Genomic DNA, 96,359 nt, shown 5'->3' on the forward strand with positions numbered 1-96,359 from the left:
TTCATACAGGTCGCATAGAAGTCGCATAGAAACTCAAACATTGTGATAAAAATTAAATGCGACTTATATACGACTTTTATATAACATAATTATAAAAAGTTATGAAAGTCAATCATAACCGCTTTATACATAACAGCTATCAGTACGAAATAAAGTGCTGGATGGAATACAGCAAAAGGAACCTAAATGGATAAATGGCTTCAACAAATGTCGGTCTCAAAAAAATTGAACTTTATTATTTTAATTGCTTCAATTATTCTGAGTTTTGGTACTGTATTTTTTATGGTAGCGGCATCTACAGCAAATAATGAGTTTATTGCATTCGAAGAAAAAAGTTTTGAAGGTGTAAAAACGGTATTAGAAACAGAAAAAGAACTCAATTATTTCTCACGCGTCACTCGAGAGATTATGCTGGGGGGAGATTTAAATGAAAATCTTGCAAAACTAGATCAATCTTATAGCAAGATTGAAAAACTACTCAATACACTTGAAAAAAATTCAAATGATCAACATCAACGAAATTTATTAAAACAAGCTAAACATGATGCAATATCGTTTTTAAATTCATCCCGAAGCTTAATGAAATCAATTAAACCAAATCAAACAAATTTACATGACATGTATCTTTATTATCATCAAAACTTTTCTCCTTTAGCCAAAGCATCTCGCGACTCGATGCAAAAACTGGTAGGAGTTAAAATGGATGAATCGGAGGAAATGAAAAAGAATTTCAAAGAAGAAATTTTTACCTTTAAAATCATCGCTGTAATCGGCAGTATATTGGCATTGATGGGTATGTGGATTATAACATCATTGATTGCTGCACAGATAAAAAATGCCCTTACTAAAACACAGACTTCTCTTCTTTCATTTTTCCGATTTCTAAATCATGAAACTACACAAATAGAAATAATTGACTTTAAATCTAAAGATGAATTTGGACAAATGATAGCCCTTATGAATAAAAATATGCTTGCATTATCTCGAACCTTTACGAATGATCAACAAGCTATCAAAATGATTGAAGAGGTAACGGAACAAACAGCACTAGGTTTTGTATCCGTTCGACTTCATACCGAAACTGGAAGTTCCGAGGTAAAAAAGGCAGTGGATGCGATTAATAGAATGCTTGAATCCCTTGAAGAGGCTTTAAATACTTCATCCGCTATTTTGGCATCCTATGCACGTGCAAACTATACTGCGAATGTCGAGATCGGACGTTACAGCGGTGAAATCGGCGGTATGCTAATGGCGCTTAAAGCGTTAGGGGAAAGCAGTGGAGATTTTATGGCTTTAGTAGGCAGAAATGGAAATGCTCTGAACGGCGGTGCAGAAACGCTCTCGATGGCCAGCGAAAATCTCTCTACAGCAGCGAATCAACAAGCATCCAGCCTCGAAGAAACGGCTGCTGCAATCGAAGAGTTGACCAGTAATATCTCAGCGAACAGTCAAAAAGCCTCTGAAATGGCTACTCTCGCCCGCGAAACCGAAAATGCAGCCAATAGCGGCAAAACTCTCGCCGATAGTACGGTAGTTTCAATGAACGAGATTAGTAAAGCAACCCAAGCGATCAACGAAGCGGTCAACATTATCGAGAATATTGCATTCCAAACCAATATCCTCTCACTCAATGCAGCCGTTGAAGCGGCAACTGCCGGAGAAGCAGGAAAAGGGTTCGCCGTTGTTGCCCAAGAGGTACGTAACCTAGCCAACCGTTCAGCTGATGCCGCGTCACAAATCAAAGAACTTGCAGAACTTGCAAATTCTAAATCTCAAGACGGGTTACGTGTTAGCGAAGAGATGATGAAAGGGTTTGATGTCATTAACCAAAAGATCACACAGACTACCCAATTAGTCCAAGATGTTGCCAATGGAAGCCGTGAGCAAATGGCAGGGATCAATCAAATCAATACGGCTGTGACACAACTTGATCAAATGACTCAACAAAATGCCCAAAGTGCAAATGAAGTCAACTCCTTGTCAAGCAATATTCTGCACATGGCAAAATCGCTTCAAGACACTGCATCCAAAACCACCTATTATCCCGAAAGTGAAAATAGAATTTGCAGAGTTGATATGATGTTCGATACAACCAAACTCAAACTCGACCATGTTCTATTCAAAAATAACAATTTTGCCAAACTCAAAGAGCAGCGAGTCACCGCGTGGACAGTGACCAATGAAACGCAATGCGACTTAGGAAAATGGATACAAGTACATAGCCATGAGAACTATGCTCAAGGCAGTGCATGGAATGAGCTTCTTTCCCATCATGCACACGTTCATCAAAAAGTACAAGAGTTTGTAACGATAAAAGCATCAGGAAAAATGAGTAATGATGTTAGAAAGCGCTTGTCCTTGGAAATCGAACAAGATACTGCCAAAGTTTTTGATGCCTTGAATAAGGTTAGAGCTGAGGCTTGTCGACATGAACCGGTAAAAGAGGTGGCAAAGAAGCCCAAAAAAGTCCCTATGCAATCCCAACATACCAATAGTATTGCATCAGCGGCAAAAAAACCGACCGTTCCGACTTCAACTTCAAAACACGATGATAACGTTTGGGAAAGCTTCTAAAGATTTTTCACTTCCCAAAAACTTATTTTGCTGCTCAACCAGTTTGAGCAGCAAAAACGAATTCATACTCAAATCTATAGTGGTAGATTTAAGTATAAATTAGTGCTCATACCTATTCTTAAAAAGGGATACCTATGCGAATACTGCTTTTGGAAAATACCTACAGTCTTGCCCTCTCCATTAGTAACTTTCTGACAACACTCGGGCACGATGTCAATCACTTTGACGGTAAGGTTGATTTTTTAGATATGGTTCGTTCAGGTCCCTATGATTTATTTTTGCTTGATTTAAATGCATCGCATGAAATATCTGTTGATTGCATTAAAGGTATTGTAAAAATTTTCCCTCAATCTCCCATCATCCTTTTGAGCGGAAACCATGATTTAACCGTTATTGAAAAAGCATTGGAATTAGGGTGCAGTGACTATATACGCAGACCCTTTGAATTTAAGGAACTTGAATTAAAAATCAGGCAATTCAACACAAACATTTTTCCTATCAAAAGCTCATTAATTCACTTAAGTCAGCATTACACTTATGACACCGACTCGTCTTTATTATATTACAAAGGCGAAAAACAATCTTTTACAAAAAAAGAAAAGGCTCTTCTCGCCTTATTTATGCTCAATCGGGATAAATTCATAACTGAAGAACAAATCTCGTTAGCATTATGGAACACTCCATATGGAGATTCGACAACCGTTCGCTCCAACATTTACCGTTTACGCAAAAAACTCAAAGAAGACTTTATTCAAACCTATCGGCAAGAAGGGTATATATGGGAAAGCGGTAATCAACATGACCCTTAAATTTTATTTATTTTCAATATTTAGATTAATAAAAGAAAGGGATTAAAAATGTTTTTTAGAGCTAATAAAACAAACGAAAATCTTGAACCGCTATATTCGAAAATAGCAAGTTTAGAACAAGAACTCACTACTCTACAATCTGAAAATAAGCACCTTCATCAAGAGAATAGTCAATATAAAAAGAATGCGTTGATGTTTGATCTCATACATCATTTAACTGCCAATTTGACCAATGCATGCCAAATCGATTTATCACTTTTACAAAAAGATCTTTCTAACAATGTTAGCCATTTAGAGGAAATTGAAACGCTCAACAAAAACAATCGCAAAAATGCAATGGAAATTAACGAAGAAATCAGCGAAATCCTAGATATCCAACAGAAATTAGTCAATAATATCACTGACAATTATGGCTCTGTCGGACAACTCAATGACGGGGTAGGTGCAATCGGACAAGTGATTGATCTCATCAAAGATATTTCTGATCAAACTAATCTTCTCGCTCTTAACGCAGCTATTGAAGCTGCACGTGCAGGCGAACATGGTAGAGGTTTCGCAGTTGTCGCGGATGAAGTACGCAAACTTGCCGAACGTACCCAAAAAGCGACAGCTGAAGTCGCTATGAGTGTTCAAAGCTTAAAACAAAATGCTACTGAAATCTATGAACGATCCAGTACAATGGAGTCTATCTCATCGATTTCGAGTCATAAACTCGAAGAATTCCGTTCAACTTTGCGAAAGCTTGGAGAGCGCACAAAAGAAATTGAAAATGACTCTACTAATGTCCTATACTCTGTTTTTATGGTATTGGTAAAACTGGATCATTTACTTTTTAAAGCAAAAGGGTATAAAAGCGTCTTTACTTTAAAAGTAGAAGAAGAGTTTGTTGACCATCACCATTGTCGTTTAGGCAAATGGGCAAAGGATGGTAAAGGTGCACAAATTTTTGGCCACACTCCAAGCTTTAATAAATTGGAAGCTCCTCATAAAATGGTTCATGACAATATACTCTCAGCCGTTCAGTGTGTTACATCTGGAACATGTGGGCAAGAATCTAAAAATGTCATGACCTATTTTAGCAATGCCGAGAATGCGAGCCGTGAAGTTATAAATACTTTAGATGCTATGCTAAATGAAGAACGGCAAAAAAGAAAAGAACAATAATTTAAACATTTCCCCTCACCTCTCCATGAAAAACTACTGCCATTTCAAAACTTTGAAGTGGCAGTAGTTTAGTTAGATGATTGTTACATAAGCCCGTTTAGCATCAAATAGCGATACATCGGTTGAAGCATATATAGGTCAAACATCCACCATGCCCATCTCGGTTGAGCGGGGTCCAGCGGGAACGACGGAGCCAAACCATCATAGTTGAACTCCGCCATAATGATTTTTCCATAAGAAACTTTGAGCGGACACACAGTATAACCGTCAAATTTGAGCGGAAGTTCCTCTTTTTTCTCCATCAGGGCAATCAGATTTCCAACAACAATTGGACCTTGATGCCGTGCACTTCCCCCTGTTTTTCCAATCGGAATACCGCACACATCCCCGATTCCAAAGACGTTTTTATAACGACGGTGCTGTAACGTCTCACGATCAACTTCCAACCACCCTTTGGCTGTCCCTTTTTGCCATCCGAGCATCGAGTTGGCAACGGCATCTACCGCTGCGGTCGGAGGAGTGACATGGATAAAGTCATACGCCATCTCCACTTCCTCTTCTTTATCGATCATATCGTATTCGTTTAGATCTTTATCAAATTCCCCTTGGACTTGATATGTATGATGAAACGTCGCAATTTTTTTCTCTGCGTCGATACGAATCAGCTCATGCCCAAATTTATTGGTAATGTTTCCGTACCCTTTTTGCACTTTTTGAATGGATGCTTCGATCTCCGGAATGCTAAAAAGTTTTTCACTGGCCGTTGCAAAGATGAAATCGGCACTCAATTTATCACGTTTGAGGAAATCATCACTCAAATAAAGAATTTTTTGAGGTCCACCGCCGCATTTGAGTGGAGTGGAAGGTTGTGTGATGATAACACGAGGCTTGGATGTTTTTGCCGCTTCATGCACTGCTTTGAACCAATCTCGGGTAATCGTTGCCCCCTCAGCCGTACCGGCGGCAAGATCGCTTTGATAGACACTCGCGATTCCGTTTTTGCCGAGCATATCAGCGCTCAATCCCTCAATTTGTTCATAATGGTATTGGACACCCGTTGCTACAACAAGATAGTCATACGATACAGCTGTCCCGTTTTTTGTCGTCAACTTATTATTATCAGGATCAAATGTCTCAACTTCATCTTTGATCCAGGTAACATCTTCACCGATATACCCGGTGTTGTCGAAAATAATATCTTCAGGTTCATACTCTCCCGCTGCAACAAAGATCTGACCCGGCTGGTAAACATGTTTCTCATTGGGAGCAATAATCGTAATATCAGGATTAGCAAGAGCGCGACGAAGACGTGCAAGAACCATCAATGCACCAGAACCCCCTCCTACAATGACAATTTTACCTGTTGCGTTTGAAGCGGCCGCTTCTAATGGAGTGGGAGCAGCCGTACCTGCCAAGACTGATGCGGCTACCGGAGAAAGAGCCATCAATTTCAAGGCATCACGACGGGATAATCCTTCATGGGTATTGACTCTGGTTTTGAGTTCTTCGAGATTCATTTATCTACTCCTTTTGATATTAATGTGAGACATTATTATCTCATTATCGCCGTGAATAGATTAAACTTTCTTAAAAGTGAATTAGTTTTCAGTATTTTTTTGATTAATTTTTGACTACACTGGTTTCCCAACCATCATATGCACCACTGTGCTGTACACTCAAATCGATCAAATGCAATGTCAATGTATCGATATCATAATAGAACGGTTTATCCTGTCGATAAAAGCTGACACCCACCATTGTCGTATTTTCATTAGGCTCAATCAAATTTTTGACCTTAAACCCTTCGGACTCTATCTCTGCAATAAACGTATTTCGCTGTTCATCGGTTTCGAAATAAGATTTATGTTCAATCGCTCGTGCGATATGGAGTGAATCTCCCTGCTCTTTCAAATGATCGCATACTTTGTGATTTTGAATAATTTGCCACTCTACCGGTGTAGGAAAGAGAAGTTTATGATAAATTTCCCACTCACTATCCATTTTGGAACCAAACGTATATTCATAATCAGGGAATGCACTCATCGCTGAATTGACGGCACTCGGCCACTCAAAATCAAGTTTGAGGTAATAAATAAACGTTATCTCGTTATTGGATACGATTTTTCCGACATAATTTCCGACACGGTAACGCAAAGATTCCATTTCTATTTTGTCTTCGATAAATGAAAGCTGTGTTTCCTCTTCCTCTGAAATCAAACCCCGCTCATTCGGTGCTTTCATTTTTAGTTTAATAAATCCGACAGTAAACTTATCTTCACTCGGTAACTCTACCGAAATTCCCACATTAACCAAAACTGAGGCGATATTGCCATCAATTTGTTTCATATACAATTCCCAATATTCTTGCATCTTTTACTCCATTTCCAAGGTCATTAAATACATCTCTTCACCATCGATTACTTTGACATCCAAACTCTCACATGCAGGGCATTTGTAATAGATCTCCTCCAAAGTAGTTTGCACCCCACACTCTTTACACTCGATCACCAGCGGCTGGACATTCATCACAAAATCTGCTCCGTCACACACCGTTTTTTCTTTGAACGTATTAAATGCAATTTCAAGCAAATGGGGCTCAACACCGGACATTTTTCCGATTTTAACCACTATTTTTTTCACCGATTCGGCTTCATTTTGCACTGCGATATCTTCGCATTGCGTTAATAACGCTTGAACAATTGAATACTCATGCATAACTATCTCCTTTTAAATAACTAGGGGTTTGAATGGGACACAATTTATAAACGAAACTCTTTCGTAAACGGTTAAACTCACTCTGCGGATCATAAAAACTCGGATACATTGCTTCCAATTCGGCTTCACGATGATGCTGTAAATCTTCTGGATACGATGTACGGTTGATTTTGTGCCGTTTAGCGTCCAAAAGTTCATAATAGAGCTCTTCATCTTGATACAATGACGTACAATACTCATGCAGTTCATCGGTATATTTACTTCTCTCTTCGGACAAAACAGCATCAATCAAACCGATCTGTTTTGCATGTACGGCACTGATAGGCAAACATTCACTGACCAATGCTTGTGCCGTTTCTTCGCCCACACGGGGCGGTAACGTATAGGTCCAATATTCACTTCCGTGTAATCCTAACGTTTGATAATGAGGATTTAATACCACTCCCTCATGTGCAACAACACGATCTGATGCCAACGCCAAAAAGACTCCGCCGGCACCCGCATTGCACTTCAACGCACTTACCGTAAGAATCTCTTCACATAACAATATTGATTTGACCACCTCATTCATCGAATGGATATTCGACCAGCCGTCTTCGTCTGCTTTTTTCGAATCTTCCATGATGTTCAGATGGATTCCGTTGGAGAAAAACTCCTCTCCCCCCATCAAAACCAGCACTTTGATGTCGTTTTGTTTGAGATGATCAAACGCATATTTCAGACGAATGCACTGATGCGACGCCATAGCTCCATTGTGAAAATCAAATCCGAGATACCCCACCTCATCACGCTGAACGTAAGTAATCTCTTTAAACGTCTCCATCAACGGATCGACAAAGAGTGGCAACCGATCTTCACGAACCCCTTTAAGCCGATCTTTGAGGACATAAGTAGCCGGGAGTTTGATACTGGGCTGATGCCGTTCTTTGAGATGAGAAATCCATATCGCACCGTCTTTGGTTCCCAGACAAATTGCACCCTCACGTTTGGCTAAAATCTCTTTTATCCCTCCGCGCAATCTCCCTTCGGGATGTGCACCGTAAAGTGTACATTCCACCCCTAAAAGTGAATCCAAAACACCTGGATGGCTATCGGCGGATCGTATTTTGACGAGGATCTCTCCTGTAGTGTCATTCTCCCAATCAATCCGACGATCACTCTGCGTCATTGCCCTATGCGCTGAACCTTTGAGTGTATGCTGCTGTTGAGACATCGGTTCAAATGCGGGATTATTTACTGCTTCCAACAACGCATCAATCAGCTCTACCGCTAACGTTGTGGTTTCCTGACGATAGATCGAAGCTTTGCTTCTGCGGGGCATTGAAAATGTCCCGTGGGCATAAATATCTCCAGCATCGTATTCGCCATCTGCACGCAACAGTGTCACTCCCCATTCAGAAGATCCGTTTAACACCGCCCAATCAAGCGCATGAGCACCGCGGTCTCCCGCAATCCCTGGATGGACGATAAATGTCGGAACCGTACTCCAAATCGATTCGGGAATCTTTTTTTTCAAGAATGGTGCAATAATAATATCAGGAACAAAGTTGTTTGTCTCTTCTTGCAGCTGATCATCGGTAATCGCAAACGCCACACCTACCGTTTCGCCTCGATCTCTTAGATGACAAAATACCCTCTGTGAAAGGGAATTAAACGCACTGACCACCAATAAAATACGCAAAGGATTCTCTTTTAGCAGATACGAGGCAACAATTCACCGGTCGGTAAATCCATAAAACGTCGCGATCCCCACGGGCTGAGCAACAAAACACGTCCGTCATGCTGATGAGTGACTGAAGCGATTACATTCGCTTTGCTACCCTCTTCAAATGTCCGCAATACCTGAACCGCACGCTCGGCATCTGAGCGTTTGATTGCTAGGACAAACGTCCCCTCGTTTGCAAGATTATACGCTTCAAATCCGAGGATTTCGCAAATACCCCGAACATCATCGCTGATTGGCAAAGCATCTTCATTCACTTCAATGCATACTTTGGATTGTTTTGCCCATTCATTTAAGACTGCCGCAACTCCTCCGCGGGTCGCATCACGCATCGCTGTGATCTCAATCCCCTCTGCGAGAAGTTTTTCAACCATCGGCCATAATGATGTACAATCGCTTTGAAGGTTGCTCTCAAAGTTCATCCCTTCTCGATTGGCAAAAATCGTCGCACCGTGCTTGCCGATCTCATTGGAGACGATGATCACATCCTCTTCACTTACACTGTTTGAAGAGATACCGCTTTTTTGGACAACTCCCACACCGGTTGTATTGATAAAGATTTTATCGACGCTTCCGCGAGGGACAACTTTGGTATCACCACACACGATTAGGGCATCGTTTTTTTCCAACTCTTTTTTCATTGAACGGACGATTTTTTCCAAATCTTCAACTGGAAACCCCTCTTCGACAATCACGGCACACGTCATATAAGACGGTTTTGCACCCATCATCGCCAAATCGTTACACGTACCGCAAATGCTCAGTTTTCCGATATCTCCGCCATCAAAAAAGATAGGGCTGACGGTAAAACTATCGGTTGTAAATGCGAGCCGTCCGCCATCGATGATTGCGGCATCTTCGCTCTTTTCTAAAATCTCATTTTTAAAATGTTTATAAAATATTTTTGAGATCAGTTCGGCATTTTCTTCTCCGCCGTTACCTTGTGCCAGTACAATATTTTTTGTCATAATAGATTCCCGTATTTATAATAGGCGGCGCATGCCCCCTCGGAGCTTACCATACAGCTCCCCAGAGGAGAACTCGGTTTACACGCGGTTCCAAAAACACTGCACTCTTGCGGTTTTGCAAATCCGCGCAAAATATCCCCGCAAATACACAGCTTATGATCATCGATTTCATCGTAAGGCAAAATCAATTTATAGAGTACTTCCGCATCATAAGCGGCATACTCATCTCGAAGTTTTAATGCGCTGTTAGGGACGTTCCCCATCCCCCGCCATTTGAATAGATCCACTTTTTCAAAATATTTTTCGATCAATGCTTGTGCTTTGAGGTTACCCTCATGGGTAACGAGCCGTTTATACTGGATCTCCAGATCACTGCGCCCTTCATTGAATTGCTTGACCATCATGTAGATCGCTTCCATCACATCCACCGGCTCGAATCCGGCAACCACGACAGGGATTTTATAGTGGGTCGGAAATACTTCATAAATTTTCGATCCGCTAATAACACTCACATGGGATGGTCCAATAAACGCATCGATTCGATGATCGTAACTGTTGACATGCTCGTCTCGGCTATCTATCAGCTCTTTCATCACTTCAGGCACCGTGACATGGTTAATATGAAAAAAGATATTTTTGATATTTTGTTTGATCACGACATCAAGGAGTGCCGCTGTCATAGGTGTTGTCGTCTCAAAACCGATCGCAAAGAAAATGATCTTTTTATCCGGGTTCTCTTGAGCTACTTTGATTGCATCCATCGGAGAGTAGACATAACGGACATCCGCGCCTTTGGCACGTGCATCTTGCAAAGAGCCGTGACTCCCGGGAACTTTGATCATATCTCCTAGAGTAAGCAGTATCACATCTTCTTGCTGTGCCAGCGTATAGGCATGATCAATCCGCTCTTTTGGCATGATACATACGGGGCATCCCGGACCGTGAATAAAATTGATGTTATGAGGTAAAAGCTGTGTCAAACCGTATTTCATGATGGTGTGCGTATGACCACCGCATACTTCCATGATATTGACAGTACGATCAAGTCTTTCAGCCTCTTTGGCAATGAGTTTTTGAAAACTCTTTATCACTTCAGGATCGCGAAATCCGTCATAGAGATCTTTGAGTTCGAGAGAGCTCATGGCAATTCTCTATTCGGACAATTATCATCTTCGAGGACAAGAGCACGCCGGTCCTCTTCATCGAGCTTATCCAAAATCTCCTGATAGACTTTGAGCGATTCAAGCGCGTCTTCCTCATCGATTTTATTCATAATAAATCCGATATGAAGCAAGACGTAATCGCCCACTTTTACCGAACCTTCTTCCATCAAATCCAAACCTGCAGTACGCTGTACGCCCATCGTATCGACCATCGCGATATTGCTTTCCGTATCGATACTAACTACTTTTGAGGGAATCGACAAACACATAATTAACTTCTCATCTTTCGTTTAAATTCAATCCAATCGATCACTTTTTTGACCGATTCGTCATCATTCATATTCACTTCCAAAATATCGACACCCGGTTTGATTTTACGCGCTTCCGCTTTTTCTCGCTCGATATCGTATTTAAAATACGGCAATAGATCCGTTTTTGTGATCAAAATCAAATCAGCTGAACGGAACATCACCGGATATTTTGCAATCTTATCTTCACCCTCTGGAACCGATACGAGAACAATGTTCAAATGGGATCCGACATCATAGCTCGCCGGACAAACCAAGTTTCCGACATTCTCAATAAAACAAACATCGAGAGGAGCCAACCGCAAATCATGGAGCCCTTTGTGGACCATAAATGCGTCCAGATGACATGCGCTTCCGGTCTGAATTTGAACCGCTTCGACTCCAACCGCAATGAGGCGATCGGCATCTCGACTGGTTTCCAAATCCCCTTCGATAACCCCGTATTTGAACGGTGCGAGGGGTGCCATCTTCTCGAGCAACGTCGTTTTCCCGCTCCCCGGAGAACTCATGAGATTGATGGCCAAGACGCCATGTTCATTGAAATGTTCTCGGTTATGATACGCTTCTTGATCGTTTTTATCCAAAATCTTTTTAATCACCGCAATTGTTTTGGTGTCATTGAGCTGCGGATTGTGGTGCAACGTCTCATGCGCCGCTTGATGGGCATGAGAATGTTCACCGTGATCATGATGATGATGTCCTCCATCGTGTGCGTGCTCTCCCGCATCGTGTTCATGGTCGTGCACATGCGTATACTCCCGACCGAATTCATCGACATGAGTATGCTCGTGCTGGTGGTTGTGTCCTGTAAATGAACATCCGCAATCTTTACACATTCTATATTCCTTTTGTTAGTTTAAATTATCAATCCGGCTTTTGTCAGCAACTCTATTTCAAAGGCATTTTCACTGCTTCCGTCGTATAGAATTTTCCCCTTTTCACCCAAAATGATCACCCGCTCACCAAGACGCGGTGCAATTGCCAAATTATGCGTTGCCGTAATCGTGGTTATCGGCTGCGCCGCGATAATCTCCATAAATTTTGCCGTACTTGCAGGATCGAGAGCACTGGTCGGTTCGTCCATCAATAAGACTTTTGGTGATAACGACATAACACATGCCAAAGCCAATTTCTGCTTTTGTCCGCCGCTGAGTTTGAAAGGGACGTGGTTCAAATACGGTGTCAAGCCAAAGAGTTCGGCATAATTTCTCACCCTTGCATCAACATCATCAAATTCGAGCTGTCTCGCACCAAATGCGATTTCATCGTACACTGTCGGATTAAAGAGCATCGCATCGATATTTTGAAACACCAATCCGACATTGCGACGAAAATCTTCATTCACCTGCTTGTGTTTCAAAGCACTTTTTGTCAATGCTTTTCCCTCATACAGCATCTCACCGCTATCGGGAAATTCCAAAGCATTCATAAGCTTTAAAAGTGTGCTTTTACCGCTTCCGTTGATGCCGAGCAACACAATTTTTTCACCCGCTTTTATCGTGAGATTCAAATTCTCAAATACGATATGATCCTCTCGCTTAAGCGTAACGTTTTGGATACTAAACATGGAAACCTCTCGACTTCATCGCTTCGAAGTTTTCCTTGCTTTCTCGAATATTTTTATCCAAAAATCCGGCGATAGCAGAACCGAGGTATTCATAAATTTCGCTTCGTGTCGGTTTTTTGAGTGTACGTGATTTTAATGCGTCCGTATAATCACGATACGCTCTTTGCATAATCATAATTTTTGAAACACTCAACACAAGTAAAAAAGTCAAATCTTTCGAAAAAGAAACCGCTTCATAAATATTGACTCTCGTGATAAACAGTAATGTCAAAAAGATCATATCCAACGAACGCAGATTCACCGTCAAAAAATAGTGCCAAAACGGTTGATTCTGAAAATACAACACTACCGAATAGCTCAACGTAATGAAAAGGGAAAAGAGCGCTACGAGAACAACCGCACGGCGTAAAATCGATACAAACGATTTTCCCGAGATCAACCCCAAAATAGCCAACACAACCAAGAGGGGCTCGTAACTCTTCAGCGAAGAAACCGCGATCAATGCAACAACGTAAAAGAGAAAATAGAATTTAGCTTGCACGTTTCACCGACTTTTTGATACCTATCATTACGACGAAAACCAATCCGACACCAATGATTGCACTCACCCATGTTGATGCCAAAGCGCCCAACCCGCCGATCTCATAATCGGGTATCAAGGTTGCGATCAACGGTTTGGTTGTTGCAATCGACTCGGGAACATATCCAAGCATTGCTTTGATCTCTTCTGGGCTCCATTCTCCCCATGCCGGCCCTTGCGCCATAAGACCCAGAGGGGTTAAAACTACTACCGAGAGGATAAAAATAACCAAATATTTTCCATTGCGGCTCATAGTGCAACCTCTTTTGTACTATTCGTGTTTTTAATTTTTTCAATAAACCGGAGAACCAACATCGTCGCTATCCCCTCAGCTACCCCGAAAAAGAGGATATGAGACCCTACAATCGCCGGTATCGTAACATTCAGACCAAACGGAAAATAGATCGGATGCCCTGCCGCATCGATACCCAATAGGGGTTGCATACCCAGTACTACCGCAATGACAGCCGATGCGGCAACAATACCGCTCCATCCCGCAACAAACGAAACAACACTTTTTTTGATTCGGCCATCGAGTAATTTATGAAGATAAAATGCCACAAACGAAGCAACGAATCCCATGGCCAAAGAATTCAAGGCAAATACACTAAGTCCCCCGTCTCCGAAAACGAGTGCTTGGATAAAAAGAGTAAGCGAAATACAAAATGCACCAACCCAAGGACCAAACAAAATCGCCAAAATAGCGGCTCCGATGGCGTGTCCGCTAGTACCGCCCGGAATCGGTATATTAAACATCATAATGACAAACGAAAATGCGGTAAGCGAAGAGAGAAATGCAAACGATTCATCAGTAATCGCCTCTTTTGTTTTTTTCCAAGCAATCACCAATAACGGTATAACGGCTATTGTTGCCGGAATATACGTTACAGGAGATAAGAAACCGTCTGGTATATGCATTTCAACGCCTAATAATGAATTCCTATTCAGTTGTTTGATTATAAGATATTATGGTAAAAGGAACCTAAATTTTAAAGTTTCTTATTTATTTTCAGGACTTGCGTTTCTTTTTTGACATAATAGTTACTAATATTCGCACTACAGTTTTCGAGCGACACTCCCTGTAGGGTGCTTATACCATCCCGGATCAGAATAATCATCTTTGGGCTGATCTTTGCGCACTTTCACCAACGTAAACATACCGCCCATTTCGATAGGGCCGAAAGGCCCTTTTCCTGTCATCATTGGCAGTGTATTTTCCGGAAGTTTCATCCCCATCTCCGCCATATCCTGCATCTCTGCCATCCCATTTTTCCCCATCGGCATATACATGTAATTCGGCATCAAATCGCTGATTTTTTCGGTGAGATCGTCTTGTTTGACTCCGAGCATATTCGGAACACTGTGCCCCATCGGTCCCATCGTATGGTGTGATTTATGGCAATGAAAAGACCAATCCCCCTCATGTGTTGCAATAAATTCTATCGCTCTTACCGCTCCGACAGGGATATCAGCGGTCACTTCAGGCCAACGGGCACTTTTAGGAATCCATCCCCCATCCGTACACGTCACTTCAAACGGATGCCCGTGCATATGGATAGGATGGTTTGTCATCGTCAGATTCCCGACACGGATACGGACACGATCGCCTACACGGACATTCATGGAATCAATCCCAGGGAAAACACGACTGTTAAAACTCCACAAATTAAACTCTGTCATAGTAGATGGATTCGGCGTATAGGTTCCCGGTGCCACATCGTAGCTGGAGAGGAGAAAACAAAAATCGCGATCGACACGATGCTCTTGCGGTTTTTTCGGATGAATGATAATCATCCCCATCATCCCCATTGCCATTTGCACCATCTCATCGGCATGCGGATGATACATAAATGTCCCGCTTTGTCGAAGAGTAAATTCATAGACATAGGTTTCTCCAGGAGAAATAGCACTCTGCGTCAAACCGCCTACCCCATCCATCCCATTAGGAAGGATCAACCCGTGCCAGTGGATCGTCGTGTGTTCTGGAAGCTTGTTGGTAACGATAAGCCGTACCCGATCCCCCTCCACTGCTTCAATCGTAGGGCCAGGTGATGTGCCGTTGTATCCCCAGCAGTTCACAACCATACCGGGAGCGAATTCGCGCACTACCGGTTCAGCCACAATCCGAAACTCTTTTACCCCCTCTTTCATCTCATAAGGGAGACTCCACCCGTTTAGCGTAACAACCGGATTATAATTTTTCCCCTCTTTTGGGGTAATGATCGTAGCCGGTGACAATACCCTTTTTGGATTCTTGACCAGAGTGAGCTGCCGTTTGTTATTGTCATGTCCGCCGTGTTCATGATCGGAGGCTTTGAGATTCGGGCTCAATGCGGCTGATGCTATCAATGCCGCACCCAACCCTAAAAAATCACGTCTATCGTGTCCCATTACAGTTTTCCTCCAATCGTATATTCCAAATCAGCTTGTGCTTTTTGATAGTTACCCAATGCATCGAGTGCTTCCATTTTTGCTTCCCCTGCACGTCGTTGATCTTCAAGCAGTTCATAAATTCCATCCAACATACCATTATAAAAAAGCTGCGTCTCTTCTAAAATTTGCTGATTGGTTTTTACGATCACCTCATCGTAAGAACGGGCTATATCGTAACTGTATCGTAGCTGCGCATATCCTTCACGCACTTCGGAGCGGATATTGACAGCGGTTTCATCGAGACGATGAACGCTTTGATTGTATAGTGCTTGCGATTTACTGACCCGAGCTTGCCCAAAATCAAAAATTGGGACAGGAAGTTTTATCCCATAGCTATTCAGACGCGATTCACCGGTTACTTTTTCGCTCTCAAGCGAGAGTTCCGCTTCATCCAAAAGACGTGTATTCTCTGTGTACCCTGCCTGTTTGGCAGAATAATCGACCGATTTCATCGCACTGCGCATATCGAGCCGATCGGCTATCGCACGTTTCTCTAATCCAGATTCGCTCATTGTAGGTTCCATACGTTTCAACGGTTCTGTACTCAATGTGTAATACGTTTGTGCTCCGTACACACCAAGAAGTTTATTGAGTGCTTCCCGTGCGGCAGCATTTTCACGTTCTAGTTTGATTGATTCAATACGTGCACGTTCATAACTGTCTTGAACTTTTAACATACTTCGTTTGGAGAGATTCCCTGCTGTATATTGACGAATAGCTAATTGGAAAGAGGCCTCATTGGATTTTAGGATCGATCGGTAAAGACGTACTTTTTCTTCGGCTACACGTGCATCAATATAGCTCTTTTTTGTATCTCTCGCACTGCGGAGAACACTATCTCCAACGCTGAGAATGCTCTCCTCAAGTGCCAATCCTCCAAGCTCACGCCGTAGAGGAATCCAAAGAAGATCCAAAAAGGCAACTTCTACGCTGAGTGTCGATTTCGTCACACCGTTACTGTGTCCGATACTGTAGCCCAACAGAGGATTACGCATCAATCCCGCTTCCACCAACTCACTTTGTGCAATACCGATATTTTCATACGTTTGCTGTAACGCACGGTTATTGATCAGCATAACCCGAAGCGCATTCTCTTGCGTCAAAGGTTTTGACAAAAGCGTACGTACCGTTTCATCAAGATTTGCAGCTTCTTGGGGTGTTTTTATCCATTGAAGCTTTTTTTCGCCCTGAGCCGTTGCGAGTTGATTGAGAGAATCAAATGCTTCATTTTGCGAAATCGTTGCGCATCCTGAGAGAAGTAACAATGCCCCTAACGATGCACTGAGCGTTTTAATTACCATTTTGCCGCTCCGTGCCCCGTTACGTTTTGATCCTCTTTTTGAACGCACCCCTCATCAGCAACTTCTACCGGCTTTGGAGGAGGGGTATACACACTCTTTCCGCTCAAGGCATCCGTTGAGGCGGGACTTGAAACGCTCGCCTGGGCAGCATACCCGACAACTCCGACTACGATAAAAAGAAATATACGCTTCATTGTTTCTTCATCCGAACGATAATATTTTTACCATCCTTTTGGATAAATTCAAACTCGACTCTATCGCCAACCGAAAGCGGATGGGTCAATTCGTGATCCATCACGTCAAAAGGCATCAACATCGACGACCAGCGTAATTCAGGAATAGGATTATGGAAGATTCGGACACTCTCATGATTCTCTGCTATCGCTTTGATCGTCCCCGTAGCATGAACCGTATTTTCCGATACAACGGTGCTTTTAGGATGAACATGATTTTCTCCGCTCATCTCCATTCCCGACACCATCGGAGTCACAGCCAACAGCCCCATACACATCGTACTTAAAATTTTAGATTTCATAATAGCCCCCTACTCTTTTTGAGACAGTATAGCATTCAACACACGAATATCATTAAACGTAATAATAACAATGTTAATGAACACCTCATTGAGCTTCAAAAAAGGCTCAATCGCTATAATTTCAATCCTATACTTTCATTTATAAAGGTCTCGATTGCGTTTACTACTCTTACTGATCCTCTCCACATCCTTATTTGCTCTGGTTACCATAGCCCCCGTCGATATTGGATCGAAACCCGGTTTAAGCGGAAATATTTCCGGTTCATTGAGCTCCAAAAGCGGCAATACCGAAAAAGAAGATTATTCTTTAGGCTTGCGCATGCAGTACGACCAAGGAAGCGACTACCTGACATGGGGAACGTTTACCTACGATTACGGCAAATCAAAAGGGACGAAAAATGAAGATAAAATCTATGCTCATGTACGCTATATCCACGCAATCGATGATCGCAAAGAGTGGACAAGCGAAATTTTTCTCCAAACCGAACAAGATAAATTTAAAGCGATCAATGAGCGCTCATTAGCAGGTGCGGGGGGGCGCTGGCGTTTTCTCAATTCGGACGATTGGGGAAAAGGCTACATCGGCGCGGGGGCTCTGTTTGAAAAAATTGACTACACACACCCTCAAACCAATCCCAATGAAAACAACACCCGGCTTAATAGCTATCTTGCTTGGACACAGACATTTGCCAATGTATCGAAACTCAGTTATTTGGGCTACTTTCAACCGAAATTTAGTGACTCATCGGATTATGTCTCTTTGCAGACATTAGAGCTGATTGTCCCGATATATGGAAAGCTGAATCTCTCATTGACCGCAAAATACGGCTATGACAGTTGCCCGCCGATCAATGTTAAAAAATCGGATAGTTCTTATATAACTAGCTTGCTTTGGGCATTTTAACCGATTTTTTCCTTTTTCCTTTGCTACAATATTCGTTATGAATGATGACGCTCTTTGTATCTACTGTCAACATACCCTTTATCATCTCAGTGATGGGATGGTGAAATGCTCTGTTTGTAAAAAAAAGTACAGTCCCTCACGCATCCATCAGATTAAAAATATCATCCATATGTTTTGTTCTGATGAAAATGCACTCTCTGCGTCCAAATCGCTTGATCTGAGCTATATTACGGTAGCAAACTACTACCAAAAACTTCGGGCGCTGTGTGCAGAGTATTGTGAAGCACAGTATCAGCTCAACCGAACGTCAGACGTCCAATATGAAGAGTATCTCTACATCGAAAAATCGAAACGGCATAACAAAACAGCTATCTTCGATTCCCATAATTTTCTCACGTTTGCCTACGGTCATAAAGTTTATACGTTGCTCATGCCTTCATTGGGAATTTTCAAACAGCAGTTTTTGGCAGATAATCTCGAAGAGGTGTATTATAAAGAGTTTTCAAAATTTATGCGAACGAGCAAAATTATCAAGATATCGGAATACGACAACGTTATCGTACAGTTTTGGCATTATTTTGAACAGTTTATTACTACCTTTAAAGGTGTCAGTTCAGAACATTTCCCCTATTATCTCAAAGAGGCCGAATTCAAATTCAATACCCCTATTGAGAAGCGCTCAACGATTTTGGAAACGCTCTATTTTCGTCCTAGCGACTCGGGTATTTAAACTCTTCAATAATGTCATATAAACTTTTTTGGAATTCGTTTTGTTTAGAACTGATATTTATAGTTTTTAAGTAGTTAATAACTGTATTTATATAAGCATTAAAATGGTCGTGAAGGGTTTCACTCAACCCCATATGAAATGTAATGCTTTTAGGGATTATACCGATAACGTTGGATTCCGGCAGAGGATGTCCCATGAGTTCGATCATATCCAAACACTGCATCACCCCAACCTCATGCGCGCCCCCGCTGTTCAATCCATAGCCGCTTAGTTCATATGATGGGATGTTATAGATGCTCCCCGCATCATCGTCGAGATTGATCGTATCGAGAATGACGATCCGATCATTTTCTAAAAACAGATTGAGAAGGTTGATCCCCTCCACCCCTCCGTTGATAATCTGAATTTCAGGACTAAACGTATAATTGGCATTTAGATACGCACAGGCGTAAATTCCGATCCCGTCATCCTCTTCGAGTACATTTCCTACGCCCAAAACAACAATCGACATTAAAACCCTTTAGCGTGTTCGATACTTGGATTCGCAAATTGTTCGATAATCTCATCCAAACTCATGATCTCAGCTTTTTGCTTTGCAGCCACACCGCATTTTTCAAGCTCTTCTGCAATGATCACTATGTATCTTTCCCAATGTGAACGCAATGCAGGGGTCACGTCGACACAAACGCTTATGATATCTTCGGGAACAATGCTGATCATCGTCGTTTGCGCGCAATGTGATGCCATCGAACAGATTTGAAGCATCTCGGTAATCTCTACTTCATTCGCTGTTTTTTTGATACCTTGATTTGCTATCAATTCATCTCCGCTCATCACTTGTATGGTTCCGATCGCTAATGAATCATCCGAACTCGTATTGACAATGATAACGTGTTCATACTCTTGCAAGAGCGGCATCAGCAAAAATCCCAGCGTTCCCCCATCGACAATATCCAATGCAGGTTCATACGTAAAATTTTCTTTGAAGTATTTGCCGGCATACAATCCGATCCCCTCATCCATAAAAAATGCATTTCCTGAACCGATCAATGCTACTTTTGCGTTCATTCTTTTCCTTTTGTATTGTTTTGAGCATAATATAGTTGCCCCAGTGCAATCGAGCCGTCATTGATCGGTGTTTGCTGCTGGGCATAAAATCGTTTTTCTCCAAAACGACGATAAAGTCGTGCCATCAAAGCCCGATTTTGAAAAACCCCGCCTCCGAGGACTATCGGCAATTCAGGATAGGTGTTCGCATAATACTCAATCATCGCTTCGATGGTCGCTAAAAAGCGGCTTGCAATAACCTTTTTTTCCAATTCCAGTGCAACGATTTGTTGAATCATCGGAGAAATATCGATCTGGGAATCATGTATATGAAAAGAAAACGGTTCTATGATCGAATCATCCACAAACGACTCCATGATCATTCCCCCCTGCCCCTCGTAATCGAGCGTGTGGATAAAACCTCCCAATGAAGCGACCGCATCAAACAACCGCCCCATAGAACTGCTGCGCGGAGCATTGATACCTTTACTCCACATATGATGCAGCGTCCGTATTTCATGCGGTAAAAAAGCTTCAACGCTCGGTGATTTGAGATTCAATACCTCATCGAGACTGAATGATTCAAACAAAAGGGATAGAGCAATTCTTCGCGGTTCCTTGATCGCTTTGTCTCCACCCAAAAGAGCAAATGCTCTTACATGCCCTATCCGTTGATACCCATGAGTATCGGCGATCATCACCTCTCCGCCCCAAAGCTGTCCATCCTCCCCATACCCCGTTCCATCAAACGCAAACCCAAGAACGGATTCATCCAAAGCGTATTCTGCCATACAGGCGAGAATATGGGCATAGTGGTGTTGAATACCGTAGTGCTCTTTTTTTTGTTCCGCAGCATATTGGGTAGAGGCATATTGCGGATGGAGGTCGTGTACCAACAATGAGGGCTCAGCATCATAAAAGCGTTTAAACGTCTGAAGCGTTCTTTCAAAATAACCATCCGCTTCGATACTTCCCAAATCACCGATATGAGGGCTAAGCACCATATTCTCTTTGACCCCTAATGCTATCGCACTTTTTTGATGCGCACCGAGTGCCAAAATTGCTCTATCGTGCTCATCGTTTAAAAAAGTATGCGGTGCATACCCTCTTCCCATACGCAGCATCACGACCCGACCCTCAGCGATTTGGACCACTGCATCATCGAGTGCATTGACTATCACCCGATCGTGATCCAAAATTCCATCCACAACATGAGATAGTCGACTTACAATCTCAGAGGAACGGACCATAATCGGTTCATCACTGATATTGGCACTTGTCGCGATCAAAGGAAAATCGATTCGCTCAAACAATAACCGATGCAGTGGAGTATAAGGCAAGAATACGCCGATTCGCCCAATCGATGGAGCAATCAGCGAAGACAAATTAGTACCCCTCAGGGCATCGACGATTACGATCGGTTTGATCATCCCGGTGATGAGCTTTTTTTCTGCTTCAGAGATTTTTGCATAACGTTCGAGTTGCTCAAGTGAGTTGAACATCACGGCTAACGGCTTAGATTTACGATGTTTTCGTAATCGTAACTCGGCTACTGCTTTATCACTGGTAGCATCACACATCAGATGAAATCCACCTAATCCTTTGAGTGCAATGATTTTTCCCGATCTCAGCATATCTACGGCAAGCGAAATCGGATCACCGATGATCTCCTCTCCGCGGTTATCCAGAAAACTCAATTTTGGACCACACTCAGGACAGCTGATAGGCTCGGCATGATAACGTCTGGACAATGGATCATGATACTCCGCATTGCATTCAGGACACATTGCAAAATGCTTCATCGACGTGCGGACACGATCATAAGGGGGCGTTTGAATAATTGTATACCGGGGACCGCAATCCGTGCAGTTAATAAAAGGATAGTGATAACGGCGATTGGTCGGGTCATCCATTTCCATCTGGCATGTTAGACAAAGAGCAGTATCGAGCGGAATAGCAACACTGCTCTGCCCCAAAGCACTCTGGCGAATTTCAAAATCGTTATAATCGACGTATTCACATCTCTCGAGTGTTAAAGAATCGATACGAGAACGTTCAGGTAGATCGGTACGCAAAGCTTCTATAAACGGTTCACATTGTTCGCCATGGGCTTCTATCAGTACACCATCAGGCGTATTGCAGACATAGCCACAGATACCGTAACGTATAGCTTCTCGGTATACAAAGGGGCGGAAGCCCACCCCTTGAACAATCCCTTTGATCGTGATTTTATAGCTGATCATACAAAGTCTCTCTTCCTTATCCGAAAGAGATCGGTAGTTTTAGAGGCTTTACCTGTGAAGCGTAAAACGTTCGTTTATAGAAATACTCCACCGACAACGCAATTTTCCTTCCCGATCGGATAGCTAACATTCATCAATACCGGAGTATTTTTCAGATTTCTTTGTAAACGGCTAAAGAGAGATTGTCCGGCAAAATAAGATCCGCACAAAACAATATCCGTCGCAGTTGTCTTCCCTTTGATTTCGCTCAACAATTCACTGAAATAGTCTCCGAATGATTCGAAGATAGAATAGCTTAAATAGACTGAACCTACATCGGCAAGACGATAACTGATGATACTTGCCAAGAACGCAACATGATTAAAGCGGTTGTCTTCTACTTTCGTATCGATTTGAAGTCCACCTTTTCCGATAAACTTCAACGCTTCTTTCATCACACCCTCAAAACTCTCTTCTTCGAGTTCCAAAAGCATTGCGGTAGCTTCAAACAATGAAACATTCCCCTGTTCAATACGCAACAATGTTTCATAGATTCGCGGATGATTTTTTTCTATATTATCGATGAGACGATCCGATCCCTCTCGCAAGGTACGCATTGCTTCTATGATCCCCTCGCCGCTGAAATGTTTCGGAGGAACAACCCGAATTACTTTTTTCCCGTCATAATAAAGAAATGACGGTTCACCTTGAAAGTAAGCACCGACTACTTTTGTACCAAATTTATTATGTTCAGCAATAACGGACATAAACGATGCTTCATCGAGGCTTACCGTATGAAAATTATTCGACTCGACAGCAGGCTCTTCAGTTTCAATCTGATTGACTTTGAGAGTTGAAGCAGAACTAAAACGCTCCATCTGATCAAAGAGCACGCCCCGATCATCTTTTATCCCGACCAACCCATGGGCAATACTAAGCGTATCGGTTCCGTACGGAAGACGTGATGGAAATGAAACTCTCTCACCTGAAGCAATGAATTTGATATCTTTGTTGATAAACAAACGCATATCCGATTGATGCTGAATCTCCAAATCAAAATCCATAACAAAGTCTGCTTCTATCGGTTTTTCTAAAGCTTCATAGACAATATAATCCAGCCCTAATAGGGTAAGCTCTTTTGCAAGAAGTATCGAAAAACCTTCATCCGGATATTTTACATCCACCGATGTTCCGAACGTTTCTCGCATCGACTCATCTTTCAGAGCGACATGCAAGATTGGACGTTCAATGCTTAACAATGCATTGAATTCATCGTTTATCAATGAACAATAATCCGTTATTTTCATCGCGTTTGTGAGCATCAAAACGCTCATTGGTTTCACTTTTTCAGCACGATAAAAACAACGATATCCCATCGTCGTTTTCATCAACAAGGTTTTACCATCACGAAGCGCTTTTGCAGCAACTTCGAACATGGTTCGAAAACTTCCGGCATCATTTGCGTATCGTTCTTTATCTTTATGAAGAAGTTTTACAGGGATACCGCACGTATGGCATGAATTAAGTACCTGTTTTTCACGGCGACCAAAGCTTTTCGCTTCCTCTTCACATGTCGGACACGGTTTGACATACGAAAACGTAGTATTTTCTCTCGTATAAGGGTACTTTTCGAAGAATGCATATTGACCACCACAATGGGTACATTGCGTAAAAGGGTAATAATAACGCTTCGATGAAGGATCAAACATCTCTTTTTGACACGACGGGCATAACCCTAATGCAACAGGATATTCGACTTCAAAATCCGGAACAGACTCCGGTTCCCCATCCATCTCGTAATGTTCAGACTTACTCAAAAAACACGATGCAGGAAGGGTAGCAGCAATCTCTTCTAAACATGCTTGAAGATTTTCATCATGGCTGTCAAACGCACAAATGATTTTATTCTTTTGTTGATGGATAACGGCTTTGATACCAAAGCGGCGAACAATAGAAATCAGATAATTTTTTATAGTGGGTTGGGAAAACGGAGTCATTAACTCCAATGCGAATGCCATAATACAAATCCTTCGTCATAATCTAGACTATCTCTCATCGCTCACCCGAAGGAAATCTATGAAAAACAGCCTCTCATGGGCGAACCCATGAGAATCATAATATTAGTTTGCTGAATCGTCTTTGACGAATTTAGAACCACCGATAACAATCGCAATATCTGCTTCTTTCCAGAAAATAGTTCTCCAAACTTGGTAGTAAATATGAAATACTACCCAGCACAAGATAAACCACATTGTCATATGGTGAGCGATACGAACATCCATCAATGTCCCGCCACATACCGGAATCGTCCAATCTGTCACCAGATGAAGCATCCACGGCCACCAAGTACCGATTGAGCTCATCCCTGATTCCAATCCATGTACATACATTTGCAATCCGGTCAACAACATCCATGCAAGAAGCAAATGGAAAATCGTGAAATAAACCGTGTTAAAGCTATCAGCATGCGATGAATCAAACTCTTTTTTACGGTTTAACGTCAAAAGATTAACGACAACCGCTTTGAATTCTGCAATATTTTTTCCATTTGGAATAACTTTTTTATACGGTTTTTCAAAACGGCTGAAAAAATAAAGATACGCAATAATTACCGACGTTACATCGAATAAAATTGCAATGATAAAGTGCCCGTAACGGTTCCACGCCATTACATATTTATCGACTGCACCATCAGCAATAAAGCTCTGATAGTACGGATGTCCGATATAAAGTCCCGTTATCACCGCGCCTACCATACAAATTGCGTTCACCCAGTGGATGATACGCATTGCGGGTGTCATACGTTTGACTTGTTTGTACCCCTGTTTCATATTTAGCTCCTTAGATACTGCAAGAAGTATCTACTTTGTAAACAGCAAGCTCTTTACCTTTTGTATCGACAACGTGAACCGCACACGCGATACATGGGTCAAAACTATGAATAGTACGGATAATTTCCAACGGTTGTTCAGGGTTTGCAACTTTAGTCCCGATCAAACTTGCTTCATACGCACCAAGACGATTTTTATGATCGCGAGGAGCCGCATTCCATGTGGAAGGAACGATTGCTTGATAGTTTGCTACTTTTCCTTCTTCGATACGTACCCAGTGACCAAGTGCTCCGCGTGGAGCTTCTGCCATACCACGACCTTTTGCACTCACACTGACTTTATCAAAATCAAACTCAGTCCATGTTGATTTATCACCTGCAAGAACGTTTGCAGTCAACTCATCAATCCACTCAACCATGACATCTGCCATCAAGTTTGTTTCAATAGCACGCGCTGCTGTACGTCCAACGGTACTGAAAAGAACAGCGACTGGCAATTTACCGCGCTCCAAGAATTCCGTAACGTATTTAGTAATACGTTTGTCTTTTGCTGCAACACCGATAACCATACGTGCCAACGGCCCGACTTCAACACGGGTGTCATTGTACAACGGTGATTTAATCCAGCTGTATTTCTCTTTTGTTTTAAGGTATGCATTACCGTCTTCACGGCGATCAAGCCCTGTATATTCAGGAATCGTTTGACCTTCATACGGATGAAGAGGTTTGTCACCTTTGTACCATGAGTGAGTAACGTCTTCTGCGATTTTCTCTTGATCCAACGGAACAACTTTAGAGATATCTCCGCCAAGGACAACCCCGCTTGGGAAAAGAAGCGCTGATTTATAGAATCCGGTATCATCAAGACGGAAATCACCGTAACTCATGAAGTTAAGCAATCCGCCGCCAGTTCCACCGACACCTTTGCCACCCATCAATTCAGTGAATGTCGCTTTTGAATCGGTTGCTTCACCGGCATACATTGTTCCAGCCATGTAAACGTCCGGAAGATACGCTTCTTTAACAAATTTGCGGCCTGCAAGCAAGAGAGATTTGAACAATGCCAAACGGGCAGGATTTTGGATGTCTTGAACACACGTTACACCACCAACAACGATTGATTGTGGATGTGGGTTTTTACCACCGAAAATTGCTTGCATTTTTGCCATATCACGTTGAATATCCAACGCTTGCAAATAGTGTGCAACACCGATAAGGTTTTGTTCCGGTGTCAATTTGTAATGCGGGTTACCCCAGTATCCGTTTCCGAAAATACCAAGACGACCTTGTTTAACGAATTTCGCTACGCGATCTTGAATCGCTTTAAATTCGCTTTCACCGTCAATATACGGGTTTTCTCCAGCAACACTTGCCCATTTGCGCGCTTCTGCCGCTGTTTTAGCCGGATCTGCAGAAAGTGCTGAAACAACATCAACGAAATCAAGTGCATGCAAGTGATAAAAGTGAACCACGTGGTCATGCATGTACAACGCACCTTGGATAAGGTTACGAACGATACGTGCATTTTTTGGAATCGTGATATCAAATGCATCTTCAACCGCTTCGATTGAACGTTGATAGTGAGTACCGGTACATACACCACAAATACGCATTGCTAACAATCCGCAGTCACGTGGATCACGCCCTTGTAAAATGGTTTCAATCCCACGGAACATCGTCGAAGCACTGTATGCGTCTACAATCGTATTGTTCTCATCAATAACCGCTTCAATACGTAAATGCCCTTCAATACGGGTAATTGGGTCAACTACAATGTGTTTACTCATGGCTCTCTCCTGAATTTTCTCGTTTACCTGCTACTGTGCTGGCTGCTGCATGAATGGCGATACCGATGCCGGCTGCTGTCAACATACCCAAACCGAATTCATCAACAGTTTTTTCAACTCCGCCTGTCGGCGCTTTGATTTTCGCATCAGCCATTGGGCGCTCATATGCATATTTATCCCAGAAATCTGGTTCTGAACAACCGATACAACCACGACCGACTCCGATTGGCCAGTTCACTGCTTCGTTATAACGAACGATTGAACAGTTATTGAATGTCATAGGACCTTTACATCCCATTTTGTAGAGACAGAAGTTATTTTGTGCTCCTACATCTCCCCACTCTTCTACGTACTCACCTGCATCGAAGTGTGCACGACGCTCACAGTTATCATGGATACGATAACCGAACGCGAATTTAGGGCGAAGAAGTGAATCAAGCTCAGGAACTTGACCTGTCAATACGTAATGCAAGATTACACCAACCATATTTGCCGGGTTAGCCGGACATGCTGGGATATTGATAAGTGGTTTGTTTTTAATAACATCCATTACACCGACCGCACCGGTTGGGTTCGGAGCTGCAGCTGGGATACCACCGAACGTAGCACATGCTCCAACAGCAACAACAGCAGCAGCATTTTCTGCACAGCGTACGAGATGGTCATGGAAAGTTTCACCTTTCGCACCGATTGTTCCGTATTGTCCGTCCATACCCATTGGGATAGAACCTTCAACGAAAAGAAGATATTTGCCTTTGAAGTGCTCCATAGCTTCATCAAGTTGTTTTTCTGCTTGATGTCCTGATGCCGCTTGAAGTGTCTCATGGTATTCAAGAGAGATAATGTCAAGAACGATTTCATCGATTTTTGGTCCATCAGCACGTAGAAGCGCTTCAGAGTTACCGGCACAATCTTGAAGTTCTAGCCAAACAACTGGAGCACGATTCATCATCACCGCAGCGTCCGCAACTAGCGGTGTAAACATAGGAGGTAACATCAACATTGCTGTTGTAGCACTCGCCCATTTCATAAACTCACGTCGATCAATTCCGTTCTCTTCTAAAAGATCGGTAAAGTCTAGCTTGTTAGCTGGCGTAAGAGAACGCATCTCATTTAAACGCGCCTCACATTTTTCGAAAAGCTCTTGATAGTATGTGTCGCCCTTGTTCGTTTCGACACGAGAACTCTTCGAAGTGAACAGTTTTTTAACCGTTTCAATTCTATCGGACATAATCCCCTCCTCAATTATTTAATGAACAATCATTCAGTATTCTACGACTGGATAACTTAAACGAATATTTAAAAGATAAAATTTATTTAAAAAGATTGAATACTTATTCAGTTTTGGAACAAAAATGTTTGCTTTTGTAAAGAATTGTGCAATAAAAAAATATTATTTTTCTTTTTTTCGATTAAAAAAAGTTAGTTTTAAAAAAGTTATTTTGTAACACATTAAAATAATTAGTAATTTTAATGTGTCGTACACACCGAGCAAACATCGAAAGTTCGAAATATCAAAGAGGCTTTTTCTATGGACTCTGCACCTATCATTGCTTTTTGAGCCACCCCTAGATTTGAGTATTGTCCGTTCCCCAAGTTCCATTGTGTGGGTGTGATCATCGAATAGGTTACTATTTTACCCTTTTCGACTTTTGCAGTATGAATCAGTGAGCCACGAGGGGCTTCAACAATTCCGATCCCTGTACCGCTGATATTCTCAATAGACAGAGGAGCTACAAATGAAGGTTCCGAAAGATCCAAAGTATTCAGAAGATTGCGTATTTTTCGGACACAATATACAATCTCATCCATACGTGCATTTAATCGGATCAGAGAACTGTCTCCGTGTTTTCGATACAAAGTTGTCATTCCCGAACGTTGTGTGAGAATAGCTCGCGCCAATGGTCCTGTTTCGTAAAATAAATTATTATACAGGGCATTTTTCGCGTATGTTTTTCCACCTTTTTCAAATGTGTTTGAGCTGTCTTCGCTAATGAAAAAAAGATCGGCAATCGACATTTCATTCTCACTCATCGCTAAACGTTCATCTCCCAGCATCAAAAAACGTTGATGGCTTTTTCCCGTCTCTAGCAGATTGAATCGTTCGAAATATCGTAACAGTTTTCCGAAATCACCCGATAGCTGTAATGATGTATCGTCGTGAAAAGTAGATTCAAAGTTCTCAAATGAGCACCCCAATATCTCATCCGTAACAAATTTTTCCACATCGCTCACAATTTTTAGACCCTGCATCACCTCGATGTAGGTCGGATCGCATGTCACTCCACCCGGCAAAGCATAAGAGCTATGAGGCCATTGACCGCTAAAAAGGGCACATAGTTGATTGATCTGTGTCGTGATATAGAGTGCCTTCAAAGCAACCGGCGGCTCTTCATTAGCCAATTTTCCAGCTTCGTGCAACATCACCAAATAGAGCCATTTGATATGGTTCTGAAGCAATTCGCACAAACGTGTAATCTCGCGAATGCCCTTGGCTTTTGAAGAAAGGGTTATTTTTGCCCCGGTATTGATATAGATGTTCTCCAACATCCGAACAGCTGCAATCAAATGGGAGTGTCCGCAAATACCGCAAACCCGTGGAGCAATAACTAATGCATCGAGGGCATTGCGTCCTTCTAAAATTGCTTCCATCCCTCGAAAATGCAAAAAACGGATATCGGCTTCTTGTACGGTACCGTCTGTATCGGTATTAAATTCTAAAACGGCTTCTCCCTCGATCCGCTCGATCAGTTCATGCGTTATCATCGATCAGTTTCCCTTCCAGCCGTTTGATATGAAACGATTTTGCAGCACCCGCGAGAGCCAAGTAACTCCGTTTCGGAACACCTAATGGCATCTCTGCCGGAATCGACATATAGGTTTTTGTGCTAAAAAGATCTTTCTTAGGAAATGAGGGTTCCGTACACCCGACGCACGGCATTCCGATACGTGTTTTCGAACTCACATCGTTCCACAGGATTTTATTGCAGCTACCGTGAGTAAAAGGACCTTGACACCCTTGGGCATAAAACAAACACCCCTCTTTCGTTCCAAAATGCTCACTGTCCACCTTCCACTCAAAATACTCATTTCGAAGACATCCGTTATGAACAAGATAGCCATAAAGTTCTTTTGGACGACGATATTCATCAAGAACAATATTTTTTCCCTGAACGATCATATCGATAACAAAGCTAAGCCATTTTGGATGAGTAGGACAGCCGCTTAATGTTATAACTTTTTCTCGATAATCTTTTAAGAGTCCGTGTTCCTCTTCTTTATCAAAAAGTATTCCTCGAATATTTTGAGGATCATTTTCTTTAAAAATTCCACCGAAACTCGCACAGCTTCCTAATGCGATAATATGTTTTGTTTTATAGGCAAGTGTAAGCAGCAATAACTCCATAGGCATCCCCGCACGCTCAAAATCGGCTTTATACGCCCCCTCAAAAATCAAAATATCCGATTGCGGAAGTTTTTTGACCAATTCTTTGAGCGTTTTTTTACACGGCAAGAGGGGATGGTGGATAAATTCTATAGTCTCAAGAAGATTTCCAAGCGAAGAATCATTTAAAAAGGAGTGATTATTACCGTTGCAGGTGATCCCCTGCAGCCAGATCACACGAAGTTTAGCGGGCTTTGAGGGCATTGTAGATATTTTCGGCGATCGTATGTTCATACGTTTCTAACGATTTTGGAAGAATCTGTTCACCATTTAAAAAGACCATTCCGCCCAAATATCCCATAAAAAGGCCAAATGCACTAAAAAAGTCTTGATCTTTCAGTTCACCGGATCTTACCCCTTCTTCAAAAAAGATCATCAACTCCGTTACAAAAGCTGATACACAAATCATACCGGTACAACAGTTTTGAAAAACTTCACGGTTAGAGAGATAGACCCGTAAAAAATACTCGATTGTTTCAGGACGCTCTTTTGCAATTCGAAAATACATATGGACGATTGCTTCAATCTTCTCTTGGGTACTGATAGGACTTTCATTGATCTTGCGGATCTCTTCTCCTAAAATATTAGCAATGTAGAGAATGAGATCTTTGGCCAATATTTCTTTAGATTTAAAATAATTGTATAAATTGCCGACACTCATACCGATTTTTTCAGCAATGGTGGGCATCGTGGTTTGATAAAATCCCTCTTTGGAAAACAATTCCAATGCTTTTGTCATAATAGAAATTTTTCGTTCTTCTTTTGTCGGACGTGCCAATGTTTTACCTAATTATAAAATTCGCTTTTATAATTATAGCGAATATGTATTCATTATTTTATAATGTGATAACTCTTTTTTAGTGGCATCAATGACATGAACGGCACAGGCAAGACACGGATCAAACGAATGTACGATCCGTAATACCTCTAAAGGGGCTGATGGATCACTGAGTTGAAGGCCGATCAGCGCCTCTTCGTAAGCACCTCTATCTTGGTTGATCCCTTTGGGAGATGCATTCCATGTGGTGGGTACAACCGCCTGATAATTAGCAATTTTTGATTCTTCGATACGGACGAAATGGCCTAATACACCGCGAGGAACTTCAAAGATACCCGCACCTCTCGCTTCGGACGGCAACTCTTCAAATACATATTTGGTCCATGTGGTCTCATCGTAATATTTTATATTCTCGATCAGATCGCTCATAGTGTCAAACAAATAATCGCAACAGATTTGTGCTTCAACCGCACGCGCCGCATTTCGTCCCAATCCGGTAGAAAAGTCCAACAGCTCCATGTCCGAACGCTTCATAAACCGTTCCATGTATGGACGGATAATCGCAGAGTGTTTGACATATCCCATTATCATCCGCGCCAACGGGCCTACTTCCATCACATCACCATCATAGCGCGGTGCTTTTACCCATGTGTATTTACCCTCGGTTTTGAGTGAACCATCATCATTGAGATCGGTATAAAACGGTGTTGTATCTCCCTCATACGGAGAAAGAGGCGTATCATTTTCATACCATGAACGGGAAGCCTCCTCTGTAATCTTGGTCGGATCGAAAGGCTCGACATGCTCAAAATTATGCCCCCGAATCACACCGTTTTCAAAAAGCTGCCGGTTTTTCCCAAATCGGTATCCTCCGCAGCACATGAAGTTTCCGACGGTGCGTCCCTCTCCGGCTTTGATGGAGTCACGATAGGCATTGATGAGCATCACCATATCCGGAATATAGGCACGTTCGATAAAATCACGGACCTCTTTGATAATGAACAAAAAGTCGTTTAGCCGCTGAGGATTAAGCATATCCGCAACACTCGTAACACCGCCAACGACCAAGTTCTGAGGGTGGGGAGTTTTGCCTGCAAAAATAGCTACCGCTTTAGAAAGCTCACGCTGTATCCGAAGCGCTTCAAGATAGTGATTCATATGGATGAGATTTTCTTCAGGACTGAAACGGTATGTACTGTGCCCCCAATAGCCATTTGTAAACAGACCAAGCCGCCCCGCTTTGACAAACCCTTCAAGTTTCTCTTTGACCGATTCCAGATGCCCTTGTGAATTACGGTAGGGGTGTTGCGACCACGATTCTGCATCATGCGAGGCTTTCGCACAATCTGCATTTAAAGCACTTGTGATATCGACAAAATCAAGCGAATGAAGATGATAGTAGTGGACAATGTGATCTTGAACAAATAAAGAGAGGGTCACAAGATTTCGGATGATTTCGGCATTATCCGGAATTTCAATCCCGTATGCCGCTTCCACAGCACTAATCGACGCACGATAATGGACATTTGTACATACTCCGCAAATGCGTTGCGCTATCAATCCCGAATCACGAGGATCACGCCCTTTTAAGATGGTCTCGATTCCTCGAAACAATTGACCGGAAGCCCACGCTTCTGTGATAATGTTGTTTTCATCGACTTCCACTTCAAGGCGCAAATGACCCTCGATACGGGTAATCGGATCGATGATGATTTTTTTAGTCATTAGCTTTTTCCTCTAGTTTACGATTATTGGCATAACGGTCAAATGCAATTTTCCCCTGTCCGCACCCGAAACATCCGTGCCCTGCTTGCACCGGCCAACTCGTCCCCTCATTGAATTTCACCAACGAACAGTTAAGATCGGCATAGGGTCCTTTACAGCCCATCTCAAAAAGGCACCATCCCTTCTTCGCCCCCTCATCACCCCATTCACGGACAAATTCTTCCGCATCATAGTGACCGCGGCGTTCACAGTTGTCATGCACACGAAAACCATATGCCCATTCAGGACGATTATGCGCATCGAGTTTTGGAAATTCATCGAACATGATGTAATGAAGTAAAGTACCCACGATATTAATCGGATTGGTCGGACATCCCGGAAGATTGATAATATCCTCTCTACCCAAGGCTTCCGATACACCTACCGCACCTGTCGGATTAGGCTCAGCCGCAACCACACCTCCATCATAGGCACACGAACCTACGGCAATAATTGCTGCAGCTTTTTTAGAAACTCGGCGTAACAGTTCCACTCCGGTCTCCCCTTTGGGGCCAATTCGTAAAAATTTGCCATCCATCCCCAGCGGTACGGCTCCCTCAACGATCAAAAGAAACTTTTCGCTGTCATTATGGAGGATGCTTTCCAATGCCGATTCCGATTGATCTCCCGATGCCGCCATCAAAAGCTCATGATAATCTAATGAGATGTACTTGAGGATTAGATCGTCTACTTTTGGATGAGAGGTTTTGATAAATGCTTCCGAATTACCCGTACAATCGGAAAGCTCAAGCCAAATAATCGGTATTTTATTGAGCTGTACAACACTCTCCCCCACAACCTCTTCAAACTGCGGGTGTAGATGCATTGATGCAGTTATCATCGAAACCCATCGATTAAACTCACGGCTCATCTCATATGATTCCAACGCTTCATGAAAATTTTCACTGCTCAACTGATTTTTAGGATGGAGACGATTGTACTTTTCGATACGCGCGCGTACTTTTTCGAGTTCGGCCGCTTGGGCCATAGCTACTTTTTCCGCACGCAATCGCGCTGCTTCAGTCGGATCGACCGGAGTGCTTGAAATAATCGTACAGATGTCCTGCTTGCACCGTCCGCAGACACGTCCCGCTTTTGTATGCTCTTTGAGTTCACCAAACGAGGTGATCGCATTTTCTTTGATGATGTCGATCAATTCTTGTTCATGCACCCCTTCACAACTGCATACCAATCGCCCCGATTCAGACATCAACCGGTTGGAATACAAATAAGCCGCATCGATCACAGAATCATGTTCCATCAGTTGCTTGATAGCGAGAAGATCGATATTCGTATTTATCCCGATAAATCGCTTTAGTCGATCGTTCTTAACGATATACTGATCAATCCGATCTTTATGTGCGATCAGAATCGTTTCATTATCACTATCTTTTGGATTAAAATCGGTCGCACTCACATCTGCGAACAAAAACGATCCTACTTTGAGCCCGTCAATCGCTACCTCTTTTCTAAATACCCTATCTTGATCTCCCAAAAGATTCGCAATCGCAATATCCGCTTGCAACGTACACTCTTTCACCCTTCCGGCGATAAACCCTCCATGTCGCACTTCTGCCGCTTCACCGACACAATAAATATCCGGATCAGAAGTTTGCATCCGATCATCCACTAAAATGCCCTTCGCACATTCAAGTGTATGGCGTGCAAAATCGATATTGGGATCAATCCCAACTCCGAAAATAAGAAACGGATTTTTAATTTCCCGTTGTTTGGTAATCACTTTCGTGATACGGCCATCTACAATCTCTTTATCTATGATTTCGTCATTAAATTGTATTTGTACCCGTTTATCGACTTCAAAAATACCTCTGATCAACTCTAATGCTTCACGGCTGATCACTTCCGAATAGAGATAATTTTTACGTACCAATAACGTAATACTTTTGGGGGATGAACTACGCATTAGGGTATCAAGCAACTCCAGTGCGATAGGACCAGCACCGACGATCACAACATTTTTATCGTTAATCCCTTGAGCAATCCGTTCACAATCTCTTTGACTTCTAAAAGTTGCTGCATTACTCAGTTCTGAAATATCAAACAGCGTTTTTGGAATCGATCCTGTTGCGATAATCAATTTATCGTAATGGAATGCGGCATGTTGGCTAAAAATCCGTTTTTCTTCGGGGGCAATAGATACGATTTTTTGATTGAGTTCCAGTTTTACTTTTGGATGAAGTTCCAATTCTATCGAATCGGTACACGTGCAATCTTCTACCAGCTTGCATAAATGGATACGGTCATAAGGGGGATGTTTCTCATCTGAAACAATCAGTACTTCTAGCTGAGGGGATTTTTGGATAAGCGTATTAGCAATATAGACAGCGGCGATCCCACCTCCTACGATTACAATACGCATCATCTTACTCCTCATTCTTGTTTATGGATTTTACCCGATTTTTTGATTGAATGAGGAGGATACAAGAGAAGTTATTGCGTCGTAAGCAATCCCCTATTCTAATATTTGCGGCTTACCGGTGAAATACCCTTGAGAGTAGTTGATTCCGATTTTTTTGACAATTGTATACGTTTCTTCATCGCTGACAAATTCAGCAATCGTTTTCGTCCCGATTTTATGCGCAAAATCTGTGATCGTCTCGACAATCACATGGTGCCTTGGATTGGAATGAATCCCGCGGATCAAGGAACCGTCAATTTTTATATAATCAACATTCAACTTCAAAATATTTTCAAAATTAGAATACCCTGTTCCAAAATCATCAATAGCTATTTTTGATCCCAAAGCTTTTACTTCAGAGATAAATTTTGCGACCTCATCATAGTTCTCAATCCCTTCGGATTCTAAAATTTCAAATACAATTTGAGACGCAGTACCGGTATGGATAATCGTATCTATGATTTTTTGCTTTGTCTTTTCATTCACAATATCACTCACCGATAAATTGATCGAAAATTCTTCTTTGCGTTTTTCAAACAGTGTACATGCTTGATCGATCACTTCCGCGGTGATTTGAGGATATAGCTTCGTTTTTTTAGCAATAGGCAAAAATTCCATAGGCGAAATCGTATTTCCATGTTCGTCCAACATCCGTACCAATGTTTCATACTTATGAACTTTTCCAGTTTCGATATTAATAATTGGTTGATAGTGACAAAAGATACGTTTTTCATTTAATGCTTTTCGAATGGCATCTTCCATCGCCATATTGTTACGATAGGTCTCTTCTATATTTTCATTTTCAATATAGCGTGCGATATGAATATTTTGCTCTCTTGCTTTGTTGAGTGCGATATCGGCTTGTGTGAGCAGCTTCGTTGTTCCTCCGATAGATGCCCCTGCCGTCAATCGGACATTAAAACTTCGATGATTAACATAAAAAATACTTTTTTTGACAGCTGATAGTATCTTTTCAATTTTATGCCGAAGTTCATCCCATCTAATTTCTTCATATTCTAAAATAGCGAATTCATCCCCACCGAGACGGTATGGAAAATAATTCATCGTATTAAACCACTGCCCGAGCTGATGCAATATCGCATCTCCGGTATCAATTCCATAAAAATCGTTAATCTCTTTAAAATCGTCAATATTGAAAATAACACATACTTTCGGTTTTTTCTCTTCAATATCCAAGATCATCTTCTGCCGATTCGGAAGGCCTGTGAGTTGATCGTAATATGCCAATTTCAGAGCATTCTCTTGACTTTCACGCAATGGACTTAGATCACTGAAAACAGCCAAATAATTCTCTATCTCTCCAGTACTGTTTAAAACTGCACTAATACTGATCCATTCTGGATATACCTCTCCATTGGCGCGTTTGTTCCATATTTCACCACTCCAATGTTTTTTTTCTAATAATGTTGCCCACATTGCACTATAAAAATTTTGATCATGGTGCCCTGATGCAAAAATCTTCGGATTTTTTCCTATGACCTCTTCGGCACTATATCCGAGTGTTTCAATAAATGCGTTATTCACTTTTACGATATTATTGTTTTTATCAGTAATCATCATGCCATCTGTTGCGTATTTAACAGCAGTACCCAATAGTTCCAGCTCACGCTGATTATTATCGATCTGCGCTTCATATTCTGAACGTTTCAAGACGACATTGACGATAAACGCACATATTTCCAGCAAACGTTTGTGGAAATCAGAAGGCGCACGATGTTCGAATGAAGAGAGGGCAAAACTTCCTACAGCACTTTTCATACTATTGCGGATAGGCATTGACCAACATGAACACAAATTAAAATCATAGGCGATATGACGTATATCGGACCATCGCTCATCGGTTTTTGTATCTGCTACAAACTGAGGTTCATTCCTAAATACAGCATTTCCGCATGAACCACCACCACTGCCTGGTTTGAGTCCTGCCAAAGCCTTATGCCCTACTTCAGGGATTGAAGGAGCTGATATTACATTCATAAGCCCCGTTTTAGAATCCAATAGCATGATTGAGGCTACCGAATTTGGAAGCATTTTTTCTGCCAATTGACACAATCGTTCTAAAACAATTTTTTCATTATTCCCTACCGCAAGCAATTCAAAAATATTTTGCTGAATATCCAGTATCTTGCTGTATTCTAGAGGTGTCAAAATGACTTCTTGCTCTAATGCATCAAATGCAATACAGCTATTCGATTCATTCATCCAATATCCCTTATTATTTCTATAATAATATATATTATATAGGATAATACTAACACCGTAAATCTAAATATCTCTTTAGAAAACCGATGTTTTACATACACAAAAATGGATGGATTGAAATAGTAGATGGTGGCGGTGGGGAAAATAGCCCAAATAACTTTCTGAGAAACCTTAAAAACAGTGAACCTCCTGTTTGCGAACTTTGAAACTCATAAACAATCATGACCTTAGGTATAACAAATAACATCAAATATTTTTGCGTTTTGCAAACATATGTATATTCCAAAAATAGAATGATCAATTCCATTTTTTTTGTTCCAAAAATCCTAAAAGTTTATTGCATTTTTCATTTTGACATTTTTGAACACTTTGTGAAACGCTGAAAGCTGTTACCTGTAACCTGCATTCATAAAACTAGGGATTTAGTTACAAAACACGCTATACATTTGGTTGACTTTCGGCTATAGATTGATCATCAAGATACAATTGAATTTGGTCCGCACAGGCTTTGACATCTTGTAGTATTTGCTTCTCCCAAAAGCGTAATACCTTCCAGCCTTCATCTTTCAGAACCTGATTTACTTTTCTATCACGTTCAATATTACGTTTCATCTTTTCTTCCCAAAAAGATGCATTCGTTTTGAACGTTTTTCCTTCATTCAGGTACTCATACCCATGCCAAAATTCACTGTCACAAAAAACTGCAATTTTTTTACCTTTGAAGACAATGTCTGGTTTTCCATATACGGTCTTATCATTTTTCCTGTATCTTATTCCACGTGCCCAAAGTTCTTTACGCAGTGTAATTTCAATTTTTGTATCTTGCCCCCGAATCCTCGACATATTTTCTGATCTTGACATAGATTTATTTTTTTTCATAGTGATACTGTACTTTTTTATGGCATTTTGCAATAGTATAAATAAACCAAAGTGATAAGAGGGTAAAATACATAATTATTCTTTAGAAAAAAGGTCAACTGGATGTTTACGTTCATAGATTTATTTGCAGGTATCGGAGGGATCCGTTTAGCATGTGAACGAAATGGTGGACAATGTGTATTCAGTAGTGAATGGGATCCACACTCTCAAAAGACGTATCACGCTAATTTTGGTGAAACACCGCATGGGGATATCACTAAAATTGAGGCGAAAGACATACCATCGCATGACTTTCTTAATGCAGGGTTTCCTTGCCAACCCTTTAGCACTATTGGAAAAAGGGAAGGATTTGAGCACAAAACACAAGGGACCCTTTTCTTTGATGTGGCCCGTATTTTGAAACACCATAAAACTAAAATGATCTTATTGGAAAATGTTCCTGGACTTGTTACTCATGAAAACGGTAATACTTTCTCGGTTATCCGAGATGTCCTTGAAAATGAATTGGGTTATGTGACATTTCATCAGGTCATCAATGCAGCAGAGTATGGGGTACCACAGGAGCGTAAACGGATATACATTGTTGGTTTTCTAAAAGAAGCCTATGGGGAAGATATCAAGTTTGAATGGCCTGAACCCGATACAGAGGATGTATTTATAAGTGACTTTCTCGAAAAACATCCAACTGGATACGGGATAAGTAAACATCTTCAGGATACATATCTTTTCAAAAAAGAGGATGGAAGACCACAGCTGATTGATAAGTCCAGTAAGATAAAAGTCAAAACACTGGTTGCTTCGTACCACAAAATCCAGCGTTTGACAGGCACATTTGTCAAAGATGGGGAAACAGGTGTGAGGCTTTTGAGCGAAAATGAGTGCAAAGCTATTATGGGCTTTCCAAGAGATTACAAGATTCCAGTTAGTAGGACACAGATGTATCGTCAGTTTGGTAACTCAGTTGCAGTTCCTGTGGTTGAAAAAATTATTAAACAGATCTTGAAAGCTGCTGATTTTCCTTTTCAAGCCCCCATGAACGAGACGAAGCAATCATCCCTTTTCGATATTTGATTTTTGCCCCGTACTTACAGGATTATAGGCATTTTGAATTGAATTCTTAGCCCTCTTTGTTTTGAAGGGTAAGTCCAGCTGAATGGTATCCCGTAATTCAGTTTCGCTTGTTCACTAATCTTCTTGATATATGAAGGATAGTCCACACATACTTCTGTTGTATCGGTCACTATTAAAAGATAATTTGAAACCTGTTTGGCAGGTTCTATAAGATTTCCGATGTCATGTTTTCCAGTCAAAGCCCATTCTGTCAACTTCACTTTGTATGGATTCAGAAGTTCCTCGAATTCAGACTTGCTATAACCCGCTGGTAAATTTGCTTCAAATGCCTCGTATGAAGGATAAGCCTGAAATAATTTGAAATAATCTGCGAGCTTGGTGTTTTCAATGTCCAACACACGGATATAATCGCTTACCTTGTAGTCATGGCAAGATACTACGGTTTTATTTGTACATTTTACCGAAATAGTTTCTGTACAAGTTCCTTCTGTGGTTACTATTGCGATTATAATATCAGTTTTTGCATTCCCACCGCTCAAAAGCTTAGGTATTGTATCTGTAGCTTGAATAGCAATTATATTTTCTTTATCAACATTGCCTGCACAAATCTGATTGATGATTTTGTTGAATAATGGTTCTGCGCTCGTATTACTTTTGTAAGACTTTAAATTTGTTGTATTGTTTAAAATCTTGACAATTTCTTTTTCAAGTTTATTTCCCCGTTTTCCAAAATAGCTTCCATCTTTCTCTACTATATCTGTTTCGGTATCCACTGTTTCATCGGTTTCAATTGATGCACTATGGTTTTCCAGAAAGCTATAAAGCTCACTGACAGTTAGAAGATATGTGGTAGGTGAATATGTAATACCATCCTTTACCCTTTGACGGAAGTTGATGAAGGTTTGGTTGTCTTCTAACTCTGAATCTGGATAAAGGGCTATTGCTGCAATAACATCGGATGAAATATATGAATGCTTTAAAACTCCTTCAATGTCATACGCCTGACCTTTGAAACGGTCATTTCTGAAGGAAGTGCTACTATTGATAATGATGTATTTATTATCTAGGGTTTCAAGAAGAAAATTTACCAGATATTGTCTCGGATAGGAATATCCTTTATGATTGTAATTTACATTTTTCTGGAAATTTAGAATAATGCTCTTATCCACCATCTCTTTGAATGTGTTTTCAAGAAAAACTTGTAATGCATCACCTGATAGATTTTTAAGCCTATTACTTTCTGATTGGATATCCACAAAACCGCCTTATGAGTCTGAATGCATATCTCAAACAATATTCATTCCAATAAATGAAGAGGTTGCGGAAATTATCAGTAAAAAGAACGAACAAAAGAAAATATACGTGTGCTAAGTTTTGAACTAAGTACAAAAGATATAAAATGTTTGTTATGACACTAAATACAAAAACGAGGTAATTTCTTTGACTACAGGGATTCGGTAATGATGAAACAGCTCGTTGAAATGGGACTTTATATATTAACAAAAACATTGATAACTTCCAGAAACTGTACAATTTGGAACAGACAAACTTTTAAAATTAATCATCCAGTTTTGGAATAGTGATCATCTTATTTGGAATAATATAATGGTGGCGGGGAAAGGCGTTGAACCCATTTACCTTTTAAACCATCATTTTCATCCAAAACTTACGTGATTTTTGGAATTTTTCATTCAAATACAAATCATGTTTTTTATATAGAATAATTTATATGACAAAATAATTTTAGAATCTTTTAAGTGGTTAGAGTAGCGATAAATAGGCATTTTTTGACTATGAAAAGTATAACAAGAGGTATGACAAAAGTATAAAAAAGCATTAAAAACGATGTAAAACTGAAACTTAAAGCCTTGGAAGCTTGTTAAATAGGGAGTTGTAATTAGATGGTGGCGGGGGGGGGACTCGAACCCCCGACCTCCGGCTTATGAGACCAGCGCTCTAACCAGCTGAGCTACCCAGCCATCTATATTTTGAAAGATCGAAATTATAGTCAACGGTTGCTTATTAAAAGCTAAAAGTAATAAGCAGGAAATATATTTTGTTTGAAAAAACCACATATATAGTATTTAAACTCACAACTATTGAGTCAATGTGGCTAAAGGGTATTGACAATTAAAGCAAACTCATGTAGAATCCCATCCATAAAAATCTCAACATAAAAGGAAATGCTATGAACTTTCAACCGCTTGGAAAACGTGTCTTGGTACAACGTCTCGAAGAGGCGACCAAAACTGCATCGGGTATCATTATCCCGGACAACGCAAAAGAAAAACCTTCACAAGGTAGTGTCGTTGCCGTAAGCACTGAAGTAGAAAACGTTTCTACAGGAGATACCGTCGTATTCGGTAAATACGCAGGAAACGAACTTACTTTGGATGGCAAAAGCTATTTGGTCATTGAGACCGATGATTTACTCGGAATTATTAAATAATTTAAAGACTATAAGGAATCAACAATGGCAAAAGAAATTCATTTTTCAGACGAAGCACGCAATAAATTAGCTGCAGGAGTACAAAAGCTCACGGATGCAGTCAAAGTGACTATGGGACCACGCGGACGCAATGTCCTCATCCAACGCAGTTACGGATCACCGCTCATCACAAAAGACGGTGTTTCTGTTGCAAAAGAGATCGAACTTAAAGATACTCTTGAAAACATGGGAGCACAACTTGTTAAACAAGTAGCATCCAATACTGCTGATGAAGCGGGTGACGGTACGACAACTGCTACGGTGCTTGCAAACGCAATTTACCAAGAAGGTCTTCGTAATATCACAGCAGGTGCAAACCCTGTTGAAGTAAAACGCGGTATGGACAAAGCACTTGAAGCGATCTTGGAAAACCTAAAAGCTTCAAGCCGTGTTATCAACGATAAAAAAGAGATCGCACAAGTTGCAACCATCTCGGCAAACTCGGACGAGCGTATCGGTGCCATGATCGCCGAAGCAATGGAAAAAGTAGGACGTGACGGTGTTATCACTGTTGAAGAGGCAAAAGGGATCAATGATGAACTCGATGTTGTTGAAGGTATGCAGTTCGACCGCGGTTACCTTAGTCCATATTTCATCAACAACTCTGAAAAAATGACCGTTGAATTGGATCATCCGTTCATCTTGTTATTCGATCAAAAAATCTCGAATCTCAAAGATTTGCTTCCGGTGTTAGAGCAAGTCCAAAAAAGTTCACGTCCGCTTCTCATCATTGCTGAAGATGTCGAGGGTGAAGCGTTGGCAACTTTGGTCGTTAACAAACTACGCGGTGTTCTCAACATTACAGCAGTTAAAGCTCCGGGATTCGGTGATCGCCGCAAAGCGATGCTCCAAGACATCGCAGTTCTTACTGGTGCACAAGTGATCAGCGAAGAGATCGGCCGCACACTCGACAGTGCTACCATCGCAGATTTAGGTAACGCATCACGCGTTGTTATCAACAAAGACAATACTACAATCGTTGATGGTGCAGGCGACAAAGCAATGGTAGAAACACGTATCAAAGAGATCCGTACTCAAATCGAATCAACCACCAGTGAATACGACAAAGAGAAACTTCAAGAACGCTTGGCAAAACTTGCCGGCGGTGTAGCAGTTATCAAAGTCGGAGCGGCTACCGAAACTGAAATGAAAGAGAAAAAAGACCGTGTAGATGATGCACTCTCTGCAACCAAAGCAGCGGTAGAAGAAGGGATCGTTATCGGAGGTGGTGCGGCATTAATCCGTGCAGCAGCAAAAGTAAGCCTCGATCTCAGCGGCGATCAAAAAATCGGATGCGAAATTATCCTCCGTGCGATCAAAGCACCGGTTAAACAAATCGCAGATAATGCCGGATACGATGCGGGTGTCGTTGTGAATACCATCGCTACAGCTACGGATGAAAACACCGGATTCAATGCGGCAACCGGCGAATATGTTGATATGTTCGAAGCAGGAATCATCGATCCTCTCAAAGTTGAGCGTGTCGCCTTGACCAATGCGGTATCGGTATCAAGTATGCTTCTCACAACAGAAGCAACGATCCATGAGATCAAAGAAGACAAACCTGCGATGCCGGATATGGGCGGCATGGGTGGCGGAATGCCAGGTATGATGTAAGCTCAGCAATAAAATAACACGCTTGCGTGTTATTTTGCTGAACAAACTTTTTCTCCCTTTTATCTCTTCTTTGATACACTGCCTCGAACAATCCAATACAGTGAAATACTTTTATGCCAACATTTTTGCCTGATCTCATCGGAATTTTTGGAGTTATTGTTATTATCCTCGCATATGTACTTTTGCAGCTTGAAAAAATCGATGCTAAAGATCTGATCTTTTCAATTTTGAATACACTCGGTGCATTTTTGATTATCGTATCGCTTTTGTACGATTGGAATCTTGCTTCATTTATTATGGAATTAACGTGGATGATAGTGAGTTTGTATGGGATATGGAAATATTATAAACATACCGCCTAAAGAGGCGGCAGAAAGAAACTTAGTGTTCTAAATTCGCTTGGCGGTTTTCCCAAAGAGAGTGTGCGAATGCAGCTGCAATGAGAGCAATCCCGATCGTTCCTGTAACCATTTCACTAATCTCGGTAGTAATTTTCATCAACATGATAACCGCCAAAATTCCGATCGCATAGTGTGCCCCATGTTCAAGATAACGAAAATGAGAAAGCACTTTATGTTCAACAAAATAGAGGGTAATACTTCGAACAAACATCGCCCCTACCCCTAAACCGATCATAATGATGAAAATATTGCTGGTCAAGGCAAATGCTCCAATGACTCCGTCGAAACTGAAACTCGCATCTAATATTTCCAAATAAATGAATCCGGCCACACCGCTTTTGACCGTATCGGAAGAGAGAAAATGATCCAGCATACCAAGTAATGAGTGCAATAATACACCGTACATAAATGCCAAGACAATCCCGAAATCTTGCGTGATGTGCCCCAATGTAATCCCTACCATAATAGCCGTGATCAATTCGATATTCGCGACTCCGGAAAATTTTTCCATTACCTTGGAACCCTCTACGAAGGTGACCCATTTGATATCTCTTTCTTCAAAGAAAAAGTCCAAAAAGACCATAAGCAAAAATGCCCCACCAAATGCAAAAATTGTCGTCTCGGTCGTTTTCAGTACCGCTTCATAGCGTTCGGGATCATCGATTGCCACTTGCAACGTTTCAAATAATCCCATTCCTGTCACAAGCGATACAATTGCCAAAGGAAATACTAGTCGCATACCAAAAACAGCCAAAGGGAGACCAAATAAAATAAACCGTTTTTGCCAAATCGGATCCATCGTCTCTAACACCTTGGCATTTACCACCGCATTATCAAAAGAGAGAGAAATTTCAAGAACAATCAAAAGAAAGGTGATGTAAATAGCGGCAACTCCGCCTAAAAAATATCCCGCAATCAGACCAAGAGCCATGATTAAAAACGAGCTGTAGAAATAACGCATAGTTTTGCCCTTGCAAAAAAGATGCGAAATTATACCCTACATCAGAGCATCATGCCATTGAACCAGTGAAAGTCGAAATCCCTCTTTGACCGGAAGCACTTCATGGGCAAAATAGGGATTACTCAAAAAAACGACCATATCCCCCGCTTCAGGACGAAGTGTTATCGTGTTTCCGGCTTCATCGCATAGATAGTTAAAAAGCAGCTCTCCCCCACTAAAATGGTCACTGTCTGTGGGATTAGGTGTATAGGATGTAGTAAAAAGAACGGTGGTAAGTTTACGCTCCGGTGCAACGGTACGGTAACCAACAACGTTGCCATCACTATCACGAAGCTCACTCGCATCATCTGAGTGTTTGACATAAAACGATCCACTTTCGTATCCAAGCACCTGCACATCAGTCGCCTTGGACAATGAAATTGCAAAAAATGTTTCTATCTCTGAACGCACCGCTTCAAAACGGCGGTCATAAAGTGCACGATGCTCGGTACTCAACGTGTGTAGATCGGTTTTACGGATTGCAGTATCGAGTGATTTACCTCGAAGCTCTGCTTGCATGGCATCTTTATCCGCTAATGCATGTGCAGTGATAGCGCGACATTCTGAGGGGCTGAGAACCCCCTCCAAAACCATATAGGGAAAATCATGATAAGGGTTGGGTAAGCGTTTTGTCGGAATATCCCAGGATAAAAGCTCGTCACTGGCATAGACATAATTACTGATTTGATGCACAGCGATTACTTCTTATCCGTTACAATATAGAGTTGCTCATGTCCGAGGCGTTTAAGGACATCCATCACTCCCACAAAATTTTGAAATGCCGCTTCTTTGTCACTGTAAAGGACTACGGTCATCTCTTTGCCCCCTTCGACAACGTTTTGCTCGAATTGTTCCAACGAAATCGGGGTTTTCTCATCCCCTAACATCAAAGTTCCGTCTTTTTGGATGGTGAGTTTTAGCTCCGATGGCTTATGCTCTGCCGCCGTTCCCTTGGCATTTGGAAGATCGACCGGTATAAGTCCTGTTTTGATAAACGTTGCAGTCGTAAGAACCATCACCAACAGTACCAGCATAATATCGATAAACGGGATAACGTTGATCGTATCAATCCGTTTCATTCTCATACTATTATCCTCTGTTTTTATGGGCATTAACATCCCATAATGTCAAAATTCGCTCCATTTTACGCAATAAAATGTTGTAAAACACGATAGAAGGAATTGCAACGACCAATCCCATCGCGGTTGCTTTGAGTGCCAATGCAAGACCTGTCATGATTTTTTTAGGATCAACTGCACCCACATCTCCAAGGCTATAAAACGTAATCATAATCCCCAATACGGTACCGAGCAATCCGACATACGGAGCATTAGAACCTATGGTTGCGATAGTAGAGACATTGTCCCCCAAATCAAGTTCTAGTTCTTCTTTGGTTCCATAATCCTCTAAACGAACTGCTTTATATGCCATTAAGCGTTCAATAAAAAGCCACAAAGAGACGATACTCATCATCACCAATACACCGATGATTCCGTAATCTACAGCATTATGCGCCATTCCCAGCCAACTATTTTCCATTATTATCCTTTTGTTTAAATTCGAGAGTGACACACGTCCCCTCATTCATCCGCGATGCAATATGCAATCCTATGCCATAGCGGTCGCAATAACGTTTGACCAAACTAAGCCCGATCCCATAACCTGCCATCGTCGAATCATTTTGATAATAGCGATCGTAAATACGAATCAAGGTGATTTCATCCATCCCGATCCCCTGATCGCAAATACTCAACGTCTTGTGTTGAAGTGTGATTGAGATTATAGGATTTTTAGGTGAATATTTCACCCCGTTCTCGATCAAATTATCAATCACTTTGCCTAATCCAATCCGATCTCCATACACTTCACACGCTTCAATCTCCACCTGCCATTCTGCAGAGGGGTACAACGAGCGTAAAAAAAGGAGTCGATCTTCAATCACATCACGTAAATCAAAATGTTCAATTTTTTCTCTTTCACTCTGTTTTTTTATCATATAATCAAGCTCGTTGTAACGCTCTTTTAACATTTTTGAGGCTATTTCAATCCGTTCAAGACGTTTGAGACTTTTTTCATCGCTGTGAGCTTTTCTGAGCATCTCAACGTTTGCGGTAATAGTATTGATCGGAAGATTCAACTCATGCAGCGTCTCTTTGGAAAACCGTTCCAAATGATCAAAATGTTCACGCAAAGGGGTGATAGCAATCCGTGCCATAATGCCTCCGACAACAAGAGTCAGTATCAGCGATACAAAAGCAATTATTCCCCACTGTTGAACACCGATGACATCGTGTACATAATAGATACCGGCAATCAATACAGCCGTTGTGGTCACATACAAAGATGCTAATGCAATCTCAACATTACGAAACAAGACGATACCCTACTCCACGTATGTTGACAATCATATCGCTTCCGATCTCTTGTTTAAGGCGGTTGATATAAACCCTTATGGCTCCATCACTGATCATTTCAGAAGGGCTCCATAATGTATCCATAATCATCTCTTTGGTAACGATTTCCCCTGCATTTCGAATCAATAACCCCATCAGCTGATACTCTTTGAGAGATAACTCAAGCTCTTTATCCCCCATTAAAATACACTTATGAAGTTCGTCAATGCAAAGTGTCCCGACACAATCACGGGATTTCCCCTTGGTTCGGCGTAAAAGAGCATGAATACGGACGATAAGTTCATCGATATTGAACGGTTTTTTGAGATAATCATCCGCACCGATCTCAAATGCTTGGGAAAGTTTTTCAATCTCATTGTGAGAAGTTAAATAAATAGTCGGAGTAAGATCGTTTGCGCGACGCAGCTCTTTTAAAAGAGAGAGCCCATCTATCAGAGGGACATTGATATCCAGAAGATAAAGATCAAATTGATTTTTATACGTCTCATCCAACGCCGACTGTCCGTTACGGCACAGCACAACGCCAAATCCTTCCTCTTCCAGGACATCAACGATCGATTCACCAAATAGCAAATCGTCCTCTAACAGTAAGATTTTATTCGACACGCTCTATCGACCATTGGAGAGTTTCCCCAGCTCTCATCGGAACAACCGTTCCATAGATGTCGGGAACCACAAAATTGTGTTTGACCAATGTTACCTCTTTGTATTCTGCACAGATACCGTAAATTTGTTGTGCATTATCGCTCACAAACGCTTGAAGGTTATCCAATTTATCGTGTGCTTCAAATACTTCGCAAAGTAACTGCAATGCAATCGGTGCAGTAAATACCCCTGCCCCGCAGCCGCACGATTCTTTCGTATGTTTCGGATGGGGGGCCGAATCAGAGCCGAACATTACTTTCGGATGCGCTTCGAGAGCTACTTTCAAAAGGGCAGAACGATCTTCAGGACGTTTAGCTATCGGCTTGCAGAACAGATGAGGGCGCAACATGCCACCGGCTACATCATCCAAAGTAATAATGAGATGATGCACCGTAATGGTTGCATACAAATTTTCATATTTATCCAGCATAGCTACCGCAGCAGCTGTTGTAATATGTTCCATCACTATTTTAAGTTTCGGGAAATTGCTTGCGAGCATCTCATAGACACTCATAAACTCCGCTTCGCGATCCATCACAAATCCGTTCGTCTCGCCATGCACGGAGAGGATGATTCCCAAATCACTCATCGCATTGAGTGTTTCGCGCATCGCTTCGATATCAAATGAAGCGACACCCCCTTCCGAATTTGTTGTTACACCGCTCGGATAAAGTTTGATGGCAGTGACGTCATCTTGAACACTTTCCAAAAATTCACGGCTGTAGTTTTGATAAAAAAGCGTCATATACGGTTCGAAATCGTCCCGTCCGATAGCGTGTTTGATCCGTTTTTTATACTCTTTGACTGCGTCCAAGGTTGTAACCGGAGGAACAAGATTGGGCATTACCAGCGCTCCGCTAAAGCTGTATGATGTCAATGGTGCAACGGTTTCGAGCATATCACCATCACGAAGATGCAAATGCATATCCAGAGGCATCGTTAATGTAATATTGTTCATCTCTCAGACCTTCAATTGATTTTGTGCTTCTTGAATCAACGCGTTTAGCGCCTCTTCGTATCGCAGAGCTTCCGATTGTTCGGTCGATTCAAAACGGGTTACCAGTACCGGAGTCGTATTACTTGCACGAACCAATCCCCACCCTTTTTCAAATATGACCCGCACTCCGTCCACATCGATGATCTCTTTGATGGAAGGAAAAGATGCCGGAGGGGTTTGAAGAAGCTCTTTGAGTTTCGCCATTAAAGGAAATTTCTCTTTTTCAGTCGTTTTTACTTTGATCTCTTCGGTGGAAAAAACTTTTGGGAGTTTTGCAATCTCATCGTCCAAATCAACCCCTTCCTGTACCAATTCCAACATACGCAACGTCGCATAAATCGCATCGTCGTATCCAAAATAGCGATCGGCAAAAAAGACGTGTCCGCTCACTTCACACGCCAAATCGGCATGCAGCTCTTTCATTTTTACTTTGAGATTGGAGTGTCCGGTTTTGTACATCACTGCCGTTGCTCCACGTTGACGGAGAGTATCGTACATCACTTGGGAACATTTGACCTCACCGATAACGGTCGGATTTTTCATCTTCATGGCGTACAAAAGGGCCATCATATCGCCCTTGATGTTGTTACGAGGGGTCAATACGGCGATACGATCAGCATCTCCGTCATACGCAAATGCAATATCTCCATCGGAAGCCAGAAGCTTTTTAATATCCTCAAGATTATGCTCTTCACTCGGATCAGGATGATGATTCGGGAATGTTCCGTCGGGATCGACATAAATCCCTTTCGCATTGAACCCTAGTTCCTTGAAAATCTCCTCAATCACCAGCCCTGCTACACCATTGCCGCAATCGTAGACAATTTTGGTGTCCAGCGCGCGAAGGTGTCCAAACGACTCTATCATAAACCGTTTGTAGCGGCTTAAGGCATCGATCTCTATAACCTGACGCTCGACTTTTGATGGCATACCCATTGCATCGATTTTGCGCCCCAATGCATAAATTTGTTCTCCGAAAAACGGCGCTTTATTGATTGTAATTTTAAATCCGTTGTATTCGCTCGGATTGTGTGAACCGGTAATCATCACAGAAGCACACGGAGTTATCCCATCAAATTCTTGGTAATTACAAAAATAGTTGACGGGAGTCGGCACCATTCCCATCCCAAGAACGTTCATTCCTCCGGCATTCAATCCTGCAGCCAAATATTCAAAAAGGATCGGAGAGTGTGAACGGGCATCATAGCCGACGGCAACATATTCGCCAAATTCTCGCATCTCTTCTGCCAAAGCATACCCCAAACGGGTAATGCTCTCTTCATTTAACTCTTTTTCAAAAATTCCGCGAATATCGTACTCACGATAAATAGACATACTTTCCCTTTTCAAGCAACATTTACAAATTATACAACGAGGTAGTTAAAAGAGTCTTGTACGGGGCTGCAAGCCCCAAAGAAGAATAGTATAGAAGTGTTACAATAGTGTTAAGTAGATTTAGATGGCGCGTTTAAATTCCGGATACGCTTCAAGTCCGCATTCGCTGACATCAAGCCCTTGAACTTGATCTTCATCGGAAGCGCGGAAAGGGATGAATTTATTGATGATATAAATGACTGTAAATGAAATACTAAAGACGAAAACTGCAATCTCCACAACTCCTTTGAGCTGATTTGCAAACGTGATACCATGCGCTGGATCTGATGCAAAAAGTCCTACAGCCAATGTTCCCCAAATGCCGTTGATCAAATGGACAGAGAGTGCTCCAACCGGATCATCGATACGCAAACGGTCAAACAATGGGACGGCTACTACAACCAAAATTCCCCCTACGGTTCCAATCGTAATCGCATCTACTGTCGTATACAAATGTGGCCCTGCCGTAATCGCAACCAATCCTCCCAATGCACCGTTGAGAATCATGGTAATATCAAAAAGTTTGTAGCGAACATAAATAAGAACACCGGTAGCAATCGCTCCGGCAAGTCCTGCAGTATTGGTATTAAATATGGTCAATGCGACACTGTCAGCGGCTTCTTTGGTTGCGATAGAACCGACCGAACCGCCGTTAAATCCAAACCATCCGATCCATAGCAACATTGCACCCAACACTACCAAAGGGATATTAGATGCAGGGATAACACGGATTTGTTCTCCCACATAACGCCCTTTACGCGCACCGATGATTAAAATCGCCGCCAGCAATGCCCAACCGCCCGTTGAATGGATAACGGTAGAACCAGCCAAATCGACAAAATTTAAATCAAAAATCGTATTTTTGATCCAATCACTTCCCCAGCTAATATTCACTGCTGTAGGATAAATCAACGCTCCCATAATAAGGGTAAACAGTGACAACGGCAAAATACGGGCACGTTCACCGACCCCACCGCTCATAATATTAATCGCTTTTCCCACAAACGCCATTTGGAACATGAAAAATGCCCACTGGCTCATCGTAAAAGAGTGAAAATCACCAAATGCCAAGTGAAATCCGATCAAGATAAACGCCATCGATGCAACGGCATAAATCATGACGTTAACGGTCAAAACACTTGAAACGTTTTTAGTTCGAACCAAACCGGCTTCGAGCATTGCAAATCCGGGAACCATCAAAATAATCAGGGTAATCGAAAAAAGGGCAAAGAGAGTATCAATAACGTACGCAGTATCCATGCAGCACCTTTAGTTTAGAATAAAGGTGTGCATTATATAGTCAAATTATGGAATTGAAGAAGAAGGATTGATTAATTTTTAATCAAATAGCCTCGATATCGGTTTCACCCGTACGGATACGGACGATTTTACTGATTTCGCTGACGAAAATTTTACCGTCACCGATTTTCCCGGTACGGGCAGCTTCTACAACAGTATTGACCACTTGATCTACCATCGCATCATCAACCACCATCTCCATCTTGATTTTTGGAAGGAAGTCAACCACATACTCAGCACCGCGATATAACTCGCTGTGCCCCTTTTGGCGCCCGTACCCTTTCACTTCGCTCACCGTCATACCGGTGATCCCAATCTCCGCCAATGCGTCTTTAACATCCTCGAGTTTAAATGGTTTGATTACCGCTTCTATTTTTTTCATTGTTTACTCCTTATAGGTTAAAGCCACGTTCACCGTGTACAGATTCATCCAAACCTTGGCTCTCTTGTTCTTCGTTAACACGTGAACCGCCTGTCAATGCCATTGCGATATAGTAAACCACGATCGTTCCAACCAAAGTGAATAATCCAACTAAAACTGCTGATTCAGCTTGTACCATGATTTGTCCCATACGATCCCCAGAATCTTTCAACGGTCCTGCCCAAAGAAGAGCGTTATCGCTATCAGGAGTATACAGAGCAAAGATACCGGTAGAAATTGCACCCCATAGACCTGCAAGGAAGTGAACTCCAAATGCATCCAATGAATCATCGTAACCCAGTTTTTTCTTGAGTGCCGTTACTCCGAAGAATGCGACTACCGCACCCACCATACCGATAATCAACGCACCGCCGACACTAACAAATCCTGCTGCCGGAGTAATCGCTACAAGCCCTGCTACCGCACCGGATGCTGCACCAAGAAGCGTCGGTTTTTTGAATACCGCATACTCAACCACAATCCATGTCACCGTAGCAACTGAAGCTGCAATCGTTGTTGTCAAGAAAGCGACACCGGCGATAGCATTAGCACCGAAAGCTGAACCGGCATTAAATCCGTACCAACCAAACCAGAGCAACCCAGCACCTAAAGCTGTCAAGATAACGCTTGCCGGTTTCATAGCCACTTTCGGGTATCCCGCACGTTTACCGATCAACACTGCCAAAACAAGACCGGCCAAACCACCGTTCATGTGAACTACTGTACCACCCGCAAAGTCAAGAGCACCTTCGTTGAACAAATATCCACCGCCCCATACCATATGCGCAATCGGTGCATAAACTACGATTGTCCAGATGAAAGCAAAAACCATCCATGTCGAAAACTTCATACGCTCAATCACTGAACCCGCGACTATCGCTACCGTAATAGCAGCAAAGGTCCCTTGGAACGCAACAAAAACGAATTTCGGATAGAGTTGTCCCAATTCAACGCTGGCAAAATCGGTCCAGCTGATACCTTCAAGCATTACGTTCGAAAATCCACCGATAACTTGGTTCATTGCACCTTCTGCCGTACCGAATGCGATAGAAAATCCAGCAATTACCCATGCAATCATGGCAACAGCAAACGCACCGAAAATCATTGCGTAAGTATTAAGAACGTTTTTAGAACGGGTCATACCGCCGTAAAACAATGCCAAACCGATCGGGGTCATCAACATGACCAACGCGGTTGAAATCATCATCCATGCAGTATCTCCCGTATTAAGCACAGGGGCTACCGCTGCTGCAGCCGTTGTAACAGCCGATGTGTTCGCGTCAACTGCGGTTGCGTTTGCATCATCAGCAAAAGCAGACACGCCTAGTAACGATAAAGCTAAAAGCCACTTTTTCATTTTCTCTCCTTGTAACTTGAATGTCGAGTACCATTGTACAAAGTATTCAAACGCACAGAGTGCAATAAACTGATTAATTTTTAATCAATAAGCAGTATCAAAGAATAACACGTAAAAAATTTCGATTTTTGTCTAGGTTTAGTGAAACATGAAGTATTCAAAGCCGAAGCTTTGAATGATTAGTAAAGTTTTGAAAGAGTTAAATAGCGTCGCTGTCGGTTTCACCGGTACGAATACGGATAATTTGGTTGATATCACTGATAAAGATTTTACCGTCACCGATTTTCCCGGTACGGGCAGCTTCTACAACAGTATTGACCACTTGATCTACCATCGCATCATCAACCACCATCTCCATCTTGATTTTTGGAAGGAAGTCAACCACATACTCAGCACCGCGATATAACTCGCTGTGCCCCTTTTGGCGCCCGTACCCTTTCACTTCGCTCACCGTCATACCGGTGATCCCAATCTCCGCCAATGCGTCTTTAACATCCTCGAGTTTAAATGGTTTGATTACCGCTTCTATTTTTTTCATTATTTATAGACTCCACTTCTATCGATATTTTAGATAATTGTAACCTTATTTGACTAATTTATCAAATTAGAGAGATTTTTAGACTTTAAGGCTCATTGGGATATAATCAGCAACTTTATCTTCACTTTTGGGGACTGCATGAACGATTTGCTTGACAACAGCGAAATTAATGACATTAATATAGAAGACACTCTCAAGAGCAGTTATCTTGATTACTCCATGAGCGTCATCATCGGACGGGCATTGCCTGATGTCCGTGATGGTCTCAAACCTGTTCACCGACGTATTCTCTATGCGATGGACAAACTTAATCTCTCTGCCGGTGCAAAATACAAAAAATCAGCACGTATCGTCGGGGACGTAATCGGACAATACCACCCTCACGGTGATACTTCGGTTTACGATGCATTGGTTCGTATGGCTCAACCTTTTGCAATGCGTTCCCCACTCGTTGATGGACAAGGAAACTTTGGTTCAGTCGATGGAGACAACGCTGCAGCGATGCGTTATACCGAAGCACGTATGACCCGCTATGCCGGTGAACTTCTCAAAGATTTGGATAAAGACACTGTCGATATGGTTGATAACTACGATGGAACTACCCAAGAACCTGAAGTCCTCCCTACCCGTGTTCCGAATCTTCTGATCAACGGTTCAAGCGGTATTGCCGTTGGTATGGCCACCAATATCCCACCTCACAATCCTACTGAAATACTCAGTGCCCTTGTCTATCTAATCGACAATCCGAATGCCTCTTTGATCGACATCATGCAGTTTATCAAAGCTCCTGATTTTCCAACAGGTGGAACCATCTATGGGAAAAAAGGGATTTTAGATGCGTATGAAACCGGACGCGGACGTATCCGTATCCGTGCAAAAACACATATCGAGAAAAAATCAAACAAAGACGTTATCGTCATCGACGAACTCCCTTATCAAGTCAATAAAGCACGTTTGATCGAAAATATCGCGGAATTGGTAAAAGACAAATTCATCGAGGGGATCAGCGAAATTCGTGATGAATCAGACCGTGAAGGGATTCGTGTCGTCATCGAACTAAAACGCGATGCGATGAGCGAAATCGTCCTCAACAACCTCTACAAATCAACCAATATGGAAACAACTTTCGGGATTATCATGCTTTCGGTTTTCAACCAAGAACCGCGCATTTTCACCCTACTAGAGATGTTGGGGCACTTCATCAATCACCGTAAAACGGTTATCATCCGCCGTACGATTTTCGATCTTGAAAAAGCAAAAGCACGCGCTCATATCTTGGAAGGTTTGAAAAAAGCTCTCGATCATATCGAAGCGATCATCAAACTTATCCGTGCAAGTGCGGATGGCGAAACAGCAAGAAACGGTTTGATTTCCGAATTCGGTTTCTCACCGATTCAAGCCCAAGCGATTTTGGATATGCGTCTCCAACGCCTTACCGGTTTGGAACGTGATAAGATCGAAAATGAACTCAAAGAGATTTTGGCGCATATCGAATATCTCGAATCGATTCTTCGCAGTGAAGAGGTCCTCAAAGGGATTATCAAAGAAGAGTTTACCGAGTTGGTTGAGCAATTCAATACTCCGCGTGCTACCGATATCGAAGACAATTATGATGATATCAATATCGAAGATTTGATCCCGAATGAGCCAATGGTTGTTACCATCAGCCATCGCGGATACATTAAACGTGTCCCTCTTGCAGCATATGAAAAACAACGTCGTGGCGGAAAAGGAAAAGTTGCCGTCACTACCTATGATGATGATTTCATCGAAAAATTCTATACCTGCAATACCCATGATACTTTGATGTTTGTGACAGATCGCGGACAGCTCCACTGGCTCAAAGTATACAAAATTCCGGAAGGATCGCGCACAGCCAAAGGGAAAGCGGTTGTCAATCTTATCAACCTTGAAGCCGATGAGAAAATCCGCTCGATCATTCCGACGAGCGATTTTGATGAGAATAAATCGCTGGTTTTCTTCACCCAAAACGGTATTGTCAAACGTACAGCTCTTAACGAATTCTCCAATGTCCGAAGCAACGGTGTTCGTGCAATCGTTCTGGATGATGATGATACTCTCATTACGGCGCATATCGCGACCGAAGAGACCAAATACCTCTTCATCGTGACCAAATACGCACAATGTATCAAATTCGAAATTGAAAAAACACGTGATCAGGGACGCAGTACCCGTGGGGTTCGCGGTATCAAGTTCAAAATCGAAGGTGACGTCGTCGTCGATGCCAATATCATCAAATCGGACGAAGAAGAGATTTTGATGGTCAGTGAAAAAGGGATCGGAAAACGTACAACCGCTGAAGAATATCGCCTCACAAACCGCGCAGGGTCAGGAGTTATCGCCATGAAACTCAACGCAAAAACCGGAAGCACCGTCGTGGGATGTCTGATGGTCGATGAGACTATGGATATGATGGCGCTCACGAAAGCGGGTAAAATGATCCGTGTCGATATGCAAACGATCGCAAAATCAGGACGTAATACCAGCGGTGTTTACATCATCAAAGGGGATGATGTCGCCAGCATTTCACGTTGTCCGAAAAATGATGACAACGATGACGAAACCGAAGAAGGGGATAGCACCTTAGAGTTGGAATAATATTTGCTTAAATCGGTTAATTATTCCAATATTTACCCGAAGGAACCCTAATGCGAATCTCTGCTCTTCTTGCACTGTTTCTCACATTTCCCGCTCTTCATGCGGGACTCTTTTCAGTCGATGATTCTTCCGATACCAAAGTAAAATGTGTGTATAGCGGTACAGACGGCCACTGTGTCGAGCCTATTTTAAAATCTCAAAACGAACTTGTCATTACCGTCACAGGACAAGGCGTAGCCCCATCCGTCACCGCATCCCCTGCACAAGCATACGCATTGGCAAAACGGGCGGCAATGGCAGATGGCTACCGTCAAATTGCCGAGAGGGTAAAAGGGGTGCAAGTCGAAGGGCAAGACACCATTAAAAATATGATGTTGCAGCAATCCAGCACCAAAACATCGGTAGAAGCACTCGTTCGCGGAGCCAATATCACCAACACTTCATTTAAAGAGGGTCTGTGCGAAGTCGAAATGGAAATAGCCCTTTCATATTCACGCATCTTGCATTAATCGCGACACTCAGCTTTGGAGCTGATAACTATTACATAGGGTATCGCTTCACGGCAAAAAACACACAAGCTATCAATGAAAAACTCTCCATCTCCAAAGCGATGCAACCCTGTTCTAAAAAAACAGAGTTGCCCGCTCTTGTCCTACAACGTCATTCCAATGAATCGTTTGAATCGGTATTGGGACGTGAAGAGAACCAATTTTTAGAATTTGCAGCGGCCCAAGAACTTCGGGTCAAAAGCAATGAATCCTTTACTGCCCAACACATGGATATCCAAAACTCCCTTATCCTACCGACACGCTGCTATGCAGTCGAGTTTAATAATGAGTCTGTTACAATAACCGCAACTAAATAGGGCGGAGTATTTATGAAAATTGCAATTGTTGAAGATGATATCAATATGCGCAAATCGCTAGAAATAGCAATGGGCGACTATGACAAATATGAGATTCATACCTTCAAAAATGCTCGCGATGCCCTCAAAAAACTCGATGATAGTTTTGAAATGGTCATTAGTGACATAAATATGCCGGGAATGGACGGAATAGAGTTTGTCAAAACCCTGAACGGAAGATTTGAGGTTATTATCATTACCGGGAATGCGACACTAACACGGGCTATAGAATCGATACAGCTAGGTGTTAAAGATTTTCTCCTTAAACCCTTTGAGATAGAGACATTAGTCACTGCGATAGAGCGTACAGCAACTATTGCGAAAAAATCACCTAAAATGTTCCCGCAAGAGTGCCCTAAAAATGATAGTTTTTCAGGTTCTTCTCCGGCACTTGAGCAACTCTTAAATCGTGTTTCCAAAGCAGCTGTAACAGATGCAAGTATGATGCTATTGGGAGAAAGCGGGGTAGGAAAAGAGGTTTTTGCGCGCTACATACACGAAAGTTCACCTCGTATGTCCAAACCTTTTGTTGCCATTAACATGGCAGCCATTCCTGATAATTTGATCGAAAGTGAATTGTTCGGCTTTGAAAAAGGCTCTTTTACCGATGCAACAGAGGCTAAAATAGGACAATTTGAATTAGCGGAGGGGGGAACCCTCTTCCTCGATGAAATCGCCGAAATGCCTTATCCACTGCAAGCTAAATTACTACGCGTTTTGCAAGAACGTGAAATACGCCGTCTAGGTTCCTCTAAAAATACAAAAATCGATGTACGTATCATCACTGCTACCAATGCCAATCTCCATGAAAAAATACAAGATGGGAAATTTCGCGAAGACCTTTACTATCGTCTCAACACAATACCCATCCACATCCCGCCTCTTCGAGAACGTCGTGAAGAGATCCTCTCTATCGCCGAATCGGCGCTCGAGCGATATTGCGTTCAATACGGTTTTGAGAAAAAATGCTTCACTGCATCGGCACGCAATGCGCTTGAAAACTACAACTGGCCGGGGAATATTCGGGAGCTTATTTCCGTCGTCGAACGTTCAGCCATTTTAAGCACTTCTGAAAATATTGATACCGAAGATCTTTTTTTAGAAGCACGGGGATTAGGGAGAATTTAACTTTTAATCCACTAAAAGCCATCATTGGATATAATCGCGTAAAAATATTTACGGGTGAATCCATTCATCCCCAAGGAAAGCTCCCCAATGAAACGTTATAACGTTGCTATCGTCGGTGCCAGCGGTGCAGTCGGCGAAGAAATTTTACGCATTTTCGAAGAGATCGACTTCCCTCTAAACAAACTTGTCCCTTTGGCAAGTGCACGCAGTGCAGGTACAACGGTCACTTTTAACGATACTGATTTGATCATCAAAGAGCTCACTCCTACCGTATTTGATGAAGAAGAGATTGATATCGCACTTTTCAGCGCAGGCGGAAGCGTATCAGCTGAATTTGCCCCCTATGCAGCCAAAGCAGGAGCTGTGGTTATTGATAATACCAGCCATTTTAGAATGTTTCCCGACGTTCCGCTTGTCGTTCCGGAAGTGAACCCTGAAGATATTGCACAGTGGAAAAATACAGGAATCATCGCCAATCCGAACTGTTCTACTATCCAAATGGTACAAGCGCTCAAACCGCTGGATGAAGCGTACGATCTTCAACGTATCGATGTCAGTACCTATCAGGCAACATCGGGTGCGGGAAAAACCGCTATGGAAGAGTTGGTTGAACAAATGCAAGCTTTCTTTTCATTCACACTTGATGATGCAGAACCGAAGAAATTTCCACACCGTATCGCTCTCAACGCTATCCCGCAAATCGACTCTTTCACTGATAGCGGCTACACCAAAGAAGAGCTCAAAATGGTGAATGAAACCAAAAAAATCATGCACAAAGATATCGAAGTAAGTGCAACCTGTGTCCGTATCCCGACACTACGCGGTCATGCTGAAACACTGACACTTACATTTGACGGTGCGGTTGATGCGGATGAAGCACGCGAACTATTGCGCAAAGCACCGAATATCATCGTATTGGACGAACCAAAAGAGAGTATCTATCCGATGCCTTCATTATGTGTTGATCAAAATGAAACGTTTGTCGGGCGTATCCGCCGCGATCTTTATCGTGAAAATGTCTTACATCTTTGGGTTGTTGCCGACAACCTCCGTGTCGGTGCTGCAACCAATGCGGTACGTATCGCCCAAAAATGGGTAGAGATGCAAGGAGCATAACCATGAACTTCCTCGAAAAATTGTTCGAAAAAGTGTTGTGGAATTCTCGCTTTATGATCGTTCTAGCCGTTTTTTTCGGTTTGATAGGAGCGATTTTGCTGTTCGCCATTGCCAGTTTTGATGTATACAATACGGCTGCTTACGTTATCACTACCTACGCAACACACGCCCATCCTGAACATTTTCATGAAGAGGTTATCAGCGGGATTATCGGTGCTATCGATTTCTATCTAATCGGTGTCATCATGATTATCTTCTCATTCGGTGTCTATGAACTTTTTATCTCCGATATCGATCCAGCAAAAGATGAAAACGGCAAAGAAAACCAACTTTTGGCCGTCCACTCTCTTGATCAGTTGAAAGATAAAATATCAAAAGTTATTGTAATGGTTCTGGTCGTCGGTTTTTTCCAAAAAGTCGGACACACTCCATTCAACGGTGCGTTAGAACTCTTTTATCTCGCCCTCTCTATCACGGCGGTTGCCGTAGGACTTTACTTCTTGAGTAAAGTCGGACACCATGAGCACTAAGGAATACCATGTCTAAAATTTTCGTTGATGCCTGCTTTGGCAAAGAAACCCCTTATACTCCAGTATGGATGATGCGCCAAGCCGGACGCTATCTTCCTGAATACATGGAAGTACGCAAACGCGCCGGCAATTTTCTCAACCTCTGTCATGCACCCGATATGGCGGCAGAAGTAACGATTCAGCCCCTTGATCTTGTCGGTGTCGATGCAGCAATCTTGTTCAGCGATATTTTAGTCGTTCCTAATGAAATGGGGATGAAACTCGATTTCATAAAAGGTGAAGGACCCGTTTTCGAAAAACCGATCACTTCCGAAGAAGATCTCAATGAACTCATCGGCGATGAAGAAGCGGCATCAAAACTCACCTATGTTTATGAAACTATCCGTGTTTTGCGCCAACAGCTCGATGGTCGTGATGATAATAAAGCCCTTATCGGTTTCACAGGGGCACCATGGACGCTTGCGACCTATATGATCGAAGGACAAGGGACAAAAACCTATAACATCTGTAAGAAGATGATGTACTCCAACCCCGACTTGCTTCATAAAATCTTACGCAAAGTGACAGATGTCGTCAAACTCTATATGGAACACCAGATTGAGGCCGGCGTCGATGTTGTCCAAATTTTTGATAGCTGGGCAGCTGCTATTGAACCAAGTCGTTATGATGAGTTCTCTTGGAGCTATATGGTCGAAATTGCAGAATATCTCAAAGGCAAATACCCACATATTCCTGTCATAATGTTCCCAAAAGGAATTCCCGCATTTTTGGACAAAGTGTATGGAAACTTCGACGTATTCGGCGTCGATTGGAGCACTCCGATGGAATTGGCCAAAGAGAAGCTCGGAGATCGCTACGTGCTTCAAGGGAACATGGAGCCATGCCGACTGTATTCCAAAGAACAAACAACCGCATGTGTCGAAGCAATCCAAGAGATCATGGGTGGAAAACGCCACATTTTTAATCTCGGACACGGAATTCTCCCAGATGTTCCGGTTGAACATGCACGTCATTTCGTTCGTGAATGTCAACGTGTGAGCAAAAAAGCATAATCATGTCTACCATCTTCGGTCCGGTTCAATCACGCCGTTTCGGCGTATCGCTCGGGATCGATCTCTCCGCATCTACCAAACAATGTAACTTTGACTGTCTTTATTGTGAGTTAGCCCCCAAACGTGCCATGATGCACCAAGAGAGTATAACTCCCGTCGAAACCATTATTTCTGATTTAAAAGATGCTCTCTCCCATCACCCGACAATCGATGTAATCACCATCACCGCAAACGGCGAGCCGACGATGTATCCTCATCTGCACGAATTGATTCAACAAATCAATACGATCAAAGGAAATATCGAGACACTGATCCTCTCTAACAGTGCTTGTCTAAATGATCCTGCCGTTTTTGAAACCCTTTTAAAACTCGATCAGGTCAAATTATCGCTCGATGCCGCAACACCCGAAACATTCAAAAAAATCGACCGACCTGCTGAGGGGATCACAATCCAAACGATTATCGAAAGTATTGCTCAATTTTCACATGCGTTCAGTGGCAAACTTTTTTTAGAGATCCTCTTTGTCAAAGGGATCAATGATACACCAAACGAAGTCGACGCACTCAATCATGCGTTAAAGGGGATAAAGTGCGATCGTATTGATATCGGCAGCGTAGATCGTCCGCCCGCTTATCCGGTACAAGGTCTTAGTTTTGAAGAACTTTACAGTATCTCAAATCGTTTTGATCCCGTATTGCCTATCCATATCGTTTCTCGCAACCACGCATCAGCCACACCGAGTTCCTATACCGATGATGAGATTCTCACAACTCTCGATAAGCGACCTCTTACCATTGAAGACATTAACGTACTGTTCGATCCACCTTCCCAAGAGCGTTTCCATCGTCTTGTTGATGAGAAGAAAATTGCCCAAATTGAACGCTCAAACATCATTTTTTTCGTTCCAATTGAAAATTTTGATCGAAAACGATCAAAATGACTCTATTTTTATTGACATTCGCACCTTCATAACGTATAATTACGCCCTCATAAACATTCCGGATTAGCTCAGCGGTAGAGTAGGTGACTGTTAATCACTTGGTCGCTGGTTCGAATCCAGCATTCGGAGCCACTTATGATACTTTTTTACTTTTTACGTTCCGGATTAGCTCAGCGGTAGAGTAGGTGACTGTTAATCACTTGGTCGCTGGTTCGAATCCAGCATTCGGAGCCACTTATGATACTTTTTTACTTTTTACGTTCCGGATTAGCTCAGCGGTAGAGTAGGTGACTGTTAATCACTTGGTCGCTGGTTCGAATCCAGCATTCGGAGCCACTTATGATACTTTTTTACTTTTTACGTTCCGGATTAGCTCAGCGGTAGAGTAGGTGACTGTTAATCACTTGGTCGCTGGTTCGAATCCAGCATTCGGAGCCACTTCTTTAATTTTTTATTTTATTCGTCTCATTATCATAATGATCACATCGATAGTTTCTAAATCCTTCAACCATTCGAATAATATTTTTTATCGGTGTTGGATTGAAAAGCCGTCTAATTGAGTAATTATTGACACAATCTTCACATCGGTTTATGACACAATGTATCGCATCGCTCACCACTAAAACTGCCTGATTAGGATCTATTTGCAAAATATGTTCAATACATTGCTGACCGTTTTCAATCCCGTGATCGATAATCACAACATCAAATTTTTCTTTTTGAAACGCAATGAATACCTCACCTAACGTCAATGCGGTATCGACAATGCATTTGTCGATAGCCTCTTCGATTAATATCTTCCGTGTTTGGAGTTGAAACCCCGTTTGATCAATCATTAGTATTCTCATACGGTATTATCCTAAAAAATAGCATGATTATTAATTAAAACGACCTCTTATGTTTTTTTACTATAATATCAATAATAAATTTCTTGAAAGAGCGGGGTTGTATGAAAGGGATTATTTTAGCCGGTGGAAGCGGTACACGCCTTTACCCTATTACCAAAGGTGTTAGTAAACAACTTGTTCCTATCTACGACAAACCGATGATCTACTATCCCCTCTCTGTTCTGATGCTTGCCGGTATCCGTGAAGTTCTCATCATCTCTACACCGACCGATTTGCCGCGGTTTGAAGAGTTGTTGGGCGATGGAAATGACATCGGAATGTCTTTTTCCTATTGTGTCCAGCCCTCACCTGACGGGCTTGCGCAAGCGTTTATCTTAGGTGCTGATTTTATCGGTGATGAGGATGTATGTCTTGTACTCGGAGATAACATCTTTTACGGGCATGGGCTCACCAAAATGTTAGCCCAATCCATTCGCAATGTCACCGAAGAAAAAAAAGCGACCGTTTTCGGCTACTGGGTCAAAGATCCGGAACGCTATGGTGTCGCGGAGTTTGATTCTGAGGGCAATGTCCTCTCTATCGAAGAAAAACCGTCTCAACCAAAAAGTTCTTATGCCGTTGTGGGTCTTTATTTTTATCCTAACAGCGTGGTTGAAATCGCCAAAAACGTCAAACCGAGTGATCGCGGTGAATTGGAAATCACCACCGTCAACCAAACCTATCTTGCCCAAAATGCACTCAAAGTAGAGCTCATGGGACGCGGTTATGCGTGGCTTGATACGGGGACACATGAATCGTTGCTCGAAGCGAGCCTCTTTATTCAAACCATCGAAAATCGCCAAGGGCTAAAAGTGGCTTGTATCGAAGAAATTGCTTACGAGATGGGATATATCAGCAAAGAAAAATTGCTTGAATTGGCACAACCTCTTTCCAAAAATCAATACGGGCAATATTTGATCCGTCGTGCCAATGAGGGGAAAACGATTCGATGAATTTTACCCGTACTGCCATATCAGATGTTATTATCATCGATCCAGTCATTCATGGAGATGAGAGGGGCTATTTCGTCGAAACATTTCGTAAAGACAAGCTCAGCGAATTTTTAGGCTACAACATCCCCTTTTGCCAAGATAATGAATCCAAATCTTCGTACGGCGTTTTACGCGGGCTACACTATCAACTCCCTCCACTTGCGCAAACCAAATTGGTACGGGTAATCGAAGGTGAAGTGCTTGACGTCGCCGTCGATATCCGTGAAGGTTCTCCAACCTTTGGTCAGCATGTAGCCGTAAAACTCAGTGGTGAGAATAAACGCCAGTTGCTAATCCCTAGAGGATTTGCTCACGGTTTTGTCGTACTCAGCGAGACATGTACATTCGCTTACAAAGTAGACAATTACTACAGTCCTGAGTGTGATCGCGGCATTGCTTTTGATGATCCTTCATTGGGTATCGATTGGATCGTAGAAAAAGTGCATCTACAACTCTCCACCAAAGATACCAAACAGCCTTTACTCAATGCTGCAGATCTATTTGATTTTGGAACAAACCAATATGAATAACATATTAGTTACCGGTACCAACGGTCAGCTTGGGCATGAGATTCAAAACCTCTCTCTAAAGTATCCGCACTATAGCTTTACGTTCACCGATCGCACGGCCCTTGATCTTTCCGATCTTAGAGCAACGGAAGATTTTTTCAAAGGTAAACGATTTGACGCAATCATCAATTGTGCCGCTTATACCGCCGTCGATAAAGCTGAATCGGAAGATGAACTTGCCGATACGATCAACCATCGGTTTGTCTCGATGCTCGCCAAGATCGCTAAACGTGATGATTCTAAACTGATTCATATCTCTACCGACTACGTTTTCAACGGACAAAGCCACCGCCCTTATATCGAAAATGACCCCACCGAGCCACAAGGGATCTACGGAAAAACAAAGTGTGCGGGGGAAAAAGCCATTTTGGAGATTTCTCCGAAAAATACCATCATTCTCCGCACCTCATGGGTCTACTCTGCGTATGGCAATAACTTTGTCAAAACGATGCTCCGTTTAGGTCGTGAACGCAATTCTTTAGGAGTTATTTTCGACCAAGTGGGAACCCCGACGTATGCTCGTGACCTTGCATCGGTGATTTTAGAGATTATCCCAAAGATCGACAACCAAGCACCTGAACTTTATCACTATTCTAATGAAGGAGTTGCGAGTTGGTATGACTTTGCCAAAGCAATCTTTGAACTCTCCGGCATCACATGCGAAGTCAACCCGATCAATACCGATCAATACCCTACCCCTGCTTCCCGCCCCCATTACAGTGTTCTGAACAAATCAAAAATCAAAAATGATTTTAACCTCACCATAGCCTATTGGAGAGACAGTTTACAATCATGCTTAAAAGCGTTAGGAGAGAATGAATGAAATCATTATTAGTCACCGGTTGTGCAGGATTCATCGGAAGCAATTTCGTCCCCTACTTTTTGGAGAAATACCCCGACTATACCATCATCAATCTCGACTTATTGACCTATGCGGGAAATATGGAAAACCTTGTAGAAGTAGCTAACAATGAGCGCCATATCTTTGTCCAAGGGGATATTTGTGACAGAGCACTCATCGAATCGTTGTTCTCTCAACACGATATTCGCGGGGTGATCCATTTCGCTGCCGAGTCTCACGTCGATAACTCGATCAAAAATCCGGGCGTATTTATCCAAACCAACGTCAACGGCACCTTTACCCTTATTGATGTAGCCTACAAGACATGGATGGAGAAACCGTTTGTGTATAAAGCAGGATATGAGGAGTGCCGTTTTCATCATATCAGCACTGATGAAGTATACGGCACCCTCAGCGATGATCCAAGCGATTTATTTACCGAATCAACCCCCTATGCTCCTAACAGCCCCTACAGTGCTTCCAAAGCGGGATCCGATATGATCGTACGCTCTTATCATCACACCTATGGGATGAATACCGTTATTACCAACTGTTCCAACAATTACGGACCCAAGCAGCACAATGAAAAGCTAATCCCGACCGTCATCCGCAAAGCACTCTCAGGAGAAAATATCCCCGTTTACGGAGATGGTAAAAATATCCGTGACTGGCTCTATGTCTTAGACCACTGCAAAGGGATTGATCTGGTTTATCATACCGGACGAAGCGGCGAGGTGTACAATATCGGCGGACGTAATGAGCGCAATAACAATCAAATCGTCGATCGTATCTGTACACTCCTTGATACGATGCAGCCCCGCGACAGCGGCACAAGCTATAAAGAGTTGATTACCTATGTCGAAGACCGAGCAGGACATGACCGACGCTACGCCATCAACGCGACAAAAATCGAAACAGAACTGGGGTGGAGTGCTGATGAAAACTTTGATACCGGAATTGTAAAAACAATAGAGTGGTATTTGAAAAAATATGCTCCAAAGGCTTCATAAATGCATATTTTAGTCACTGGTGGAGCAGGATATATCGGGAGTCATGTTGTTAAACAGCTTCTCGAAGAGACCGAACATGATGTAACTATTATCGATAATCTCTCGACAGGACATCAAAGTACCCTAGATACCCTTGAATCCATTGCTCTTGAATCCAAACATGGAGATCTCCGTTTTTATCATGCTGATCTCTCCGATTTTGCGAGTATAGAAAAAATATTTTTAACAAACCGTTTTGATGCACTCATGCACTTCGCCGCATCAATTGTCGTCCCCGAATCGGTTGAAAACCCTCTTAAATATTATATGAACAATACACTCAATACCACTAATCTGATCCGGTTGTGCACTGAATACAAAGTCGGAAAATTTATCTTTTCCTCCACTGCCGCAATTTACGGTGAACCGACCGAAATACCGGTAAAAGAAGCAACAGTGGCAAACCCTATTAATCCTTACGGTATGAGTAAACTGATGAGTGAGCGGGTATTGCAAGACACTGCCGCCGCTAACCCCGATTTTAATTTTATCATTCTACGCTACTTTAATGTGGCCGGTGCTGATGTACGAAACCGTATCGGGCAAAGCTTTCCCAATGCAACCCACCTGATAAAAGTTGCTGCACAAACTGCATTAGGCTATCGAGATAAAATCTACATATTCGGCACTGATTATGATACATCTGACGGTTCTTGTATCCGTGATTATATTCATGTTGATGATCTTGCTTCAGCGCATCTGAAAGCATTAAAATATTTATCTCAGGGAAATAAAGGTATTATTCTCAATTGTGGATACGGTCATGGGTTTAGTGTTTATGAGGTAATAGATACTATGAAAAAAATAAGTGGCATCGATTTTTCGGTAAAAATTTCACCACGTCGTAGCGGTGATCCAGCTTTACTCATTTCAGATTGCACTAACATCAAAAAAATTCTCGACTGGATTCCTCAATATGATGATTTAAATCTGATTTGTCAAACAGCTTTTGAATGGGAAAAAAAAACACTTCATCTTTCTAAGAAAATTTAGTTTCATATTTTATTAGTGTTACCCTCAATATAAATCAAGGAAACAGCAGTTTATGTACCTTTTTACCTCAGAAGTCGTCTCTCCAGGGCATCCCGATAAATGCGCCGATATCATTGCCGACAGTATCGTTGATCGTCTCATCATCGGTGATCCGAAAAGCCGTGTTGCGAGCGAAGTTTTCGTAGCGGGAAAACATGTCGTTATCGGGGGAGAAGTTACCTCGAAAGTAGAGCTTAGCACCAAAGAGTATAAACATATCGCCCTCGAAGCACTCAAAAAAATCGGCTACAACGGACATCCGCACTTCACTCGCGATGAGTGTCTCCATCCTGAGGATGTGGAAGTTCAAGTTCTCTTGAACCGTCAATCTCCCGATATCAACCAAGGGGTTGACCAAGAAGACGGAGAAACCGGTGCCGGAGATCAGGGGATCATGTTCGGATATGCCGATTGTGAAACCGCCAACTACATGCCAAGTGCTATTACCTATGCCAGAATGCTCATGGAAAAAGTATACCACTACGCATTGGCACATCCGCATAAACTCGGTGTCGATATCAAAACCCAAGTGACCATGGATTACGGATGCAAAGACAACTTTGAAATTTGCAATCCTCAATCGATCCATACCATCGTTGTCTCCGCACCATGCGTCAACACAATGAGTATCGAGCAAGTACGCGAACTCATTATGGAGCTAATCCTTGATACAGGGTTACCGACCAATCTTTTTGATCCAAAAAACTGTATTATCCACATCAATCCGACCGGTAAATATGTCTCTCACTCGAGTCTCCATGACAGCGGATTGACAGGACGTAAACTCATCGTTGATAGTTTTGGCGGATACGCTCCGATCGGTGGTGGTGCCCAAAGCTCCAAAGACTACACCAAAGTGGATCGATCAGGTCTCTATGCGGGACGCTGGATCGCGAAACATATCGTGTCAGCAGGGTTAGCTAAAAAAGCAATCGTTCAGATCAGCTACGCCATTGGGGTTGCGAAACCGACTTCTGTCGCTGTCGATACCTGCGGTACATGTATTGATGGATTGAATGACGATATTCTTTCGGCTTTCGTTCATGACAACTTTGCCCTCACCCCAAACTGGATTACCCGCAAATTTGATCTTGATCACCCAAGCGAAGAGACGTTTCTCTATGCCGATGTCGCCTCTCGCGGTCAAGTCGGTCAAAGCGATTACCCGTGGGAAAAATTGGATGAATTGGATAAATTTGAAGGATTAAAATCTTGAACATACTGCCATTGATCGGTCGAGAAAAAGAACTCTTTGTCGACGATATTAATGCTTATGCGCAGAAACTTTCCGATACAGTCTCCACATCATCGTTTCTTGTGATCGGCGGAGCCGGCTCGATCGGCCAAGCCGTCACCAAAGAGATTTTCAAACGCAATCCTCGTAAACTCCACGTCGTCGATATCAGTGAAAACAATATGGTTGAATTGGTGCGCGATATTCGGAGTTCCTTTGGATACATCGACGGTGACTTTCAAACTTTTGCCCTCGACATCGGATCCGTCGAATACGATGCTTTTATCGCAGCTGACGGAGAGTACGACTATGTTTTAAATCTCTCTGCTCTCAAGCATGTACGGAGTGAAAAAGACCCTTTCACACTCATGCGGATGATTGATGTCAATATCTTCAATACCGATAAAACATTGCATCAATCGATCGCTAAGGGTGCAAAAAAATATTTTTGTGTCTCTACCGACAAAGCGGCCAATCCAGTCAATATGATGGGGGCGAGCAAGCGGATCATGGAGATGTTTTTGATGCGCCGAAGCCGCGACATCACCATCTCAACTGCCCGGTTTGCGAATGTTGCATTCAGCGACGGATCACTTTTACACGGATTTAACCAGCGGATTCAAAAACGTCAGCCGATTGTTGCTCCAAACGACATCAAACGCTACTTTGTTACTCCTCAGGAGTCAGGTGAACTGTGCCTGATGTCATGTATTTTCGGTGAAAACCGCGACATCTTTTTTCCAAAACTGAGTGAGGCGCTTCATCTCATCACATTCGCCAATATCGCCGTCAAATATCTCAAGAACCTGGGGTATACACCCTATCTATGCGACAGTGAAGACGAAGCCAGAGAGCTCTCTAAAACCCTTCCCGATCAAGGACAATGGCCATGTCTTTTCACGACTAGCGATACAACGGGAGAAAAAGATTTCGAAGAGTTTTTTACCGATAACGAAACCCTTGATATGGAACGGTTTCATAATCTGGGAGTGATCAAGAATGATCCGATCTACGATGAATCGCAACTCAACCGCTTTACCGAAACAATCAATCAAATGAAAGCCGATAAGCAATGGACAAAAGATCAAATTGTTGCACTATTTTTTGAGATGATCCCTGATTTTGGTCACAAAGAAACCGGAAAATATCTCGACGGAAAAATGTGATGGATTTTGATGCCATAACAAACTTTATAAAAAAGACGTTTCACACCGAAACGTTTCTACCCCTTCATGAGCCCCGTTTTATCGGTAATGAAAAAAATTACCTCAATGAGTGTATCGATTCCACATTTGTCTCCAGCGTCGGTCCCTTTGTAGATCGGTTCGAAAAAGAATTCGCTACCTACGTAGGATCAAAATACGCTGTAGCTACCGTGAACGGAACGGCTGCACTTCATATTTCGCTCCTTTTGGCAGGTGTCGAACAAGGCAATGAAGTGATTACCCAACCTCTCACCTTTATCGCCACAGCAAATGCCATCAGCTATATCGGGGCAAAACCTGTTTTTGTCGATGTCGACCGAGACACGATGGGGCTCTCTCCCGAGTCACTGAAAACATTTTTAGAGACGCACTGTAATATTGTGGATAATCGCTGCATCAACACGACAACCCAAAAGGTGATCAAAGCGTGTGTCCCGATGCATACCTTCGGTCATCCGTGTCGGATCGATGAAATCAAAGTACTTTGTGATCAATGGCATATCACACTAGTCGAAGATGCCGCCGAATCTCTCGGAAGCACGTACAAAGAGCGACACACCGGTACTTTTGGAATATTGGGAGCATTTAGTTTCAACGGCAATAAAATCATCACCAGCGGCGGCGGTGGAGTGATCGTCACCGATAATGAACAATTGGCTGCACGAGCCAAACATCTCACCACCACGGCCAAAACTCCCCATCGTTGGGAGTATGTCCACGATGAGATCGGCTACAACTACCGTCTCCCCAATATCAATGCGGCACTCTTATGTGCCCAAATGGAAACGTTAGACCTATTTTTAGAAAATAAGCGCCTTTTGACAAATGAATACGGGTCATTTTTCGATACAACGCCTATCAATCATGTCCGTGAACCGATAAATGCACGATCAAATTATTGGCTTCAAACACTGATCCTAAATAATAAAGATGAGCAAGAAGCTTTTTTAGCGTACACCAATGATCATGGAGTCATGACCCGTCCGATCTGGAGATTGATGAACAAACTGGAGATGTTTAAAGAGTGTCAATGCAGCGATTTGAGTAATGCTCTCTGGCTTGAAGAGCGGGTCGTGAATATTCCCAGCGGAGTGCGTCTATGAAACCGAAACTACTCCTCATCGGCGGCGGCGGTCATTGCCGATCACTGATCGACGTTATCGAAGCAGAAGGAAAATATGAAATCGGAGGGATTCTCGATATTCCTGAGCGAATCGGTGAAAAAGTCCTCGGATATCCTATCATAGGGTCCAATAATGATCTTGAAAACCTGTTTGGCACCTTTACACATGCACTGATCACCTTTGGTCAAATCAAATCTCCCGATTCACGAATCGCGATGTATGAACGATTAAAGGGTATCGGGTATACCCTTCCTACCATTATCTCTCCCAGAGCATATGTTTCCAAACACGCCCGCATCGGCGAGGGGAATGTCATCCTCCATGATGCGCTTATCAATGCAAATGCCACCATCAGCGACAACTGCATCATCAATAGCAAAGCCCTCATCGAACACGATTGCGTTGTCGAAAGTCACTGTCATATCTCCACAGGAGCGATACTCAACGGAGGATGCACCCTCAAAGAGGGGAGCTTTTTCGGAAGCAACGCCGTGTCCAAAGAGGCTATCACCATCGAAGAGGGCTCTTTTATCAAAGCGGGAAGTATCGCCAAATGAGTATTTTCATCATTGCCGAAGCGGGTGTCAACCACAACGGGTCTTTGGAGATTGCCAAAGAACTCATCGATGTAGCCGTACAATCAGGTGCAGATGCGGTGAAGTTTCAAACGTTCAAAGCCGATAAACTCGTTTCCAAAACAGCCCAAAAAGCCTCTTATCAAAAACAAACGACCGATGCGGACGAATCCCAATATGCCATGATCAAAAAACTGGAGTTGGATGAGAAGGCACACCATGAACTCATTGAGTATTGCGCACAAGAAAACATTCTGTTTCTCTCCACCCCTTTTGACCATGAGAGTATCGATTTATTAGCCAATCTGGGGATGGAGATTTTCAAAATTCCCAGTGGAGAAATCACCAACCTCCCCTATCTCCGGCACATCGGTTCGCTTAAAAAAGAGGTGATCCTCTCTACAGGGATGGCAACGCTCGATGAAATCGATCAGGCACTTCGTGTATTGACAAGCGCAGGAACAGCAAAAGAGCACCTCATCGTATTACACGCAACAACCGAATATCCTTGCCCGATGGAAGAGGTCAATCTGCGTGCGATGCAGACCATACGGGACACCTTTGGTATACGGGTAGGATATTCCGATCATACGCGTGGTATTGAAGTCCCGATAGCTGCTGCTGCTATGGGTGCGAGTGTAATCGAAAAGCACTTTACCCTCAATAGAGAAATGGAAGGACCCGATCACAAAGCGAGTTTGGAACCTAATGAGTTGATTTCGATGGTTCACGCTATCCGAAACATCGAAAAAGCATTAGGTGATGGGATCAAGCGCCCCTCGCCAAGTGAACTCAAAAACATCCCTATTGCTCGAAAAAGCATCGTTGCTTCCCGTACGATTACCAAGGGAGAGCGTTTGAGTGAGGAGAACATCACCATCAAACGTCCCGGAAACGGAATCAGCCCCATGCGTTACGATGAGATTATCGGCACTGTCGCATCCAAAAACTATGTCGAAGATGAGGCGATATGAGAAAAATATGCGTCATTACCGGAACCCGCGCGGAATACGGTCTGCTTTGCTATCTGATGCGCTTCATCGAAGCCGATCCTGAACTCGAACTTCAGATTATCGTGACAGGAATGCATCTGAGCCCCGAATTCGGACTCACCTACAAAGAGATTGAAAAAGAGTTTACCATCACCAAAAAAATCGAAATACTCCTCTCCAGCGATACCTCGGTGGGGATTTCCAAATCAATGGGATTGGCTCAAATCTCGTTTGCGGAGTGTTTTGAAGAGCTCAAACCCGATCTTATCGTTGTGCTTGGGGATAGATACGAAATATTCAGTGCCGCAAGTGCTGCGATGATCGCACGTATCCCTATCGCTCATCTGCACGGAGGGGAAACAACAGAGGGGGCGTTCGATGAATCGATCCGCCATAGCATCACCAAAATGGCACATCTGCATTTTACCGCCGCTGAAGCATACCGTGATCGGGTCATTCAACTCGGAGAACATCCGGAGAGAGTCTTTAATGTCGGAGGGATGGGGATCGATGCGATCAAAAGGATCACTCTCTTGGAGAAATCCGAATTGGAAAAGAGTATCAACTTTACCTTCGGGACCAAAAATCTCCTCGTAACCTTCCATCCCGTTACATTGGAAACCCATACGGCAACAGAACAGTTTCAAGCACTGTTAGATGCTTTGGATACCCTCGAAGATACCCATATAATCTTTACCAAAGCCAATAGCGATACCGATGGACGCGCTATCAATGCCATGATCGACACCTACACAGCACACCATATCTCCAACACTATCGCATTCGCTTCTATGGGGCAACTGCGTTATTTGAGTGCGTTACAGTTTGTCGATGCGGTAGTTGGAAACAGTTCCAGCGGTCTGCTCGAAGCGCCAAGCTTTCATATCGGTACGATCAATATCGGTGATCGTCAAAAGGGGCGGCTAAAAGCCCTCAGCGTAATCGATTGTAAACCAACGCAAGAAGCAATCTGTGAAAGTTTAGCAAAACTCTATACCCCTGAATTTCAACAGCAACTTTTCACGCTCCAAAACCCTTACGGCGAAGGGGGAGCAGTTGAGCAAATCATTCAGATCCTCAAAAGCACCCCTTTGGATGATCTGCTCAAAAAATCATTTTATGATAGAGGACTTTCATGAAACCGATAGATGCCATTAAACTCTCGTTAACCTCTACGATCCGAGACGCTTTGCAAATCATCAACAACGGTGCGATGCAAATGGCGGTTGTCGTCGATTCAGAGGGGAAACTTTTGGGGACTATCACTGATGGCGATATACGTCGCGGACTGTTGAACAATCTGCGTCTTGAAGATAGCGTTGAAACGATACTCCATACCACGCCGACCGTAGCAACGCTCAGCGATACGAAAGAGGAGATCCTCCAAAAAGCGCTCACAAAAAAACTGCATCAAATTCCGATCATCGATGAAGAATACCGTGTTTTAGGGATACAAGAGATCAACGATCTCATCAAACCCCCAACCAAGCCTAATATGGTCGTACTGATGGTGGGAGGATTGGGAAGCCGCCTTCGACCGCTCACCGAAAATACCCCAAAACCGATGCTCAAAGTCGGAAACAAACCGATACTGCAAACCATAGTAGAGAAATTTGCCGAATACGGATTTAACGAAATTGTCCTATGCGTCAACTATAAATCGCACATCATCCAAGATTATTTCGGGGACGGAAGCGCCTTTGGGGTGAATATCACCTATATCTTTGAAGAGGAGCGGATGGGAACGGCAGGAGCACTCAGCCTTCTTACAACCCTCCCGAATGAGCCTTTTTTCGTGATGAACGGCGATTTGCTCACCAATATCAATTTTGAACATCTATACAACTACCATCTCTCTCAAAACGCCATGGCGACAATGTGTGTCCGTGAATACGATTTTCAAGTCCCTTATGGCGTTGTCAACATGGAGGGGAACGCCATCCTCTCCATTGAGGAAAAGCCTCTCCATAAATTCTTTGTGAGTGCAGGGATCTATATGCTTGATCCGGAGGTCATCCAATACATCCCGAAAAACCAATTTTACGACATGCCAACCCTATTTGAAACCCTTATTAAAAAGGAGCAAAAAGCGATCTCTTTTCCGATACGGGAATATTGGCTAGATATCGGTCAGATGGAGGAGTACGAACGGGCCAATCAAGAGTATGCGGGTGTGTTTCAGTGAAAGCACTCATTGTCGGATACGGTTCTATCGGTCAACGGCACTATGATGTCCTCTCCTCGATGAGAGTTTTTGATGCAATTCATGTCGTCACTTCTCAAATGCTTCAAGACATCACGACATTCAAAACGTTGGAATCGGTTTGCGATATTAAGAGCTATGATTATTTCGTGATTGCATCGGAAACCAATAAACACCTTTCTCAGCTCATCTATCTGGATACGCACGTCAAAAATAAAACGATTTTATGCGAAAAACCCATTTTTGATACATACCAAAACACCCAACTCCCGAATAACGCTATTTATGTCGGTTACGTGTTGCGTTTTCATCCGATTTTTGAGCAGCTCAAATCCCTTTTGGGTACCGAAACTCCGATCGCCGTATCGATTAGGGCAGGCTCCTACCTCCCCTCATGGAGACCGCAAAGAGATTATCGTACCCTCTACAGCGCATCCAAGGAACAGGGGGGTGGCGTGTTGCTCGATCTGAGCCACGAAATCGATTATGCCCAGTGGCTCTTCGGTCCCCTCTCCCTCCTCGGTGCGTATCAAAGCAAAATTTCCGATTTAGAGATCGATTCGGATGACATTACCGTTATAACGGCACAAACATCCCATAACGCATCGATCACCATTACTTTGGATTACATCAGTAAAATTCCCCTTCGTGAGATCGTTATCCATACGAATACCCAGACCCTCATTGTCGATATGATTGCAAACACGTTAAAAATCGGAGCCCTTGATGGGGAAATTGAAACGATTACCTTAGAGCCGTTTGAGCGCAATGAACTTTTTATCAAAATGCACCACTCTGCACTAAGCGACAAAACCGATCTATGCACACTGAGCGAAGGGCTGAGTGTCATGAAAACCATCACCGATATTCAGGAACACCATCATGGCTAAAGTTTTATGTACGATATGCGCACGCGGAGGGTCAAAAGGGGTTAAAAACAAAAACATCAAACTCCTGGGCGGCAAACCCCTCATCGCTTACACCATCGAGCAGGCCGCTCAGTCGGGACTGTTTGAACACATCGTTATCAGTACCGATTCGGATGCGATAGCACAGTGCGCACAGGAATACGGTGCTGAAGTTTTTTTCAAACGTTCAGCAGAGATGGCATCCGATACTGCCGGAAAACTCGATGTCATCCGCGATGCGTTCAAACGCTCTGAAGAGTATTACGGTTGCACATTTGATACCTTGATCGATCTGGATGCCACCGCACCCCTTCGCAGTGTTCAAGACATTGTTGATTCCTACAGACAGTTTCTGCGAGATGATAACGACAATCTCATCACTGCCATGCCCTCTCGCCGAAGCCCCTATTTTAATCTCGTCGAAGTAGATGCTTCAGGAAAGGTAGCGTTATCGAAAAAGCTCTCTGATGGTGTCGTACGCCGACAAGATGCCCCAAAAAGCTACGATATGAATGCCTCCATCTATATTTGGAAACGGGATGTCATTTTAAATGAGAACACACTGTTTCTCGAAAAAACAGGCTTATATGTGATGCCGGAAGAACGTTCTATCGACATCGATACGGAACTCGATTTTGAGTTTGTCGAATTTTTGATGAGGAAGCAGAATGATTAAAAACCACGTAGTCGTCATTACCGGTGGAGCGGGACTGATCGGAAAAGAGTTTGTAAAAGCAGTCGTGGCCAATAACGGAATCGCGATCATCGCCGATATTAATGAACAAATCGGCAACCGTGTGAAAGAGGAACTATCACTAGAGTTACAAACCAATGCTATCGATTTTATAGCATTGGATATCACCTCCAAAGAGTCTCTCAATACCGCAATAGCGTATTTACACGACACATACGGCAAAGTCGATGCATTGGTTAACAACGCCTATCCGCGCAATAAAAACTATGGAAAACACTTTTTTGAAGTTGAATATGCCGATTTTTGCGAAAATCTCAATCTCAATCTCGGCGGCTATTTTTTAGCAAGTCAGCAGTTCGCCCTCTACTTTCAAAAACAAGGCTTTGGAAACATCATCAACATCTCCTCTATTTACGGTGTTATCGCTCCAAAATTTGAAGTCTACGACAATACTCCAATGAGTATGCCGGTTGAATATGCCGCGATCAAATCGGCACTCCTTATGCTGACGCAATATATGGCAAAATATTTCAAAGGGATGAATATTCGAGTCAATGCAATCAGCCCAGGCGGTATTTTCGATCATCAGCTGGAGCCTTTTTTAGAGAGCTACAAAAAGCAGTGCCTTAACAAAGGGATGCTTGATAAAAGCGATTTACAGGGGACGCTCGTCTATTTGCTCAGTGACATGAGTCGATACGTCAACGGTCAAAATATTATTGTGGATGATGGATTTAGTCTATGATACAAGAGATCGTTTCCAAATATCGCTTTGACAAAAAGAGTGATCGCATCGGTCCGGATTGTCCGTTTACCCATTGGAAGCTTTATTTTAAATCGTCTATGGTGACTCTGTGCCAACAAAAATTTGCTCATTTTGGAGTCAATGCAGAGTTTCGCCCCGGAGCATACGCTATTTGCTGCAGTAAGATCTTTATCGGAGACAATGTCGTTATCCGCCCGGGAACAATGCTTTTTGCTGATCCCAGAGAAGGGGAAAGCGGCTCGATCACCATCGAAGAGAATGTCATGATCGGATCTGGGGTTCATATGTATGTTCATAACCATCGGTTTGATAAGCCGAATCTTCCGATCATTGCTCAGGGTCACTATCCCTCAGAATCGATCACTTTGAAAAAAGGCTCTTGGATCGGAGCCAATGCAATCATCCTTCCCGGTGTCACCATCGGTGAAAACAGTGTTATCGGTGCAGGAAGTATTGTTACCCATGATATTCCCCCTTTTTCAGTTGCGGTAGGTTCACCCGCGCGCGTTGTCAAAAAAACCACGGAAAAGTAAAATGGCCGCGGAAGAGAGTCTTAAAAAACGCTACCTCATTAAGCTTCTCTCTAACCTTATCAACGGTGCAATCAATATTCTCTTTCTTGCACTTGTCCCAAAAGCGCTCGGTCCGGTAGCCTATGGACAGTTTAGTTATTTGCAACAGTTATTTTCACAACTTTTCGGTTTGGCGGATGCTGGAACCTCGATGGCATTTTTCACCAAGCTCTCATCCCATCCTCAGCGCAAAGAATTAATCTCTTTTTACGCTTTGTATATGGGGGTGGTTTTAATCGCTATCTCTCTTTTTGTCTATCTCCTACACTACACCCCATTCACCCAAACGCTATTCCCAAATATACCGCAAGAGTATATTGTTATCGGAATGGGACTGGGATTTTTGACATGGCTCAACCAGATTTTTATTAAAATTTCCGATGCCTATGCCCTGACCGTATCGGTCGAAATCCTGAAAAGTCTCCACAAATTTATCTCTTTGGGCTTGCTTTTTTATTTTCTCTACTATCTCACTTTCGATCTCACCGCCTATTTTCAGTTTAACTACATCGTCTCAGGCCTCTTTATTGCCCTTGCATCGCTCCTCTTTATACAACGCGGTGTTTTTAGCTCCGATTTATGGCAGCAACGCCTTCATATCCTCCAAAATATCAAAGAGTTCGCCCATTACAGCCACCCGATCCTCTTATTCTCACTTGTCGGAGTAGGGATTGGAATGTTTGATATTTGGCTGCTCCAGAGCACCGGTGGAGCCGAACAAACAGGATTTTACACCTTGGCGTACTCCGTTGCCGCCGTCTCATTTTTGTTCACAAGCTCGATGACCCCGATCATTACCCGCGAATTTGCCCGCTCTTTTGCGCAAGGGAATATGGAAAAAATTCAACTCCATTTCAAACGCTTTATTCCGATGCTCTATTCGGTTGCCGCATTTTTTGCGGTATTTGTCGCCTTTCAATCAGATCAACTCATTCACCTCTTTAGCGGTGAAAAATTTGCCCTTGCCGCACCGGCTCTCAGTGTCATTGCCCTCTACCCGATCCATCAAACCTACGGACAGCTCAGCGGATCGCTTTTTTTTGCCAATGGAAATACCTCGCAATATCGTAATATTGCGCTCTTTACCTCATTAATCGGCGTTATTTTTACATTTATTTTTCTCTACGTATTACATCTTGGTTCCCTTGGTCTCGCCTATAAAATGGTGATCACTCAGCTCATCGGGGTGAGTATACAGCTCTATTTCAATACGGTATTTTTAAAAATCAAAATAGCTCCGTTTATCTTCCATCAGATCTATGCTTTGCTCTTTTTTATACTCGCTGCATTTGTAAGTATTTTTGTCACATCATCGATACAAACACCGTGGATCAATCTAGCGTCTTGTGCCGTTTTTTATGCGGTATTGACTATAATCGGGGCAATAATTTTCCCTCAGATTTTTGCAACATCCCGAGGAGAAATCAAAAAATTGTTTCTCAAAAAAAAGAAGGATATTTCTGTCGATGCCTAACACCGTTGCTTCACTAGCTCCACGAAAATCGCACTACCGTAACATTTTTATTCTTGATTCACTCGAATGGTGGGATGCAGCAAGCTATGACATTTCCACCGATTTGATTCTTACTTATGATTTTGGACTCAAACATAAAATCGACGCAATAGGGGGAGAGGCTTACTATATTGATCATCTCATCGACCCATCAATCATGCAAGAAAATAATTTTTTAGTGACCGATTTTTTGAAAAACTGGCATTATGACGCAAACGGACAAGATATTTTTACCTACAAAGAGATTCCGTTCGGATTCTCATTACGGCTCGATATCTGGAACGAACTGGTAACTCTCTCACGTCTTGCTCTATGTCTGGAATCTTTAAAACACCTCTCTTTTTATAGGTTGTATTTGGGAAGCGACGATAAACGGATCAAAACGGTTTTAGATCGATACAAAATTGAAGCTCACTCTGTATCCAAATCGACCTCCGTCCCCATCTTTTATTTCCCGATAGCGCAATGGTTGGATGACAAAATCCGCTCAAGCGGCTTACGCGGTTTTTTGGTGCGTATTCGGGAAATCGTTACGGCATTCTACGGCTACATTGTCCCTTTTATGGATACCCTTATCCCTCGTTCGAAGCCACAGCGTTCCCTCTTCATCCAAGAGTACCATCCAACACGAAAACTGATTGAAATCCTCAAAAAAGACCCTTTATTGCGTGTTGTTTTGGTCAATTTCACCCGCGGCTCAAAACTGCTGGATCACCGATTTGAGCGTCTTATCCCTATCAGCGGTTCACTCCATTCCTTTGAGCCTATTGCATCAACATTGCTCAGAGCTTTCAAAGAACATCGCCACGCGTCTCTCATCCTCACCAACGGCGAGGATATAAGCGATGAACTCTATACGATTATCGAGCAACGGATCGGATCTCGAATCGCACCTGTTCTTCGTACGCTTCACAGCGTTATCCGTTATCTCGATAAGCATCCGATCCAACTCGAAATTCTTATTGCCAATATGGGGTTAACCGCAACATTGGTCGATTGCGTCTGCAAAGCCAGAGGTATTCCTAGCTATCTGATCATAAACGGTATGCTGACGAAAGAATTTATGGACGAAGCCAAATACGCAACTTACATCAACGCTTATTCGACAAGTATTAAAGAGCACTATTTTCGCAACATAAAGAACATCGTCTGCCTTGGAGACCCTCGGATGGACAACTATCCGCCGCTTAACGCTCCCAGAGTGATCAATCGGACCCGTCCAACCGTCACCATTGGTACGTCCGGATTTAATCCGATCGATCTGAACTCCTACGTCGCGGTCGAATTTGAGTTTATGTACGACGTATTGAGCGCTCTGCAAACGATGATTCAGCAAGATTTTCCGATGGATATTATCATCAAAGTACGTCCGAACGGCTATCTCAAACAATATGCCGATTTTGTCTCCGCTTTTTTCCCGAATCTGAACATTGAGCTCATCAGTACCGCTCCGATGAAAAGTGTTTTGGATAAAACCGACCTCTACATCAGTATTTATTCGCAAACCCTTTTCGAGGCCTCTTGTCTAGGTATTCCTGCTATCTACCACAAAAAAGATACCGAAGTGATGGACCCACCGTTCAATGGAAAGTGCGAGCTTGTCACCACTCGAAATGTCGATAATCTGATCCAAGCCTTAAACGATTTCAAATCGATCCATCCGCGTTATAATGCTTTCTTGGATCGCTCCGTTATGGAACGCTACATCGGTCCTCTGGATGGAAACAATATGCAGCGAAATGTTGATTATGTGTATGAACTCTTAAAAAAAGAGGATCTATCGTGATGATATCAGCGATAAAAAAATCGATCCGTCTATGGCAATTACGCAGACGATTTCCTGCGAGTACTATTCATACCGGAGCAATTGCGGATGGCTTGTCCAGCTTAGGGATGCACACCGTTTTATTTCCCGAGGCAATAGTACTCCGCAGCGTGTTGGAAAAATACACGTATGTACAAAGCCACTCGGTGATCAATAACGCTCACATCGGCCCGTTTTGCTCCATCGCCGCCAACGTTCATATCGGCTTGGCATCCCATCCGATCGACGGAGTGAGCAGTTCCCCCGTATTTTACGACGCGAGCCAACCGCTTCCTCACTTCTTTACCAAATCGGTATCCCCTGCCGACAATACCCCAAAAACGACTATTCATGCCGATGTCTGGATCGGTCAGGGAGCTATGATCAAAGCAGGTATCACCATCGGAGTAGGTGCAGTAATCGGCGCAGGTGCGGTCGTCACCCGCGATGTCGAATCCTACAGCGTTGTCGGAGGTATCCCTGCACGTGAAATCAAAAAACGATTTGATGAGGAAACGATTGAACGCCTTTTGATATCACGCTGGTGGGAGTTGGAGGAGACAAAACTCGAACAGCTTACCCCCTTGTTCGCTACCCCGGAAGCATTCTTAGATGCGGTAGAGGAAAAGAACCGATGATACCCTTTAGCTTTTATCGGCGAACCGTCAACGCTCTGCGACGCCGCTCTTTTGCCCTCTTTTTTTCCCATACGTTCAAGCGATTCGGGAAAAATGTAGCGATCATTTCTCCCGATATCATCGAGGGAGAGCGCTTTATTTCGCTGGGAGACAATGTCTCGATTAATACCCAGGCGTGGCTGTTGGCACTGCATCAAAACGATACACTCCCGCAACTCGACATAGGAGCAGGGACAACGATCGGCAGGTTTGCCCATATCGTTGCACTGCGAAAGGTGATCATCGGCAACAATGTACTCATCGCGGATAAAGTGTATATCTCCGATAACCTGCATGGCTACGAAGATACAACCATAGCGATCAAGAATCAGCCGATTTTTTTTAAGGGGCGTGTCGAGATCGGTGATAACAGTTGGATCGGTGAAAACGTCTCCATTATTGGTGCTTCGATCGGGAAACACTGTGTTATCGGTGCCAATTCGGTCGTAACCCACGATATTCCTGATTATTCTATTGCCGTCGGTTCTCCCGCACGGGTAATAAAAAGGTATAATTCGTTCACACAACAATGGACAACTATAGACCAAGAAAGTACGCATGAATAAAACTGTTTTAATCACCGGCGGTGCCGGATTTATCGGTTCCAACCTCGCCCTACGCCTCATCGAAAAAGGGTATCAAGTTACCGTTTTGGATAACTTATCCCCCCAGATTCACGGCGATAATGGAGAAAATTCCGTCCTCTACCGCGCTATTTGCGATAAAGTCCGCTTCATCAAAGGGAGCGTTCTAAATTATGATGATTGGAAGAGCGCTCTTGAAGGAACACATATCGTTGTCCATTTGGCCGCAGAGACGGGGACGGGACAATCGATGTATGAGATCGAAAAATACACCGACGTCAATATCAAAGGGACCTCTATTTTCCTCGATATTTTGGCCAATGAAACCCATACAATCGAAAAGATGATTGTTGCTTCCTCACGAGCCATCTATGGAGAAGGAAAACATCGGTGCGACGATCATGGCATCGTCTACCCGACCGAACGGCTAGATTGTGATATGAAATCGGGGGATTTCAATGTCAAATGTCCCCTTTGCGCCAAAAATACAGAGCTCATGAGCACCGATGAAGAGAGCAAAATCCACCCTACCTCTATCTACGGTATCACCAAACAGGTTCAAGAACAGATGTTTATGGTGATGGGCAAATCGTTGGGCATCCCCGCCGTGGCATTCCGCTACCAAAACGTCTACGGGGCGGGACAATCTCTCTCTAATCCCTACACGGGGATCCTATCGATCTTCTCCACCCGCATCAAAAACGGCAACGACATCACCATTTTTGAAGACGGCGAAGAGAGCCGTGATTTTGTCTATATTGACGATGTTGTAGAAGCGACGATCCTCGGAATCGAAAAAGAAGAGGCGAATTTTCAGGTTTTTAACGTCGGAGCGGGTGTCGCAACCGATGTTCTCACGGTCGCCCGAACGCTCAAAAACGCCTACAAAAGTGACTCGAACATAACCGTGAGCGGAAACTATCGTCTCGGAGACATCCGCCACAACTATGCCGACTTGTCCCATATCCGCAACACACTCGGATTTAGTCCCGCTGTAAGCTTTGAGGAGGGGATACGCCGCTTTACCCAGTGGGTAGAAAAGCAAGAGGTTGTTGAAGACAAATATCAAAAAAGCATCGATGAGATGAGAGCAAAAGGGCTCTATAAATGATCGATCTCGAAGGGAGAAGAGTCCTTTTTATCGCACCGAAATTTTATACGTACCATACGCAGATTATTGATTTCATCGAAGCAAAAAAGGGGTACGTCACGTTTTATCCCGAAGATATATACACCCCATTTTATCGCTTTGCTCAAAAACTTTTCCCTTCGATAGCATCTAACCTAAAAAAAAGATACCGCAATCACATCATCGAGAGTGTCACCACAGACGGTTACGATATTGTTTTCGTCATCCGTGGCGGTATTTTGTCCCCCTCAGCGATGGAGGCTTTAAAACAAAAACTTCCAAAAGCCCGATTTATCATGTATCAGTGGGACTCCAATCGCCAAAGCAACTATAAACCGCTCATTGACTATTTCGATGTCGTTAAAACATTTGATAGAGTAGATGCTAGAGAATATGCACTAGAATATCTCCCTCTCTTTTACACCGACCGATTTACCCAAATCGCCAACAATAAACTGCCAAAACAATACGATCTTGTCTTTTATGGAGCATACCATAGTGATCGGTTGAAAGTCGTCCAACAGATTGAGCAATTTTGCCAAAACAACCATCTACGTTTTAAATACCATCTTTATATCACGAAAATGGCGCTCTTCCGATTGTTTTGTTTCGGCGTCATATCCCTAAAAGATTTAAAATATCTAAAAACATACTCTGTCGATATGGATCATATCTTAAACGTCTACCGTTCCTCCTTCGCCACACTCGATATTGAGCTTAACATCCAGCACGGGCTCACCATGAGAACCTTTGAGGCTTTAGGAGCAGGATTAAAACTGATCACTACCAACGCACAGATTCAAGAGGAACCTTTTTATAACCCTCAAAACATTGCCCTGCTGGATCGAAACCACATCCACATCGATTTGGATTTTTTCAAATCCCCTTTTTCACTCGACCCTTGTTTGAAACACTACCATATTGATCAATGGCTCACCACCCTACTCACACAGGCCGATCCATCATGAACAGCCCTTTGATTTCAATCGTTATCCCTCTCTACAACGGTGAGCGCTTTATTGCCCAGACCCTTGAGAGTGTTTTGGCGCAAACCTATCGTAACATCGAAGTCATTGTCGTGGATGACGCATCCACCGATAGAGGATGTGAAATCGTCCGTGACTATAGTACAAAAGATTCGCGCCTGAGACTACTACTATCCGAAACCAACTTTGGCGGTCCAGCAAGACCTCGTAATATCGGTATTGAAGTGGCACAAGGGGAATTTATCGCTTTTGTGGATGCCGATGATATATGGAAACCCCATAAACTGCAGACCCAGCTCGATTTTTTGGTCCATAACCCTGACATCGATATGCTCTACTCCCCTGCCGAAATCATTGACGAACACGGAACCATTTCTCCTAGCCGAAAACAACGGTTTCTTTCACTCCTTTTGCGGCTCATGTCACCGAAAAATGCGATTATTTACGGTAACTTTATCAATATCAATACGCTGATGCTGCGACGACCCCTTATCAACCGCTTTATCGAAGAAAAGCGTCTTGTGGCAATTGAAGACTGGATGTTCCATATCCTCAATTTGTATGATGGCATGAAAGCCGCTGTCCTTGAAGAAGCGCTCATTTACTACCGTATCCATTCCGCGTCTATCTCGAACCGACACTCCGATAAAAGCTATCGCAAAATCTTTTATATGCTCTCTGTTCTGTTTCTAGAAGAGCGTATCAGCTTTACCCATTTTTTATTGGCGAATATCCTAAATAGCGCTAAACTGTTGCGACGTAACCTCGCGAATAGATGGAGTTCCCATTGACTACTCTTATCATCGGTCAAAACAGCAATCTCACCCGAGCACTGCTCTGCGTGATCCCAGACTCCATAGCACTCTCATCACGCCATTTATCCGATACCATAGAGTTGTTAGAACCTTACAAAAATCAAACCATCAATCTGATTTTTAACAACTTTCAAACGGCTACGCAGCTTGGTGATACCCTTCATCTTACCCGATACATCGAAAATTCGATTCAGATTACCGCCAAAGTATTAGAGTATTTCAATCAAACACCGATTGCGAAAATCATCTACACGAGCAGCAGTTCGGTGTATGGGAATAATATTTTTTGTGACGAACACGATGGTGTCATGCCCCTCAATCTGCATGCAGCACTCAAAGTGAGCAATGAAAAACTGATCGGACAATATGCCAAAAATCGTCATATCGATTACACTATTGCGCGGATTTTCAACATGTTCGGGGGAGAAGACAGCTTCTCCATTATCAGTAAAATCCTAACCGCACATAGAGAAAACACGCCGCTAACGATCGTCAATAACGGCAATGCCATCCGTGATTTCATCCATATCGATACAGTTGTCGAAGTGTATCAAAAGCTCCTGAACACCATAGAAATTCCGATCATCAATATCGGAAGCGGCAAAGGGACGTCGATCCGAAACATCCTCGATTTTCTGAAGAATCACGGGATTTCTATACAAACGCAAAATCTTTCGCGAGAAGAGCTCAAAATCTCAACCGCCAATAATGCGATTATGGTCAATCTCCTCGGACACACTACATCTATCGATGTCGAAGAGTACCTTTTAAACCAACTCCAAAAGAACCGATGAAAAAGAAAATTTCGATTATACTCACCGTCCCCCTCTCGATTGAGACGTGGTTTAAAGGGCAACCCCGCTATCTGAGCGATTATTACGATGTTGAACTGATCACCTCGCACAGCAAGAGCATCGAAAAAATCAAAGCATATGAAAACGTCACCGTTACGTTGGTCGATTTTACCCGTCAAATCAATCCCCTCAAAGATTTGAAAATTCTCTTTGTCCTTTGGCGCCATTTTCGGCATCGACAACCCGATATGGTCTACTCCATCACCCCTAAAGCAGGATTGTTAGGGATGATTTCAGCATGGCTTGCACGTGTTCCGGTGCGCCTTCATCTCATCGTCGGGCTCGCCTATTTCGGCTCAAGCGGAAAACGGCGTTTTCTTCTCAAAACCATTGAGAAAATCACCTATTTTTTTGCAACCCATCTCTACGCCAACAGCCTCAACCTCCCTAAAATCATTACGGAGAAGTTAACTTCCAAAGCGGTAAATGTGATCGCTCACGGTTCGGTCAACGGAGTGGATACCGACTATTTCAAAGATACTATGAGTAGCGAAGAAAAATCTACTTTGCGTCAGCGTCTGAACATTGCACACGATGCTTTTATTCTCCTATTCACAGGTCGTATCGTCGGCGACAAAGGGGTAAATGAGCTCATCAGCGCATTTGATTCGCTCTCTTCAACCTATTCCAAACTTACCCTTTTGATGGTAGGAGATTTTGAGCACCATTTGGACCCTATTGCCCAAGATTCTTATGAAATTATCAAAAACCACCCCCGTATACGCGTCGTCCCTTTTCAAGACGATATTCGCCCCTATTTTTGTATTTCTGATCTATTGATTCTCCCCTCCTATCGCGAGGGGCTGCCCAATGTCCTTATCGAAGGGGGAAGTTGCGGCATTGTGATGATAGCCACTGATATCAACGGATGCAACGAGGTGATCATTCACGGAGAAAACGGTCTGTTGATTGAGCCGAAAAATACGCTGCACCTCATCGAAACGATTCAAAAGCTGTTGAGAGAACCTGATCTTTATGCCTCTTTAAAACAAAATGCCCGTCAAAGCATCCTCAACCGATATGACCAGCATGCCTATTGGAATGCCCTTCATCATGAGTTGGAAACTTTATTAAACATGGACAAATCGCATGTATAAACACCTTTTTAAACCCCTCTTCGATCGGCTCGGTGCGTTCATCCTCCTGATCCTCTTTGCTCCCGTATTGATTGTGGTAGCGATTTGTATCTTTTTCACGATGGGTCGCCCCATCGTTTTTACCCAAAAAAGACCGGGGTATAAAGAGAATATTTTTACGATCTATAAATTCCGTACAATGAGTGATGCACGTAATGAGAAGGGTGAACTTCTAAGCGATGAGCTACGCCTCAAAGGGGTTGGTAAAGTGATCCGAGGTCTCAGTCTCGACGAACTTCCTCAACTCATTAACGTCCTCAAAGGGGAGATGAGTTTTATCGGTCCGCGCCCGTTGCTGATCGAGTATCTTCCGCTGTATAATGCGGAACAAAAAAGACGCCATAACGTTCTCCCCGGCATCACCGGATGGGCACAGATCAACGGACGAAACGCCATTAGCTGGGAACAAAAATTTTCTTACGACGTTGAATACGTCGATACCCTATCGTTTTGGAAAGATCTAAAAATCATTTTTCTAACCGTTAAAAAAGTTCTGATAAAAGAAGGGATATCCCAAGAGGGAGTTGCAACCATGGAAAAATTTCTCGGAAATCCAACACAAAAGGATGAGCATGAATAAACGGATTTTTTTATCCCCTCCGCACATGGGAGGAAACGAACTTGCCTATATCCAAGAAGCATTTGAGAGCAACTATATCGCTCCGCTTGGGCATAATGTCGATTCATTCGAAGCACAGATAAAAGCCTACACAGGAGCCAAATACGCCTTAGCTCTCACCAGCGGAACGGCAGCAATTCATCTGGCTCTGCGAGTTCTTGGGATCAAAGACGGCGATGAAGTGATGGCGAGCAGCTTCACGTTCATCGGCTCTGTTGCCCCGATCCTGTATGAACGCTGTACGCCGTTTTTCATCGATTCGGATAAGGAAAGCTGGAATCTCGACCCGAATCTCCTCGAAGAGGAACTATCACATCGTGCCGCTACGGGGAAAAAACAGCCCAAAGCACTCATCGTGACACATCTCTATGGACAATGTGCCGATATCAAACGGATTGCCGCCATTTGTGAACATTATGGGGTTCAACTCATCGAAGATGCAGCGGAGAGTTTGGGAGCCACCTCTGAGGGAAAACAGAGCGGAACCTTTGGCAAAATGGGAATTTACAGCTTTAACGGCAACAAAATCATCACCACCAGCGGCGGGGGAATGCTCGTCAGCGATGATGAATCACTTATCGCCCATGCACGCCATCTTAGCACCCAAGCACGCGAACCCGCACCTCACTATGAACATACCGAGTACGGATATAACTACCGGATGTCCAATATCGTAGCGGGAATCGGCAGAGGGCAAATGGAGGTACTCGACGAGCGTATACGACGTCGAAGAGCGATATTTGAACTCTATTCTCAAGGCCTCGCAGAAATTGAGGGGATCTCTTTTATGCCGGAACTCAAAGGCTCAAGCGGAAACCGCTGGCTCACCACGCTGATGCTACCCGAAGCAATCTCTCCCGAACACCTTCGATTAGCACTAGAGAAAGAAAATATTGAATCCCGCCCTTTGTGGAAACCGATGCATGCACAACCTCTGTTTCATGGGGCAAATCAAAAAATCACCGGCGTGAGTGATGAGCTTTTCGCACGTGGAATCTGCCTTCCGAGCGGTTCTTCTTTAAATGATGAGGATGTAGCGACTATTATCTCCATGGTAAAACATATTATCACCTCTGATAATTGATAAAGCTCTCTCATTTAGCTAAAATACCCTATCAAAAACGGAGTAAGACATACAATGCTAAAACTACACGAAGAGCGCAATTCTTTGCGTGCATTATTTATCTTTATTGCAATCGCTTACATTTTTGCCATTGCAGTCCGTTTCACATGGGTTGACGCAGTCAAAAACGCACCTCAATTTCATTGGAACAATGAATTGATGATCAACAATAATGACGGCTACTATTTTGCAGAAGGGGCACGCGATATTCTTGCCGGGAGCCATAATACCAACGATCAATCCCCTGTTGATGAAGCACCTTCACAACTAACCGCTTCTCTTTCTAAAATCGTTCCCGTCAGCTTTGAAACCTTGATTCTTTACATGCCTGCATTTATCGGTTCGCTGATTGTTATTCCTCTCATTCTTATCGGAAGAGCGCTTAATCAAACAACGATGGGATTTATAGCTGCCTTGGTTGCATCCATCGCCAACAGTTATTATAATCGTACGATGGTAGGGTATTACGATACCGATATGCTTAATATCGTATTTCCTGTATTGGAAATGTTTTCTCTGATTCTCGCCATCACCCATCAGAGAAACCGCTATCTGATCCCCATTTCAATCTCGATTGCTCTGTATCAATGGTGGTATCCGCAAGCATATGCGTTAGATACAGCCTTATTCGCGATGATTATAGGCTATACCCTTGTTTTCGATCGTAAAAATCTGTATTTCTATAAAATTGCCCTTTTTATCCTTATTGGGATTTTAGCGATCCCGTTCAGTGCAAAAGCGGGATTGGCCCTCGTTGTTTTTGCTGTTTTTCACTATAAAAAAGATCTCTCTTTCAGAGTGTTCGGAGCTATTTTCGCACTCGTCATTGCCTTATATTTTTTCACCGGCGGAATTGAGCCGATTCTCCATTTTATCAAAGGGTATCTCTTTAGCGGGAACAAAAACAATGCCCCTTCAGGCTTAGTTTTCTACAATGTCGTTTCAACCGTACGCGAAGCAGGGCATATTCCGTTCACCCTCTTTGCCGAGCGGATCAGCGGACATACCGTTACGTTTATTTTCGCACTCATCGGATATATTCTGGTTCTGATTGCGTATCGACCTCTTCTTATCACTTTACCGCTTGCGGGATTAGGTTTTATCGCTATGTCTGCAGGGCTACGATTCACCATTTATGCCGTTCCACCGCTTGCAATCGGACTCGCATTTTTAATACTATTGATCTCTCAGCAAATGAAAAAACCTTTATTACAGTATCTTAGTATAGCCGTTCTTACCCTTGCGGCCTTATATCCCAACTATACCCATGCCAAAGAGTATCTCACCCCTACCGTACTCAACGACAGCGAAGTGGTTGCGCTAACCGAACTCAACAAAATGGCCTCCGGTGAAGATTATATGATCGGATGGTGGGATTACGGATTTCCGATTCGGTATTATTCCGACGTAAAAACATGGGCAGACGGGGCACAACACTCCGGAGGACAAAACTACCCGGTATCTTTTGTATTGACAGGGAATGATCCTCTCTCCGTTGCCCATATGATGCGGCTCAATACAGAGTATCTTGAAAAAATATTCCAAGAAAAAAATGCTACCTATCCGAGCGTATTAGAGTACATGATGAACAAAGAAGGATTTAAAGATCCTAACGACTTCATCAATGCTATCGCTCTGCCTGAATACAAAACTCCGACAAAAACGCGTGATGTGTATCTCTATCTTCCTTTACGAATGATGGAAATTTTCCCTACCGTTACATTGTTTAGCAATCTTGATCTCAAAACAGGTAAAACGCTTCCGCAGCCTTTCTTTTACTTAACTCAAAATTTTCAAGATACCGGAAAAACAATCGATTTAGCACAAGGTGTTGCGATCGAAAAAGCAACGAGCAGCTTAAAACTTGGTACAAAAAATGTCCCTATCAAGGCATTTTACCAAGTAGGATATGACAACGACAAAAAACTTCAAATTACCCGACAGGCATTTGCTTCGGATGGACTAACGGTCATTTTTATGGCAAGTTACGGACAATTCTTGGTAGTGGATGATTACTTTTTTAACTCAACCTATATCCAGATGTTTGTATTTGAACAATATGACAAAAATCTCTTCCAACCCGTCATTCTCAGTCCTCTGACAAAAATTTACAAATTAAAGATCTAACGGATGAAATTAACCACTATCGAAGGGAGAGCGCCTCTGCTCTCTCCCAACTTTGTGAATCGGATGCTCTTTTTTTTAAGCGCTGATCTTATTTTATTTTTTATCACTCTCTATCTTGCCTACTCTTTGCGCTTTGATTTTATGATTCCCGATCACTATATGGCAAAATTTTATATCGTCTTTTTTGCCCTTACCCTCTTGAAATGGGGCAGTTTTTATCTTTTCGGTATTTACCGTATGACATGGCGTTTTTTCGGCCTTCATGACGCCAAACAACTTTTTTACGCCCATATTCTGGCATCAAGTGCATTTTTTCTTTTATACGCCATTAATACGCCGCTATTTCTCCCGATGCCGCGCAGCGTTATCGGGATCGATTTAATCTTGTCCCTTGTTTTAGTAGGAGCACTCCGTTTTTCAAAAAGACTCTTAGTTGAATCAACAAAAACGGTAGCCAATAAAGCGACAATTATTGTGGGAATTTCTCCTAATACCGCTAATCTCATTAAAAGTATGGTTGAAAGTTCGCACGACTATTATCCTATCTCCATTATGGCAATTGATGAATCAACACAAAACATGGTGGGATCGACTATTCAAAATATCAAAATTTCTGCCTCTTCAGACCTGAGCGGATTGATCAATACCCTTAACATCGAAGCTGCGATTATCGACGGTTCACTCCCGAGCGAATCGCTTCAAAATGCATATCAGATTCTTTCCGATGCAGGCATCAGCGATATCAAACGCTCTACCCTTTTATCGGACGGGAAAGAATCAATTACTTCCTTATCGGTCGAAGAGTTGCTCGCACGCCATCCAAAAGATCTCGATACCCAAACCATCGAGGCTTTTATCCGCGGAAAAAATGTCCTCATTACCGGCGCCGGAGGAAGTATCGGAAGTGAAATCTCGCTGCAATGCCACCGTTTCGGCGCATCCAAACTTCTTTTGGTCGAACATAGCGAATTCAACCTCTATCAAATCGGAGAAAAACTCCCCTCTGCCGAACTGTATCTGTGCAGTATTACCGATAAAGAGACTTTAGATGAGATTATCCGAAACGGTGTACCTGATATTGTTATCCACGCCGCTGCATACAAACATGTACCTTTGTGTGAAGCCAATATCCCGATGGCAATCAAAAACAATGTTATCGGCAGTCGCAACGTAATCGACAGCGCCATCGAGCATAATGTCCCAAAAATCGTCATTATCTCCACCGACAAAGCAGTTCGCCCCACCAATGTCATGGGGACAACGAAACGGATTGTAGAACTCTATGCCCAGAACGTTGATCCTCGCAATAGTGAAATCGTAGCCGTCCGTTTCGGAAATGTCCTCGGCTCCAGCGGCAGTGTTATCCCGAAATTCAAAGCTCAAATCGAGACGGGCGGTCCGATCACCCTGACCCATCCCGATATTACCCGCTATTTTATGCTGATCAGCGAAGCGTGTCAGCTGGTGCTCCAAGCGGCAGCCATCGCACGAGGCGGAGAGCTGTTTATCCTCGATATGGGTGAAAGTGTTAAAATCGCTGATCTGGCAAAAACCATGATCCGTCTTTATGCCACCCAGCCAATCGAAATCGTCTATACGGGATTGCGTCCCGGTGAAAAACTGTATGAAGAACTTTTGATCGATGATAGTGAACAAAAAACGTCGTATGAATCGATTATGATTGCCGGTTCAACCGATTATCCGATCGATATGTTAAAAGAAGATATTGAGAATCTATCCGAGAGCACGAATATTATAGAAGCATTGCGAAAAATCGTACCGGAGTTTCAACCCTCCGGTACCTGAATTTTATAACTCTGTTTTAAGAGCGGCGCCGTTAGAGGCATTAGAAACAAGAAGGCTGTAGCGTTTTAACCATTTGGAAGGGATCTCTTTTTTGATCGGTTTCCAATGCAAACGGCGTTGTTCCAATACTTCATAGCTTACATTGAGTTGCAAGAGGTGAGTATCGACATCGAGTTCAATCTCATCGCCGTCTTCGATCAGGGCAATCAAACCGCCCTCCGCCGCTTCTGGACTGACGTGACCGATAGAGGCTCCGCGTGTCGCACCCGAAAATCGTCCGTCCGTGATGAGAGCAACGCTCTCACCCAGCCCCATTCCCATAATGAGGGCTGTCGGAGCAAGCATCTCCTGCATCCCTGGTCCACCCTTCGGCCCCTCATAGCGGATAACAACGACATCGCCCGCTTTTACTTTGTGTCCGACGATTCCGGCAATCGCTTCTTGCTGGCTGTTAAAACAAACCGCAGAGCCTTTGAACTTGCGCATATTCGGAGTGATCCCTGCCGTTTTGACAACCGCTCCCTCTTCCGCAAGGTTACCGAACAAAATAGAAAGTCCGCCCACAGGAGAATACGCATTTTCATTAGTATGGATAATGTTCGGATCTTTGATCACCGCATCTTTGATCCGCTCACCAAGTGTTTCACCCGTAACCGTCATCGCATCGGTGTGAAGGATGCCGCCGCGTCGGCTAACCTCTTTCATAACCGCATTAACCCCGCCCGCTCGGTTGATATCATCCATATGTACGGTTGAGAGTGACGGAGAGATTTTTGCGATATGAGCAACATTCTCAGAGATTTTATTGATTTGAGTAATGTCAAAATCAACCTCTGATTCTTTTGCGATACTAAGCATATGAAGAACTGTATTCGAACTTCCACCCATTGCCATATCGACAACAAATGCATTGTGAATCGCTTTTTCATTGAGAATATTGCGCATATTCCATTTAGCGCTATTTTCATCTTTGACCATTTCTACAATACGGCGAGCTGCTATTTTGACCATTTCGATACGCTCCGGAGTCATTGCCAAAACCGTACCATTACCCGGCAACGCTACTCCCATCGCTTCACAAAGAGTATTCATCGAGTTTGCCGTAAACATACCTGAACATGATCCGCCGCTTGGACACGCTTCACATTCGATCTCATAGAGCTCTTCATCAGACATTTTACCATCAGCGTGTTTTCCGACCGCTTCAAACGCTGTTGCCAAATCGATCGGCGTACCGTCTTTCTTGTGTCCCGCCTTCATCGGTCCGCCCGAAACAAAGATAGTCGGAACATTGACGCGAAGTGCTCCCATCAGCATCCCCGGAACGATCTTATCACAGTTAGGGATACAGATAAGCCCATCAAGCTTATGCGCATTCATCACCGTTTCGATACTATCTGCGATCAGTTCACGGCTTGGCAAACTGTACAGCATCCCATCATGTCCCATTGCAATACCATCGTCAACACCGATCGTATTAAACTCAAACGGAACTCCTCCCGCTTCACGAATCGCCTCTTTGACAATTCGTCCATACTCTTGAAGAAAAAAGTGTCCCGGAATAATATCGATATGAGAGTTCGCCACTCCGATAAACGGTTTATTGAAATCTTCATCTTTGAGTCCGGTAGCTCGGAGCAAGCTACGATGAGGCGTTTTATCAAATCCCCGTTTAATAGTATCACTGCGCATGGAAATCCTTTATGTCTCGTTATCCCCGCAAAAGCGGAAATATCCAGCTCATTTTTATAGTTATCGTGATTATACGAAAATTTTCTCTAAAAACTCTTTACACCGAATATTTTTTTTGCTATACTTCCATTCCACAAAAACAATGCGGGAATAGCTCAGTGGTAGAGCACAACCTTGCCAAGGTTGGGGTCGCGAGTTCGAACCTCGTTTCCCGCTCCATGTCATCTTAGCTGAAGCATTGATTTTGATGTTTGAGCTGAGATATTTTTTTCTACGTGAAGCCCGGATGGCGAAATCGGTAGACGCAAGGGACTTAAAATCCCTCGGTGGTAACACTGTGCCGGTTCAAGTCCGGCTCCGGGCACCATTTATGGTGGCGGCATAGCCAAGCGGTAAGGCATGAGCCTGCAAAGCTTTGATCCCCGGTTCGAATCCGGGTGCCGCCTCCAAGTTAGAAAAAGATAGCTTCAATTTTACTACGGGTCACTGGCAGAGTGGTCGATTGCACCGGTCTTGAAAACCGGCGAGGGTAACACCTCCCAAGGTTCAAATCCTTGGTGGCCCGCCATCACATTCCACAAATCATTACGCCCATTCAACAATCAAGTACAACAACATTATTTTTATCGTGTAACTTCGAGTCATCAATCCATTGAGCACGCCGCTTTATTAATAAGGACATATGTTCTTATCTGGAACTATTGAATCCGAGGGTATTGGCATTGTTTCTAAAACATTTTGTATATTATTTTCAATAGTCGTAGTAATCCCTATACGTTGGTCAACTATTTCGTCGCTATCACTTCGTCTTTCTTGTAAAGTAAGATTTAAAACAGCCTCTTTTCGGATGTTATAATCAGCCAAAGTATGCCCTTCTTTTAACTCACTTCCATTAAATATAAGAGTTTGCTGTTCTGGAGAAAGTCCTTCTTTATCTTGTATTTTAGCTTTTATATTTTCAATTGTATCGCTCGCTTCAACTTCTAAAGCAATCGTCTTTCCTGTCAGTGTTTTAAAAAAGATTTGCATTGCCACAGCATTCGAAACTAAAAGTAATGTACTGATATATAC

At 42.9% G+C, this 96,359-nt stretch carries 92 protein-coding genes and 9 tRNA genes; 54 read left to right on the forward strand and 47 right to left on the reverse strand.

The features are described 5' to 3' along the window. The first annotated feature begins 186 nt into the window (after positions 1-186). From CJD30_RS03745 to CJD30_RS03755, 3 genes are all read left to right on the forward strand, one after another. A complete protein-coding gene (locus tag CJD30_RS03745) occupies positions 187-2,574 on the forward strand; it encodes a methyl-accepting chemotaxis protein (protein WP_294916444.1) in 2,388 nt (795 codons plus the stop codon). 134 nt (positions 2,575-2,708) lie between these two features. Further along, entirely contained in the window at positions 2,709-3,383 is a 675-nt protein-coding gene (locus tag CJD30_RS03750; RefSeq protein ID WP_294916445.1) for a response regulator transcription factor, read from the forward strand. Positions 3,384-3,431: 48 nt separating this feature from the next. Then, complete coding sequence (locus CJD30_RS03755) at positions 3,432-4,547, forward strand: methyl-accepting chemotaxis protein (RefSeq protein ID WP_294916446.1); 1,116 nt, start codon at positions 3,432-3,434, stop codon at positions 4,545-4,547. A gap of 83 nt (positions 4,548-4,630) precedes the next feature. Here the strand turns inward: CJD30_RS03755 and CJD30_RS03760 are convergent, their stop codons facing one another. The 16 genes from CJD30_RS03760 to CJD30_RS03835 all read right to left on the reverse strand — a co-directional run bounded on the left by CJD30_RS03760 (position 4,631) and on the right by CJD30_RS03835 (position 17,840). Next, entirely contained in the window at positions 4,631-6,064 is a 1,434-nt protein-coding gene (locus CJD30_RS03760; RefSeq protein ID WP_294916448.1) for an FAD/NAD(P)-binding oxidoreductase, read from the reverse strand. A 103-nt stretch (positions 6,065-6,167) separates the two neighbouring features. Next, a complete protein-coding gene (locus CJD30_RS03765) occupies positions 6,168-6,917 on the reverse strand; it encodes a DUF695 domain-containing protein (protein WP_294916450.1) in 750 nt (249 codons plus the stop codon). 3 nt (positions 6,918-6,920) lie between these two features. Next, positions 6,921-7,262 carry a hydrogenase maturation nickel metallochaperone HypA gene (gene hypA / locus CJD30_RS03770; protein WP_294916452.1) on the reverse strand — a complete coding sequence of 114 codons (342 nt, stop codon included), beginning with the start codon at positions 7,260-7,262 and terminating at the stop codon, positions 6,921-6,923. Then, on the reverse strand, positions 7,255-8,943 hold the full coding sequence (locus CJD30_RS03775) for a hydrogenase maturation protein (protein WP_294916453.1): 1,689 nt from the start codon (positions 8,941-8,943) through the stop codon (positions 7,255-7,257). The genes hypA and CJD30_RS03775 overlap by 8 nt, the downstream gene beginning before the upstream one ends. A gap of 11 nt (positions 8,944-8,954) precedes the next feature. Further along, positions 8,955-9,953, reverse strand: coding sequence for a hydrogenase expression/formation protein HypE (hypE, locus tag CJD30_RS03780; RefSeq protein ID WP_294916455.1), 999 nt, complete (start codon positions 9,951-9,953; stop codon positions 8,955-8,957). Further along, on the reverse strand, positions 9,950-11,095 hold the full coding sequence (gene hypD, locus CJD30_RS03785) for a hydrogenase formation protein HypD (RefSeq protein ID WP_294916457.1): 1,146 nt from the start codon (positions 11,093-11,095) through the stop codon (positions 9,950-9,952). Before hypD ends, hypE begins: the two co-directional genes overlap by 4 nt. Then, the gene (locus CJD30_RS03790; RefSeq protein WP_294916459.1) at positions 11,092-11,385 is read right to left on the reverse strand and encodes a HypC/HybG/HupF family hydrogenase formation chaperone; all 294 of its coding nucleotides are present in this window, start codon (positions 11,383-11,385) and stop codon (positions 11,092-11,094) included. Before CJD30_RS03790 ends, hypD begins: the two co-directional genes overlap by 4 nt. A gap of 2 nt (positions 11,386-11,387) precedes the next feature. Next, complete coding sequence (gene hypB, locus CJD30_RS03795) at positions 11,388-12,260, reverse strand: hydrogenase nickel incorporation protein HypB (protein WP_294916461.1); 873 nt, start codon at positions 12,258-12,260, stop codon at positions 11,388-11,390. A gap of 20 nt (positions 12,261-12,280) precedes the next feature. Continuing rightward, the gene (locus tag CJD30_RS03800) at positions 12,281-12,991 is read right to left on the reverse strand and encodes an ABC transporter ATP-binding protein (protein WP_294916462.1); all 711 of its coding nucleotides are present in this window, start codon (positions 12,989-12,991) and stop codon (positions 12,281-12,283) included. Then, positions 12,984-13,532, reverse strand: coding sequence for a hypothetical protein (locus CJD30_RS03805; protein WP_294916464.1), 549 nt, complete (start codon positions 13,530-13,532; stop codon positions 12,984-12,986). The genes CJD30_RS03800 and CJD30_RS03805 overlap by 8 nt, the downstream gene beginning before the upstream one ends. Continuing rightward, on the reverse strand, positions 13,522-13,824 hold the full coding sequence (locus tag CJD30_RS03810; protein ID WP_294916466.1) for a PDGLE domain-containing protein: 303 nt from the start codon (positions 13,822-13,824) through the stop codon (positions 13,522-13,524). Before CJD30_RS03810 ends, CJD30_RS03805 begins: the two co-directional genes overlap by 11 nt. Then, entirely contained in the window at positions 13,821-14,489 is a 669-nt protein-coding gene (gene cbiM / locus CJD30_RS03815; protein ID WP_294916468.1) for a cobalt transporter CbiM, read from the reverse strand. The genes CJD30_RS03810 and cbiM overlap by 4 nt, the downstream gene beginning before the upstream one ends. A 138-nt stretch (positions 14,490-14,627) precedes the next feature. Next, the gene (locus tag CJD30_RS03820; RefSeq protein WP_294916469.1) at positions 14,628-15,962 is read right to left on the reverse strand and encodes a copper oxidase; all 1,335 of its coding nucleotides are present in this window, start codon (positions 15,960-15,962) and stop codon (positions 14,628-14,630) included. After that, entirely contained in the window at positions 15,962-17,305 is a 1,344-nt protein-coding gene (locus CJD30_RS03825) for a TolC family protein (protein ID WP_294916471.1), read from the reverse strand. The genes CJD30_RS03820 and CJD30_RS03825 overlap by 1 nt, the downstream gene beginning before the upstream one ends. Then, a complete protein-coding gene (locus CJD30_RS03830; RefSeq protein WP_294916473.1) occupies positions 17,299-17,499 on the reverse strand; it encodes a hypothetical protein in 201 nt (66 codons plus the stop codon). Before CJD30_RS03830 ends, CJD30_RS03825 begins: the two co-directional genes overlap by 7 nt. Then, complete coding sequence (locus CJD30_RS03835) at positions 17,496-17,840, reverse strand: copper-binding protein (RefSeq protein ID WP_294916475.1); 345 nt, start codon at positions 17,838-17,840, stop codon at positions 17,496-17,498. Before CJD30_RS03835 ends, CJD30_RS03830 begins: the two co-directional genes overlap by 4 nt. Before the next feature lie 154 nt (positions 17,841-17,994). Here CJD30_RS03835 and CJD30_RS03840 point away from each other — a divergent pair, with 154 nt between their 5' ends. Both CJD30_RS03840 and CJD30_RS03845 read left to right on the forward strand, forming a co-directional pair. Continuing rightward, positions 17,995-18,744 carry a DUF481 domain-containing protein gene (locus CJD30_RS03840; RefSeq protein WP_294916477.1) on the forward strand — a complete coding sequence of 250 codons (750 nt, stop codon included), beginning with the start codon at positions 17,995-17,997 and terminating at the stop codon, positions 18,742-18,744. A gap of 37 nt (positions 18,745-18,781) precedes the next feature. Then, positions 18,782-19,474, forward strand: coding sequence for a transposase (locus CJD30_RS03845; RefSeq protein ID WP_294916479.1), 693 nt, complete (start codon positions 18,782-18,784; stop codon positions 19,472-19,474). On the opposite strand, the gene CJD30_RS03850 is transcribed toward CJD30_RS03845, so the two are convergent. The 14 genes from CJD30_RS03850 to CJD30_RS03915 form a co-directional block, all read right to left on the reverse strand. Next, positions 19,455-19,985 (reverse strand): HyaD/HybD family hydrogenase maturation endopeptidase, encoded by a 531-nt coding sequence (locus CJD30_RS03850; RefSeq protein WP_294916481.1) that lies wholly within the window; start codon positions 19,983-19,985, stop codon positions 19,455-19,457. The genes CJD30_RS03845 and CJD30_RS03850 overlap by 20 nt on opposite strands. Next, positions 19,985-20,542, reverse strand: coding sequence for a hydrogenase maturation protease (locus tag CJD30_RS03855; protein ID WP_294916483.1), 558 nt, complete (start codon positions 20,540-20,542; stop codon positions 19,985-19,987). Before CJD30_RS03855 ends, CJD30_RS03850 begins: the two co-directional genes overlap by 1 nt. Continuing rightward, positions 20,539-22,764 (reverse strand): carbamoyltransferase HypF, encoded by a 2,226-nt coding sequence (gene hypF / locus CJD30_RS03860; RefSeq protein ID WP_294916485.1) that lies wholly within the window; start codon positions 22,762-22,764, stop codon positions 20,539-20,541. Before hypF ends, CJD30_RS03855 begins: the two co-directional genes overlap by 4 nt. Positions 22,765-22,838: 74 nt before the next feature. Next, positions 22,839-24,761, reverse strand: a complete 1,923-nt coding sequence (locus CJD30_RS03865; protein WP_294916487.1) for a hypothetical protein — start codon at positions 24,759-24,761, stop codon at positions 22,839-22,841. A 102-nt stretch (positions 24,762-24,863) separates the two neighbouring features. Beyond that, positions 24,864-25,574, reverse strand: coding sequence for a cytochrome b/b6 domain-containing protein (locus tag CJD30_RS03870; RefSeq protein WP_294916489.1), 711 nt, complete (start codon positions 25,572-25,574; stop codon positions 24,864-24,866). A gap of 10 nt (positions 25,575-25,584) precedes the next feature. Beyond that, on the reverse strand, positions 25,585-27,360 hold the full coding sequence (locus CJD30_RS03875; RefSeq protein ID WP_294916491.1) for a nickel-dependent hydrogenase large subunit: 1,776 nt from the start codon (positions 27,358-27,360) through the stop codon (positions 25,585-25,587). Beyond that, positions 27,353-28,591 (reverse strand): hydrogenase small subunit, encoded by a 1,239-nt coding sequence (locus CJD30_RS03880; protein WP_294916493.1) that lies wholly within the window; start codon positions 28,589-28,591, stop codon positions 27,353-27,355. Before CJD30_RS03880 ends, CJD30_RS03875 begins: the two co-directional genes overlap by 8 nt. Before the next feature lie 239 nt (positions 28,592-28,830). Next, entirely contained in the window at positions 28,831-30,126 is a 1,296-nt protein-coding gene (locus CJD30_RS03885; RefSeq protein WP_294916495.1) for a nickel-dependent hydrogenase large subunit, read from the reverse strand. Beyond that, the gene (locus CJD30_RS03890) at positions 30,113-31,039 is read right to left on the reverse strand and encodes a hydrogenase (protein WP_294916497.1); all 927 of its coding nucleotides are present in this window, start codon (positions 31,037-31,039) and stop codon (positions 30,113-30,115) included. The genes CJD30_RS03885 and CJD30_RS03890 overlap by 14 nt, the downstream gene beginning before the upstream one ends. After that, a complete protein-coding gene (locus CJD30_RS03895) occupies positions 30,990-31,583 on the reverse strand; it encodes a TetR/AcrR family transcriptional regulator (RefSeq protein WP_294916499.1) in 594 nt (197 codons plus the stop codon). Before CJD30_RS03895 ends, CJD30_RS03890 begins: the two co-directional genes overlap by 50 nt. Positions 31,584-31,616: 33 nt before the next feature. Next, positions 31,617-33,308 (reverse strand): nickel-dependent hydrogenase large subunit, encoded by a 1,692-nt coding sequence (locus CJD30_RS03900; protein WP_294916501.1) that lies wholly within the window; start codon positions 33,306-33,308, stop codon positions 31,617-31,619. Further along, positions 33,301-35,730: a hydrogenase small subunit gene (locus CJD30_RS03905; RefSeq protein WP_366722931.1), complete on the reverse strand. Its 2,430-nt coding sequence runs from the start codon at positions 35,728-35,730 to the stop codon at positions 33,301-33,303. Before CJD30_RS03905 ends, CJD30_RS03900 begins: the two co-directional genes overlap by 8 nt. Positions 35,731-35,820: 90 nt before the next feature. Further along, complete coding sequence (locus CJD30_RS03910) at positions 35,821-37,989, reverse strand: EAL domain-containing protein (protein ID WP_294916503.1); 2,169 nt, start codon at positions 37,987-37,989, stop codon at positions 35,821-35,823. Between the two features lie 438 nt (positions 37,990-38,427). Continuing rightward, positions 38,428-38,868, reverse strand: coding sequence for a very short patch repair endonuclease (locus tag CJD30_RS03915; RefSeq protein WP_294916505.1), 441 nt, complete (start codon positions 38,866-38,868; stop codon positions 38,428-38,430). Positions 38,869-38,970: 102 nt separating this feature from the next. Here CJD30_RS03915 and dcm point away from each other — a divergent pair, with 102 nt between their 5' ends. Continuing rightward, positions 38,971-39,939, forward strand: a complete 969-nt coding sequence (dcm, locus tag CJD30_RS03920; protein WP_294916507.1) for a DNA (cytosine-5-)-methyltransferase — start codon at positions 38,971-38,973, stop codon at positions 39,937-39,939. A 14-nt stretch (positions 39,940-39,953) separates the two neighbouring features. Here dcm and CJD30_RS03925 read toward each other — a convergent pair whose 3' ends face one another. Next, positions 39,954-41,195 (reverse strand): MspI family type II restriction endonuclease, encoded by a 1,242-nt coding sequence (locus CJD30_RS03925; protein WP_294916509.1) that lies wholly within the window; start codon positions 41,193-41,195, stop codon positions 39,954-39,956. Between the two features lie 646 nt (positions 41,196-41,841). Continuing rightward, positions 41,842-41,918 (reverse strand) — tRNA-Met (locus CJD30_RS03930). Between the two features lie 209 nt (positions 41,919-42,127). Between CJD30_RS03930 and groES the strand changes: the two genes are divergently transcribed. From groES to CJD30_RS03945, 3 genes are all read left to right on the forward strand, one after another. Then, the gene (gene groES, locus CJD30_RS03935; protein ID WP_294916511.1) at positions 42,128-42,388 is read left to right on the forward strand and encodes a co-chaperone GroES; all 261 of its coding nucleotides are present in this window, start codon (positions 42,128-42,130) and stop codon (positions 42,386-42,388) included. Between the two features lie 24 nt (positions 42,389-42,412). Continuing rightward, positions 42,413-44,044, forward strand: coding sequence for a chaperonin GroEL (groL, locus tag CJD30_RS03940; RefSeq protein ID WP_294916513.1), 1,632 nt, complete (start codon positions 42,413-42,415; stop codon positions 44,042-44,044). A gap of 113 nt (positions 44,045-44,157) precedes the next feature. Continuing rightward, complete coding sequence (locus CJD30_RS03945; RefSeq protein ID WP_294916515.1) at positions 44,158-44,406, forward strand: hypothetical protein; 249 nt, start codon at positions 44,158-44,160, stop codon at positions 44,404-44,406. Between the two features lie 19 nt (positions 44,407-44,425). Here the strand turns inward: CJD30_RS03945 and CJD30_RS03950 are convergent, their stop codons facing one another. The 12 genes from CJD30_RS03950 to CJD30_RS04005 form a co-directional block, all read right to left on the reverse strand. Then, complete coding sequence (locus tag CJD30_RS03950) at positions 44,426-45,406, reverse strand: DUF475 domain-containing protein (protein WP_294916516.1); 981 nt, start codon at positions 45,404-45,406, stop codon at positions 44,426-44,428. A 36-nt stretch (positions 45,407-45,442) separates the two neighbouring features. Next, a complete protein-coding gene (locus CJD30_RS03955) occupies positions 45,443-46,138 on the reverse strand; it encodes a 2OG-Fe(II) oxygenase (RefSeq protein ID WP_294916518.1) in 696 nt (231 codons plus the stop codon). 5 nt (positions 46,139-46,143) lie between these two features. Next, positions 46,144-46,524 (reverse strand): biopolymer transporter ExbD, encoded by a 381-nt coding sequence (locus tag CJD30_RS03960; RefSeq protein WP_294916520.1) that lies wholly within the window; start codon positions 46,522-46,524, stop codon positions 46,144-46,146. A 10-nt stretch (positions 46,525-46,534) separates the two neighbouring features. Continuing rightward, positions 46,535-46,984 (reverse strand): TonB-system energizer ExbB, encoded by a 450-nt coding sequence (gene exbB / locus CJD30_RS03965; protein WP_294916522.1) that lies wholly within the window; start codon positions 46,982-46,984, stop codon positions 46,535-46,537. Continuing rightward, positions 46,974-47,819, reverse strand: a complete 846-nt coding sequence (locus CJD30_RS03970) for a HAMP domain-containing sensor histidine kinase (RefSeq protein ID WP_294916524.1) — start codon at positions 47,817-47,819, stop codon at positions 46,974-46,976. Before CJD30_RS03970 ends, exbB begins: the two co-directional genes overlap by 11 nt. After that, positions 47,809-48,465 (reverse strand): response regulator transcription factor, encoded by a 657-nt coding sequence (locus CJD30_RS03975; RefSeq protein WP_294916526.1) that lies wholly within the window; start codon positions 48,463-48,465, stop codon positions 47,809-47,811. Before CJD30_RS03975 ends, CJD30_RS03970 begins: the two co-directional genes overlap by 11 nt. Continuing rightward, the gene (gene pyrC, locus CJD30_RS03980) at positions 48,455-49,462 is read right to left on the reverse strand and encodes a dihydroorotase (RefSeq protein ID WP_294916528.1); all 1,008 of its coding nucleotides are present in this window, start codon (positions 49,460-49,462) and stop codon (positions 48,455-48,457) included. The genes CJD30_RS03975 and pyrC overlap by 11 nt, the downstream gene beginning before the upstream one ends. Positions 49,463-49,465: 3 nt before the next feature. Further along, positions 49,466-50,836, reverse strand: coding sequence for a phosphomannomutase/phosphoglucomutase (locus tag CJD30_RS03985; RefSeq protein ID WP_294916529.1), 1,371 nt, complete (start codon positions 50,834-50,836; stop codon positions 49,466-49,468). Positions 50,837-50,956: 120 nt separating this feature from the next. Further along, a complete protein-coding gene (locus tag CJD30_RS03990) occupies positions 50,957-52,135 on the reverse strand; it encodes an ammonium transporter (RefSeq protein ID WP_294916531.1) in 1,179 nt (392 codons plus the stop codon). Between the two features lie 82 nt (positions 52,136-52,217). After that, on the reverse strand, positions 52,218-52,556 hold the full coding sequence (locus CJD30_RS03995) for a P-II family nitrogen regulator (RefSeq protein ID WP_013460937.1): 339 nt from the start codon (positions 52,554-52,556) through the stop codon (positions 52,218-52,220). Positions 52,557-52,566: 10 nt separating this feature from the next. Further along, a complete protein-coding gene (locus CJD30_RS04000; protein ID WP_294916534.1) occupies positions 52,567-53,952 on the reverse strand; it encodes an ammonium transporter in 1,386 nt (461 codons plus the stop codon). 199 nt (positions 53,953-54,151) lie between these two features. Next, the gene (locus tag CJD30_RS04005) at positions 54,152-54,490 is read right to left on the reverse strand and encodes a P-II family nitrogen regulator (protein ID WP_294916536.1); all 339 of its coding nucleotides are present in this window, start codon (positions 54,488-54,490) and stop codon (positions 54,152-54,154) included. A 138-nt stretch (positions 54,491-54,628) separates the two neighbouring features. Between CJD30_RS04005 and gyrA the strand changes: the two genes are divergently transcribed. The 12 genes from gyrA to CJD30_RS04065 all read left to right on the forward strand — a co-directional run bounded on the left by gyrA (position 54,629) and on the right by CJD30_RS04065 (position 63,218). Further along, a complete protein-coding gene (gyrA, locus tag CJD30_RS04010; RefSeq protein WP_294916538.1) occupies positions 54,629-57,109 on the forward strand; it encodes a DNA gyrase subunit A in 2,481 nt (826 codons plus the stop codon). A gap of 50 nt (positions 57,110-57,159) precedes the next feature. Further along, a complete protein-coding gene (locus CJD30_RS04015; RefSeq protein ID WP_294916539.1) occupies positions 57,160-57,618 on the forward strand; it encodes an LPP20 family lipoprotein in 459 nt (152 codons plus the stop codon). Next, a complete protein-coding gene (locus CJD30_RS04020) occupies positions 57,567-57,974 on the forward strand; it encodes a hypothetical protein (protein ID WP_294916541.1) in 408 nt (135 codons plus the stop codon). The genes CJD30_RS04015 and CJD30_RS04020 overlap by 52 nt, the downstream gene beginning before the upstream one ends. Positions 57,975-57,986: 12 nt before the next feature. Beyond that, entirely contained in the window at positions 57,987-59,141 is a 1,155-nt protein-coding gene (locus CJD30_RS04025; protein ID WP_294916543.1) for a sigma-54 dependent transcriptional regulator, read from the forward strand. A gap of 87 nt (positions 59,142-59,228) precedes the next feature. Next, entirely contained in the window at positions 59,229-60,257 is a 1,029-nt protein-coding gene (locus CJD30_RS04030; protein ID WP_294916545.1) for an aspartate-semialdehyde dehydrogenase, read from the forward strand. Between the two features lie 2 nt (positions 60,258-60,259). Beyond that, on the forward strand, positions 60,260-60,787 hold the full coding sequence (locus CJD30_RS04035; protein WP_294916547.1) for a YqhA family protein: 528 nt from the start codon (positions 60,260-60,262) through the stop codon (positions 60,785-60,787). Between the two features lie 8 nt (positions 60,788-60,795). After that, positions 60,796-61,839 (forward strand): uroporphyrinogen decarboxylase, encoded by a 1,044-nt coding sequence (gene hemE, locus CJD30_RS04040; protein ID WP_294916549.1) that lies wholly within the window; start codon positions 60,796-60,798, stop codon positions 61,837-61,839. A gap of 2 nt (positions 61,840-61,841) precedes the next feature. After that, positions 61,842-62,780 (forward strand): radical SAM protein, encoded by a 939-nt coding sequence (locus CJD30_RS04045; RefSeq protein ID WP_294916551.1) that lies wholly within the window; start codon positions 61,842-61,844, stop codon positions 62,778-62,780. 57 nt (positions 62,781-62,837) lie between these two features. Beyond that, positions 62,838-62,912: transfer RNA gene (locus CJD30_RS04050), tRNA-Asn, on the forward strand. A 27-nt stretch (positions 62,913-62,939) separates the two neighbouring features. Beyond that, positions 62,940-63,014: transfer RNA gene (locus CJD30_RS04055), tRNA-Asn, on the forward strand. Positions 63,015-63,041: 27 nt separating this feature from the next. Continuing rightward, positions 63,042-63,116, forward strand: a tRNA-Asn gene (locus CJD30_RS04060). Between the two features lie 27 nt (positions 63,117-63,143). Further along, a tRNA-Asn gene (locus CJD30_RS04065) sits at positions 63,144-63,218 on the forward strand. A gap of 5 nt (positions 63,219-63,223) precedes the next feature. On the opposite strand, the gene CJD30_RS04070 is transcribed toward CJD30_RS04065, so the two are convergent. Next, entirely contained in the window at positions 63,224-63,628 is a 405-nt protein-coding gene (locus CJD30_RS04070) for a hypothetical protein (protein ID WP_294916553.1), read from the reverse strand. A gap of 101 nt (positions 63,629-63,729) precedes the next feature. On the opposite strand from CJD30_RS04070, the gene rfbA reads away from it, so the two are divergent. The 29 genes from rfbA to CJD30_RS04215 are packed head-to-tail and all read left to right on the forward strand — an operon-like array spanning position 63,730 to position 93,596. Beyond that, positions 63,730-64,620 carry a glucose-1-phosphate thymidylyltransferase RfbA gene (rfbA, locus tag CJD30_RS04075; protein WP_294916555.1) on the forward strand — a complete coding sequence of 297 codons (891 nt, stop codon included), beginning with the start codon at positions 63,730-63,732 and terminating at the stop codon, positions 64,618-64,620. Next, positions 64,617-65,189, forward strand: coding sequence for a dTDP-4-dehydrorhamnose 3,5-epimerase (gene rfbC, locus CJD30_RS04080; RefSeq protein ID WP_294916556.1), 573 nt, complete (start codon positions 64,617-64,619; stop codon positions 65,187-65,189). Before rfbA ends, rfbC begins: the two co-directional genes overlap by 4 nt. Further along, positions 65,182-66,051, forward strand: a complete 870-nt coding sequence (gene rfbD / locus CJD30_RS04085) for a dTDP-4-dehydrorhamnose reductase (RefSeq protein WP_294916557.1) — start codon at positions 65,182-65,184, stop codon at positions 66,049-66,051. Before rfbC ends, rfbD begins: the two co-directional genes overlap by 8 nt. Continuing rightward, a complete protein-coding gene (gene rfbB, locus CJD30_RS04090) occupies positions 66,048-67,079 on the forward strand; it encodes a dTDP-glucose 4,6-dehydratase (protein WP_294916558.1) in 1,032 nt (343 codons plus the stop codon). Before rfbD ends, rfbB begins: the two co-directional genes overlap by 4 nt. Continuing rightward, positions 67,080-68,111 (forward strand): UDP-glucose 4-epimerase GalE, encoded by a 1,032-nt coding sequence (gene galE, locus CJD30_RS04095; protein WP_294916561.1) that lies wholly within the window; start codon positions 67,080-67,082, stop codon positions 68,109-68,111. A 52-nt stretch (positions 68,112-68,163) separates the two neighbouring features. Then, the gene (metK, locus tag CJD30_RS04100; RefSeq protein WP_294916563.1) at positions 68,164-69,366 is read left to right on the forward strand and encodes a methionine adenosyltransferase; all 1,203 of its coding nucleotides are present in this window, start codon (positions 68,164-68,166) and stop codon (positions 69,364-69,366) included. Continuing rightward, positions 69,360-70,550 (forward strand): UDP-N-acetylglucosamine 4,6-dehydratase, encoded by a 1,191-nt coding sequence (locus CJD30_RS04105; protein ID WP_294916616.1) that lies wholly within the window; start codon positions 69,360-69,362, stop codon positions 70,548-70,550. The genes metK and CJD30_RS04105 overlap by 7 nt, the downstream gene beginning before the upstream one ends. Beyond that, on the forward strand, positions 70,550-71,692 hold the full coding sequence (locus CJD30_RS04110) for a LegC family aminotransferase (RefSeq protein WP_294916565.1): 1,143 nt from the start codon (positions 70,550-70,552) through the stop codon (positions 71,690-71,692). Before CJD30_RS04105 ends, CJD30_RS04110 begins: the two co-directional genes overlap by 1 nt. Beyond that, positions 71,689-72,270: an acetyltransferase gene (locus CJD30_RS04115; RefSeq protein WP_294916567.1), complete on the forward strand. Its 582-nt coding sequence runs from the start codon at positions 71,689-71,691 to the stop codon at positions 72,268-72,270. The genes CJD30_RS04110 and CJD30_RS04115 overlap by 4 nt, the downstream gene beginning before the upstream one ends. Continuing rightward, entirely contained in the window at positions 72,267-73,262 is a 996-nt protein-coding gene (neuB, locus tag CJD30_RS04120) for an N-acetylneuraminate synthase (protein ID WP_294916570.1), read from the forward strand. The genes CJD30_RS04115 and neuB overlap by 4 nt, the downstream gene beginning before the upstream one ends. Next, positions 73,259-74,419, forward strand: coding sequence for a UDP-N-acetylglucosamine 2-epimerase (gene neuC, locus CJD30_RS04125; protein ID WP_294916572.1), 1,161 nt, complete (start codon positions 73,259-73,261; stop codon positions 74,417-74,419). The genes neuB and neuC overlap by 4 nt, the downstream gene beginning before the upstream one ends. After that, a complete protein-coding gene (locus CJD30_RS04130; RefSeq protein WP_294916574.1) occupies positions 74,416-75,465 on the forward strand; it encodes a nucleotidyltransferase family protein in 1,050 nt (349 codons plus the stop codon). The genes neuC and CJD30_RS04130 overlap by 4 nt, the downstream gene beginning before the upstream one ends. Next, positions 75,462-76,373 (forward strand): Gfo/Idh/MocA family oxidoreductase, encoded by a 912-nt coding sequence (locus CJD30_RS04135; protein WP_294916575.1) that lies wholly within the window; start codon positions 75,462-75,464, stop codon positions 76,371-76,373. Before CJD30_RS04130 ends, CJD30_RS04135 begins: the two co-directional genes overlap by 4 nt. Beyond that, on the forward strand, positions 76,366-77,067 hold the full coding sequence (locus CJD30_RS04140) for an acylneuraminate cytidylyltransferase family protein (protein WP_294916577.1): 702 nt from the start codon (positions 76,366-76,368) through the stop codon (positions 77,065-77,067). Before CJD30_RS04135 ends, CJD30_RS04140 begins: the two co-directional genes overlap by 8 nt. Continuing rightward, entirely contained in the window at positions 77,060-77,830 is a 771-nt protein-coding gene (locus CJD30_RS04145) for an oxidoreductase (RefSeq protein ID WP_294916579.1), read from the forward strand. Before CJD30_RS04140 ends, CJD30_RS04145 begins: the two co-directional genes overlap by 8 nt. Further along, entirely contained in the window at positions 77,827-78,384 is a 558-nt protein-coding gene (locus CJD30_RS04150; protein ID WP_294916581.1) for an acyltransferase, read from the forward strand. Before CJD30_RS04145 ends, CJD30_RS04150 begins: the two co-directional genes overlap by 4 nt. Position 78,385: 1 nt before the next feature. Further along, on the forward strand, positions 78,386-79,897 hold the full coding sequence (locus CJD30_RS04155; protein WP_294916583.1) for an MATE family efflux transporter: 1,512 nt from the start codon (positions 78,386-78,388) through the stop codon (positions 79,895-79,897). Beyond that, on the forward strand, positions 79,890-81,722 hold the full coding sequence (locus CJD30_RS04160; RefSeq protein WP_294916585.1) for a hypothetical protein: 1,833 nt from the start codon (positions 79,890-79,892) through the stop codon (positions 81,720-81,722). Before CJD30_RS04155 ends, CJD30_RS04160 begins: the two co-directional genes overlap by 8 nt. Beyond that, on the forward strand, positions 81,722-82,378 hold the full coding sequence (locus tag CJD30_RS04165) for a CatB-related O-acetyltransferase (RefSeq protein WP_294916587.1): 657 nt from the start codon (positions 81,722-81,724) through the stop codon (positions 82,376-82,378). The genes CJD30_RS04160 and CJD30_RS04165 overlap by 1 nt, the downstream gene beginning before the upstream one ends. Continuing rightward, positions 82,375-82,983, forward strand: a complete 609-nt coding sequence (locus CJD30_RS04170; protein ID WP_294916589.1) for an acyltransferase — start codon at positions 82,375-82,377, stop codon at positions 82,981-82,983. Before CJD30_RS04165 ends, CJD30_RS04170 begins: the two co-directional genes overlap by 4 nt. After that, the gene (locus CJD30_RS04175) at positions 82,976-84,112 is read left to right on the forward strand and encodes an NAD-dependent epimerase/dehydratase family protein (protein WP_294916591.1); all 1,137 of its coding nucleotides are present in this window, start codon (positions 82,976-82,978) and stop codon (positions 84,110-84,112) included. Before CJD30_RS04170 ends, CJD30_RS04175 begins: the two co-directional genes overlap by 8 nt. Next, positions 84,109-85,098, forward strand: coding sequence for a hypothetical protein (locus tag CJD30_RS04180; protein WP_294916593.1), 990 nt, complete (start codon positions 84,109-84,111; stop codon positions 85,096-85,098). Before CJD30_RS04175 ends, CJD30_RS04180 begins: the two co-directional genes overlap by 4 nt. Beyond that, entirely contained in the window at positions 85,095-85,907 is an 813-nt protein-coding gene (locus CJD30_RS04185) for a glycosyltransferase (protein ID WP_294916595.1), read from the forward strand. Before CJD30_RS04180 ends, CJD30_RS04185 begins: the two co-directional genes overlap by 4 nt. After that, a complete protein-coding gene (locus tag CJD30_RS04190) occupies positions 85,904-86,725 on the forward strand; it encodes an NAD(P)-dependent oxidoreductase (protein ID WP_294916597.1) in 822 nt (273 codons plus the stop codon). The genes CJD30_RS04185 and CJD30_RS04190 overlap by 4 nt, the downstream gene beginning before the upstream one ends. Then, entirely contained in the window at positions 86,722-87,882 is a 1,161-nt protein-coding gene (locus CJD30_RS04195; protein ID WP_294916599.1) for a glycosyltransferase family 4 protein, read from the forward strand. The genes CJD30_RS04190 and CJD30_RS04195 overlap by 4 nt, the downstream gene beginning before the upstream one ends. Further along, on the forward strand, positions 87,875-88,501 hold the full coding sequence (gene pglC / locus CJD30_RS04200; protein ID WP_101244933.1) for an undecaprenyl phosphate N,N'-diacetylbacillosamine 1-phosphate transferase: 627 nt from the start codon (positions 87,875-87,877) through the stop codon (positions 88,499-88,501). The genes CJD30_RS04195 and pglC overlap by 8 nt, the downstream gene beginning before the upstream one ends. After that, the gene (pglE, locus tag CJD30_RS04205) at positions 88,494-89,624 is read left to right on the forward strand and encodes a UDP-N-acetylbacillosamine transaminase (protein WP_101244925.1); all 1,131 of its coding nucleotides are present in this window, start codon (positions 88,494-88,496) and stop codon (positions 89,622-89,624) included. The genes pglC and pglE overlap by 8 nt, the downstream gene beginning before the upstream one ends. A gap of 54 nt (positions 89,625-89,678) precedes the next feature. Beyond that, a complete protein-coding gene (locus tag CJD30_RS04210) occupies positions 89,679-91,790 on the forward strand; it encodes an STT3 domain-containing protein (protein WP_294916605.1) in 2,112 nt (703 codons plus the stop codon). Positions 91,791-91,793: 3 nt separating this feature from the next. After that, positions 91,794-93,596, forward strand: a complete 1,803-nt coding sequence (locus CJD30_RS04215; RefSeq protein ID WP_294916609.1) for a nucleoside-diphosphate sugar epimerase/dehydratase — start codon at positions 91,794-91,796, stop codon at positions 93,594-93,596. Positions 93,597-93,599: 3 nt separating this feature from the next. Here CJD30_RS04215 and ilvD read toward each other — a convergent pair whose 3' ends face one another. Further along, a complete protein-coding gene (gene ilvD, locus CJD30_RS04220) occupies positions 93,600-95,288 on the reverse strand; it encodes a dihydroxy-acid dehydratase (protein WP_294916611.1) in 1,689 nt (562 codons plus the stop codon). Between the two features lie 144 nt (positions 95,289-95,432). Between ilvD and CJD30_RS04225 the strand changes: the two genes are divergently transcribed. The 4 genes from CJD30_RS04225 (at position 95,433) to CJD30_RS04240 (ending at position 95,856) form a co-directional block, all read left to right on the forward strand. Further along, a tRNA-Gly gene (locus CJD30_RS04225) sits at positions 95,433-95,507 on the forward strand. A 61-nt stretch (positions 95,508-95,568) separates the two neighbouring features. After that, positions 95,569-95,655: transfer RNA gene (locus CJD30_RS04230), tRNA-Leu, on the forward strand. A gap of 8 nt (positions 95,656-95,663) precedes the next feature. Then, positions 95,664-95,737, forward strand: a tRNA-Cys gene (locus CJD30_RS04235). Positions 95,738-95,768: 31 nt separating this feature from the next. After that, positions 95,769-95,856: transfer RNA gene (locus CJD30_RS04240), tRNA-Ser, on the forward strand. A 101-nt stretch (positions 95,857-95,957) separates the two neighbouring features. Here CJD30_RS04240 and CJD30_RS04245 read toward each other — a convergent pair. Then, positions 95,958-96,359, reverse strand: a 402-nt coding sequence (locus tag CJD30_RS04245; RefSeq protein WP_294916613.1) for a ubiquitin-like protein, incomplete at its 5' end; no start/stop codon positions are given.

Source organism: Sulfuricurvum sp. PD_MW2, from assembly GCF_002633015.1.
GTDB lineage: Bacteria > Campylobacterota > Campylobacteria > Campylobacterales > Sulfurimonadaceae > Sulfuricurvum.

Bases quoted from the DNA above. Each gene is read 5' to 3' on its own strand.
- rfbB (WP_294916558.1), top strand. From the start codon at position 66,048: ATGAAATCATTATTAGTCACCGGTTGTGCAGGATTCATCGGAAGCAAT.
- CJD30_RS03900 (WP_294916501.1), bottom strand. From the start codon at position 33,308: ATGACTAAAAAAATCATCATCGATCCGATTACCCGTATCGAGGGTCAT.
- CJD30_RS03830 (WP_294916473.1), bottom strand. From the start codon at position 17,499: ATGAAGCGTATATTTCTTTTTATCGTAGTCGGAGTTGTCGGGTATGCT.
- CJD30_RS03945 (WP_294916515.1), top strand. From the start codon at position 44,158: ATGCCAACATTTTTGCCTGATCTCATCGGAATTTTTGGAGTTATTGTT.
- CJD30_RS03855 (WP_294916483.1), bottom strand. From the start codon at position 20,542: ATGAACGCAAAAGTAGCATTGATCGGTTCAGGAAATGCATTTTTTATG.
- CJD30_RS03875 (WP_294916491.1), bottom strand. From the start codon at position 27,360: ATGAGTAAACACATTGTAGTTGACCCAATTACCCGTATTGAAGGGCAT.
- CJD30_RS03910 (WP_294916503.1), bottom strand. From the start codon at position 37,989: ATGAATGAATCGAATAGCTGTATTGCATTTGATGCATTAGAGCAAGAA.
- rfbD (WP_294916557.1), top strand. From the start codon at position 65,182: ATGAATAACATATTAGTTACCGGTACCAACGGTCAGCTTGGGCATGAG.
- CJD30_RS04030 (WP_294916545.1), top strand. From the start codon at position 59,229: ATGAAACGTTATAACGTTGCTATCGTCGGTGCCAGCGGTGCAGTCGGC.
- CJD30_RS03820 (WP_294916469.1), bottom strand. From the start codon at position 15,962: ATGGGACACGATAGACGTGATTTTTTAGGGTTGGGTGCGGCATTGATA.
- CJD30_RS03915 (WP_294916505.1), bottom strand. From the start codon at position 38,868: ATGAAAAAAAATAAATCTATGTCAAGATCAGAAAATATGTCGAGGATT.
- CJD30_RS04070 (WP_294916553.1), bottom strand. From the start codon at position 63,628: ATGAGAATACTAATGATTGATCAAACGGGGTTTCAACTCCAAACACGG.
- CJD30_RS04150 (WP_294916581.1), top strand. From the start codon at position 77,827: ATGATACAAGAGATCGTTTCCAAATATCGCTTTGACAAAAAGAGTGAT.
- CJD30_RS04015 (WP_294916539.1), top strand. From the start codon at position 57,160: ATGCGAATCTCTGCTCTTCTTGCACTGTTTCTCACATTTCCCGCTCTT.
- CJD30_RS03790 (WP_294916459.1), bottom strand. From the start codon at position 11,385: ATGTGTTTGTCGATTCCCTCAAAAGTAGTTAGTATCGATACGGAAAGC.
- CJD30_RS03995 (WP_013460937.1), bottom strand. From the start codon at position 52,556: ATGAAAAAAATAGAAGCGGTAATCAAACCATTTAAACTCGAGGATGTT.
- CJD30_RS04045 (WP_294916551.1), top strand. From the start codon at position 61,842: ATGTCTACCATCTTCGGTCCGGTTCAATCACGCCGTTTCGGCGTATCG.
- CJD30_RS03755 (WP_294916446.1), top strand. From the start codon at position 3,432: ATGTTTTTTAGAGCTAATAAAACAAACGAAAATCTTGAACCGCTATAT.
- neuB (WP_294916570.1), top strand. From the start codon at position 72,267: ATGAGTATTTTCATCATTGCCGAAGCGGGTGTCAACCACAACGGGTCT.
- ilvD (WP_294916611.1), bottom strand. From the start codon at position 95,288: ATGCGCAGTGATACTATTAAACGGGGATTTGATAAAACGCCTCATCGT.
- CJD30_RS03800 (WP_294916462.1), bottom strand. From the start codon at position 12,991: ATGTTTAGTATCCAAAACGTTACGCTTAAGCGAGAGGATCATATCGTA.
- dcm (WP_294916507.1), top strand. From the start codon at position 38,971: ATGTTTACGTTCATAGATTTATTTGCAGGTATCGGAGGGATCCGTTTA.
- CJD30_RS03890 (WP_294916497.1), bottom strand. From the start codon at position 31,039: ATGAACATACGATCGCCGAAAATATCTACAATGCCCTCAAAGCCCGCT.
- CJD30_RS03885 (WP_294916495.1), bottom strand. From the start codon at position 30,126: ATGATAACGCATGAACTGATCGAGCGGATCGAGGGAGAAGCCGTTTTA.
- CJD30_RS04185 (WP_294916595.1), top strand. From the start codon at position 85,095: ATGAACAGCCCTTTGATTTCAATCGTTATCCCTCTCTACAACGGTGAG.
- metK (WP_294916563.1), top strand. From the start codon at position 68,164: ATGTACCTTTTTACCTCAGAAGTCGTCTCTCCAGGGCATCCCGATAAA.
- CJD30_RS04195 (WP_294916599.1), top strand. From the start codon at position 86,722: ATGAAAAAGAAAATTTCGATTATACTCACCGTCCCCCTCTCGATTGAG.
- rfbA (WP_294916555.1), top strand. From the start codon at position 63,730: ATGAAAGGGATTATTTTAGCCGGTGGAAGCGGTACACGCCTTTACCCT.
- CJD30_RS04180 (WP_294916593.1), top strand. From the start codon at position 84,109: ATGATCGATCTCGAAGGGAGAAGAGTCCTTTTTATCGCACCGAAATTT.
- cbiM (WP_294916468.1), bottom strand. From the start codon at position 14,489: ATGCATATACCAGACGGTTTCTTATCTCCTGTAACGTATATTCCGGCA.
- gyrA (WP_294916538.1), top strand. From the start codon at position 54,629: ATGAACGATTTGCTTGACAACAGCGAAATTAATGACATTAATATAGAA.
- CJD30_RS04210 (WP_294916605.1), top strand. From the start codon at position 89,679: ATGCTAAAACTACACGAAGAGCGCAATTCTTTGCGTGCATTATTTATC.
- CJD30_RS04140 (WP_294916577.1), top strand. From the start codon at position 76,366: ATGGCTAAAGTTTTATGTACGATATGCGCACGCGGAGGGTCAAAAGGG.
- CJD30_RS03845 (WP_294916479.1), top strand. From the start codon at position 18,782: ATGAATGATGACGCTCTTTGTATCTACTGTCAACATACCCTTTATCAT.
- groES (WP_294916511.1), top strand. From the start codon at position 42,128: ATGAACTTTCAACCGCTTGGAAAACGTGTCTTGGTACAACGTCTCGAA.
- groL (WP_294916513.1), top strand. From the start codon at position 42,413: ATGGCAAAAGAAATTCATTTTTCAGACGAAGCACGCAATAAATTAGCT.
- CJD30_RS04155 (WP_294916583.1), top strand. From the start codon at position 78,386: ATGGCCGCGGAAGAGAGTCTTAAAAAACGCTACCTCATTAAGCTTCTC.
- CJD30_RS04165 (WP_294916587.1), top strand. From the start codon at position 81,722: ATGATATCAGCGATAAAAAAATCGATCCGTCTATGGCAATTACGCAGA.
- CJD30_RS03870 (WP_294916489.1), bottom strand. From the start codon at position 25,574: ATGAAACAGGGGTACAAACAAGTCAAACGTATGACACCCGCAATGCGT.
- hypD (WP_294916457.1), bottom strand. From the start codon at position 11,095: ATGAGCTCTCTCGAACTCAAAGATCTCTATGACGGATTTCGCGATCCT.
- CJD30_RS03990 (WP_294916531.1), bottom strand. From the start codon at position 52,135: ATGGATACTGCGTACGTTATTGATACTCTCTTTGCCCTTTTTTCGATT.
- CJD30_RS04000 (WP_294916534.1), bottom strand. From the start codon at position 53,952: ATGAAAAAGTGGCTTTTAGCTTTATCGTTACTAGGCGTGTCTGCTTTT.
- CJD30_RS04215 (WP_294916609.1), top strand. From the start codon at position 91,794: ATGAAATTAACCACTATCGAAGGGAGAGCGCCTCTGCTCTCTCCCAAC.
- CJD30_RS04130 (WP_294916574.1), top strand. From the start codon at position 74,416: ATGAAACCGATAGATGCCATTAAACTCTCGTTAACCTCTACGATCCGA.
- CJD30_RS03850 (WP_294916481.1), bottom strand. From the start codon at position 19,985: ATGTCGATTGTTGTTTTGGGCGTAGGAAATGTACTCGAAGAGGATGAC.
- CJD30_RS04115 (WP_294916567.1), top strand. From the start codon at position 71,689: ATGAAACCGAAACTACTCCTCATCGGCGGCGGCGGTCATTGCCGATCA.
- CJD30_RS04145 (WP_294916579.1), top strand. From the start codon at position 77,060: ATGATTAAAAACCACGTAGTCGTCATTACCGGTGGAGCGGGACTGATC.
- CJD30_RS03765 (WP_294916450.1), bottom strand. From the start codon at position 6,917: ATGCAAGAATATTGGGAATTGTATATGAAACAAATTGATGGCAATATC.
- hypE (WP_294916455.1), bottom strand. From the start codon at position 9,953: ATGACAAAAAATATTGTACTGGCACAAGGTAACGGCGGAGAAGAAAAT.
- CJD30_RS03835 (WP_294916475.1), bottom strand. From the start codon at position 17,840: ATGAAATCTAAAATTTTAAGTACGATGTGTATGGGGCTGTTGGCTGTG.
- CJD30_RS04035 (WP_294916547.1), top strand. From the start codon at position 60,260: ATGAACTTCCTCGAAAAATTGTTCGAAAAAGTGTTGTGGAATTCTCGC.
- CJD30_RS03760 (WP_294916448.1), bottom strand. From the start codon at position 6,064: ATGAATCTCGAAGAACTCAAAACCAGAGTCAATACCCATGAAGGATTA.
- CJD30_RS03905 (WP_366722931.1), bottom strand. From the start codon at position 35,730: ATGATGCGTATTGTAATCGTAGGAGGTGGGATCGCCGCTGTCTATATT.
- CJD30_RS03745 (WP_294916444.1), top strand. From the start codon at position 187: ATGGATAAATGGCTTCAACAAATGTCGGTCTCAAAAAAATTGAACTTT.
- CJD30_RS03960 (WP_294916520.1), bottom strand. From the start codon at position 46,524: ATGAAACGGATTGATACGATCAACGTTATCCCGTTTATCGATATTATG.
- pglC (WP_101244933.1), top strand. From the start codon at position 87,875: ATGTATAAACACCTTTTTAAACCCCTCTTCGATCGGCTCGGTGCGTTC.
- CJD30_RS03950 (WP_294916516.1), bottom strand. From the start codon at position 45,406: ATGCGTTATTTCTACAGCTCGTTTTTAATCATGGCTCTTGGTCTGATT.
- CJD30_RS04160 (WP_294916585.1), top strand. From the start codon at position 79,890: ATGCCTAACACCGTTGCTTCACTAGCTCCACGAAAATCGCACTACCGT.
- CJD30_RS03865 (WP_294916487.1), bottom strand. From the start codon at position 24,761: ATGGCATTCGCATTGGAGTTAATGACTCCGTTTTCCCAACCCACTATA.
- rfbC (WP_294916556.1), top strand. From the start codon at position 64,617: ATGAATTTTACCCGTACTGCCATATCAGATGTTATTATCATCGATCCA.
- CJD30_RS03825 (WP_294916471.1), bottom strand. From the start codon at position 17,305: ATGGTAATTAAAACGCTCAGTGCATCGTTAGGGGCATTGTTACTTCTC.
- hypF (WP_294916485.1), bottom strand. From the start codon at position 22,764: ATGATCAGCTATAAAATCACGATCAAAGGGATTGTTCAAGGGGTGGGC.
- CJD30_RS04170 (WP_294916589.1), top strand. From the start codon at position 82,375: ATGATACCCTTTAGCTTTTATCGGCGAACCGTCAACGCTCTGCGACGC.
- CJD30_RS04110 (WP_294916565.1), top strand. From the start codon at position 70,550: ATGGATTTTGATGCCATAACAAACTTTATAAAAAAGACGTTTCACACC.
- neuC (WP_294916572.1), top strand. From the start codon at position 73,259: ATGAGAAAAATATGCGTCATTACCGGAACCCGCGCGGAATACGGTCTG.
- CJD30_RS04175 (WP_294916591.1), top strand. From the start codon at position 82,976: ATGAATAAAACTGTTTTAATCACCGGCGGTGCCGGATTTATCGGTTCC.
- hemE (WP_294916549.1), top strand. From the start codon at position 60,796: ATGTCTAAAATTTTCGTTGATGCCTGCTTTGGCAAAGAAACCCCTTAT.
- hypB (WP_294916461.1), bottom strand. From the start codon at position 12,260: ATGTGTAAAGATTGCGGATGTTCATTTACAGGACACAACCACCAGCAC.
- CJD30_RS03985 (WP_294916529.1), bottom strand. From the start codon at position 50,836: ATGTCTATTTATCGTGAGTACGATATTCGCGGAATTTTTGAAAAAGAG.
- galE (WP_294916561.1), top strand. From the start codon at position 67,080: ATGCATATTTTAGTCACTGGTGGAGCAGGATATATCGGGAGTCATGTT.
- CJD30_RS03750 (WP_294916445.1), top strand. From the start codon at position 2,709: ATGCGAATACTGCTTTTGGAAAATACCTACAGTCTTGCCCTCTCCATT.
- pyrC (WP_294916528.1), bottom strand. From the start codon at position 49,462: ATGAACAATATTACATTAACGATGCCTCTGGATATGCATTTGCATCTT.
- CJD30_RS03880 (WP_294916493.1), bottom strand. From the start codon at position 28,591: ATGTCCGATAGAATTGAAACGGTTAAAAAACTGTTCACTTCGAAGAGT.
- hypA (WP_294916452.1), bottom strand. From the start codon at position 7,262: ATGCATGAGTATTCAATTGTTCAAGCGTTATTAACGCAATGCGAAGAT.
- CJD30_RS04005 (WP_294916536.1), bottom strand. From the start codon at position 54,490: ATGAAAAAAATAGAAGCGGTAATCAAACCATTTAAACTCGAGGATGTT.
- exbB (WP_294916522.1), bottom strand. From the start codon at position 46,984: ATGGAAAATAGTTGGCTGGGAATGGCGCATAATGCTGTAGATTACGGA.
- CJD30_RS04025 (WP_294916543.1), top strand. From the start codon at position 57,987: ATGAAAATTGCAATTGTTGAAGATGATATCAATATGCGCAAATCGCTA.
- pglE (WP_101244925.1), top strand. From the start codon at position 88,494: ATGAATAAACGGATTTTTTTATCCCCTCCGCACATGGGAGGAAACGAA.
- CJD30_RS03810 (WP_294916466.1), bottom strand. From the start codon at position 13,824: ATGAGCCGCAATGGAAAATATTTGGTTATTTTTATCCTCTCGGTAGTA.